112 protein-coding genes and 1 other RNA gene (2 of these 113 cut by a window edge) are annotated in these 113,594 nt (G+C 57.4%); 56 read left to right on the top strand and 57 right to left on the bottom strand.

The annotated features are described in order from the left end of the window. On the bottom strand, positions 1-470 hold the 5' end (the start) of the coding sequence (locus AUC45_RS05500) for an alpha/beta hydrolase (RefSeq protein ID WP_067599548.1). 883 nt of this gene lie to the left of the window's left edge; the window shows 470 of its 1,353 coding nt (coding positions 1-470); it begins with the start codon at positions 468-470; its stop codon lies off the left edge, out of view. 83 nt (positions 471-553) lie between these two features. Between AUC45_RS05500 and AUC45_RS05495 the strand changes: the two genes are divergently transcribed. From AUC45_RS05495 to AUC45_RS05460, 8 genes are read left to right on the top strand one after another with little or no spacing between them, the layout of a single operon-like run. Next, on the top strand, positions 554-1,237 hold the full coding sequence (locus AUC45_RS05495; RefSeq protein WP_067599535.1) for an isochorismatase family protein: 684 nt from the start codon (positions 554-556) through the stop codon (positions 1,235-1,237). Continuing rightward, complete coding sequence (locus tag AUC45_RS05490) at positions 1,237-2,133, top strand: polysaccharide deacetylase family protein (RefSeq protein ID WP_067599533.1); 897 nt, start codon at positions 1,237-1,239, stop codon at positions 2,131-2,133. The genes AUC45_RS05495 and AUC45_RS05490 overlap by 1 nt, the downstream gene beginning before the upstream one ends. After that, positions 2,130-3,056, top strand: coding sequence for a polysaccharide deacetylase family protein (locus tag AUC45_RS05485; RefSeq protein ID WP_067599530.1), 927 nt, complete (start codon positions 2,130-2,132; stop codon positions 3,054-3,056). Before AUC45_RS05490 ends, AUC45_RS05485 begins: the two co-directional genes overlap by 4 nt. After that, positions 3,056-4,474 (top strand): aldehyde dehydrogenase family protein, encoded by a 1,419-nt coding sequence (locus AUC45_RS05480; RefSeq protein WP_082701140.1) that lies wholly within the window; start codon positions 3,056-3,058, stop codon positions 4,472-4,474. Before AUC45_RS05485 ends, AUC45_RS05480 begins: the two co-directional genes overlap by 1 nt. Continuing rightward, a complete protein-coding gene (locus tag AUC45_RS05475) occupies positions 4,471-4,932 on the top strand; it encodes a hypothetical protein (protein ID WP_233998543.1) in 462 nt (153 codons plus the stop codon). The genes AUC45_RS05480 and AUC45_RS05475 overlap by 4 nt, the downstream gene beginning before the upstream one ends. Next, a complete protein-coding gene (locus tag AUC45_RS05470; RefSeq protein ID WP_067599513.1) occupies positions 4,929-5,441 on the top strand; it encodes a DUF1330 domain-containing protein in 513 nt (170 codons plus the stop codon). Before AUC45_RS05475 ends, AUC45_RS05470 begins: the two co-directional genes overlap by 4 nt. Next, positions 5,438-6,625: a class I SAM-dependent methyltransferase gene (locus tag AUC45_RS05465; protein WP_067599511.1), complete on the top strand. Its 1,188-nt coding sequence runs from the start codon at positions 5,438-5,440 to the stop codon at positions 6,623-6,625. Before AUC45_RS05470 ends, AUC45_RS05465 begins: the two co-directional genes overlap by 4 nt. Before the next feature lie 10 nt (positions 6,626-6,635). Further along, the gene (locus AUC45_RS05460) at positions 6,636-6,887 is read left to right on the top strand and encodes a hypothetical protein (RefSeq protein ID WP_156423766.1); all 252 of its coding nucleotides are present in this window, start codon (positions 6,636-6,638) and stop codon (positions 6,885-6,887) included. A 41-nt stretch (positions 6,888-6,928) separates the two neighbouring features. Here the strand turns inward: AUC45_RS05460 and AUC45_RS05455 are convergent, their stop codons facing one another. The 8 genes from AUC45_RS05455 to AUC45_RS05420 form a co-directional block, all read right to left on the bottom strand. Continuing rightward, positions 6,929-8,098, bottom strand: coding sequence for an FAD-dependent monooxygenase (locus tag AUC45_RS05455; RefSeq protein ID WP_067599501.1), 1,170 nt, complete (start codon positions 8,096-8,098; stop codon positions 6,929-6,931). After that, on the bottom strand, positions 8,098-8,820 hold the full coding sequence (locus AUC45_RS05450) for a hypothetical protein (protein ID WP_067599496.1): 723 nt from the start codon (positions 8,818-8,820) through the stop codon (positions 8,098-8,100). The genes AUC45_RS05455 and AUC45_RS05450 overlap by 1 nt, the downstream gene beginning before the upstream one ends. Before the next feature lie 13 nt (positions 8,821-8,833). After that, positions 8,834-9,988 carry a nitrilase-related carbon-nitrogen hydrolase gene (locus tag AUC45_RS05445; RefSeq protein WP_156423765.1) on the bottom strand — a complete coding sequence of 385 codons (1,155 nt, stop codon included), beginning with the start codon at positions 9,986-9,988 and terminating at the stop codon, positions 8,834-8,836. A 14-nt stretch (positions 9,989-10,002) separates the two neighbouring features. Beyond that, positions 10,003-11,559: an FAD-binding oxidoreductase gene (locus tag AUC45_RS05440; RefSeq protein ID WP_067599493.1), complete on the bottom strand. Its 1,557-nt coding sequence runs from the start codon at positions 11,557-11,559 to the stop codon at positions 10,003-10,005. Then, the gene (locus AUC45_RS05435) at positions 11,559-12,743 is read right to left on the bottom strand and encodes an MFS transporter (RefSeq protein WP_233998542.1); all 1,185 of its coding nucleotides are present in this window, start codon (positions 12,741-12,743) and stop codon (positions 11,559-11,561) included. Before AUC45_RS05435 ends, AUC45_RS05440 begins: the two co-directional genes overlap by 1 nt. Before the next feature lie 101 nt (positions 12,744-12,844). Continuing rightward, positions 12,845-13,693: an alpha/beta fold hydrolase gene (locus AUC45_RS05430; RefSeq protein WP_067599489.1), complete on the bottom strand. Its 849-nt coding sequence runs from the start codon at positions 13,691-13,693 to the stop codon at positions 12,845-12,847. A gap of 34 nt (positions 13,694-13,727) precedes the next feature. Beyond that, positions 13,728-14,795 (bottom strand): VOC family protein, encoded by a 1,068-nt coding sequence (locus AUC45_RS05425; RefSeq protein WP_156423764.1) that lies wholly within the window; start codon positions 14,793-14,795, stop codon positions 13,728-13,730. 45 nt (positions 14,796-14,840) lie between these two features. Next, a complete protein-coding gene (locus AUC45_RS05420; protein WP_067599481.1) occupies positions 14,841-17,396 on the bottom strand; it encodes a TonB-dependent receptor in 2,556 nt (851 codons plus the stop codon). Between the two features lie 183 nt (positions 17,397-17,579). On the opposite strand from AUC45_RS05420, the gene AUC45_RS05415 reads away from it, so the two are divergent. Together AUC45_RS05415 and AUC45_RS05410 are read left to right on the top strand one after the other, a co-directional pair. Further along, positions 17,580-18,263, top strand: a complete 684-nt coding sequence (locus tag AUC45_RS05415) for a hypothetical protein (protein WP_067599479.1) — start codon at positions 17,580-17,582, stop codon at positions 18,261-18,263. Between the two features lie 130 nt (positions 18,264-18,393). Continuing rightward, positions 18,394-20,889, top strand: coding sequence for a TonB-dependent receptor (locus tag AUC45_RS05410; RefSeq protein ID WP_067599475.1), 2,496 nt, complete (start codon positions 18,394-18,396; stop codon positions 20,887-20,889). A 58-nt stretch (positions 20,890-20,947) separates the two neighbouring features. Here AUC45_RS05410 and AUC45_RS05405 read toward each other — a convergent pair whose 3' ends face one another. Both AUC45_RS05405 and AUC45_RS05400 read right to left on the bottom strand, forming a co-directional pair. Further along, positions 20,948-22,375 (bottom strand): NAD(P)/FAD-dependent oxidoreductase, encoded by a 1,428-nt coding sequence (locus AUC45_RS05405; RefSeq protein WP_067599472.1) that lies wholly within the window; start codon positions 22,373-22,375, stop codon positions 20,948-20,950. 18 nt (positions 22,376-22,393) lie between these two features. Next, the gene (locus tag AUC45_RS05400) at positions 22,394-23,326 is read right to left on the bottom strand and encodes a DUF1838 family protein (protein ID WP_067599469.1); all 933 of its coding nucleotides are present in this window, start codon (positions 23,324-23,326) and stop codon (positions 22,394-22,396) included. 142 nt (positions 23,327-23,468) lie between these two features. Between AUC45_RS05400 and AUC45_RS05395 the strand changes: the two genes are divergently transcribed. Genes AUC45_RS05395 through AUC45_RS05375 form a run of 5 tightly spaced genes read left to right on the top strand, consistent with a single transcriptional unit; the run spans position 23,469 to position 28,372 of the window. Then, on the top strand, positions 23,469-24,317 hold the full coding sequence (locus tag AUC45_RS05395; RefSeq protein ID WP_233998541.1) for a CoA ester lyase: 849 nt from the start codon (positions 23,469-23,471) through the stop codon (positions 24,315-24,317). Further along, positions 24,310-24,819: a MaoC family dehydratase gene (locus tag AUC45_RS05390; RefSeq protein WP_067599459.1), complete on the top strand. Its 510-nt coding sequence runs from the start codon at positions 24,310-24,312 to the stop codon at positions 24,817-24,819. Before AUC45_RS05395 ends, AUC45_RS05390 begins: the two co-directional genes overlap by 8 nt. A gap of 44 nt (positions 24,820-24,863) precedes the next feature. Then, positions 24,864-26,051: an acyl-CoA dehydrogenase family protein gene (locus tag AUC45_RS05385; protein WP_067599455.1), complete on the top strand. Its 1,188-nt coding sequence runs from the start codon at positions 24,864-24,866 to the stop codon at positions 26,049-26,051. A 29-nt stretch (positions 26,052-26,080) separates the two neighbouring features. Further along, the gene (locus tag AUC45_RS05380) at positions 26,081-27,283 is read left to right on the top strand and encodes a CaiB/BaiF CoA-transferase family protein (RefSeq protein WP_067599452.1); all 1,203 of its coding nucleotides are present in this window, start codon (positions 26,081-26,083) and stop codon (positions 27,281-27,283) included. Between the two features lie 6 nt (positions 27,284-27,289). After that, positions 27,290-28,372 (top strand): CaiB/BaiF CoA-transferase family protein, encoded by a 1,083-nt coding sequence (locus AUC45_RS05375; protein ID WP_067599450.1) that lies wholly within the window; start codon positions 27,290-27,292, stop codon positions 28,370-28,372. 5 nt (positions 28,373-28,377) lie between these two features. Here the strand turns inward: AUC45_RS05375 and AUC45_RS05370 are convergent, their stop codons facing one another. Further along, positions 28,378-29,130, bottom strand: a complete 753-nt coding sequence (locus AUC45_RS05370; RefSeq protein WP_233998540.1) for a GntR family transcriptional regulator — start codon at positions 29,128-29,130, stop codon at positions 28,378-28,380. Positions 29,131-29,171: 41 nt separating this feature from the next. Here AUC45_RS05370 and AUC45_RS05365 point away from each other — a divergent pair, with 41 nt between their 5' ends. From AUC45_RS05365 to AUC45_RS05315, 11 genes are all read left to right on the top strand, one after another. Next, a complete protein-coding gene (locus tag AUC45_RS05365) occupies positions 29,172-30,401 on the top strand; it encodes an MmgE/PrpD family protein (RefSeq protein WP_067599449.1) in 1,230 nt (409 codons plus the stop codon). Continuing rightward, positions 30,398-31,699 (top strand): MmgE/PrpD family protein, encoded by a 1,302-nt coding sequence (locus tag AUC45_RS05360; protein ID WP_067599446.1) that lies wholly within the window; start codon positions 30,398-30,400, stop codon positions 31,697-31,699. Before AUC45_RS05365 ends, AUC45_RS05360 begins: the two co-directional genes overlap by 4 nt. Continuing rightward, positions 31,696-33,063 (top strand): phenylacetate--CoA ligase family protein, encoded by a 1,368-nt coding sequence (locus tag AUC45_RS05355; protein ID WP_067599444.1) that lies wholly within the window; start codon positions 31,696-31,698, stop codon positions 33,061-33,063. The genes AUC45_RS05360 and AUC45_RS05355 overlap by 4 nt, the downstream gene beginning before the upstream one ends. A 9-nt stretch (positions 33,064-33,072) precedes the next feature. Further along, the gene (locus tag AUC45_RS05350) at positions 33,073-34,218 is read left to right on the top strand and encodes an amidase (RefSeq protein ID WP_067599442.1); all 1,146 of its coding nucleotides are present in this window, start codon (positions 33,073-33,075) and stop codon (positions 34,216-34,218) included. A gap of 5 nt (positions 34,219-34,223) precedes the next feature. Continuing rightward, entirely contained in the window at positions 34,224-34,532 is a 309-nt protein-coding gene (locus tag AUC45_RS05345) for an REDY-like protein HapK (RefSeq protein WP_067599440.1), read from the top strand. A gap of 3 nt (positions 34,533-34,535) precedes the next feature. Continuing rightward, positions 34,536-35,348 (top strand): SDR family NAD(P)-dependent oxidoreductase, encoded by an 813-nt coding sequence (locus AUC45_RS05340; RefSeq protein WP_067599437.1) that lies wholly within the window; start codon positions 34,536-34,538, stop codon positions 35,346-35,348. Between the two features lie 148 nt (positions 35,349-35,496). Then, complete coding sequence (locus AUC45_RS05335; RefSeq protein ID WP_067599434.1) at positions 35,497-36,360, top strand: polysaccharide deacetylase family protein; 864 nt, start codon at positions 35,497-35,499, stop codon at positions 36,358-36,360. Beyond that, the gene (locus AUC45_RS05330; RefSeq protein ID WP_067599431.1) at positions 36,357-37,112 is read left to right on the top strand and encodes an enoyl-CoA hydratase/isomerase family protein; all 756 of its coding nucleotides are present in this window, start codon (positions 36,357-36,359) and stop codon (positions 37,110-37,112) included. Before AUC45_RS05335 ends, AUC45_RS05330 begins: the two co-directional genes overlap by 4 nt. An 11-nt stretch (positions 37,113-37,123) precedes the next feature. Then, a complete protein-coding gene (locus AUC45_RS05325; RefSeq protein ID WP_067599428.1) occupies positions 37,124-38,026 on the top strand; it encodes a VOC family protein in 903 nt (300 codons plus the stop codon). Then, positions 38,023-38,787, top strand: a complete 765-nt coding sequence (locus AUC45_RS05320; RefSeq protein ID WP_067599426.1) for a hypothetical protein — start codon at positions 38,023-38,025, stop codon at positions 38,785-38,787. Before AUC45_RS05325 ends, AUC45_RS05320 begins: the two co-directional genes overlap by 4 nt. Continuing rightward, a complete protein-coding gene (locus AUC45_RS05315) occupies positions 38,784-39,089 on the top strand; it encodes a YciI family protein (protein WP_067599424.1) in 306 nt (101 codons plus the stop codon). The genes AUC45_RS05320 and AUC45_RS05315 overlap by 4 nt, the downstream gene beginning before the upstream one ends. Here AUC45_RS05315 and AUC45_RS05310 read toward each other — a convergent pair. The 5 genes from AUC45_RS05310 to AUC45_RS05290 form a co-directional block, all read right to left on the bottom strand. Further along, positions 39,086-39,685 carry a carboxymuconolactone decarboxylase family protein gene (locus tag AUC45_RS05310; RefSeq protein ID WP_067599422.1) on the bottom strand — a complete coding sequence of 200 codons (600 nt, stop codon included), beginning with the start codon at positions 39,683-39,685 and terminating at the stop codon, positions 39,086-39,088. The genes AUC45_RS05315 and AUC45_RS05310 overlap by 4 nt on opposite strands. Beyond that, complete coding sequence (locus tag AUC45_RS05305; RefSeq protein WP_082700981.1) at positions 39,682-40,197, bottom strand: DUF4440 domain-containing protein; 516 nt, start codon at positions 40,195-40,197, stop codon at positions 39,682-39,684. Before AUC45_RS05305 ends, AUC45_RS05310 begins: the two co-directional genes overlap by 4 nt. Continuing rightward, complete coding sequence (locus tag AUC45_RS05300) at positions 40,194-41,171, bottom strand: quinone oxidoreductase (protein ID WP_067599417.1); 978 nt, start codon at positions 41,169-41,171, stop codon at positions 40,194-40,196. The genes AUC45_RS05305 and AUC45_RS05300 overlap by 4 nt, the downstream gene beginning before the upstream one ends. Before the next feature lie 3 nt (positions 41,172-41,174). After that, entirely contained in the window at positions 41,175-41,789 is a 615-nt protein-coding gene (locus tag AUC45_RS05295; RefSeq protein ID WP_067599414.1) for a hypothetical protein, read from the bottom strand. Positions 41,790-41,856: 67 nt separating this feature from the next. Further along, a complete protein-coding gene (locus AUC45_RS05290) occupies positions 41,857-42,330 on the bottom strand; it encodes an Lrp/AsnC family transcriptional regulator (protein ID WP_067599411.1) in 474 nt (157 codons plus the stop codon). A gap of 106 nt (positions 42,331-42,436) precedes the next feature. Here AUC45_RS05290 and AUC45_RS05285 point away from each other — a divergent pair, with 106 nt between their 5' ends. Beyond that, positions 42,437-43,459 (top strand): PLP-dependent cysteine synthase family protein, encoded by a 1,023-nt coding sequence (locus tag AUC45_RS05285; protein ID WP_067599408.1) that lies wholly within the window; start codon positions 42,437-42,439, stop codon positions 43,457-43,459. Here the strand turns inward: AUC45_RS05285 and AUC45_RS05280 are convergent. From AUC45_RS05280 to AUC45_RS05265, 4 genes are all read right to left on the bottom strand, one after another. Then, positions 43,456-44,787 (bottom strand): alkaline phosphatase PhoX, encoded by a 1,332-nt coding sequence (locus tag AUC45_RS05280; protein ID WP_067599405.1) that lies wholly within the window; start codon positions 44,785-44,787, stop codon positions 43,456-43,458. The genes AUC45_RS05285 and AUC45_RS05280 overlap by 4 nt on opposite strands. A gap of 73 nt (positions 44,788-44,860) precedes the next feature. Continuing rightward, entirely contained in the window at positions 44,861-46,147 is a 1,287-nt protein-coding gene (locus AUC45_RS05275; RefSeq protein ID WP_067599402.1) for an ABC transporter permease, read from the bottom strand. After that, entirely contained in the window at positions 46,147-46,893 is a 747-nt protein-coding gene (locus tag AUC45_RS05270) for an ABC transporter ATP-binding protein (protein ID WP_082700980.1), read from the bottom strand. Before AUC45_RS05270 ends, AUC45_RS05275 begins: the two co-directional genes overlap by 1 nt. 2 nt (positions 46,894-46,895) lie before the next feature. Continuing rightward, positions 46,896-48,131, bottom strand: a complete 1,236-nt coding sequence (locus tag AUC45_RS05265) for an efflux RND transporter periplasmic adaptor subunit (RefSeq protein WP_067599399.1) — start codon at positions 48,129-48,131, stop codon at positions 46,896-46,898. Positions 48,132-48,282: 151 nt separating this feature from the next. On the opposite strand from AUC45_RS05265, the gene AUC45_RS05260 reads away from it, so the two are divergent. The 8 genes from AUC45_RS05260 (at position 48,283) to AUC45_RS05225 (ending at position 55,295) form a co-directional block, all read left to right on the top strand. Beyond that, on the top strand, positions 48,283-48,672 hold the full coding sequence (locus AUC45_RS05260; RefSeq protein WP_233998539.1) for a thiol-disulfide oxidoreductase DCC family protein: 390 nt from the start codon (positions 48,283-48,285) through the stop codon (positions 48,670-48,672). A 61-nt stretch (positions 48,673-48,733) separates the two neighbouring features. After that, entirely contained in the window at positions 48,734-49,900 is a 1,167-nt protein-coding gene (locus AUC45_RS05255; protein ID WP_067599396.1) for an alpha-hydroxy-acid oxidizing protein, read from the top strand. A gap of 558 nt (positions 49,901-50,458) precedes the next feature. Further along, positions 50,459-51,541 (top strand): alanine dehydrogenase, encoded by a 1,083-nt coding sequence (gene ald, locus AUC45_RS05250; RefSeq protein WP_067599393.1) that lies wholly within the window; start codon positions 50,459-50,461, stop codon positions 51,539-51,541. 154 nt (positions 51,542-51,695) lie between these two features. Further along, on the top strand, positions 51,696-52,385 hold the full coding sequence (locus AUC45_RS05245; RefSeq protein WP_067603549.1) for an alternative oxidase: 690 nt from the start codon (positions 51,696-51,698) through the stop codon (positions 52,383-52,385). Positions 52,386-52,449: 64 nt separating this feature from the next. Further along, positions 52,450-53,556 (top strand): S-(hydroxymethyl)glutathione dehydrogenase/class III alcohol dehydrogenase, encoded by a 1,107-nt coding sequence (locus tag AUC45_RS05240; protein ID WP_067599390.1) that lies wholly within the window; start codon positions 52,450-52,452, stop codon positions 53,554-53,556. Further along, positions 53,556-53,924 carry a cupin domain-containing protein gene (locus AUC45_RS05235; protein WP_067599388.1) on the top strand — a complete coding sequence of 123 codons (369 nt, stop codon included), beginning with the start codon at positions 53,556-53,558 and terminating at the stop codon, positions 53,922-53,924. Before AUC45_RS05240 ends, AUC45_RS05235 begins: the two co-directional genes overlap by 1 nt. Before the next feature lie 5 nt (positions 53,925-53,929). Then, entirely contained in the window at positions 53,930-54,781 is an 852-nt protein-coding gene (gene fghA, locus AUC45_RS05230; RefSeq protein WP_067599384.1) for an S-formylglutathione hydrolase, read from the top strand. Positions 54,782-54,788: 7 nt separating this feature from the next. Next, complete coding sequence (locus tag AUC45_RS05225; protein ID WP_067599380.1) at positions 54,789-55,295, top strand: prolyl-tRNA synthetase associated domain-containing protein; 507 nt, start codon at positions 54,789-54,791, stop codon at positions 55,293-55,295. On the opposite strand, the gene AUC45_RS05220 is transcribed toward AUC45_RS05225, so the two are convergent. From AUC45_RS05220 to tsaD, 9 genes are all read right to left on the bottom strand, one after another. After that, positions 55,292-56,302, bottom strand: coding sequence for a fumarylacetoacetate hydrolase family protein (locus AUC45_RS05220; protein WP_067599376.1), 1,011 nt, complete (start codon positions 56,300-56,302; stop codon positions 55,292-55,294). The two genes, AUC45_RS05225 and AUC45_RS05220, sit on opposite strands and share 4 nt — an antisense overlap. Before the next feature lie 20 nt (positions 56,303-56,322). Next, entirely contained in the window at positions 56,323-56,955 is a 633-nt protein-coding gene (gene maiA, locus AUC45_RS05215) for a maleylacetoacetate isomerase (protein ID WP_067599372.1), read from the bottom strand. Positions 56,956-57,075: 120 nt separating this feature from the next. Further along, positions 57,076-58,251 carry an acyl-CoA dehydrogenase gene (locus tag AUC45_RS05210; protein ID WP_067603548.1) on the bottom strand — a complete coding sequence of 392 codons (1,176 nt, stop codon included), beginning with the start codon at positions 58,249-58,251 and terminating at the stop codon, positions 57,076-57,078. 159 nt (positions 58,252-58,410) lie between these two features. Next, positions 58,411-58,791: a response regulator gene (locus tag AUC45_RS05205; protein WP_156423763.1), complete on the bottom strand. Its 381-nt coding sequence runs from the start codon at positions 58,789-58,791 to the stop codon at positions 58,411-58,413. Between the two features lie 63 nt (positions 58,792-58,854). Next, on the bottom strand, positions 58,855-59,466 hold the full coding sequence (locus AUC45_RS15695; RefSeq protein ID WP_067599367.1) for a helix-hairpin-helix domain-containing protein: 612 nt from the start codon (positions 59,464-59,466) through the stop codon (positions 58,855-58,857). 173 nt (positions 59,467-59,639) lie between these two features. Then, entirely contained in the window at positions 59,640-61,403 is a 1,764-nt protein-coding gene (locus AUC45_RS05195) for a VWA domain-containing protein (protein WP_233998538.1), read from the bottom strand. 360 nt (positions 61,404-61,763) lie between these two features. Then, on the bottom strand, positions 61,764-63,302 hold the full coding sequence (locus tag AUC45_RS05190) for a lipopolysaccharide biosynthesis protein (protein WP_067599363.1): 1,539 nt from the start codon (positions 63,300-63,302) through the stop codon (positions 61,764-61,766). Further along, complete coding sequence (locus AUC45_RS05185) at positions 63,299-64,279, bottom strand: NAD(P)H-dependent glycerol-3-phosphate dehydrogenase (protein WP_197409583.1); 981 nt, start codon at positions 64,277-64,279, stop codon at positions 63,299-63,301. The genes AUC45_RS05190 and AUC45_RS05185 overlap by 4 nt, the downstream gene beginning before the upstream one ends. An 11-nt stretch (positions 64,280-64,290) precedes the next feature. Next, positions 64,291-65,379 (bottom strand): tRNA (adenosine(37)-N6)-threonylcarbamoyltransferase complex transferase subunit TsaD, encoded by a 1,089-nt coding sequence (gene tsaD, locus AUC45_RS05180; RefSeq protein WP_067603544.1) that lies wholly within the window; start codon positions 65,377-65,379, stop codon positions 64,291-64,293. A 44-nt stretch (positions 65,380-65,423) separates the two neighbouring features. On the opposite strand from tsaD, the gene hemC reads away from it, so the two are divergent. Genes hemC through AUC45_RS05165 form a run of 3 tightly spaced genes read left to right on the top strand, consistent with a single transcriptional unit; the run spans position 65,424 to position 68,052 of the window. Next, positions 65,424-66,377 (top strand): hydroxymethylbilane synthase, encoded by a 954-nt coding sequence (hemC, locus tag AUC45_RS05175; RefSeq protein WP_082701138.1) that lies wholly within the window; start codon positions 65,424-65,426, stop codon positions 66,375-66,377. Between the two features lie 8 nt (positions 66,378-66,385). After that, positions 66,386-67,060, top strand: coding sequence for a uroporphyrinogen-III synthase (locus tag AUC45_RS05170; RefSeq protein ID WP_067599359.1), 675 nt, complete (start codon positions 66,386-66,388; stop codon positions 67,058-67,060). 53 nt (positions 67,061-67,113) lie between these two features. Continuing rightward, the gene (locus AUC45_RS05165; protein WP_067599357.1) at positions 67,114-68,052 is read left to right on the top strand and encodes a hypothetical protein; all 939 of its coding nucleotides are present in this window, start codon (positions 67,114-67,116) and stop codon (positions 68,050-68,052) included. Between the two features lie 2 nt (positions 68,053-68,054). Here the strand turns inward: AUC45_RS05165 and AUC45_RS05160 are convergent, their stop codons facing one another. After that, entirely contained in the window at positions 68,055-69,281 is a 1,227-nt protein-coding gene (locus AUC45_RS05160; RefSeq protein WP_067599354.1) for an FAD-dependent monooxygenase, read from the bottom strand. A 57-nt stretch (positions 69,282-69,338) separates the two neighbouring features. Here AUC45_RS05160 and AUC45_RS05155 point away from each other — a divergent pair, with 57 nt between their 5' ends. Next, the gene (locus AUC45_RS05155) at positions 69,339-71,432 is read left to right on the top strand and encodes a protein-disulfide reductase DsbD (protein WP_067599351.1); all 2,094 of its coding nucleotides are present in this window, start codon (positions 69,339-69,341) and stop codon (positions 71,430-71,432) included. Here AUC45_RS05155 and AUC45_RS05150 read toward each other — a convergent pair. The 3 genes from AUC45_RS05150 to uvrB form a co-directional block, all read right to left on the bottom strand. After that, a complete protein-coding gene (locus tag AUC45_RS05150; RefSeq protein ID WP_156423762.1) occupies positions 71,418-71,939 on the bottom strand; it encodes a hypothetical protein in 522 nt (173 codons plus the stop codon). The two genes, AUC45_RS05155 and AUC45_RS05150, sit on opposite strands and share 15 nt — an antisense overlap. A 77-nt stretch (positions 71,940-72,016) precedes the next feature. Then, positions 72,017-73,534 (bottom strand): S10 family peptidase, encoded by a 1,518-nt coding sequence (locus tag AUC45_RS05145; protein ID WP_067599343.1) that lies wholly within the window; start codon positions 73,532-73,534, stop codon positions 72,017-72,019. Positions 73,535-73,580: 46 nt separating this feature from the next. Beyond that, a complete protein-coding gene (gene uvrB / locus AUC45_RS05140) occupies positions 73,581-75,776 on the bottom strand; it encodes an excinuclease ABC subunit UvrB (RefSeq protein ID WP_067599340.1) in 2,196 nt (731 codons plus the stop codon). A 120-nt stretch (positions 75,777-75,896) separates the two neighbouring features. Here uvrB and AUC45_RS05135 point away from each other — a divergent pair, with 120 nt between their 5' ends. The 6 genes from AUC45_RS05135 (at position 75,897) to AUC45_RS05110 (ending at position 81,477) form a co-directional block, all read left to right on the top strand. Continuing rightward, on the top strand, positions 75,897-76,439 hold the full coding sequence (locus AUC45_RS05135; protein ID WP_067599337.1) for a DUF3617 domain-containing protein: 543 nt from the start codon (positions 75,897-75,899) through the stop codon (positions 76,437-76,439). Between the two features lie 222 nt (positions 76,440-76,661). Beyond that, entirely contained in the window at positions 76,662-78,113 is a 1,452-nt protein-coding gene (locus tag AUC45_RS05130) for a circularly permuted type 2 ATP-grasp protein (protein ID WP_067599334.1), read from the top strand. 34 nt (positions 78,114-78,147) lie between these two features. Further along, on the top strand, positions 78,148-79,092 hold the full coding sequence (locus tag AUC45_RS05125) for an alpha-E domain-containing protein (RefSeq protein ID WP_067599332.1): 945 nt from the start codon (positions 78,148-78,150) through the stop codon (positions 79,090-79,092). A 15-nt stretch (positions 79,093-79,107) separates the two neighbouring features. After that, a complete protein-coding gene (locus AUC45_RS05120; protein ID WP_067599329.1) occupies positions 79,108-79,932 on the top strand; it encodes a transglutaminase family protein in 825 nt (274 codons plus the stop codon). Between the two features lie 14 nt (positions 79,933-79,946). Next, positions 79,947-80,672 (top strand): peptidase, encoded by a 726-nt coding sequence (locus AUC45_RS05115; RefSeq protein ID WP_197409582.1) that lies wholly within the window; start codon positions 79,947-79,949, stop codon positions 80,670-80,672. A gap of 184 nt (positions 80,673-80,856) precedes the next feature. After that, complete coding sequence (locus tag AUC45_RS05110; RefSeq protein WP_067599324.1) at positions 80,857-81,477, top strand: response regulator transcription factor; 621 nt, start codon at positions 80,857-80,859, stop codon at positions 81,475-81,477. A gap of 169 nt (positions 81,478-81,646) precedes the next feature. Here AUC45_RS05110 and AUC45_RS05105 read toward each other — a convergent pair whose 3' ends face one another. From AUC45_RS05105 to typA, 7 genes are all read right to left on the bottom strand, one after another. Continuing rightward, positions 81,647-82,351, bottom strand: a complete 705-nt coding sequence (locus AUC45_RS05105) for an extensin family protein (protein ID WP_067599321.1) — start codon at positions 82,349-82,351, stop codon at positions 81,647-81,649. Positions 82,352-82,416: 65 nt separating this feature from the next. Next, positions 82,417-82,818 (bottom strand): VOC family protein, encoded by a 402-nt coding sequence (locus AUC45_RS05100; protein ID WP_067599318.1) that lies wholly within the window; start codon positions 82,816-82,818, stop codon positions 82,417-82,419. A gap of 59 nt (positions 82,819-82,877) precedes the next feature. After that, the gene (locus AUC45_RS05095) at positions 82,878-83,597 is read right to left on the bottom strand and encodes a cytochrome c biogenesis CcdA family protein (protein WP_067599315.1); all 720 of its coding nucleotides are present in this window, start codon (positions 83,595-83,597) and stop codon (positions 82,878-82,880) included. 23 nt (positions 83,598-83,620) lie between these two features. Continuing rightward, the gene (locus AUC45_RS05090; protein ID WP_067599312.1) at positions 83,621-84,022 is read right to left on the bottom strand and encodes a thioredoxin family protein; all 402 of its coding nucleotides are present in this window, start codon (positions 84,020-84,022) and stop codon (positions 83,621-83,623) included. 376 nt (positions 84,023-84,398) lie between these two features. Next, positions 84,399-86,216: a gamma-glutamyltransferase family protein gene (locus AUC45_RS05085; RefSeq protein ID WP_067599309.1), complete on the bottom strand. Its 1,818-nt coding sequence runs from the start codon at positions 86,214-86,216 to the stop codon at positions 84,399-84,401. A 23-nt stretch (positions 86,217-86,239) separates the two neighbouring features. Next, the gene (putP, locus tag AUC45_RS05080; RefSeq protein ID WP_067599306.1) at positions 86,240-87,718 is read right to left on the bottom strand and encodes a sodium/proline symporter PutP; all 1,479 of its coding nucleotides are present in this window, start codon (positions 87,716-87,718) and stop codon (positions 86,240-86,242) included. 54 nt (positions 87,719-87,772) lie between these two features. Beyond that, positions 87,773-89,605 carry a translational GTPase TypA gene (typA, locus tag AUC45_RS05075; protein ID WP_067599303.1) on the bottom strand — a complete coding sequence of 611 codons (1,833 nt, stop codon included), beginning with the start codon at positions 89,603-89,605 and terminating at the stop codon, positions 87,773-87,775. A gap of 340 nt (positions 89,606-89,945) precedes the next feature. Here typA and AUC45_RS05070 point away from each other — a divergent pair, with 340 nt between their 5' ends. Then, on the top strand, positions 89,946-92,579 hold the full coding sequence (locus AUC45_RS05070; RefSeq protein WP_067599300.1) for a TonB-dependent receptor: 2,634 nt from the start codon (positions 89,946-89,948) through the stop codon (positions 92,577-92,579). Between the two features lie 143 nt (positions 92,580-92,722). Beyond that, positions 92,723-93,202 (top strand): DUF805 domain-containing protein, encoded by a 480-nt coding sequence (locus AUC45_RS05065; RefSeq protein ID WP_067599297.1) that lies wholly within the window; start codon positions 92,723-92,725, stop codon positions 93,200-93,202. 66 nt (positions 93,203-93,268) lie between these two features. Here AUC45_RS05065 and AUC45_RS05060 read toward each other — a convergent pair whose 3' ends face one another. Together AUC45_RS05060 and AUC45_RS05055 are read right to left on the bottom strand one after the other, a co-directional pair. Further along, positions 93,269-95,806, bottom strand: coding sequence for an ABC transporter permease (locus AUC45_RS05060; RefSeq protein WP_067599294.1), 2,538 nt, complete (start codon positions 95,804-95,806; stop codon positions 93,269-93,271). Continuing rightward, positions 95,803-96,555: an ABC transporter ATP-binding protein gene (locus AUC45_RS05055; RefSeq protein WP_082700974.1), complete on the bottom strand. Its 753-nt coding sequence runs from the start codon at positions 96,553-96,555 to the stop codon at positions 95,803-95,805. The genes AUC45_RS05060 and AUC45_RS05055 overlap by 4 nt, the downstream gene beginning before the upstream one ends. Positions 96,556-96,630: 75 nt before the next feature. Here AUC45_RS05055 and AUC45_RS05050 point away from each other — a divergent pair, with 75 nt between their 5' ends. Further along, entirely contained in the window at positions 96,631-97,356 is a 726-nt protein-coding gene (locus AUC45_RS05050) for an arylesterase (protein WP_233998537.1), read from the top strand. Here AUC45_RS05050 and recF read toward each other — a convergent pair. Further along, positions 97,353-98,441: a DNA replication/repair protein RecF gene (gene recF / locus AUC45_RS05045; protein ID WP_067599284.1), complete on the bottom strand. Its 1,089-nt coding sequence runs from the start codon at positions 98,439-98,441 to the stop codon at positions 97,353-97,355. The two genes, AUC45_RS05050 and recF, sit on opposite strands and share 4 nt — an antisense overlap. Before the next feature lie 245 nt (positions 98,442-98,686). Here recF and AUC45_RS15860 point away from each other — a divergent pair, with 245 nt between their 5' ends. The 4 genes from AUC45_RS15860 to AUC45_RS05040 are packed head-to-tail and all read left to right on the top strand — an operon-like array spanning position 98,687 to position 99,328. Next, a complete protein-coding gene (locus AUC45_RS15860; protein ID WP_197409516.1) occupies positions 98,687-98,800 on the top strand; it encodes an enoyl-CoA hydratase in 114 nt (37 codons plus the stop codon). Positions 98,801-98,834: 34 nt separating this feature from the next. Next, positions 98,835-98,948 (top strand): enoyl-CoA hydratase, encoded by a 114-nt coding sequence (locus AUC45_RS15855; RefSeq protein WP_197409515.1) that lies wholly within the window; start codon positions 98,835-98,837, stop codon positions 98,946-98,948. A 36-nt stretch (positions 98,949-98,984) separates the two neighbouring features. After that, positions 98,985-99,131 (top strand): hypothetical protein, encoded by a 147-nt coding sequence (locus AUC45_RS15850; RefSeq protein WP_197409514.1) that lies wholly within the window; start codon positions 98,985-98,987, stop codon positions 99,129-99,131. Next, the gene (locus tag AUC45_RS05040) at positions 99,128-99,328 is read left to right on the top strand and encodes a PspC domain-containing protein (RefSeq protein ID WP_067599281.1); all 201 of its coding nucleotides are present in this window, start codon (positions 99,128-99,130) and stop codon (positions 99,326-99,328) included. The genes AUC45_RS15850 and AUC45_RS05040 overlap by 4 nt, the downstream gene beginning before the upstream one ends. Before the next feature lie 98 nt (positions 99,329-99,426). On the opposite strand, the gene AUC45_RS05035 is transcribed toward AUC45_RS05040, so the two are convergent. Genes AUC45_RS05035 through AUC45_RS05015 form a run of 5 tightly spaced genes read right to left on the bottom strand, consistent with a single transcriptional unit; the run spans position 99,427 to position 102,948 of the window. Continuing rightward, positions 99,427-100,209: an SDR family oxidoreductase gene (locus AUC45_RS05035; protein WP_067599278.1), complete on the bottom strand. Its 783-nt coding sequence runs from the start codon at positions 100,207-100,209 to the stop codon at positions 99,427-99,429. Next, positions 100,206-100,778: an NUDIX hydrolase gene (locus tag AUC45_RS05030; RefSeq protein WP_197409513.1), complete on the bottom strand. Its 573-nt coding sequence runs from the start codon at positions 100,776-100,778 to the stop codon at positions 100,206-100,208. Before AUC45_RS05030 ends, AUC45_RS05035 begins: the two co-directional genes overlap by 4 nt. Before the next feature lie 11 nt (positions 100,779-100,789). Continuing rightward, complete coding sequence (locus tag AUC45_RS05025) at positions 100,790-101,464, bottom strand: TPM domain-containing protein (protein ID WP_067599275.1); 675 nt, start codon at positions 101,462-101,464, stop codon at positions 100,790-100,792. Positions 101,465-101,467: 3 nt separating this feature from the next. Continuing rightward, positions 101,468-102,295, bottom strand: a complete 828-nt coding sequence (locus tag AUC45_RS05020; RefSeq protein ID WP_233998536.1) for a YgcG family protein — start codon at positions 102,293-102,295, stop codon at positions 101,468-101,470. A gap of 50 nt (positions 102,296-102,345) precedes the next feature. After that, positions 102,346-102,948: a LemA family protein gene (locus AUC45_RS05015; protein ID WP_067599269.1), complete on the bottom strand. Its 603-nt coding sequence runs from the start codon at positions 102,946-102,948 to the stop codon at positions 102,346-102,348. Positions 102,949-103,123: 175 nt separating this feature from the next. On the opposite strand from AUC45_RS05015, the gene mscL reads away from it, so the two are divergent. The 3 genes from mscL to AUC45_RS05000 all read left to right on the top strand — a co-directional run bounded on the left by mscL (position 103,124) and on the right by AUC45_RS05000 (position 104,756). Next, positions 103,124-103,552 (top strand): large conductance mechanosensitive channel protein MscL, encoded by a 429-nt coding sequence (gene mscL / locus AUC45_RS05010; protein ID WP_067599266.1) that lies wholly within the window; start codon positions 103,124-103,126, stop codon positions 103,550-103,552. Between the two features lie 33 nt (positions 103,553-103,585). After that, positions 103,586-103,930: a transfer-messenger RNA gene (gene ssrA, locus AUC45_RS05005) on the top strand. Positions 103,931-103,985: 55 nt separating this feature from the next. Beyond that, complete coding sequence (locus AUC45_RS05000; protein ID WP_067599263.1) at positions 103,986-104,756, top strand: hypothetical protein; 771 nt, start codon at positions 103,986-103,988, stop codon at positions 104,754-104,756. Positions 104,757-104,760: 4 nt separating this feature from the next. Here AUC45_RS05000 and AUC45_RS04995 read toward each other — a convergent pair whose 3' ends face one another. The 4 genes from AUC45_RS04995 to AUC45_RS04980 all read right to left on the bottom strand — a co-directional run bounded on the left by AUC45_RS04995 (position 104,761) and on the right by AUC45_RS04980 (position 108,610). After that, positions 104,761-105,015 carry a hypothetical protein gene (locus AUC45_RS04995; protein ID WP_067603538.1) on the bottom strand — a complete coding sequence of 85 codons (255 nt, stop codon included), beginning with the start codon at positions 105,013-105,015 and terminating at the stop codon, positions 104,761-104,763. Positions 105,016-105,141: 126 nt separating this feature from the next. Continuing rightward, positions 105,142-106,392 (bottom strand): N-succinylarginine dihydrolase, encoded by a 1,251-nt coding sequence (locus AUC45_RS04990; RefSeq protein WP_067599259.1) that lies wholly within the window; start codon positions 106,390-106,392, stop codon positions 105,142-105,144. Beyond that, positions 106,389-107,405 carry an arginine N-succinyltransferase gene (locus AUC45_RS04985; protein ID WP_067599255.1) on the bottom strand — a complete coding sequence of 339 codons (1,017 nt, stop codon included), beginning with the start codon at positions 107,403-107,405 and terminating at the stop codon, positions 106,389-106,391. The genes AUC45_RS04990 and AUC45_RS04985 overlap by 4 nt, the downstream gene beginning before the upstream one ends. After that, positions 107,402-108,610 carry a hydrolase gene (locus AUC45_RS04980; protein WP_067599251.1) on the bottom strand — a complete coding sequence of 403 codons (1,209 nt, stop codon included), beginning with the start codon at positions 108,608-108,610 and terminating at the stop codon, positions 107,402-107,404. Before AUC45_RS04980 ends, AUC45_RS04985 begins: the two co-directional genes overlap by 4 nt. Positions 108,611-108,733: 123 nt before the next feature. On the opposite strand from AUC45_RS04980, the gene AUC45_RS04975 reads away from it, so the two are divergent. Next, positions 108,734-110,830 (top strand): malate synthase G, encoded by a 2,097-nt coding sequence (locus AUC45_RS04975; RefSeq protein ID WP_067599248.1) that lies wholly within the window; start codon positions 108,734-108,736, stop codon positions 110,828-110,830. Positions 110,831-110,839: 9 nt separating this feature from the next. Here AUC45_RS04975 and AUC45_RS04970 read toward each other — a convergent pair whose 3' ends face one another. The 4 genes from AUC45_RS04970 to AUC45_RS04955 form a co-directional block, all read right to left on the bottom strand. After that, complete coding sequence (locus tag AUC45_RS04970; RefSeq protein ID WP_067599246.1) at positions 110,840-111,391, bottom strand: hypothetical protein; 552 nt, start codon at positions 111,389-111,391, stop codon at positions 110,840-110,842. Between the two features lie 106 nt (positions 111,392-111,497). Next, positions 111,498-112,319 (bottom strand): 16S rRNA (adenine(1518)-N(6)/adenine(1519)-N(6))-dimethyltransferase RsmA, encoded by an 822-nt coding sequence (gene rsmA / locus AUC45_RS04965; RefSeq protein WP_067599244.1) that lies wholly within the window; start codon positions 112,317-112,319, stop codon positions 111,498-111,500. After that, positions 112,312-113,337 (bottom strand): 4-hydroxythreonine-4-phosphate dehydrogenase PdxA, encoded by a 1,026-nt coding sequence (gene pdxA, locus AUC45_RS04960; protein ID WP_067599243.1) that lies wholly within the window; start codon positions 113,335-113,337, stop codon positions 112,312-112,314. Before pdxA ends, rsmA begins: the two co-directional genes overlap by 8 nt. Before the next feature lie 2 nt (positions 113,338-113,339). Next, positions 113,340-113,594 carry the end of a peptidylprolyl isomerase gene (locus AUC45_RS04955; protein WP_156423760.1) on the bottom strand. The gene runs 1,065 nt beyond the window's last position, so the window shows 255 of its 1,320 coding nt (coding positions 1,066-1,320); its start codon lies beyond the right edge, outside the window; it ends in the stop codon at positions 113,340-113,342.

Genomic DNA, 113,594 nt, shown 5'->3' with positions numbered 1-113,594 from the left:
AGGTGTTCGCCGTAATCGGATGGGCGGAATTCCGGGAGATACTTCTCACCGAAAATTCGCATCTCCTCCTCATTCCAGATCGCATATCCGCCGATGGCGAGGCATTTGAAGCGCTGGGGGTGACGTTTGAGTGCTGTGACAAGGATGATGCCGCCCGAATGGAAGCCATAGGCAGGACATTGATCGACACCCAGCGCATCCAGAAATTCGCACAGCGCATCGGCAAAATCGTTGATGTCGGGGGAGCCGGGAAGCGGGTCGCTTTGTCCGAACCCCGGCGTGTCGGGCGCAATGCATGTGAAATGCGCGCCCCATGCCTGCATCAGTGCTTCATATTCTGCGCTAGAACGCGGGCTCTGGTGCACCATTAGCAGCATCGGCCCTTCACCGCAACGGCGATAATGGACCTTGCGCGGCTCTCGCTCGCCCTGGCCGGGGATTGTCAGAATATGGCGTGTGATACTGGGCACAAATTTGTCCGGACAAATTCTTCTCGACAAGCCTCTACGCGCCTTTATTGTGACTTGTCAAAGTGGAATCGAAGAGGAGTAGCATGGCGGATTTGGTTGGCACGAAAATGGTCGAGGACGGCAAGACTGCGCGCGAATTGTTCGAGGCTGTCATGGCCAATCCGGCACGCAAGAAATTCGGCTTTGGCGAAAAGCTGGCGATTGTAAATGTCGATGTGCAGCAGGCTTACACCCGGACAGATCTGTTCAAGACAGCATATGAAACTGATCCCAAGCAAATCGATTACATCAACCAAATCAGCGCTCTGGCGCGTGCAAAAGGAATGCCGGTTATCTGGAGCCGCGTCGCTTACAAGGCTGATGCCTCCGATGCTGGGGTGTGGGGGACGCGCACCGATACTGAGGACAGCCTCCAGAACATCAAGTACGATAGCGAACGCCACGCCTACGATCCGCGCTGTGAGGTGCACCCAGATGACCTGCAATTCACCAAGCGTATGCCGTCGAGCTTCTTCGAAAGCCCGCTCGCTAGCTATCTGACCTTTCACAAAGTCGATACGGTCGTGGTGACGGGCGGCTCAACCAGCGGTTGTGTGCGTGCAACGGCAGTGGACTCGCTTTCACACGGATATCGCACCATCGTTCCGATTGAGACCTGCGCGGACAAGCACGAAAGCTATCATTTCGCCAATCTCACTGACTTGCAGCTCAAATATGCCGATGTGGAGCCGGTACAGATCGTCATCGATTGGCTGGAGGCCAGTTGATGCAGGAAGGCGCGCCGGACCCCGGCCTCTACGACTACCAAGCGTATCGCGACCGTCCAAAGCTGCAATGGCCTGGCGGTAAAACCTGCGCCGTCTGGGTCGCGCCCAATCTTGAGTATTATGAGATTGATCCGCCTATCGGCCCGCATCGAAAACCGTGGCCCAAAGCGCATCCAGACGTGGTCGGCTATTCCTATCGGGATCATTCCAACCGCGTCAGCCATTGGCGCATGGCTGATGTGATGAGCCGTCATGGCTTTCCGGGTTCGGTCAGCTTGTCAGTGGCGCTGTGCGATCACCACCCCGAAGTTGTAGCCGATGGTGTGGACCGCGGCTGGGAATTCTTTAGCCACGGCATTTACAATACCCGCTATTCCTACGGCATGTCCGAGGAACAGGAGCGAGCGATCATCGAAGATTCGATTGAGACCGTCGAGCGCGCCACTGGTCAACGCATACGCGGCTGGCTCGCCCCCGCTCTAACACACACCCCGCGCACGCTCGATCTGCTGGCGCAGTACGACTTTCATTACACCTGCGATCTTTATCATGATGATCAGGTTCAGGAGGTGAAGGTTGCGCCAAAAACGGGCAACGCGCAATTGGCCTCAATCCCGTACAGCCTCGAAGTGAACGACCACTATGGGTTCAATGTATATGGCATGTCGGGGCGTGAATATGCCGATTGCCTCATCCAGCAATTTGACCGGCTGGCAGAGGAAGGCGAGCGAACGGGTTCGGGCACCGTTATGTGCATTCCCTTGCACGCATACCTGATCGGACAACCTCACCGAATTGGTCCATTCGAAGAAGCCTTGCGCCATATCGCAGCAGACCCACGCTGCTGGAAAGCGCGCGCGGGGGAGATTGTGGATCATTGGAGGGCTGCCCAGTGAGCCTTCCGGAAGATTACACAAGGTACCCGCATCGCCGCGAGGGATATGACCATCAGTTCTACGAATGGTCGAACATGCACGCCCGCGCGCCCGTTAGCTGGCCCGGTCAAAAATCGGTCGCCGTTTGGTTTTGCGTGAGCCTTGAGTGGTTTCCGATTGTGCCTGAAGACAAACTTTTCCGCGCGCCGGGGCATATGGTCACCCCATATCCCGATTATCGCCACTACACGGTGCGTGACTATGGCAATCGAGTGGGCGTGTGGCGGATGCTCGATGCGTTCAAGGCGGCAGGCGTCACAGCAAGCTTTGCGACCAATGCTGCGGTTGCAGAGCGCTATCCGGAACTGGTCGAAGCCGTCCTTGCCGATGGGCACGAGATCATCGCGCATTCTACCGATATGAACGGCACGATCACAAGCGATCTGCCAGAGGACGAAGAGCGTGAACTCATTGCAGACAGCTTATCTCGGATGGAGACGGCAAGCGGTGTCAAACCCCAAGGCTGGCACTCGATTGCCCGTTCGCAAAGTTGGCGCACGGCGGATATTCTTGTCGAACACGGGCTCGTCTACACGTGCGATTGGGTGAATGACGAACTGCCGTATCGCTTCAAAAACGGGCTGATTAACTTGCCGCTCAACACCGAATTATCGGACCGTATGATTGTCGCGACACAGCAGCACTCGGCAGAGGGCTGGGCGCAGATGATGCGCGACAGTTTTAATTGGTTGGCGACAGAAGCCAAGGGCACGAACTACACGCAAGGGGGCGGGCGGATGCTGCCCATTCAGCTGACACCTTACATCATGGGGCTACCCTATCGCATTGGCGCGCTTGAGGAATTGCTGAAAGACTTCGCCAATCGGGAAGAAGCCTGGATCGCGACCGGCGGGCAGATCGTCGCCGAATGGGAGAAACAATAGTGAAGGCCAGGAATCCGCGCACGGGCCAGGAAGACTATGAATTCGCCGCGAGCTCACGCGACGAAATCGCTGCGCAGGCTGCGCGGCTGCGTGATGCACAGCCAGCGTGGGAAGCGCTCGGACCAGACGGACGGGCTACAATCCTGATGCGGTTTGCCGATGCAATGGAGGCTGCCACACAGCAGATCGCCACGACTCTCACAATCGATACGGGCAGGGGTGCGGTATCCTGGATCGAGGTGCAGGGCGCTATTGGCAACATTCGCCGCTGGGCTTCGCGCGGGCCAGATTTGTTCGCATCGCTGGATCGCGGACCGAAAGCGTCCGCAACGCCGGGTGTTGAGATCGTCACAGACTATTCCGCTTTCCCGCTCTTCGGCGCGATTGCGCCTTGGAATTTCCCCGTAATCCTGAGCCACATCGATGCTGTGCCAGCGCTCATGGCGGGCTGTGCCGCACTGGTGAAACCGAGCGAGATCACACCGCGTTTTGTCGAACCCATGCGCGATGTGTTGGCGCAAGTCCCCGAATTGCCGCTCGCCTATGTCATGGGAGGGGCAGATGTGGGCCAAGCGCTGATCGAAGAGGTTGACTATGTGTGCTTCACTGGATCGACCGCCACGGGCCGAAAGGTTGCCGAGGCGGCTGCCCGCAAATTGATCCCCGCCAATCTCGAATTGGGCGGCAAGGATCCCATGATTATCACCGCAAGCGCGGATCCTGAATGGGCGGCAGGCGTCGCGTTGCGAAGCTCGATCGTCGCGACGGGTCAGGCATGCCAATCAATCGAACGCATCTATGTCGATAGCGATATTGCTGAGCCGTTTATCGACGCTCTGGTTGCCGGCGCAGAAAAAGTCGACATCACCCATCCCGATCCGAATGCAGGGCATATCGGCCCGTTCATATTCCCGCCACAGGCCGCAAAGGTGCAAGAGCAGATCGACGATGCCGTAGCCAAGGGCGCCGAGGTTCGATCCGGCGGCACGGTCGAGGACCTTGATGGCGGGCAGTATCTTCGGCCCACCATTCTAACCGGCGTTACCCCCGACATGCTCGTCATGCGGGAGGAAACTTTCGGGCCTGTGCTGCCGGTTACAATCTACGACGAGATCGAGAATGCCATCGCTCAGGCGAATGACACCGAATACGGTCTCTCCGCTGCGATCCTGGCAGGGTCTCTCGAAGAGGCTGCGAGCCTTGCCAGCCGCCTCGATGCAGGGGCAATATCGCTTCAGGATGGCGCGCTTACGAGCATGGTGGGCGATGCTGCCAACCAGTCTCGCGGTACGAGCGGTCTGGGCCCCAGCCGCATGGGAGACACAGGCATGACGCGCTTCTTGCGCGAGCAGGCGCACATCCGCCAAACTGGCCAACCACTGCCGATTGACGCCTATCGCGAAGGGCAGGCTGGATGAGCAATCGCGCAGACCTTCAAGCGGTTATGCCTGCAATGCTGCTTCATGATGGCTGGTGGGATGGCTGGTACCGTGATTTCGATCTGGATGGAAAACTGCTTGATGAACGGCGCGTCAAAACGCACTGCGAATTCCCGGACACAGGCGAATGGCATTATATTCAGCACAATTGGATCAGTTGGGCTGACGGTCGCGAAGCGACGTACGAATTTGGCGGAAGGCTCGATGGGCACCGCCTCATATGGGATACGGATCGCTTTTCCGGATATGGCTGGCAGACCCACGAACACACGATCATGCTTAGATTGGATAGGCTTGATGTTCCCCGGGCATGCTATGTTGAAATGATCGGACTGTTTCCGGGCGCCAATTCGCGCGCACGTACCTGGCAATGGTTCAAGGATGATGAGCCGTGGAAGCGCACGCTTTGCGATGAAAAGAGGATAGACGCACCATGATTGGTTGGAGCCTTTTGCTGGCTTTGCAGGGCGTCGCTGCGGGAGAAGCACCGCCACCCCCGCAATCGACCTGTGACAAGCCCGTCTACATGGTAATTGAGGGCCAAACGCTCGATCGCGCACGCATGGGGCGGTACGCGGCCGCAATTGCTGAAAGCGAAATCTATCAAAAACTTGGCGGGTATTACGTCAACAATCCAAGGCCTTTGGAAGTGTTCGAAGGCGATGTGCCGGCAAACTACGTCAATCTCACCGTTCGGTTTCCCTGTATCGAAAACGCCCGCGCTTTCTGGAACAGCAAGGTCTACCAGGAAACCATCATCGATATCCGCCGCAAACCGACAAGCGCGGGCGATTATACAGTGACGATCTATGCCGAGACGCCCTTGCGCGAAGACCTGACAGGCAAAGTGGGAGATGCTCGCTTTACCCATGATTTTTCAAACCCCAACGTCCCGCAGCTTGAAAATCCTGTGGTTGGACCAGATGCAAAAGGAGACACGCAGTGACCGTCGAACTCCAGCACCCGATGAAACCCGATGCGACGCCAGAAGAGATTGCGCGCGGCAGGTTCACGTCCGGTATTCGAAGCCTGATCCTCAACGATCTCGCCGCCGATATGCGGGCAGCCTATGATCGGCGAGCAGCGCCTGCCTTCAAGAAGGAGCATGACAGGGAGCCGGAAACGAGCCGCGAGGCGCATCAGGCCCTGCGCGGTGATCCGGCTTTCAATATCTATTCCGCCATGCGCGTCCAGGCGCAAAAGATGGTTTGGGCGAGCGTTGCGGACAGTGTTGAGCGCGAAGCTGATCGCCTTTCACACGAGGCAAGAAAAGCGGCAGATGCGCCCGGTTCTTTGACGCTGGAGCCAGGCCTTGATGTTCCGAAGAATGTCCACGCCATCGACGTTCATCTGATGCCGGGCAGCTATACGCGCGGAGCGGATAGTCTTGAAGCAGGTGCGGTCTATGATCGCGGTCTTGCAGTGTTCTCGATGGGCCTGATGGGTGCCAATCTCGATGATATCGGCCTTTCGATGAGCCAATACATCAAGCAGCGATTTCCTGATTTCGCGCCAAGTCGCATTCTCGATACCGGCTGCACGATTGGGCACAATACGCTCCCGTGGAAACAGGCATATCCGGATGCCGAAGTCATCGCGATTGATGCAGCACCGGGCCCGCTCGCCTATGGGTCTGCGCGCGCGAAGATGCAGGGGCAGGAGGTGCATTTCCAGCAGATGTGCGCCGATGATCTTGGCTTTGAAGACGAGAGTTTCGATGTGGTGTGGTCGAGCATGTTTTTGCATGAGCTTTCAAAAAAGCAGCGCGCTAAGGCTTTTGAGGAGGCCTACCGGGTGCTGAAACCCGGCGGTCTCGTCATTCATATGGAGCTGCCACCAAACGAGCAGATGGGCGCTTTCGATGGCTTCTATCTCGATTGGGACAGCTATTATAACAACGAGCCTTATTACAAAGGCTACCGCGATGAAGTCCCCGCCGATCTGTGCAAGAAGGCGGGCTTTGGCGAAGACACCTTCTTCGAATTCGTGGTCCCCTCAATCGGCATTTACGGCGAAGAAGCAGTGGCCGAGGCTGCCAAAGGTGACCGTGCAGAGGGCGTTGGCCAGGAAACCACCGGCCGCCTTGCCGAAGGCGTGATGTGGTACGGCTATGGGGCGTTCAAGAAATGAGGGGCAGGAAATGAGCGGAGAAAAGCTGCGGCCCGAAGACGCGCCTCCCAGCCTCTACGATGATCAGGGCAATGCCCGTTTCTTCGCCGATCCGGCCATGGACCGGTTTGTCGCAGTCGTCATGAATCTTGCACAGGAGGTCTGGGTGCAAGAAGAGCGCCTGCTTGCTTTAGAAGCCGAAAAGACCGGTAAGAGTGCTGATCCAGAGGCAAAGGTCAAAGAATTTATCGACCGCGTCTTTGCTCCGATCCGGGAGGCTTGAGGGTCAGTCCAAAGACCGCCGGGTCTATATGTTAATTGCGGTTACCGTCGCACAAACTCAATCGTCGGATCGAATTCCATCATTTCGCGATTGTTCACCGGCGCGCCTGCAAGCGCGAAGTTGTCAGGATCAATGCTTTGGGTAATTTCGCCCTGAACCTTGGAAGCGTGATGCACTTCAGCGGTGCGAGGGATGCGGTGCTTTTCGTATCCGGCAAGAGCGTCCCCAACATCGTCGCAGCCGACCAGCATTTGTGCGAGGACATAGCCATCCTCAACCGCCATCGCTGCACCCATTCCCAGGAAGGGCAGCATAGCGTGCGCCGCATCGCCAAGGATCGTCACCCGCCCATCTGACCATGTTGCGAGCGGCGCGCGATCATACAGGCCCCACTTGATGATTGATCCCGCCTCATGGATCAGGCCCACGACATCGGGGTGCCAGCCATCAAAGGCTGCTTTCAACTCCTCAAGCGAGGCCGCGGTGGACCAACCCTCGGGCACTTCTTCGCCAGTCTCGACCAGTGCGGCTCCGTTGACGATGCTCCCTTGCGTCATGGTGTAGCGGTTAAATGTTCGCTTGGGGCCGATGAAGATGGCGCTGCGGCCAAGCGCCATGAACGGTGCAGCCTGCTCAATGGGCACGAGAAAGCGATAGGCGACGTGGCCGGTAAAACGCGGCACGTCATCGGGAAGCATTTGTGTGCGTACAGCTGAACGAACGCCGTCTGCGCCGATCAGGACGGGTGCCGAAATGCTCTCACCATTGTCAAAGTGCGCGATGGCTTCGCTGCCGCTCTGCTCATATCGCTTGAGCCTGAAACCAGTGTGAGTGCGACCGCCCATTTGATCGAGCTTTGCCAGCAGGACCTTTTGCAAGTCGGCCCGGTAAATGTGCCGGATTAAGTTAGCCGTGCCATCATCCCCCTTGCCATCGCCCAAATCGAGCGCACCCAGCAGAATGTCACCAGTGCGGTAATGCAGAAACGGCAGATTTCCCGCCGGGCACGCTTCAGCCGCAACGCTGGTTTGAACTCCAAGCGCGCGAAAAACGTGCTGCGCGCCAAGGCCAAGCGTCAGTCCGGCGCCCGTTTCTTCTATCCGATTTGCCGCCTCATAAATGTCGACCTCGATGCCCCGCCGGCGAAGCGCGATGGCGCAGGTGAGTCCGCCGAGACCAGCGCCGACAATTGCGACGCGGTCTATAGTCATCAGCGTTCGAGCTCCACCAGCTCGTACCGGTTCATCATGTACCCATCGATCGAACCGTAGACGAGGACGCTGTCATCATCGGCTGTCACCCACATATCGAAATCAGGATGGCGCGTGCCGCCCATGCCTTCCTCGCTTTCATCAACATAGCGATAATGACGGCATCGGAATGTCCCTGCTTCGACCGTTTTTTCCTCCTCGCCGACATATTCCATCGTCATTTCAAGGTAAGCGATCTGCGGCGGAGTTGCGCCTCGGTGATCGGGTGAGGGGAGGTAGAATTTGAGGCGACGGCGATGCGGGCCTTGGCTCACGTCCATCAGCCGAGTGGTGAAGCCATCGCCCGCAATGGGATGCGTCCCAAAAGCATCAAACTCACCCGCTTCGCGAGTTTCAGAATTGCGACCAATGCTGGGGCCGAAGCTTTCACAAATGATCTGATCGGCCGATTGATCATACCGCATCCAGCCAGAGCCCAGAAATTCATCGCCCAGCGTCAGATGCACCAGCAGATTTTGCGGCTTGCGATCAGGGCCAATATGGCAGGTGATGTTACGCAGGACAGTCGGATCAGGCTCTTCGATTTCGCACTGCGCGGACATGATGACAGAGCCATCGGCATGGTGAGAGAAATTGAACCATTCGCGCCCCCGTTCCTTGCCTTCCATCCCCTCCTTCATGGAGGTGTAGCGGATTTTCCCGCGCACATTTCTATGCTTCATGGGCGCTGCTCCATCAGATCACTCCGGCTTTGCCGAGGCGTTCGATCACATTAGCTTGGCGGCGGCGGAAGTAATCGCGTTCGGGGATGGCGGGCTTGCCATCCTGCACCATGCCTTCTTGCGTAAATGGCTCGGCAGCAGCGGCATAGGCCTCGGCAAACAAAGAGGGTCGCTGCCGCGCGAGATAATTGGTCATCGCCGGTGTGCGGCGGCCTTCGCGCAAGGCACTCAAGTCAATCGCAGCAAACGCTGTGAATGTCTCGCCATCGCCAGACTGCGCGATCACGCGGCCCTTCCAATCGACCACCTGACTGTTCCCCTCAGCGCTCGACAGCGGCATCGCGGTGCCCGAAATCCCCGCAGTGTTGGACGAGACGACATAGGCGAGGTTCTCAAATGCGCGGGCCTGTTTGGCGATATCCTTGTTCGTGGCGATAGGAGATCCGACTTCGCTTGATGAGTGACAGAACACTTCCGCCCCGCGCAAGGCGAGTGCGCGGGCGATTTCGGGATAGAGGATTTCTTCGCTGGCTATCGCGGCAAGATTGCCGATCTCTGTGCGCGCGACCGGGAAAACACCTTCAAGGCCGTACTTGTCGAGATACGCTTCCCACACATCGTGCGGGGAGGGGGCGAACATGGATATCAGCCTGCGATATCGCAGCACCACATCGCCAGACGGTGCGACAATAAAGCAGGTCTGGAAATAGAAATCGGGGAACGCCTCATCGGTCTCGTACGCATTGCCGGCAAGGTGCATGCCCAGTTTTTGGGCAAGGGCGCCCAAAGCCTCGTATTCCGGGCCGTTGGCGGCAAAGCCAACCCTGTCTGCAAAATCCGGGATCGATATGCGCCCAGGGTAAGAAGTGAAAAGATACTCAGGCAGTACGACAAGCTTCACCGGCTTGCCCGAATATTGGGCAACGAAGATGGAACTGGTGCGGATTTGCCCTTCAATCGCGGCAATGTGTTCAAGGATCGCCGCGCGCGCTGCCGCTTTATCAGGCAGCCCTTCGAGCGATCGCGCGGTCAACTGCATCGCCATCGCGGAATATGTTGAGGTGTCGCTCACATTCTCTCCTTTTGCCGAGTGGATCGGCGCGGCTGTCGCCATCGCAGCGCACAGGCCAGAAGCCATGGCTCGTCTGCGATCCAGCTCCGGTGTCATTTACAGCCGCCCACCTAGAGGCCAAGCGAGCCCGGATTCATAAGGTTTTGCGGGTCCAGTTCTGCCTTGGCCGCTTTTAGCAAAGCGTCGGCGCGTGGGTGCAGGCTGTCGCGATATCGATAGGTGCGCCCGATCTGGAAATGCGCCGCATCGTGATTGTAGAAAATGTCAACGATCGCCTTTTTGAGTTTCTGCGTCAGAGCCCAAGCCTCCGCATTGGCTTCGTGTTTGGGAAGCTTTTTGAGATGCCCCGCCTCAATCGTGTCGTTGATCACAGGATTGCTTGCATCGGGCCAATAAAGGCACGGCTCGATCACCATGCCAGCACCGCCGACCGCTGCAATCAACGTTCCGTAGTGAACGCCCAGCCGCTCCATTTCCTCGGCATGATCGGCAAAGAGTTTTTCGAACGCTGCGAAACAGGCGGGCGATTGGCCGTGTGAGACGAGGCCATGAATGGGTGCCCAGCGCTCACCATCAGGGCCGAGGATCGAATTCAACGGACCAAACGGATTGGCGCGGATGATCTTGGGAATGGTGTTTTCAACCTCGCGCCCGCCATAGCGTTTGACGATGTCGCGTGCGATTTCGATGTCGGCATCGGCGGCTGCCTGAATGCGCCCTTCGGCCAGCACATGCATGGAGAAGTTCGCGTCTTTGAGGAAATCGCGACCAGCGGCGACAACCTTCGCGCCTTCCTTCAGAGCTTTCAGAACGCCGCCCTGCTTCTTCATCATGCCGACTAGCTGCTTCGCATCGCTTGTCAGGCTGTCGCGCTTCATGCGGATGGCATTGAGGTAAGGATCAAAGCCAAAGCATTCGGTTGCGATCCCTTGGCGCTCGATGGCGCTGGATGCGGCAAACCAGCTTTTCGCGTCATCGAAGGCGAAGCTGCCATAGGCGTGGCAATCAGCCTCCGGGATCAGTTTGAGTGTCACGGTCGCTTTGATCCCGAGCGCGCCGGTGTCGCCAAGGAACATGCCGGTAAGATCAGGGCCATAGGGCCGCGTGTGCTTCTTGCCTGTATTGATCAAAGTGCCGTCGGCCAGCACCACTTCCAACGCCGTGCAGCTTTGCACCGCGGATCCATAGCGCCCAGTTCCCCAGAAGATACCGTTCTGGCTCATGCCCCCACCAATGCTGGCTTTGAGCCCTGAGAGCGTGCCCCACATCGGGGTGCGCAGGTGATGGTGCGAGAGGCGTTCTTTAAGCGCCGCCCAGGTGCAGCCGGCCTCAACCGTTACAGTCATCGAGACATCATCGACTTCGAGCACGCGGTTCATGCTCGCAAGGTCAAACAGCACCGCACCTGCCTGCTCTTGCGTGTAACCGCCCGTATAGCTCATCCCACCACCGCGCGGCGCGACAGGATGGCCCGCATCGGTCGCGGCTTTCACGGCTGCGGCCAATTGGTGCTTGTCTTTGGGCCGCACGACAGCGGCCAGATCAGCGCCGCGATCATAGATGTCGTGGGCATAGAAGTTGAGGCTCTCTTCATCAGTCAGCACCTCAGCGCCAGTTGCGCGCAGACTATCAGCGAGGATCGAAGGGGAGGTTGCAAGCGTCGCCATCAGGCAGGCTCCATTTCGGGGGTTGGGGGAGATGTTGGTTCGACCGACGGAAAGCTCTCTGGGTAGCGTCCAAGGAAAAGCAGCAGCGCGCCACCAAGAATAAAAAGCGGTGCCGCCACAAACAATATGAGATCATAAGAACCCGTCGCATCTCGAACACCACCATAGATCATCGGCGATGTTGCGGAAAATAGGCCAAATGGAAGGTAGAGCATTCCGTATATCTTGCCGTAATGTCCCATGCCGAAGTATCGTCCCGTAAGATAAGCGATGAGATCACTCTCGGCACCTGCTGCAAAACCGAGCATAAAGCCTGCAATGACAAGAGCAGTAAGCGTGCCGTCCTGCCCGGCTAGCATCACACAGGCGATGGCAGGCAGAGACAAAAGTGGAAAGGCAACATGTCCTGCCCAGAACCGATCGAGCAGCGCGCCTGTAATGATCCGTCCTGCAAAAATGCCAAGCCCAACTGAGCTCATCACAGTTGTGGCGCCATCAATGCCAAAACCATGATCCATTACAATCGGGATCATGTGAATGTGCGCCCCACCATAGGCAGTGGCAATCAACATGATGGAAGCGAATATCAGCCAAAACCGCCGATCTTTAATGGCTGTAGCAAAATCGATCCCTGTTGTGTTCCCACCTTGCTCAGCGACTTCGCGCGGTCGTTCAGCGTCACGAGGCTCACGGAAAAACAACACGGCAAGCGGCAATGAAACCAACAAGGGCAGTCCTGCCATGTAAAGAAACATGTAGCGCCAGCCTTGATCTTGGAGAACAGCGCCCGCGAGCTTTGGCACCACGATTGCCGCAAGTGATGTACCGAGCAACATAATGCCAAGGGCAAGGCCGCGGTTGCGGAAGAACCAGAGGTTAATCGCCCGGCTCCAAGTCACTGGAGTAGATCCGATTCCGACAAGGCCGACCATGAACCACAAGCTGTAATACCCGACTAAAGAACCAGGCATGACGAAGAAGGCCGCAAACGATAAGCCAAAAAGAAAAACGCTGATAAGCGTTACCGGGCGAACGCCAAAACGATCAGAAGCCGCGCCATAGAGTGGTGCGAGCAGCGCTGCGGTTATTCCGAAAACCGTAACACCCGCGCTGACTTGAAGGCGTGTCCATCCAAATTCGCTTTGAAGCGGATCGAAGAGCAAGCCAATGATGTTGAACGGCAAAGGGGAGGCTCCGCAAGCGACCCCAAGAAGACAAGTCAACAGGACTTTCCAGCCCTTGGAAAATTCACCTGCTTGGATTCCTTTTACCCCGGCGCTTGAATTCACTGCGTATCTCCTGTTGATCCCGTGTTTGCGTCTGCCGCCGCGGCCAGCAGTATCTTCGCAACGCCTTCAGGATCAGTCACCATCGCATCATGCCCGGTGGCAAGTAACAGTGTGTTCCACTCAGGATCGCTTTGCAACTCGCCATAGAGCCAAGCGAACTGGGTTTGGGCGAGGGCAGGGCTGTTGCAATGGATATAAGTCCGGGCAAGGCCTTGCGGCCCACGGTTTTGAAGCGCGATCGGATCGAGCCACGTTTTCAGCGGGTGCGGGGTGAGGCGCTCCGCTACCCAATCGTGGAGAGGATGATCCTCGGGAATACCCAGCACGCTGGGCGGGAAAACTGCAATTCCAACTCCGTCAGGTGCCATCGCGCTCATCGCTGCAATCGCACCATCGATAGCCTCCTGCGGGCGTGGCTCGCCATAACTCAGCATGGTCTTTCCATCTTGAGGAAGAGCGGCGTCAAGATAGACGATGTGGCCGATACGTGACTTCATGGCGTCAGCTACACCGGTGATCACCATGCCGCCATACGAGTGTCCGCAAAGCACGATGTCCGTCAGTTCGTTGGCAATGATGGTTTCGATTACATCGTTGATATGCGTATCTAGGCCCACTTGCGGTGTCAGTTCATTCGCCCGATCACCAAGGCCGGTGAGCGTAGGGGTGAAGACGCGGTGCCCCGTTGCCTCCAGCATTGGGCGCACCGGATCCCAGCACCACCCGCCATGCCACGCCCCGTGGACTAGCACGATATCGCGCTTGGACGGGGATTTTGCAGAAAGCGCGCTCGCCGCGCTTCCGCTAAGCGCTGTTGCAGCGATGGTTCCCGCCGTGACCGTCATAAAACTTCGCCTGCTCGGTATGCCAAGTCCGACCTCATTCGGCATCATAGAACTCCGTCAGATTCCCATCAGGATCGCGCACAGCGAACAGATTTGTACGCGCACTTTGGCCAGCCAGAGAGGGGATCACCGCACCTGTTGCCGAACGCTCAATCTCGACACCCTCGCTCTCAATAAATGCGCGATATGTCTCATAGTCTTTGACGGGATAGCGCACAGAAATGATACCGAGATTGGGCGGAGAGGCGAATTCTGAGAAATCGCGGCCGTCAAATCCCTCGAATTGCATCAATTCGATCCTGCCGTCTTCGCCCGGCAGGATTGGCTGGACGACAGCAGCGCGGCGCACCAATTGCGTGGCATAGTTTGCGGGCACCGAGAAATTGTTCACCCGCGCCTCTGGATCGGTGAAGGGCGCGTCGAACAGCACGCCAAGGCCCAGTCTGTCGCGATACCACGTAAGGCTGGCTGGTTGATCATTGACCATCCGCATTGTGTTGAATGCCTGGCTTAGCCTGCCGACGGGAAAGCCTGTAAATTCAGGGCTTTTTCGCTGATACATCGCGTAATTCACGCCGTGCGGCCCCTGGATCACAACATTGACGAGATCGGAACCGCCAAAGCTGAATTCGTAGGGCTGGCTTTCCGCCCACCAACCGCGAGTAATCGCCGCATCAAACATCGCCAGCGCATCATTGGTTCGCAGCATGATGGAATAAATGCCGCCAGTGTCCCATGGACGCGCCGCGAGGCGAATGGGACGCTGATTCTCTGCACCGTCAAAGCGAACGAAACGAATACACCCGGCGTCAGATTGCGGAGCGCAGATTTTGCGGAAAGCCCCGCTCACATCCCTGGGAAGCGACCAATACTCAAGCTCAGCGCGCTCAATGTCGCCGCTTGAGACAACCGACCAACCGCCATCCTCGACAAGCCATGCTGAGCTCGCATCGAGATCGGTAACACTGACGACGACTTCGCTCCATGGCCCGACCCCGAATTCGGCGGCGGCTGGGGCATCAGATTGTGCCGAGGCAGGGCTCGCAAAAAGGCTGGCGGCGGCAGCAACCCATGTCACTGCCGCCGCTCGCATTTGTCGCATCAGGCCTGCTGAGTTGGTCAAAGTGTGCTCGGCCAGGTCCCTTGATCAGAAGTCGAACTTTGCCCGCACGATCCATGTGCGCGGTGGGTTCAGATAGCTGAAGTTGGCAAGCGCGCTTTCAACGGCCTCTTCATCAAAGCAATTGCGGCATTCGGCAGTGACAGAGATACCACCTGTATGAGCCAGCGTGATCCCGCCATTGACGATCCAGCGGGCTTCGCTGAAGGACCCGGAAGCAGGGTCAATCGGATCGCCGAGACCAAGCGTGTTGGCCGGGAAGACCGTGCCTGAGGGACCGGTAACCGGCTGATCGAACAGGGTTAGCTCACTTGTGCCGACCTCGCTATCGCTGCGCCAGTTTGCGTTGGCGAACGGACGGAATGTGAAATCGCCAAGATCAATGTCGTAGCTTCCGCCAAACGCGATGGTGAATTCCGGCGTACGTACTGGCTCTGCGAGTGATCCGTCCGGCGAGACAATGCCAACGCCGCATGCGGCCGCGTTGTCTGGGCCTGATACGTTGGGGATCAGACCTGCTGCAAGCTGGCTAAGGCACGCTGCCTGCTGCGCGGCCACGGATTGCACGCCAAATTCGTCAAGCGCGGGTGCGTTTTGATCGATGTTGTATTCATCATCCTGATAGCCGAGCGAGGCAAACAGATTGAGGCCATCAACAGGCACAGTGGTGAGTTCAACCTCGAGACCACGGTTTTCATAATCGGCAAAGTTACGGGTGAGGAAGGCGAGGCTGCCATCATTGCGGATAAACGCCGATGGCGCCTGCAAATCGCTCACATCAAGCCAGAACGCGGTCACGTTGAGCCGGACGAGATTGCCGAACAGGTCCGATTTGAAACCTGCCTCGTATGACCACGCGGTCTCAGGGCCGAATGGCAGCAGTTCACCCGGCGAAGTGCCGCGAGCATTCCAGCCACCCGATTTGAAACCGCGCGTTGCCGAAGCGAACAGCAAAATGTCGTCGAGTTGGTAGTTGATGGCGAAGCGCGGTGTGAACAGATCAACCGATTGTTCACGCGGGATCACGCGTCCATTGGCGGCGACAAGATTTTCAGAATCGATACAAGTCGACGGTCCAAACTGGTTCGCAGCCTGACACAGCCCGCCGCCCAAGCGTGGGCGGTTGTCTCTGATCTCGAAAGTCTTGGTTTCATCCGTGTAACGAATGCCTGCAGTAACGGTCAGCCTGTCGGTCAGATTGACGTCAGCTTGCGCGTATCCCGCCCAAGCCTCAGCTGTGTTGTCGATCACGCGATCAGCCAGCAAAAGTGGGAAACCATCTGGCGGTGGTCCGCCGGGCCCCAAATTGAGCGAGAAGATATCGCCGAAATCGGTCCGGTTATCCTCGTAGAAATAGAAGACGCCGCCAACGATGTCGATCAGGCCATCGGCGATGCTGCCGGTGAACTTGATCTCTTGCGTGAATTGCGTGTGGCTGCCTTCATTGGCGATGGTGAAGCCGCCAAAGGTAAAGCCCGTCACTGGAGGGATCGGGTTCGAAGCGCTGGGCAGGCCGCGGCCGTCAGCAAAATCGAGCGCAAAATCCTGTTTGATATCAACAAAGCCGGTGATGATGTTGACCGCCCAATCATCGCCAATACCGACTTCAAGGTTTGATGAGACGAAGTCCATGGTGGCTTCGTTGCCGAGGCCGAAATTGGCTTTGTCACCTGTCAGCAGCGGTCCGAAAACCGGGCTGATGAGATTGCTGTCTTCGGTGAAACCGGTGGATACAAAGCGGCCATCACAATTGGTTGGGTCTGTCGGGTCGCAATCAAAGTTCAGGACGTTGGCCGAATCCGCGAACGTGCGGATGTACGAACCTTTCCATGTAACACTGTCAGATAGCTCACCGCGTAGGCCAAGGCGAACACCCCAGCCATCGTTCTCGTTGGTTCTATCGTCAGCAAGGTTGTTGATCGCGTAGCCATCATCATCCTGGAAATACCCAGAAACCTTGATCGAAAAACTGTCCGCCAGCGGAATGTCGATCGAGGCGCGGCCCATGATCTGATCGTAGGAACCATATCCGATCTCGGCAAAGCCAGCGACTTCATCGCCCGGATCGTTCATGTAGACGTTCACCGCGCCGCCCGTTGTGTTGCGGCCAAACAGCGTGCCTTGCGGACCGCGAAGGACTTCAACCCGGTTTACGTCAAACAGCGAGAGGTTGTTGGCGTTCTGACGCGAGAGATAGATGTCATCGACATAAGTGCCGATGGGCGGATCGAAGGTGGCGATACTTTCCGTATTGCCGATACCGCGAAGATAATAGGCATTCGCAGTGCCAAGCCCGGTGTTGTTGAGACCAACAAGGTTTGGAACGAATTGCGCAACTTCGAGCGCGTTGGCGATACCGCGCGCTTCCAACGCTTCCTGATTGAATGCAGAAATCGCAATCGGAACGTCTTGCACATTTTCATCGCGCCGCTGTGCGGTAACGATGATGGTTCCAACTCCGGTGGTTTCTTCTGCTTCGCTATCTCCCGTATCTTGCGCAAGAGCCTGCGATGGCAATGCCGCGATGGCGGCGAGAGAAACGGTGGCGGAGAGGGTGAGCTTCTTGAAGCTTGAAAGGTGCATTTAGGGCGGTCCTTTATGTAACGCGTTGGGCGGTCTTTACCGATCGATCCCACGACCTGCACTACGGATTTGTCCGGACAACCTCTTGTCTGTCAAGCCAAGAAGTGCAATTTGTCCGGACAAATTGAAGGAATCTGTCGCAAATTGCGTGATTCCTGCAACAGTTTTGCGAAAGGGGAACTCGTGTCGTTAGCTGATCTGGCCTACCCAACCTTGGTCTATGCGCACCTATTGCTGTTCGTACTGTGGCTTGGGGCCGATGTGGGTGTGTTCGTTTTGGGGCAGCACTTTCGTCGGCGCGAAGACTACACGCTCGAACAGCGCATCGCGTTGCTGAAGCTGCTGGTCGAAATCGATATGGTCCCGCGCAGCGCCTGGGCGCTGATGGTTCCGCTGTCATTGAGTGTCGTTGATTTGGGCGGCTGGTGGAATGTACCGGCGTGGCTGGTGATTACAGCCTGGGTTGTGGGCTTGTTCTGGCTTGCTCTCGTCTGGGATTCGCACAAGCATGATCAGACCCCCCGCGCGGCGCGCAATCGAAAGATCGAAGGCTGGCTGCGCTGGCTGATCGGAGGCTTCTATCTATGGCTCGGCGGGCAAAGCCTTATTGCGGGCGCCCCGCTAGAGCCAAACTGGCTCGCCTGGAAGGCGCTGATGTTCGGATTGATTTTTGTCTCCGCCATCATGATCGACGTGACATTCAAACCTGTGGGCGCGCAATTGACGGCTGTGTTGGAGCAGGGATCGAGCGATGAGACTGAAATCCCGTTGCGACGCACAATGGACAAGACGCGCCTTTGGGTCTGGGCAGTGTATATTCTGCTCCTGATCACGGCGTTTCTGGGCAATGTGAAACCGTTGCTGTGAAAACGCAGTTTTGGTGTCATTCACAGATTTGACGCAAATTTGTCTGGACAAATTCTGATCAGGAGTCAGAAATAGAGACAGGGACGAATGCGCGCCGTGCGGGATCGCGGCGCACAAATAGGAGGGAACCATGAAGATGCTTTTTCGCGGCGCATTGCTCGCTGCAACGGTGATGACGCCGAGTACGGTGTTTGCGCAGGCGACCGACGCTGACGAAGATGCCGAAGCTCGCACAATCGCAGAAGAAAGCTCTGAGATTATCGTTACGGCACGCCGCCGCGAGGAATCGCTTCAAGAGGTTCCAACCAGCGTCGCTGTTGCGACAGCCGAAACGATTGAGCGCTATAACCTCAACAATCTGACCGACATTGCCCAGATCACGCCGGGCCTTATCTTCGATGATAGTTTTGGCCGTGACGGCAACCGCCCGGTTATTCGTGGTCAGGCTAACATCCTGGGCGATAGCGGCGTCGCGTTCTTCATCGATGGCATCTACTACACGGGCAGCCTCGCCGATTATGACATCGACACGATTGAACGCATCGAAGTCGTCAAAGGCCCGCAAAGCGCTCTTTATGGACGCAACACCTATTCTGGTGCGATCAACATCATCTCCAAACTTCCCGGCGATCAATGGGAAGGTCGCATCACTGCCGACCTTGCTGAAGATGACCGTTACGAAGTGACCGCCGGTATCCGCGGTCCAATCGGCAATGGGTTCTCCGTCGGAGTGAACGGTCGCTATTATGACTTTGGCGGCGAGTTCACGAACCAGTTCGATGGCGAGAAGCTGGGCCAGCAAATGTCATGGTCTACTTCCGGCATCCTTGCTTACGATGATGGCGGGCCATTCCGGGCAACTCTGCGCGGCTATTACAACCGCACCGATGACGGCCAGCCGGCCATCTTCGCGCAAGGGACCGAGCAGAACAACTGCCTGTTCGATAATGGCTCGCTGTATGGCGGGGGAGGGCGCTATTTCTGCGGCGTAATCCAGCCAGGCGAACTCAATACCGATTTCTCTCGGCAATTCTCAGACCCTGAAGACGTCGGGCTCGAAGCGGACACCTACAATGTCTCGTTCCGGATGGAATACGACATCAGCGATGAACTCCAACTCATCTCGCTGACTGGCTACAACAATCGCGAAGAGACATTGCTAACAGATGGCGATTACGGGCCGAACAGCTTCCAGACGGCCGTGTTCGCGCGCTTCCCTGCAGGCGCACCGATTGGATTTGGACCGGCAGGACCAATCTTCCCGTTTGGCTTTGTCGGTACCACGGTCGACTTCAGCTTCGCCAATCGCAACGAAACCGAAGATTGGTCGCAAGAATTGCGCCTGCAGTATGAAAGCGACGCTTTCGATTTCATCCTTGGCGGATACTACTTCGATCAGAGCGATGACAACTTCACCATCCGCGAAGTGCCGGCAGACGCCGCTGCGCGCGCAGGCGCGAGCTTTGGTGCTGCCATCGCGGCTGAGAATGCTCTATGCGCGGCAAACCCAATCTGCGGCAGCGTTGCCCCATTCTTTGGCCCGTCGACACCCAATGACCGTAGTGAGAACCTCTCAACTATTGAGAACATTGCGATCTTCGGTGCGATCAACTGGCATATTACGCCAGACATCAATCTTGGGATCGAAGCGCGTTACGCCGAAGAGACCATCGAACAGACACTGTTCGACTTCGACGAGGGTGACATGCGTCCGCCGGGCGAGGATTTCCGCGCGAAGTTCACCAAATTCTCACCTCGCGTGACCTTTGACTGGAAATTTGCTCCCGACAATCTGCTTTACGCGATCTTCGCCCAGGGCCAAAAGCCAGGTGGTTTCAACGGCGTGAATGCGCGAAACGCTGGTGCGGGCACGTTTCAGGAAGAAGAGAACACCGGCTACGAACTCGGCTTTAAGAACACGTTTGCCGATGGCCGCGTGATCTTCAATATCGCCGGTTTCTATACCGACATCGAAGGTTATCAGCTGACGCAGAACATTTCTGATCCGCCAAACCAAGTGAGCGCTGTGGTGAATGCGGGCGATGCCGAGGTTTTCGGGATCGAAGCTGAGCTCATCGGGGAGCTTTCACCGGGCCTTACGCTGACGGCGAACTATGCGCTTGCCGATACCGAATTCACGAGCGGCTTCGATGAAAACCAAGGCGTGCTGAACGATGTCGCTGATGATGGCTTGGTCAATTGCTCGACTGGGGACCAATTCCCGGACGTTTCAGGTTGCCAGAGTCTCTTCGGCTCTATCGAAGGCAAGGCCATACCGCGTGCGCCCAAGCACCGCATTTTTGCCGACGTCAATTACCGCTCTGCGACAGAGATTGGCGGGGGCACGTGGGATGTCTTCATGGGCGCAAACATCACTTACACATCGTCCAGCTTTGCCCAGGTTCACAATTTGGCAGAGACGGGCTCTGCGACTGAGGTTGATGCAAGGCTCGGCCTTGAGAACGATCGGTTCCGCATCCAGCTATACGTCAACAATCTGTTCGATGAGGATGCCGTGCAGCAGATCATCCGCTATGCTGATGCGGACGTGAATTTCCGCCGCAGCTTCATTGCAGGCCTGCGTCCTGGACGTAGATTTGGCGTGGTGTTGTCGGCTGGGTTCTAACTGGCACTGCAGATTAGGAAACGGAAAGGGCGGGGCGTTTTGGCGCTCCGCCTTTTCTTTAGGCCATTCGCGCAAAGACCTGTTGCGCCGCGCGTTCGCCGCTTTCCAGCGCGCCTTCCATCCCGCTGTTTTCAATCGCGAGATGTTCGCCCGCAAAGTGAAGGCGTGTGCCGCTTTCCTGCGCGGCCTCGGCGAGGCTTTTTGCCATGCCTGTGCCGATATGGTGGTAAATGCCGCGCGCGCCTGTCTCACGCTGCCAGCTGAAGCGGCGGATGGCGGTGATCTTTCCCGATGAGGATGGGCGCGCTTTTGCAAGCCTCTCGATGATTTGTAATCTGGCCTCGGCTTCGCCCAGCCGATCCAGCCAATTGGCGCCCATTCCCGTAGTCCACAGCTTGAGCATGGGAGGACCGTCCCCCGACCCATCCGACAATACGAAGACACGTCCGAGCAGCGGATCGTCAGTCCAAAGCGTGTCGGGGAAAGGATCGGACTGCCAGAAAGGCTCACCCGCAGTGAGATACGCAAAACTTGCATGGGTGTAGGGCAATGCCGCGATCATTTGCGCCATCGCCGGTGAGAGTGGGGCTTCGATCGGAACGGTGCTCAAGGCAGAAAACGGGATCGTGCAAATGACCTGGCGCGCGCCGAGTATTCCTGCTCGACCGCCACCCAGATCGAGCACGACGCCGTCCGCTTCCTCGCGGATTGCACGCACCCTTGTAAAGCGGCGGATATCGCTCGAAAGCGAGGCAGCCATCGCTTCAGGAAGACGCTGCGATCCGCCTTCGATGGTTGATATCGGTCCTGCTCCCGCGCGGTAAATCGCGAAGCTGCGCGCCAAGTGGAGCTGCGACATGCTGGCTAAGGAATTGCCGTTGAAATTCGCCTCAATCAGGCGGAGTTCCTCTCGGCTCGCGCCTGCTTTTCGGAGCGCCATTGCAACCGACACATCCGTCGCGGGATCGGAGTTCAGCCAGTCGGTGACCGGGTCTAATCGCGCGAAAGCGCCCGCATGCTTTCGCAGAAGCGCCGCAGGCTCTGTGCCGATATTTGTGTCATCGAGTGGGTTTGAAGGGCGGGCGCTCCAGTCGCCGGCAACGCTTCGCTCGCCATTCACCCAATACAGATTTCCCGGGGATTGTCTGCGACCAGCGCTTGCTCCTCCATCGCTGGAAAGGCCAACGCCAAGCTCGCTCGCTATTCCATGAAGCCTTTTGTATCCAGCACCCACTTGAATACCGCCTGCCTCGGGCTTTCCCGGCATATCATCGAGCGTATAAAGTCGCCCGCCAATCCGCCCTTCGCCTTCCAAAACGACGACGGACAGACCTGCCGCCTCGCATATCCTCGCCGCTAGGAGACCCGCGAGCCCTGCACCGATTATTGCGACGTCGACTTCAGTTTTGCCCCAAGCCTGACGAGGGGCAGCGCCAGCGATAATCGCTGCTGTGGTGCCCGCAATAAAAGAGCGCCGGGTTGTCATCGCGGCGCTCCCTTCGCCCTATTCGCCTTCAGTGGCCGTTTCGGCTTCGCCTGCCTCGGCTGCGGCCTGATCCTGGAGCAGTTTGAACTTCGTCCAGGTGGTTTCATTGCGGCGTGTATCGTCCTTGGGCGGCGCTTGCTCGTAGATCGGATAATTGGCGCGGATTTCATTCTTGAGCACGTCGGGCAGTTCTTCAAACCCGCCGGGCAATTTGCGGCCCATTGCGTTGAATACCATTTGCCCGGGACGCCCACCCATTTCCATCCACGGGGCCCATGGCGAAATGCGCACCCAGCTGATCATCGGGTAGGCTGTCGGGGTAGAGCTATCAAACAGCTCCTCTTTCAGCGCGGCGAAATCGAAAATCTCCATCGCGTGATACTTGTTGCCGACATAATCCTGATAACCACCCGCAAGCGGATTGGTGTAGAACAGCGGCACTTCAAACGGGATGAAGACGTATGGGCCGGCTTCTTTCATGGTTGAAAGCGTGAACGGCGATCCATCGCTGCCCACCGGGAAATTTGGACGACCGTTCACCGGGTCATTGTGGATTTGCATCACATCGACCGTTTCGCCGGTATAGGGGTTCTCCCATGTGTTGAGGACTTCCCCTGTTGCAGGATCCAGCATTAGCATCACTTCGCGGCTGATCAGGCGCCAGCCTTTGCCGCGCTCTGGATCTTCAACTTCAACGCAGCGCCGGATATTCATTCCTTCGCCTTTGAAGAGCAGCTTGTCGCGCACGCCGGGGCTGCGGCCGTAAATATTGCCCGACCAGTGATAAACCGCAGGCTCATCGGCTGACACACCGCATTGCAGCCGCTTTGAAATCTCGAGAGCGTCTTCGGGTTTCGAGGGATCTAGCGTTTGCGCATGGGCCGGCGCGCCCATCATGAACGAGGCTGCGGCCAATCCTGCTGCGGTGAAAAAAGACGTGAAGCGTTTCATATATGCCCTCCGAACAAAGTCCGGAACAAAAATTTGTCCGGACATTTGAGTAATTCGTCCTTGACTTTATATTTGTCCGGACAAATTGTGAACCCTCTTTCAAAACGCCTGTGGGCGAAATTCGGGTGGACATCGAAGAATCGTGTTTTCAGCAGCCAGTCTCTTGTTTGTGCCGGGATCACGGCCTGATCGCTTTGCGAAAGCCAAGGCGGCTGGCGCTGGTCTGACGGTTATTGATCTTGAGGATGCAGTTGCTGCCGAGGATAAGGTGACCTCTCGCGACGCCGCCTTGGGTGCAGTCGCATCGGTGCCTGATGGGTGGGCGATCCGTATCAATGCAGTGACCACAGCCGCGGGCGTGCGCGATCTTGCAGCGCTGAGTGAATGCGATGCACTGCCCGAAACGCTGCTCGTCCCGATGGTCGAATCGTCTGCTGAACTCTTCGTGGTTGTAGGGGCCTTGGGCGATCAATGCCCTGATCTCATCCCGTTGATCGAAACGCCCAAGGGGCTGCGTTATGCGCTGGAAATCGCGGAGCATGATGCGGTTACTGCAGTTATGTTTGGTGGCGGAGATTTCTCGGGCGAATTGGGCGTGGAACTGGCGTGGGAGCCTCTCTTGGGCGCGCGTCACGCCTTCATTCTCGCCTGTGCGGAAGCGAAGAAGCCCGCCATTGATGTACCCTTTATCGGCCTCGAGGATGAGGCAGGCTTGGCCGAAGAATGCGACCGCGCGCGCTCCCTTGGCTTTGCCGCTAAAGCTGCGATCCACCCCCGGCAATTGAGCGCAATTCACACGGCATTCGCACCCAGCGAGGCTGAAGTGGCCGAAGCGCGCGAAGCTCTATCCGCTTACGAAGAGGGCGGAGGGCGCGCGATCCGTTTCAAAGGGCGGATGCTCGAGGCTCCGTTCATCAAGAAATACCGCGCGGTAATTGCGCGCGCACAAGGCCACGAAAAAGGCCAAAAAGAAGGAACTCTAAATGCGTGATGGTGTGATCGAGGTTTCTCCGGGCCGCTTCCGCGAAGTGCAAGGACGCTACTTCGAGGATTTCGAAGTCGGGCATGTCTATGAACATCGCCCCGGACGCACCATCACCGATGCTGACAATGTGTGGTTCACGCTGCTCACGATGAACACGCATCCCGCGCATTTCGATTATGAGCTGTCGAAGGACACCGAATTTGGCAAGCCGCTCGTCGTGAGCCCGTTCACCATCGCCCTGATGACGGGGATGAGTGTTTCGGACACGAGCGGCAAAGCCATCGCCAATCTCGGTTGGGACGAAGTGCGCATGACGAAGCCGCTGTTTGTAGGCGATACGCTTTATTGTGAAAGCGAAGTGCTCGAAAAACGCGAAAGCAAAAGCCGGCCCGAGCAAGGTATCGTCACTTTTAAGACTATCGCCAAGAACCAGCATGGCGACATTGTGAGCCACTACAAGCGCACCGTTTTGGTGTGGCGTCGCGGGTTTGGAAACCTCGACGAATAGGCTGGCTCGACGAGAAGAGAACTTTAACCAAAGGGACACGCATCATGGCAACCGCCGCAGCAATCGAAGATCAGATCCGCACCATCGATCCGGATGAAGAACGCGCGTTTATGGACGCGATTGACAGGTGGCTGGAACGCGAGGTTATCCCTGTTGTCCAGCATCACGATCACGGCGATATTTGGCCCGAAAAACTGGTCGAGCAGATGGCCGAGATGGGCCTGTTTGGCGCGACTATTGGCCAGGAATATGGCGGATTGGGCCTACCTGCGACGACATATGCAAAGATCGTCATGCGCATTTCATCATATTGGATGGCGATCACGGGAATCTTCAATTCGCACCTGATCATGGCGGCTGCAGTTGAACGCTTCGGCACGCCTGAACAGAAAATGCGTTGGCTGCCCAAATTTGCGACCGGCGAAATTCGCGGCGGTCTTGCTTTGACCGAGCCCAATGCGGGCACGGACTTGCAAGCCATTCGGACCGTTGCAAAGAAGAATGCCGATGGTGATTATGTCATTAACGGGACCAAGACCTGGATTTCAAACGCCCTCAACGGTCAATGCTTTGCCATGCTGGTGAAGACCGATCCTGACGCCAATCCGCGCTACAAAGGCATGAGTCTGTTCATCGCCGACAAGCACGATGGGCTGACGACCGGCAAGAAATTCGACAAACTCGGCTACAAGGCGATCGACAGCGCTGAATTGATCATGGAGGACTATGTTGTCCCGGCGGACCAATTGATCGGCGGTGTTGAAGGGCAGGGCTTTTTCCAGGCAACCGGTGGCCTAGAACTCGGCCGGATCAATGTGGCTGCGCGCGGTGTGGGCCTTGCCGAAGGATCGCTGCGGCTTGCCACCGAATATGCGCAGCAGCGCGAGACCATGGGTAAACCCATCGCGCAGCATCAGGCCATCCAGCTGAAGCTCGGCGAAATGGTGACAAAGGCGCGGGCTGCCCGGCTTCTCACGCTTGACGCATCAGAAGCCTATGACAAAGGCGAGCGCTGCGACAAGGAGGCAGGCATTGCCAAATACTACGCTTCCGAAGCTGCCGTTGAGAACAGCCAGGAAGCGATGCGGATTTATGGCGGCTATTCCTATTCGAAGGAATACGACATTGAACGCTATTACCGCGACAGCATGCTGATGTGCATTGGCGAGGGGACAAATGAAATGCAGCGAATGATCATCGCCAAACAGCACCTTAAAGAAAACCAGATCTGAGCACTGATCGGCCCGGAACCGGTATCGCCATGCATCTCCCCCTGAAGGGCTTTCGCATCATCAGCGCCGAACAATATGGCGCTGGTCCTTATGGCACCATGCACCTGGCGCAGATGGGCGCGGAGGTCATCAAGATAGAGCCGCCGCGCAAGAACGGAAAAGGCGGCGGCGACACGGCGCGCGCGGTGGGTCCGCATTTTTTGAGCGAAGGGGAAAGCCTGTATTTCCAGTCGTTCAATCTCAATAAACGTTCGCTGACACTCGATCTGCGCACGGATGAGGGACAGAAGGTCTTCAAAGAATTGGCGGCCACGTCTCATGCCGTTGCGAACAATATGCGCGGCGATCTGCCAGAGAAATTGGGCCTCACTTACGATGCGCTGAAAGAGATCAACCCGACGATCGTGTGCGCGCATTTGTCTGCGTATGGCCGTGACAATGAACGCTCCAAATGGCCGGGTTACGATTATCTGATGCAGGCTGAGGCGGGCTATTGCTCTGTCACGGGAGAGCCGGGCGGCGAGCCGCAACGCATGGGCCTTTCAATGGTCGACTTCATGACCGGCACGATCTTCACGATCGGGTTGCTGTCCGCGCTGATTGATGCGCAGCGCACCGGCAAGGGGCGCGATGTCGATACCGATCTGTTGTCTGCGGCGATCCATCAGACAAGCTACCCAGCGCTCTGGTATATGAATGAGGGCGATGAAACCGGGCGCACACCGCGCAGCGCTCATCCCACAGCCACGCCTAGCCAGATGTTCAAGGCGGCAGACGGCTGGATGTTCGTGATGTGCCAATTGCCCAAATTCTGGGACATTCTGGTCGACCGGATGGCACGCGATGATTTGCGCGATGATCCGCGTTTTGCAACCAATGCTGACAGGCTTTCCAATCGCGAGGTTTTGACCGAATTGCTGGATGCGGAATTCTCGCAAAAGCCGATGGCGCATTGGCAGGATTTGCTGGCAGGTTATGTGCCCGTTGCGCCAGTCTATGAAATGGGCGCGGCACTCGACAATCCGTGGCTGCGTACCATCGGCATGCGCGATACTGTTGAACACCCGACACGCGGACCGATCGATATTCTGGCAAGCCCCATCAAGCTTGATGGCAAACGGGTGCCCAATCGCATCGCGCCTGAACTCGGCGAGGACAGCGATGCCATTCTTGATGAGTTGGGCTATTCCCCCGAAGACATAACCAAACTGCGCGCAAGCGGGATTATCTAAAGCTCTATGGGCAAGCTGTCAGGCATTACCGTTGTCGATCTGACCCAGTTTCTGCCGGGTCCGATGATGACGGTCATGATGGCTGACCAGGGAGCGCGAGTAATCAAGGTTGAACCCGCCGCCGGCGATCCGGCGCGCGAACAGGCCCCTTTTGAAGCAGGCCATTCGGTGTGGTTTGCCAATCTCAATCGCGGCAAGGAAAGCGTCGTACTCGATTTAAAAAGCGAGGAAGGCAAAGCGGCTTTGGCCGATCTGTGTACCAAGGCAGATGTCTTTGTCGAAGGTTTCCGCCCCGGTGTGATGAAGCGGCTTGGCTTTGATTATGACAGCGTCAAAGCGATAAAGCCCGATATCGTCTATTGCTCAATCTCCGCCTTCGGGCAGGAGGGCGCACTCGCCCATCATCCGGCACATGATATGGCTGTGCAGGCCTTGGCAGGCTTCCTTGCCGTCAATGATGGCCCAGACGGGACCCCGGTCGTTCCCGGTGCGCCGAGCGCTGATCTGGCTGCCGGACTGACAGCTTTGTCTGCAACATTGATGGCACTGATCGGACGCGACCGGACAGGCGAGGGCGCGTATATCGATTGTGCCATGTTCGACAGCCTGATCCCATGGTGCGCGCACACCGCAGGCAGTGCAATTGCAGGAGGACCCAGCCCCGTATCAGCGCGTCAAAGATCGCTGGGCGGGGCTGGCTTCTATCAGGTCTACCAAACGTTAGATGGCAAGCATGTCGCTCTGGGAGGGCGGGAGATCAAGTTCGCGCGCAATCTGCTCACCGCATTAGACCGCGAAGACCTCATTCACCATGCAGAACGCGACGCGGGCGAACAGGGCGAACTTATCGGCTTCCTGCGCGATACCTTCGCCACCCGCTCGCGCGATGAATGGGTGCAATGGTTCGCCGATAAAGATGTCGCCTTTTCGCCTGTTCTCAATTTCCGCGAAGCTTTCGATGAACCGCACATCGCCGAACGCGGGCTGATCGTCGAGAGCGAGGACGGCGCGCATCATATCGCTCCGTCGATCCGTTTTGCGGGTGAGGACTGGACCCCCGGCCCCGTACCGGAGCTGGGCGGGAAATGAGCAGCTCAGCTGTCGAGATCGATATGCATCGCGTAAGCGAAGCGGTCTCCGGGGTGATGGCTGACCGAGATTTCGTAGACTTGCGCCTTGGGATCAAGATAGCAACGTACGATCCGCAAAACCGGATCGCCTTGGTCAATCTCGAGAAAACCCGCGACGCGCGCATCCGCAGTGATCGCCTGAATATCCTGCGTGACCCGGCCAATCGTCACGCCCGCAATGCGCTCAATCTGGCTGAACAGAGTACCCGCAGCGAGATCAAGCTCATCCACCGCATCGCCCAGCCGTTCGTGGAAATAGGCATCGGTGACAGCAATCGGCGCGGTGTCGGGCGATTGCCTGCGAACACCGCGAAATCTTCGCCAGATACCCTTGGTGTCTTCGCCAATTTGTTCGGCGATCACTTCCTGAAGCGGGCCTTTGTCGCGCTCTTCGTAAACAACCTCGCTCGTGCGGGCATATTGCAAAAGCTCGCCAATGTTCGAAAGCGGCTGGTGCAAAGCGCCTCCGCGCGCGGCGGCAGGTTGAACGGTGGTGCCCGATCCGCGCTTTCGCTCGATCAGACCTTCGGTCTGAAGCCGCTTCAACGCCTCGCGAACGGTAAATCGGCTGACATCGTATTCGCGGCACAGCGCCGTCTCGGTCGGAAAGGGCTGCCCATCGGCATAGGTGCCAGCAAGGATCGCTTCGCGCAATTCGCCGGCCACTTGCATGTAGCGGGGCGTTTTCACGTTGGAAGGCGCGGCGGCATTGGCCAAGGTTCTCTCCGATTCCCCGAATGTGGGCAGAGGCTTGGTGTATGAGCGAAGCGCTGATCTCGCAACTCTCGGCTCGCTTGTGTCGACCAATTGGTGAGTCGGCAAAGACGCGCGCGCGGCTGCATCTGCTTGATTGGCTCGCGTGTGTAGCAGGCGCAGGGTCGAGCGATGCGGCAAATGTCGCATCGCAAGTGACCGAGCATGCATGGGAGCGTTCAACCTATCTCGGCAATGTGCTCGAAATGGATGACGTCCATCGCACCGCCTTGTTGCATCCTGGGCCCGTGGTTTGGCCGGTTGCGATGAGCGTTGCTGATGCGACCATGGCGCAGCGGCTGGAGGCTGCGGTGCGAGGATACGAGGCGATGATCGCGGTGGGGGCAGCTTTCGATGCCTATCACTACGCGCACTGGCATCCCAGCGCGACTGCGGGCGCTTTTGGCGCGGCTGCGGCGATGGGATCGCTCCTTGATTTTTCGGCCGATCAATACGTCGATGCATTTGGCAATGCCGGATCGGTCGCGGGCGGGCTGTGGCATATGCGGCATGACAAGGGCGTGCTGACCAAGCAATGGCACATCTATCACGCGGCGCGCACCGGGCGCGAGGCGGCGCTTCATGCGAAGGCTGGGGCAAAGGGACCTGCTGGTATTCTCGAAGGGCCGCAGGGGTTGTTCGCAGCTGCGACGAAGGAGCAGGGCGATCTTGCCGGTGGAGACAAGGGATGGCTAATCGACCAAGTCAGCTTCAAGCCCTTTGCAGCCTGTCGCCACGCACACCCTGCCATTGATGCAGCGATGCAATTGCGCGAGGCGGGCGAGCTTTCCGCGCCATTCAAAGTCGAAACATTTGCCGACGCCTTGACCTTTTGCGACCGTCCCAATCCGACGAGCGAATTGGAAGCAAAATTCTCTCTTCAACACGCTGTTGCGGTGGTGGCGGATGGCCGCGAGGCAAAGCCAGAGGATTTCACCCCCGCTGCCATCGCCCGGCTTGCTGATCTGCGCGCGCAAGTGAGTGTTGCGGAAGACCCCGCGATAACAGCGCGTTACCCCGCACATTTCGGAGCGCGCGTGAACGGGCATGAAATTGTCGACACATTGGGCGATCCCGAAAGGCCCGTAAAAGCAAACCACATTATCGAGAAAATGCGCACTCTTGCGGCGTGGGGCGGGCTTGCTTCGACAGAAGGGCCTGAGGCGATTGATGTCGCGCTCAACTCGCAGGACGCCTCGCGAATTGATGCAATGCTGGCGAGGTGGCTGGGATGACCGCGACTGATGCCATCATAGAATTCGCAAGCGCCGATCATGCTCTGCCTAAACAGGTGCGCGCCGATACGGTTCGCTTGCTGGCCGATACGCTTGCAGGCGGCGCGGCGGGCGCACAATCGGCCGAAGCGCGCAAAGTCAGAGCCGCTATCGGAGCGTTCGGTAGCGATCCTGAGGCGCGCCTCCTTTGCGGCGGCGAGGTTCCGGCTGTGTCCGCAGCTTTCTTCAACGGGTTCGCAATCCACTGCCTTGAATGGGATGCGGTTCATGAAGGGGCGGTGGTGCACGCTCTATCCGTCGTGACCGCAGCCGTCATGGCGCAGTCGGATGACAATGGCGGGATGGACCCCGAATACGTTCTGCGCGCGCTTGCCGTTGGTGTCGATATCGCGAGCGGATTGGGCATTGCCGCAACGGGGCCGATGTCGTTTTTCCGCCCCGCGACCGCCGGGGTCATCGGCGCGGCCTTGGCAGCAGCGCGGCTAACCGACATTCCGCCTGAGAAGTACGCCGATGTGATGGGCCTTGCGTACTCGTCCGCGAGCGGCACCATGCAAGCCCATGTCGAAGCGTCCATCGCGCTGCCTCTGCAAATAGCCAATGCTGCGCGCGCGGCGATCACCGCAGTGCGGCTGGTCGAATGCGGTCTGGATGGCCCGCACGACGCGCTGGAAGGGCCGTTTGGATATGCAAAGCTTTTCGAGCCGCTCGACCTTTCTCGCTACACAAGCGACCTCGGCAAAGTGTGGCGCATATCCGAAGTCGCGATCAAACCGTTCCCATCGGGCAGGGCAAGCCATGGCGCTTTGGGTGAGCTTGAACAGCTCTATCGCGAAGGAGTGCGCCTGCCCGACATCGCAAAGGTAGAATTGTTCGCTCCGCCTTTGATTGAGCGGCTGGTTGGGCGGCCCTACAAGGCGGATATGACAGCCGCCTATGCACGGTTGTGTCTCCCCATTCTCGCGCCATTGATGCTGCGCGACGGGATCATTGATCCGGCCCTGTTCGACAGCGATGCGCTCCATGCGGCGGAATTGGTTGAGCTAACGCCCAATGTCTGTGTCACTCTGGACGGCAATCCCGATGGCAACGCGATGGCTCCGCAACGCCTCGTCCTCACTACCAAGGCAGGCGAAACGATTGAGCGCACCATTTCGGCCAATCTCGGCAGCATTGCCAATCCCATGAGCGCTGAACAATCCGCCGCCAAATATGCCTTATGCCGCAAACTTGCAGGCAGCGAGATTGACCAACGAATTTTCGATGATCCCCTTTCCTATTTTGCGAATTCTCTATGACTTATCCAACCTATTTCGAAGCGCTTGATCACAAGCAGATGCTCGCCGATTATCCGGTCGGGCAGGCGTTTGTGGACCGTTATAAAACCATGAGCCGCGATGAATTGTTCGCGATCCAGGATGCGCAGTTCAAACGCCTGATGGTCAAGGGATGGCAGGTGCCGTTCTACCAGCGGTTATGGGGTGCCAAGGGGATTGAAGCGGGCGATATCAAAGGGCTTGAAGACATCACGAAGCTGCCTGTTTACGACAAGTCGGACCTCATGGCCTCGATTGCCGAACACCCGCCCTATGGCGACTTTCACGGTATGGGGCCTGCCGCGACACGCGATCCGGTGGTCTTCCACACGACATCGGGCACAACGGGAAAACCGCAAGTGCTGATGTTTGGGCCAAAGGGGCGCGAAGTCGGCAATCTCTTGGTCGGTCGCATGTATCGCTGGATGGGGCTTGAAAGCGATGACGTCGTGCACTCCGTCTATGGACACGGCATGATCAATGGCGGGCACTACATCCGCGAGGCGGTGACCAAGTTCACCAATTCAATCTTCCTGTCGGCGGGCACGGGGATTGAGACCCGCAGCGTCAACCAAGTGCAATTGATGGCCGATTTCGGCGTGACAGCGATTGTCGGCTTTGTCGATTACGTCCGCAAACTTGCGGGCACAGCCGAAGAGATGGGCCTGTTCGACAAGATCAACATCCGCATGATTATCGGCCATCTCGGCACAGAGGATCGCGCTTCAACAGAGGCCGCCTGGCATGGCGCAAAGGCCTATGACTGGTACGGCGTCGGCGATACCGGCACAATCGCGGGCGAGGGACCGGAACGCGACGGCATGTATGTCTGGGAAGACGCGCAATATCTTGAATTGCTGGGCGTCGATGACGGCGCGCCAGTTGCGAAAGGTGACACGGGCGACATGGTCGTCACCTGCCTTTACAAGGACGATATCGCCCCCTGCATCCGCTTCAACACGCATGACATCACGCACGAATTGGACGGACGCGGCGAGATCGCATTTAAGCGGATCGCGGGCTTCCGTGGCCGATCAGATAATATGGTGAAGCTGCGCGGGATCAACGTCTTCCCGCACGCAATCGGTGCGATTATCGAAAACCGCGCGGACCTAACCGGTGAGTATGTCTGCCACCTGATGCGCGATGCAGGCGGGCGCGACAGCATGCGCGTCACGCTCGAAAGCAATGGCGGGACTGATGAGGCAGCTCTTGCTGAAACGTTGAAGCAAGGGCTGGGCGTCGAAGTCGAAATCGCACTGTGCGAGGCGGGCGGCACAGCGGCAGTGACCGAGATCGACAAGCGGCAAAAACCCTTGCGCTTGATTGACGAGCGGGGTGTGTAAAACGCTCCTATGCTCGATCCGTACAACGCCTTTCTCTACCGTAACGACGACGCCTCCGGCGGAGAGGGGCCGCTTGCGGGCGTTACTATTGGGATCAAAGCCAATATCGCGGTAAATGGGATGCCCTACCACGCTGGAATTGGCGCATGGGAAGATCGCGTTGCGGATGCAGATGCCGAGGTGGTGACCCGGCTGCGCGAAGCGGGCGCGGCGATAACCGGTATCCTCAACATGGAAGAGGGCGCGCTGGGCGCAAAGACGAATAACCCGCATTTCGGGCCGACGCACAATCCTCACAAACACGGCTACTCACCAGGTGGCTCATCTGGCGGCAGCGGCGCAGCGGTCGCGGCAGGTTTGTGCGATGCGGCGCTGGGCACGGATACGATGGGCTCTGTTCGCATCCCGGCGGCGCATTGCGGTGTCTACGGGTTCAAGCCTGCAACAGGCAAAGTGAGCCAGGACGGACTGATCCCCGCCGACCCAAGCCTCGATGCCATAGGTCCGCTGGCGCGCGATCTCGATATGCTCGAGCGAGTGGGGCGGGTGGTGAGCGATTTTGGAGACACCGACATCGAGGGCGCGGGCGCGGTCCTCATCGATCATGGCGTAGAGGTGCAATTGCCCATCGCCGCAACTTTTGAAACGGTTGTGGCGGCGCTCGATCACGCGCCTGCTAAGGTCTCTCTCCGCCATCCCCAATCGCGCATCCGCTTTGCCGGGTTTATCGGCGTATCGAAGTTCATGGCAGCGGATTTGAGCGGAGTATCCGTATCAGAGAACCTCGCTAAATTGCTGACTTACGGACCAAAACGATCAGAGAAAGATTGGGCGCAAGATCAGGCAATCGTCACGCAGGCGCGCGACGAAGTACGCGACATCGTCTCTCGGCATGGCTTTCTCATTATGCCCACCGTGCCCAACACCGCCTTCCCGCATTTCGAGCCTGAACCAGCCGCTCAGGCCGATTTCACATGCCTCGCCAACATCGCCGGAATGCCTGCGATCAGCCTGCCAATGGGCTTTACCGCTGAAGGTCTGCCGATGGACGTGCAGATCGTTGCAAGCACCGGCGCTGAAGCGGGACTGTTCCGCCTTGCTCGTCAACTTGATGCCAAACTTGGCGCCTATCGCGCGCCCAACAAAGGAGCTTAGAACCCATGCGCATTATCGTACCGTTCAATCTGAAGCCCGGCACGGACGTCGCCGAATATGAGGCATGGGCAAAGGACAAGGATATCCCGACCGCCAGCGCGCTACCGTCGGTCAAAAGCTTCACCGTGCACAAGGCAACCGGCCTGTTTGGCGATCCCGATACGCCGCCGCCCTATGCCTATTTCGAAGTGCTCGACATCACCGATTTGGATGCCTTTGTGGCGGATGTCTCGGACCCAGAATTCCAGGCCAAGGCAGCGCCCTTTCAGGATTATGCCGACGCGCCGCAATTCATCCTTACCGAGGATCTGTGATCCATGAGCCAGGAAGCAGGGAAGTATGCGGGCAAGACGATCGTCGTCACCGGATCGGGGAAGGACAAGGGGCTGGGCCAAGGCATCCTCCAAGCCTTCGCCGATGAGGGCGCGAACTGCGTCGTATCCGATCTGACGATTGATGCCGAAGCGGAGGCCGTTGCAGAGGATCTGCGCGCTCGCGGTGCGAGAGTCGCGACAATTGCCTGCGATGTGTCGAAAGCTGCTGATTGTCAGGCACTTGTCGCAAAGACGCTTGAGCATTTCGGATCGCTCGATGTGTTCGTCAACAATGCCGGAATTGGTTTCAAGATGAAGCCGCTGCTTGAGGTTGATACCGCTGATGAGTGGGACCAGGTGATCGCAGTGAACCTGTCTGGCGCATTCTACGGCACGCAGGCAGCGGCCCGCGCGATGGTCGAAAAAGGTGAAGGCGGCCGCATAATCAACATAGCCAGCCAAGCGGCGAAAACCGGCTTTCCGCATCTTCCCGCTTATGTGAGTTCAAAGCACGGTATGGTGGGCCTCACCCGCGCCTCGGCAGTCGAATTGGGCGCGCATGGAATCACAGTCAACGCGGTGTGCCCCAACCACGTGACGACAGGGCTTGGTGCAAAGCAGAACGAATATTTCTCCAAGCTCCTGGGGTTCGAAACGGTCGAGGATTACCTTGCCAACATGAGCGCGAAAAACCCGATGGGCCGCCCCGGCTTGCCAAGCGATACCGCGGCAGCGTGCCTGTGGCTGGCGAGCGATGAGGCATTCTATGTGACTGGCGAAGCGCTGAATGTGAGCGGTGGTGAGGAAATGCACTGATGTATGGCGCGGATGTATCCTCCCCAGCATGGAGAGGGGGACCGGACGCAGTCTGGTGGAGGGGCACTCTGGGCAGGCGTGGTGATTGCGGGCAGTGCCCCTCCACCATCGTGCCGATGGTCCCCCTCCCCGTGACGGGGAGGAACAAATGATCGAAGAACGGATCTACTTGCCCGGTGGCGCGAAGATGGCTTTGAGCGTTGTTGTCAATGTCGAAGAAGGCAGCGAGATGACGATTGCTCGCGGCGATCGCGGGATGGAGCCGGTCGATGAACTGGGCGTTTTCGTCAAATCGAAAATGCGCAATTATTCGAACGAGTCCAACTATCTCTACGGGATCAAGGCGGGCGCGCCGCGCATCGTCAAATTGCTCAAACGTTACGACATCATGGCAAGCTGGACGGTGGCCGCGATGGCGCTCGAAAACCATCCCGAGATTGCCGAGGCGATTGTCGATCTTGGCCACGAACCGGTCAGCCATGGCTGGCGCTGGGTGCATCAGTTCAAAATGGACGAAGAGGCCGAACGCGACTTCATCCGCAAGGCGACGCAAAGCATCGAAAAAACCTGCGGAGTGCGCCCCTATGGCTGGCTAAGCCGCTACCTGCTCACCGACAACACAAGGCGGCTTTTGCAGGAAGAGGGCTATTCCTATCACATGGATGATTATTCCGGCGATGTGCCCTTCTGGGATCGCGATACGACCGGTACGCCTATGTGCATCATGCCCTATCAACTTGATAACAACGATATGAAGATGTGGACCGACCCTGCGCTCACCCCGCATCAATGGCTCGATTATGCGAAAGCGAATTTCGATCAGGTCTATCGCGAGGGCGAAGAGGGCAATCCAAAGATGATGAGCCTCGGCCTGCACCTCAGGATCATCGGGCGGCCGGGGCGCATTTGGGCGCTCGAAGAATTCTTTCGCCATGTCCGCGCGCATGATGATGTATGGGTAACGACGCGCAAGCAAATTGCGGATCACTTTATGAAGGAGAACCCAGCTTGAGTCTTCGGCTTGAAAAAGAGGGTCCCATCGCGCGTCTGCTGATTGACCGAACCGACAAACGCAACGCGTTCGACATGGCGATGTGGGAGGCTTTCCCTGCGCTTCTGGCCGATGCCGTTGAAGACAAGGCGATCCGTGTTCTTGAACTGCGCTCGGCTAAACCAGGGACCGCGTTTTGCGCTGGCGCGGATATCAAGGAGCTGCTCGCCAACAAGGATGATGCAAGTTGGCGCGCTGCAAATCAGGCCGAGATCAATCGTGTGCAATCCGCATTGACCCGCGCCGATATTCCGACAATCGCCTTTGTCGAAGGGGATTGCGTGGGCGGTGGCTGCGGACTTGCCATGGCCTGCGATATGCGTGTTGCGACGCCGGCTGCGCGCTTTGGGATTACGCCTGCGAAGCTTGGCCTTGTCTATCCGCTGCATGACGTGAAGCTGCTTGTCGATCTGGTTGGGCCGGGACAAGCGAAGCGGATGCTTTACACAGGTGAGTTGCTAGATGCTGAAGAAGCGCAGCGCATTGGCCTCATCGAGTTTATCGCTGACGGGAGCGAATTCCTGATCGGGCAATTGCTCGCCGCCTCCACCTATTCGGCCTATCACACCAAGCATTTCATCCGCCGCGTCCTCGATGGGCAGAGCGAGGATGATCGCGATACGCTCGGCATATTCAGCGCGGCATTCACACGCGAAGACTTTGCAGAAGGCACCGCTGCCTTCGTCGAAAAGCGCAAGCCAAAGTTTCGCTAGGAGCAGCACCGATGACGATACCCCACGGCACCATAATGGGCGGGCTTTCGACGGTGCCCGATCTTGAAAAGGCGCTGAAAGGCTATCGCGATTGTCTGGGCCTGGAACTGATTGAACAAGGCGAATTGCCCGCTGATCTCGCCGAAAGCTGGGGCTGCGATGCCAATGCTGGATTGCCTTACGCCGTGCTGCGGCCACAAAGCGGTGCGCATTGCTGGTTCCGTCTGGTTGAGCAGCCCGACCATCCTGATTTCAAGCCGACGCGTACCTATGGCTGGGCAGCGTTTGAATGCACGGTCGAAGATGTGTGGCACTGGCCAAAGGTCGTCGAAGAAGCCGGTTTCAAAATCGTTGGCCCGCCCAAGAAGCTGGAGAATATCGAGCCTGCCTTCATCCCGATGCAAGTGCTGGGGACGGGACAGGAGATGTTCTATCTCAATCAGGTGTTGGGCGATCTTCCCGACACAGACTTGCCCCGTGCAAACTCCGCGGTAGACAAGATCTTCATCGTCGTTCTCGCCACGCCCAGCCGTGAAGACAGCATCGCCTGGTATGTCGAGAGGCTTGGTCTTGGGCGAGGGTCGGATTACACTTTGCCCTACAGCATGATCAACGATGCGTTCGGCTTGCCGCCTGAGACGCAGACGACCATCACCATGGTCAGCCACAGGAAAATGCCGATTGTCGAGGTGGACGATTATCCCGAGGCGGCGACCGAGCGTGCGCGACATGATGGCATGCTTCCGCCCGGAAATGCGATTGTGAGCCTTGCGGTCGAAGACCTTTCAGAGTGCGACGTCGAATGGATCACTCCTCCTGCTTTGAGGACGGGCGCGCTTTATGAGGGAAGGCGCGCAGGAACCACCATCGGCGCTGGCGGCGAATTGGTTGAATTGATCGAGGTCGGCGGATGATGCGCTGCCTTGCTCCCGCGATATTGCTCGCCCTGTCAGTGCTCACTCCGCTGTCTGCTCAAGAGGAACCCACTGCGCGGGAAGTCGTGGCGCGAGGGCTGGATGCGCATGGGGGCGATGTCTTTCTCGATCCAAAAACCTTGCAGCTCACAGGCACGGCGACCTTCTTCGATCCCGCGACTGGCAGGGCTCGCTCCACAGCGGACGATTACCGTATGTGGCGCGAATTTGACCGTGGGCGCAAAGAGGCGCATGGCGCTGATGGAAAGGTGCGCATCATCGCCAGGCAAGGCGATCAGGTGCTCTTCGAAGTCGGATATGACGGGGCAACCACCTGGACGCAGGACGGCATCATGCCAAAGGAAAAGGCCGATGCGTACTGGGCCAGCAACTTTGGTTTTGGGATAATCCGCTCGGCACTCGATGATGGCTTTACACTAAGCTTTGCGCCAGACCGCAATGTCGGCGGCCACCCGGTCTCGCTCATCCGCATCACTGACCCCGGTGGGCAGGAAACGCTGTTCGGTTTCGACAAGCAAAGCGGTTTCATCCGCTATATGGCGTTTGACAGCTCGCGCGGATTTCATGAGCGGATATATGACGATTTCATGGCTCTGCCCGAAAGCGGATGGGTGCAGGCGCGCTCTGTTACGCTGCTCTACGATGGCATTGTCAGCAACACCGTGACATGGCAGCAGGCGAGAATTGGAGAGGCGATTGATCCCGCCATCTTCACACCGCCACAGGAGGAAGACGAGTGACCTTGTTCGCATTTATCTGCCGGGATGTCGCCAACAGTGCGAGCATTCGTGAGCGATTGATCGCCGATCACCTCGCCCATATCGAAAAGGTGATGGACAAGATTGCAGTAGCAGGCCCGCTAAAACACGGCGAAGAAACCGTCGGTTCGCTGCTCGTTATCAAGGCCGAAAACGAAGCCGAAGCGCGCGAAACTTTTGAGGCCGATCCGTATTTTGCCGCTGGCGTCTGGGATGATGTGAAAGTTGAGCATTTCCTTGGCGTTGCTGGCGACTGGGTCGGCGGCGCGGCCTGGAAACACTAATCGTTTGCGTGTTTTCCCGCATCCCAAGTCGCAGATGGATAGGTCTCGCTGGCAAACGCCATTGGTTTGTCCTCAAGCTCGGTTGCAAGGGTATCATTCCAGCGATTGAGGAAACCAAACAGGCCGATTACTCCCATTATCTCCATGATCTGACGCTGCGAGAAATGCTTCTCAAGCGCGCGGAAATGCTCATCGGTCGCGTCATTGGGCTGTGAGCCTGCCGCTAGCGCCAAATTGAGCGCGGCACGCTCCGCATCGCTGAACAAATCGCTGATATGGAAATCCCAAACAGCGGCGATCTTCTCCTCATCGCCGCCCGCCATTTGCACCGCCCCGTGCGCGGTGTGCGCCTGACAATAGCGGCATCCGGCAGCGCCGCTGGTGACCGTCGCGATCATTCGCTTGAGGACGGGATCAAGCTCGCCGGGTTTGTAGATGACCTGAACCAGTCGCTCCATCGCTTCGAGGAGTTCGGGCCAATGCGCCATCGTCAGCACGTCATTGGGAGCAAAGCCCATAATGCCTTGCGCGTATTCCAAAGCTTCGCGCGTTTTGTTGGGGAGATCCTCAACCCGCATCGGTGCAATGCGGGTCATTCGAAGTCCTCGGCCACGACATCGGGCGCCTGATTGTCCATATCGCGCCACAGCTTCCATTCCCCGTCCTGCCATTTGTAGACGAGGAAGGATCGCCCCGCGACGATGGTCGGATCGCTGCCGGGAAAGGCGATGTCCATTCTGTATTTCGCGGTCACAAAGCCGACATTGTCCGGTCCGTAATTGCCACCCAGCACGACTTCTTCATTGTCGAACTGAAACCCGACACTCGCGCCCGCATTGGGGAGGCGCTGGAGGAAGGTGATGATGTTGTCAGCGCCTTCGATTCTCTCCGTCCCGTGCGTCATCAACACGGCATCATCGGTGTAAAGCGAGCGCAGCGTTTCCCAATCCTGCGCTTCGTATGCGCGCCGCCAACGTTCACCGGCTTCGGCCAATTGCGCCTCGCGAGTTTGCTGCATGGCGCTCCATTCGGCCTTCATGCTCTCCGAGGGCTGGCAGGCGGTGAGTGCAAAAGCGGCAGCAGCGCCAAAGAGTGCAGTGATCCTCATGGCAGCAGCACCGTGGAGCCGGTGGTTTTACCAGCCTGAAGATCGCGGTGCGCGTCGGCTGCATCGGCAAGCGCGTAGGTCTGGCCAATGGTCACATTCAATGCCCCTTTGTCGAACATCTCCCACACCCGCGCTGCGCCCGCAGCGCGTTCTTCGGGCTCTTCGTAATAGTGAAACAGCATGGGGCGCGTGTTGAAGAGCGAACCCTTCATCGCGAGCACGCCCACATCGACCTCGCCCACCGGCGCATCGGCATTGCCGAAATTGATGATGAGGCCCCGTTTGCCCGTCGCATCGAGCGAGGTTTCCCACGTCGATCGGCCAATTCCATCAAAAGTCACGCGAACGCCGTCGCCCCCGGTGATCTCGCGGGTTCGTGCGGCGGTGTCTTCTTCCTTGTAGAAGATAACGTGATGCGCGCCCGCTGCCTTTGCGGCTTCGGCTTTGGCTTCAGTTGAAACCGTGCCGATCACTTCTGCGCCGATGTGATTGAGCCATTGGACCAGCAACAGCCCCGTTGCGCCTGCTGCGGCGTGAACCAGAACTGGCCAGCCTTTCTCAACCTTGCCGCAGCGCTCGACGAGGAATTCCGTCGTGCACCCTTTGAGGATCGCAGCAGCAGCGGTCTTGTCATCGATATTGTCGGGCAGGCGAAACAGATGTTCGGCAGCGATATTGCGATGCGTTGCATAAGCGCCGAGCAATGGCCCAAAGGTTGCAACCCTGTCGCCTTCTGCAAAACCTTCAACGCCATCGCCAATTGCGATGATGCGCCCGGCTGCTTCCAATCCCATTCCGCTTGGCAAAGGGGCAGGATAAATGCCGCGCCGGTGATAGGTGTCGATGTAGTTGAGGCCCACCGCGCCGTGCTCAATCGTGACTTCGCCTGCGGCAGGGGCAGGGTGATCTTCGGTGACCCATTCGATCACTTCAGGGCCGCCGGTTTGCCTGAATATGGCTCGTGTTGATTGCATGATTTAGGTGTCCACTCTGCTGCAGCTGGCCTGAACCCAGCGTAGGTTTACTCCGACAAGGCTCGCATCGGGCGATGCCCATGAATAGCTTTCCGCGCGCACCGGATCGTCTTTATGGACGTAAAGGACAAGCGATGGCTTGTTTCGGCTGCCCGCAGCCCATGTCACATTGCGCACGCGGATCGTGACATCAGGAGCGATGCCTTCCCCCGGAACAGTGACGCGGCCGCCTTGATCGAAAATCTCGAGCTTATTGGCAAAGGTCCAATCCGTGCTGCCATCGGGCTTGCCAGCAAATTTGCGCACCGAAACCCAGCAGGACATTGGGCGCGACAGGCGCAGTTCGCTTTCCCCGATTTGCCATCCGCCACCTTCGCGTGGGGTAAGGCCGGGGATCGCTGCTGATGACCATTCGCCCTGCGCTTCGCCAAAGGCATCAACACCGCGCCACTGGCCCGCATCATTGACTTCAAGAGCAACCCATTCTGCTTTTTCGCGGCCCTCTTCCTCGGCGAAATAGACATCTTCATTGTTGGTCCAGATGCCGGGGGGAAGGGCGCTTTGCGCGGTAACCGGCGCGGCAAAGGCAAATGCGATCAAAGCAATGGGTCTGAGCATAAAGAGAGGCATAAACCGCGATTGCCCGGTTGGGAAGAGTTGTCCGGACAAATTGTGAGGAACTGCATCAAGCGATCGGGACGGCGGTTTCGTACTTGATCCGCTCCATCGCAAAGCTTGCTGAAACATCGGACAGAGCAACCTGCTCAATCAGCCTTTTGTAGACCCGATCATAGTCGGCCACATCGCGAACGAGGATTTTGAGCAGGTAATCGATATCGCCTGCCATCCGGTAGAACTCGACCACTTCGGAGATATCGGCGGCGGCTTCTGAAAATCGTTTGAGCCAGTCGGCGCTGTGATCATCGGTTTTGACTGAGGCAAAAACGGTGACTTTCAATCCCACCGCTTCGGGCGAGACAATTGCAACGCGCTTTTCAATGACGCCGGTCTGTTCAAGCTTCTTGACCCGGCGCCAGCAGGCATTGGTTGAAAGGCTGAGTTTCGATGCCAGCGCTTCGAGCGAAATTGATGCATCGTGCTGAAGCGCTTTTAGAATAGCGCGGTCATTTGCATCAAATAATTCTCTTTCAGTTTTCATAAATCAAAAATTATCACAAATTTGGCTTTCAAGAAAGGATTTTTGGCGATGATTTCCCACGCGCTTTCATGGCATTTCTCGCGTGTACTTAGAGAACGGAGAAACCATGCTCGATCAATTGTCCGCTCGCCCGAAACTGGGTTGGGAATGCCTTGAACAGCTGGTCGGCAACACGCCGCTCGTGCGGCTCGATCTGCGTTTTGAAGGGCGCGACCTGACTGTTTTCGCCAAGGCCGAGATGTACAACTACACCGGCAGCATCAAAGATCGCATGGCGCTGATGATCCTGAAGCGCGCGATTGAAGCGGGCGAGCTGCAGCCCGGCCAGCGCATTGTCGAGGCGACCAGTGGCAGCTCAGGCATTGCGCTTGCCGCGATGGCGCGCGCTCTGGGACATCCGATCACCATTTTCATGCCCGATTGGATGAGCATGGAGCGCCGCGCTCTTCTGAGAAGCCACGGCGCAGACGTGGTGCTTGTGTCGCGCGAGGAAGGCGGTTTTCTCGGTGCCATGGCCAAGGCAAAGGCGATGGGCGAGGAGACAGGCGCATTCCTGCCGCAGCAATTTGCCAACGCGGACAACAGCCTTGCTCATTACGAAGGGACTGCGCCTGAACTGCTGGCACAGGTGCGGGGCGAGGGCGCTGGGCTGGGCGCGTTTGTTGCTGGTGTCGGTACAGGTGGCACAGTTATGGGCGCGGGCCGATACCTGAAAGAGCAAGACCCCACCATCGCCGTTCACCCAATTGAACCGGCGCAATCACCGACGCTCACAAATGGCTATAAATGCGGGTCACACCGTATTCAGGGGCTTTCGGATGAGTTCATCCCAGACCTGCTGAAGCTCGACCAATTGGACCCCATCGTCTCAGTCGATGATGGTGATGCGATCCTGATGGCGCAAAAGCTGTGCCGCGAGCTGGGTCTGGGGATCGGCATATCCTCTGGCGCAAATCTGATCGGCGCGATCCGAGCTGGTGCAAGCCGCGATGATGGGCGCGCGATTGGCACGATCTTTTGCGATGGCTTGATGCGCTATCTCTCAACCGATCTGTGCAAGGACGAATGTGCGAAGCCTGATTGCATCACGCCCCGCGTCGAAATCGTCAGCAGCCGGATTATCCGTTAAGCCGCCCAAGGCCCGGTGATCGCGACCGTGCGCGTCGGGCCATAGGCGTTGACAAAGAACCACTTGCCATCGGGTGAGAAACAGCCGCCGGCAAGTTCGGTCTGCATGTTGAGCCGTGCAAACGGGTAAGGCCGTCCATCAGGCGTGATCCCGCGCACGTGGTTATCGACCACATCGGTGTATGCGTCTTCGCAAACGAGCAGGTGCCCATTGGGCGCAACGCACAGATTGTCGCCATAGTTGAATTGCTTGATGTCTTCGCTTTCGAAGAACAGCTCCACCCGATCAGGCCCGTTGCCGCGACCCGGGACGAAGCGGAAAATCTGGCCGAGTTTCTTCTGCCCGCCGCTGGTAGAGCAGAAATAGAGATCATCCTTGCCCATATGGATGCCCTCGCCGCGCGCAATCAGCGCAGCGCCTTTGGCTGCGGCGCGTTGGCGCAAATCATCCTTGGGCGCTTCGACCTCATCAAGATCGACCCAGCTTACGGCGTAGCTTTGGCGAAGAGGCATTGTCGCCGCATCCCAATTGCGGGTGTCTGGCACGCCCTCGATCACCATCGCCTGAAGCTTGCCGCCATCGGCCAGCTTGCCCGGCGTATTGGGCAGAAAGCGATAGAGCACACCGTCGTCCCGGTCCTCTGTCTGGTAGACATAGCCCGTCACCGGATCGACGCAGGCGGCTTCGTGATTGAAGCGCCCCATGGCGCGCAAAGGCACGGGATCAACAAGGCCGGTCGCATTGCCCGGTATTTCGAAAGTCCAGCCGTGATTGACCGCAAGACCATCGCCATATCGTTGCCCGGGCCCGGTCGGTGCCTCCTCGCATGTAAGCCAGCTGCCCCATGGCGTGACGCCGCCTGAACAATTTCGGATCGTTCCGCCAAGCGTTCTGAACTGCCGTTTTACTTCGAGCGTTTCAGCATCAAGCACGATGTTTGTGGTGCCGCCCGGAACAACGGTGCCATTACGTGTGCCAAAGCCTTTTGCAATTGGACCGCCTGCATCGTCAGAAGGAATAAGTTCATGGTTGCGCACGAGCACAATCTCGCCATTCCCAAGATCCAGACAACCCATGCCATCGGCCTTGTCGGGAACCGTGCCGCCATCGCTCATCGTATCACCAAGGCTTGAAAGCAGACGATAGGAAAACCCCTGCGGCAGATCGAGCATGCCTGCGGGATCACGCACAAGCGGTCCGTACTGCGCGAAATTTGCTGCGCTTGCGCCGGCCGATACGCCTCGCGTCATGCATCCGCTGGCGAGCAAAGCTGCAAAGGCAGAGCCGGTGGCGAGAAATTGGCGGCGGTTGGTGTGTGGATAATGCATTAAAACGATTCCCTGATTTCAATGCTGAAGATAGTGATGATTGGCTACGATCAAAAGACAGACACGGCTTTGTTTATTCCGTCCTGAGCGCTTCGATGGGCGATAATCGCGATGCGCGGATCGCGGGGTAGCCTCCGAAAAGGAGGCCAAGAAATGCGGAGAACGCTATCGCGCCCAGGGCGGTGCCAATCCCGACAGGCACGGGGAATTCGGCAAAGGCCGTGAGCGCCGCGCCCGCGCCCCATGCGAGCACCAAGCCGACAGCGCCGCCCAGCACGCAGAGCACGGCGGCCTCAACGAGAAACTGATTGCGGATATCAGCACGCCGCGCTCCGAGGGCCATGCGAAGGCCGATCTCCCGCGTCCGCTCGGTCACGCTGACGAGCATGATGTTCATAATCCCGATCCCGCCAACCAGCAGCGAGATAGAGGCGATAGAGACGAGCACAGCTTGCAGGATGCCGGTGATGAACTGGCTCTGTTCGACGAACTCTTCGGTGGTGCGAACGGTGAACGGGGTCGGCTCGCCTTCTTCTACACGGTATCGGTCGGACAAAACCGCAATGATATCGTCCTTTCCGCGCGATAGAGACGCACCCTCATTGAATGCGACAAAGGCGACTTGCAGATCATCGGGGCCGGGAAGGGCATCACCGGTAAAGCGTTGGCGCATCGTGGTGATCGGCATGATGAGCGTGTCATCGCTGTCATCACCCAATGTCGATCCCTTTTCTTCGAGCAAGCCAATGACTGAGAAAGGCACGCCATTCACGCGCACGGTCTCGCCGACGGGATCAAAACCGCCAAAAAGGTCTTCGGCAACGGTGCGGCCCATCACGACGACGCGAGCGGCGGAGCGGACATCGCTTTCGGTGATGTAGCGGCCCCGGTCTGCCGGATGGGTAGTCACAAGGCCATAGCCCGGCGTTGTGCCGACTGCGCTGGTCGAAGTGCTGCTGCCGGCCACCACCAGATCGACCGGCTGAAGCAATTGCGGGGCGATCGCGCGGATATTGGAAACCTCATTTTCAATCGCGCGAAGATCGCGCTGGGTCAGCCTTCCGCGCTCTCTTACCCGACGCGGAGGCCCGGATTCCTCGCCATCATCAGGGCGCGGCAGGACGATGGCCATGTTTGATCCGAACCGGTTGATCGCATTCGTGATCGTCTCCTCGGCACCGCTTCCCACGGCAACCGCCAGTGTCACGGCGAACACTCCGATCAGCACGCCGAGCATGGTGAGGACTGAGCGCAAGAGATTGGTGCGAAGCGCGGTAAGCGCGATGGCAATATTGACGCCCCATCCGCTCAAAATGCTGCGTTTGCGTGGAGTGATCGCGGCGGGGGCTTCGCTTGCCATTATGCGTCCACCTCACGCGCAACCACGCGGTTTTCGTTCCTATGATCCTCAATCACTTTGCCATCGCGAAATTCAATCCGGCGCTTGGCATGATCGGCAATTTCACTTTCGTGGGTGACGACGATCAGCGTGATCCCGGCAGCGTTCAATTCCTCGAAAACCTGCATGATGTCTTCGCTGGTTTTGGAATCGAGCGCGCCGGTGGGTTCGTCAGCCAGCAGGATGAGCGGCTCCGTCACCAAAGCCCGCGCAATCGCAACGCGTTGCTGTTGACCGCCGGATAGTTTTGCGGGGGTGTTCAGCAGCCTCTCGCCAAGGCCCATTTCGATCAATTTCTGCGTCGCTCGCTCGCGCCGGGTCTTGGTGTCCAGCCCTGCATAGATCAGCGGCACCGCCACATTGTCGATCGAAGAGGTGCGAGCGAGCAGATTGAACTGCTGAAAGACAAAGCCGATTTTTGCATTGCGCAGATCGGCCAATTCATCGCTCGACATTTCGCGCGTGGGAATGCCGTCGATCAAAACTTCGCCCTGGCTCGGCACATCAAGGCAACCGATCATGTTCATAAAGGTCGATTTGCCAGAGCCCGATGCCCCCATAATCGCGACATATTCGCCGCGCTCGATGGAGAGGCTTACATCGTTGACCGCATGGATCGTCTCGCCGCCGAGGGTATATGATTTGACGAGGCCGCGTGTTTCCACCAGCGGCCCATCATCACCCATCGAGGCTGTACGATCCGTCATGCTCAATCGCCATCATTACTGATTTCGCGCGATCTCACGAGCACATTTTGTCCTTCATCGAGGCCGCTTGTCACTTCTACATAATCTTCCCCGCGAAGGCCGATTGTGAGGGCTTGGCGTTGGGGCTGATAGGGGTCTTCACCCGGCACCCAGACATTGACCTGATTGGACGCGTCTTTCTCTTCTTCGGCTTGCGCCTCGGCATCATCCTCAGGCCGATCCTGCTCTTGTGGCAGGAACCGGGTCGCGGCGACTGGCACACGCAGGACATTATCCTTTTTTCCCGTGATTATATCGACATTCGCCGTCATCCCGGTGAGCAATTTGCCATCGATATTGTCGACATCGAGGATGACGAGATAGCTCACTGCGCTCTGTGCCTGCGTTGCCGATTGCCGGATCTGCTGGACTTTCGCGACGAAGGTTTCATCGGGGTAGCTATCGACCGTAAAGCGGACATCCTGTCCCTCGCGCACCTGGCCAATATCAGCTTCATCGACGGCAGCTTCGACCTGCATCCGGCTGGTATCAGCAGCGATGGTGAAGAGATTGGGCGTCTGGAAACTGGCGGCAACCGTGGTGCCCGGTTCGACCAGTTTATCGATCACCACGCCGCCTGTCGGCGCAATGATGCGGGTTCGAGAGAGGTCGAGCTCGGAAGAGCGCAGGCTCGCAAGGCTCTGCGCAATCTGCGCACGCGCGCTTTGGGCTTGGGCTTGCGCCGTACTGAGCGAGGTGTTGGCAGCAGCGAGAAGGTTCTCCGCCTGATCGCGGCCGGCGCTCGAGACAAAGCCTTTTTCGGCCAATTCCTTGCGGCGATTGAACTCGCGTGTTTGCACGGCGACATCGGTGCGCGCGCGGGCGATAGCGGCCTCTGCTTGCGCAAGGCTTGCACGGGCGAGATCAACCTGCGCGCGGGCCTGTGTCACCGCAGCGCGCGGGCGAGTGGGATCGATCTGCGCGAGCAATTGCCCTTTTTCGACCGGTGAATTGAAATCGACATAGACGGCGGTGATCTGGCCGGACACTTCCGCGCCGACATTGATCGTGTTCAACGCGCGCAAAGTGCCGCTGGCGGACACCACACGGGTAACCTCCCCGCGCGACACGTCGTCTTCGACATATTCGTAATCGCGGCCGCCCGAAAAGATAAAGCTCGCAGCAATCAGCAGCAGCGCAATCACGCCAACGCCGGTGATGATCGGGTGGCGTTTTATCCAGCCAAGAATGCCCCGCATTATATCCCCTTTGTGCCCCGGTCGCGCTCTGCTCGTTGGCCAGCGATCACTAGTTTGCCGCTAACCCATTGATGTTTGGCCCCACGAATGGCCATCGCATGGCCCCTGCGCAAGCCTTGAATTATCGCAAGAGAGGCGCACATCCCTTTTTATGAATGGCCTTTCTGCGAAGAGCGCAAACGAGACGATGAACGATAGCCGGCTGAAAGTCTGGTACGATGGTGCCTGCCCGCTGTGCCAGCGAGAGATCGCCTTGATGCGCAAGCTCGACCGGGACGATGCGATCAACTTCGTCGATGTCTCGGAAAATGGCGATCCCAATTGCCCGATCGATCAGGCCGAACTGCTCGCTCGCTTTCATGCCGAGGAAGATGGAAAAGTACTGAGCGGCGCGGCTGCCTTTGCAGCCATGTGGCGCGCCATTCCATCGATGCGCTTTCTGGGCCAGATCGCGCGCAACAAGACGGTGCTGAGCGTGCTCGAACGGCTCTATATCGTTTTCTTGCGGGTCCGACCGAGCCTTCAAAAGCTCGTCAGCTAAAACCACTTGCCCTCGCGCGCGCCATGCGCTCAATCTCTCGTCCAACAAGGAGAGGGATTTCATGACCTATTTCGGCGCGATGCAGAACGCGATCTACAATGCTGGGCTTAAAGGCATTCTGCCCGATTACCCGGTGGATTTCGCGACACTGGAAAAGCGCGCGCACGAAGCATTGGGCCCGATGATGACGAATTATGTCGCGGGCGGTTGCGGGGATGAACACACGCAGGACACCAATGCATCTGCCTTTCATCATTGGGGCATGATCCCGCGCATGATGGTCGATTGCGCCGAACGGGACCTCTCGATCGAAATTTTCGGAGACACTTTTCACTCCCCGCTCTTCATGGCTCCGATTGGCCTTAACGGGGAGGCATCGCGCGATCGCCACGGAGATATGGCCGCGGCCAAGGCATCGGCGATGACGGGTGTTCCCTTTTGCGCCTCGACGCTTTCCAATGATCCGCTGGAGGATGTGAAGACCGCATGCGGAGACACGCCCGCCTGGTTTCAGCTTTACACTTCGCGCAACAAGGATGTGGCGACCAGCATGATCCAGCGCGCCGAAAAGGCGGGATACAAGGCGCTGGTGGTGACACTCGACACTTGGGTGACGGGATGGCGCCCGCGCGATCTTAATGCGTCAAACTTCCCGCAGCTGCGTGGCAAGGTTTTGCAGAATTACTTCACCGATCCGGAATTCCTGAAACTGCTTCCCAAACCGCCTGAAGAGGATCCGGAAACCGCAATCATGATCTGGGCGGCGACATTCGGCCAGGTTTTGACATGGGAAGATATTGCCTGGTTCAAATCCGTGACCGATCTGCCGATTGTCCTCAAAGGCATTTGCCATCCCGACGATGCAAAGAAGGCCGTCGATCACGGGGCAGACGCGATTTACTGTTCAAACCATGGCGGCAGGCAAGCCAATGGCGGGATCGCGACGATTGATCTTTTGCCAGATGTCGTGGCGGCCGCAGGCGATCTGCCCGTTCTGTTTGACAGCGGCATCCGATCAGGCACCGATGCGATCAAGGCTATTGCTCTTGGAGCGACTGCTGTGGGGGTAGGGCGGCCTTACACTTACGGTCTTGCTCTTGGCGGAGCGGAGGGTGCGGCGTTCGTCCTTAATTCCATTTTGGCAGAGGCAGATTTGCTGATGGCAGTGAATGGCTATCCGACGCTGGCAGATGTGCGGGCGGCAGGCGCGCAGCGAACTGATCGGTAGAGAACGGGGCGAAAATTGCGGCAGCTAACTCGGCAAAACTGCATGCGGCTGGCTTCCAAAATGGGCCCTTGAATCCCGCCTTAATGTCAAGATACGTAATTTTGCGATTTTTGCGAAAAAACCCCGCTCACGCCATAATCTGTCGCGCGGCTTGCACGTTTCGACCGAAACTGGCGTAAATACGTGTGAATTTCCGGCCTCGCGTAAATTCGATGCTAACTTTTCCACAGTTAAGATGATAGTTAACGCTCATAACGATTCGCGAATCGGGGACGCGACAAAATGGAAATACCAACTATTCGGTCTAACCGGCCAGATTGCATGGGCCGCACAACATGCCTCAACGACGAGAACGCACGTCGTGCACGCTATGGGCGAATACGCCCGATGCCAAAGCGCAAAACCTTCATGAATGCTCTCTCGCGTTGGATTTCCCTCTCATAATCGGACGTTAGCCTGTGCTGCGCGCTGAGCGGTGCCGCAGACATGTTTTAACCGATTGTAATTTTCTTACGCCTGCCGTATTTTCGCGCTCCTTGCCATGAGGAGAGGCGAATCATGTTGGTTGGTGTTCCCAAGGAAATCAAAGCGAGTGAATTTCGCGTCGGCCTGACGCCGGAATCGGTGCGTGAATACATCGCAGCTGGGCACTCGGTGATTGTCGAGACCGGGGCAGGGCTGGGCATCAGCAAAACCGATGATGATTACACCTCAATCGGTGCCGAGATTGTCGACACCGCTGCAGAAGTCTTCGCCCGCGCGGATATGATTGTGAAAGTCAAAGAGCCGCAGCCAACCGAATGGGTGCAGCTTCGCGAAGGGCAAATTCTCTTTACCTATCTCCACCTCGCGCCCGATCCCGATCAGGCGCGCGGGCTTATGGAATCGGGCGTTTCGGCCGTTGCCTATGAAACCGTGACCGCGCCCGATGGTTCGCTTCCGCTGCTTGCGCCGATGAGCGAAGTTGCAGGACGCCTCTCGATTGAGGCAAGCGCGCATTCGAGCCACAAGGTCCATGGCGGGCGCGGCATCCTGATGGGCGGTGTCCCCGGAGTGCTTCCTGCCAAGGTTGTCATTATTGGCGGCGGCGTTGTTGGCACACAGGCGGCGCGCATGGCGGTGGGCCTCGGCGCAAATGTCGAAATCCTCGACCGTTCGCTCCCGCGCATCCGCGAACTTGACGATATGTTTCAGGGACGCGCGACGACGCGCTATTCCAATGCGGGCACGATCGAACACGCGATCACCGAAGCAGACGTGGTCATCGGCGCTGTTCTCATCCCCGGTGCCAGCGCGCCGCGGCTTGTCACTCGCGATATGCTCGGCCTGATGAAACATCGCGCGGTTCTGGTCGACGTGGCGATTGATCAAGGCGGCTGCTTTGAAACTTCCAAGCCCACCACGCATAACGATCCGACTTATCTCGTCGACGACATCATCCACTATTGCGTCGCCAATATGCCGGGCGCGGTTCCGCACACGTCTAGCTATGCCTTGAACAATGCGACACTGCCGTTTGGATTGGCTCTTGCGAACAAAGGCATCAAAGCTTGCGAGGATGATCCGCACCTCGCCCCTGGCCTCAATGTGCATCAGGGGAAGATTGTAAATTCTGCAGTCGCGGAGAGCTTGGGCTTCTGATTGTTGCACGAAATCGAACACTATTTGAGTGCAATTCAGCAGTAAATTCGGCGAAAATTGCTATTTAAATGGTGCCGACAGCGATCCAGCCAGGGCGCCCGATAATGGGATTGGGTAGAAGGGGCGGATCACTCGAGAGTACCCCGTGAAACATATCGATACCCGCCCGCTTGTTCGTCAAGTCAACGTAGATGCTGTCATCGACAGCCACCACGCGCCGCAAACGCTCAGCGACAAAATCGCGTTTGCTTTTGTGAAGCTGCTGCGGTTTTTCGCCGATACCTTCTTCGCCAAACGCTATGGCCACCGCGCTGTCGTATTGGAGACTGTCGCGGCTGTTCCCGGCATGGTTGGCGGATTGTGGCAGCACCTTCGCTCGCTGCGCCGCATGCGCGATGATGAGGGTTGGATCCGCACGCTGCTCGATGAAGCCGAGAATGAGCGGATGCACCTGATGACCTTCATCGAGATCGCCCAACCGAACTGGTTTGAGCGCGCTCTGATCGTCGCTGTGCAGCTCGTCTTTTACAACTTCTACTTCTGGCTTTACCTCTTTGCCCCGCGCACGGCGCACCGCGTGGTCGGCTATTTCGAGGAAGAGGCGGTCATCAGCTACACCGCTTACCTCGCCGAAGTGGATGCCGGACGCCATGAGAACGTGCCTGCACCGCAGATCGCGATTGATTATTGGCAACTGCCCTACAATGCGCGGCTGCGCGACGTGATCATCGCCGTGCGCGCCGATGAGGCAGAGCACCGCGACGTCAATCACGGCTTTGTCGATGCGCTCGATGAGCGGCGCGAGGGTTCGCGCGAGAAGAGGCGGAAACTCGGCGAAGCTTGAATGCGGCCTTGCGCCTCCCGGCCCACGCGCATAGCGATGCGCAAAAGACCGGGAGGAGCAGCCGATGAAAACCAGAGCAGCCGTCGCATTCGAAGCCAAAAAACCGCTCGAAATCGTAGAGCTTGATCTGGAAGGTCCCAAAGCGGGCGAGGTGCTGGTCGAAGTGATGGCAACCGGCATTTGCCATACCGATGCATACACTCTCGATGGCTTTGACAGCGAAGGGATTTTCCCGAGCGTTTTGGGCCATGAAGGCGCCGGGATCGTGCGCGAAGTGGGGCCGGGTGTCACTTCGGTTGCTCCCGATGATCACGTCATCCCGCTCTACACCCCCGAATGCCGCCAGTGCAAAATGTGCCTTTCGGGCAAGACCAATCTTTGCAACGCAATCCGGGAGACGCAGGGCAAAGGCCTAATGCCCGATGGCACGTCGCGCATGAGCTATAAGAGCGAGACGATCTATCACTACATGGGCTGTTCGACATTCTCGAACTTTATTGTCCTGCCCGAAATCGCCGTCGCGAAGATCCGCACCGACGCGCCCTTTGAAAGCGCGTGCTATGTCGGTTGCGGGGTTACCACGGGCGTCGGAGCAGTCACCAACACAGCAAAGGTTCAGCCCGGAGACAATGTCGTCGTCTTCGGCCTCGGCGGGATTGGGCTTAACGTCATACAAGGCGCAAAGATGGCCGGGGCAGACCGGATCGTCGGCGTCGATATCAACCCTGCCAAGCGCGAATGGGGCGAGAGATTCGGAATGACCGATTTCGTCAATCCCAAGGAAACATCAGACGTCGTCGCGCATCTCGTTGAATTGCTTGATGGCGGCGCGGATTACTCCTTCGATTGCACCGGCAACACCGACGTGATGCGCGATGCGCTGGAGTGCTGTCACAAGGGTTGGGGCACGTCGATCATCATTGGCGTCGCCGAAGCGGGCAAGGAAATCGCGACCCGCCCATTCCAACTCGTCACAGGCCGCAATTGGCGCGGCACAGCCTTTGGCGGAGCAAAGGGCCGCACCGATGTGCCCAAAATCGTGGACTGGTATATGAACGGCAAGATCGCAATCGACCCGATGATCACGCACCAGTTATCGCTCGAGGAAATCAACAAGGGCTTTGACTTAATGCATGCAGGCGAAAGCATTCGCAGCGTGGTGGTGTACTGATGAGCACGGGCGCCCCATCCAAGGTCAATCTGGCCGATAAGTTTGCTCAGTTCGATGAGCATTGGGCGCCGCGCATTGCCGGACGTTACAACGACAACGAAATCAGGCTTGCGAAAGCTTCGGGCGATTTCCAGTGGCATGCGCACCCCGACAGCGATGAGTTGTTTCTGGTCATCGAAGGCGAGCTACATATGGAGTTTCGTGAAGGCACCGAGGTTCTCGGCCCCGGCGAAATGATCATCGTGCCGCGCGGTGTCGAACACTTCCCGAGAGTGCCAAAAGGCGAGGTCAAGATGATCATCATCGATCCCAAGGACACCGCCAATACCGGGGATCCTGAAACCGCGTTTAATCCAGTGGAGATCTGATCCCCATGGCCTCTAAGACGCTTGAAACGATCAGCGAGCAGCGCAGCCATGGCGGCGTGCAGGGCGTCTATCGCCACGCGTCAAACGCCACCAATTGCGATATGACTTTCGCCGTTTACGTGCCCGACCGTGCACCGGGCGAAAAGCTGCCAGTGCTCACTTATCTATCGGGCCTTACCTGCACCCATGCCAATGTCATGGAAAAGGGCGAATACCGCAAAGCGTGCGCAGAACATGGCATCATTCTGGTGGCGCCGGACACATCGCCCCGCGGCGATGATGTGCCCGATAGCCCGCCGGAAGAGTATGATTTCGGCAAAGGCGCAGGGTTTTATCTCGACGCAACCGAGCAGCCCTGGGCGACGCATTACCAGATGCGCAGCTATATCGAGGATGAGCTGCCCGCGCTCATCGCTGAGCAATTTTCGATAGATACCGATCGCCAATCTCTGTTCGGCCATTCAATGGGCGGGCATGGCGCGTTGACCATTGCCTTGCGCAACCCGGACCGGTTTCGATCCGTAAGCGCGCTCGCACCAATCACCGCGCCCACGCAAGTTGAGCGCCGGCGCGAAGTGTTTGCGCGTTTTCTGGGTGATGATCTGGCCGCAATGCGCGAATACGATGCGGTGGCTCTGATCGAAGACGGCGCGAGGCTGCCTGAATTGCTAGTCGATCAGGGGACGGATGATGAGTTTCTGAGCTGGCTTGGCCCAGAAAAACTGAAAGCCGCGTGTGAGACGGCGGGCATCCCGCTGACCTTGCGGCTGCAAGAGGGGTATGACCACGCATATTTCTTCGTCTCGACATTCATGGCCGATCATATCGCCTGGCATGCCGAGCGGCTGAAGGCCTAGCCTCCAAGTGACCGGTAGCATGTCAGCCGAAGAGCGGCTTTATGCAGATTTGAAGGCGGCTGGCATTGATTATGCCGTGCACGAACATCCCGCCGTCTTCACGGTCGAGGAAAGCCGCACGATCAAGACCGAGATTGATTGCCTGCACACCAAGAACCTTTTCCTGAAGGATGAAGGCGGTGCTTTCTTCCTGCTCACCGTGCCGGCCGAAGCGCGGATTGATCTAAAGCGCGTTCACCCCTTGCTGGGCTGTCGACGCCTGAGTTTTGGCAAGCCTGACGCGATGGAGCGATTGATCGGGGTGACGCCGGGTTCGGTGACCCCGCTTGCCATGATCAATGCCGAGCCGGGAGCGATTATTCTGGTGCTCGATAACGAACTCGCTGTGGATCAACCGGTCGGCGTCCACCCCTTGCGCAACACCGCCACACTTACCCTGGCTGGCAACGATATTCTGGCGATGGCTAAGGGCTGGGGCCACGAGCCGCGCATCGTAGATTTGCCGAATCTCTAAACCGCCACGACCGTCTGTTCGATCGCGCCAAAGATCGAGTGGTTGTCCTTATCGCGCATTTCTACCCGCACGGTGTCGCCTGCTTTCATGAATGGCGTTGAAGCTTCGCCGTTTGCGATCGTTTCGATCATGCGGATTTCCGCGATGCATGAATAGCCGAGGCCGCCTTCGGACACAGGTTTTCCGGGGCCACCATCGGCGCCCTTGTTGGAGACCGTACCTGAGCCCACGATGGTTCCAGCTGAAAGTGGGCGCGTTTTCGCTGCATGCGCGACCAATTGAGCAAGGCTGAAAGTCGCATCAACGCCCGCTTCCGCGCGCCCGAAAGGCTCACCGTTATAATCGACCATCAATGGCAGATGGACGAGGCTGTCTTTCCACGCATCGCCCAGTTCATCGGGTGTGACGGCCACGGGGGAGAAGGCCGAAGGAGGCTTCGACTGGAAAAAGCCAAAGCCCTTGGCAAGCTCTGGCGGGATAAGCCCGCGCAAGGACACGTCGTTCACCAGCATGATAAGCTTAATGTGGCCCGCCGCATCCTCGGCCGACACACCCATCGGCACATCATCGGTGACGACCGCGATCTCGCCTTCCATGTCGCAGCCCCATTTGGGATCGCCCAGCGGGATATCGCCGCGCGGAGGCAGGAATGCGTCCGAGCCGCCCTGATACATCAGCGGGTCGTGGTAAAAGCTTTCCGGCACTTCAGCATCGCGCGCTTTGCGAACCAGTTCGACGTGATTGATATAGGCAGATCCATCAGCCCATTGATAGGCGCGGGGAAGGGGCGAGTGCGCTTCGCGTTCGTGAAAGCGTTCGCACGGCACGGCCTCGTGCTCGACATCGGTGGAGAGCAGTTCAAGCTTGGGCGCGATATGCTCCCAATCATCAAGCGCGGCCTGCAATGTGGGCGCGATGTATCCGGCAGCGCAGCAGCGCGTGAGGTCTTTTGATACGACGACCAGCTTGCCGTCGCGAGTTCCATCATTGAGCGTGGCGAGTTTCATAAATGTCTTTCTGCGTGGAGTTACTTCGCGTCGATCTGCTGATCGGGATGCGCGCGCTGGAATTCAGGCAAGGCAAGGCAAGCAGCCTCAATCCGCGTGATGCGGGGGTGCAGCGTCAAGTCGTAATGGAAGCGGCGCGCATTGTAGATTTGCGGGATCAGCACAGCTTCGAACATGCCCGGCGCATCGAACAGGAAGTTCTGCGTATCGAGTTGCTTTAACCGCTCTTCGACCGGGTCCAAAGTGCGTTTGAGCCAATGGCGATACCAATGATCGATCACGCGCTGCGAATGGCCAAGCGGGTCTTTCAGATATTTGAGCACGGGCAGGTTGAGCGGCGCGTGAAGCTCTGTCGCGATGGCGTAAACAAGCTCGCGCGCGGTGTATCGCTGCTCCATGTCTTCCGGGAGAAGAGGTTTTTCCGGATAGGCTTCGTCCAGCCATTCCAGAAGCGCCATCGATTGCGCGCGGTCGCGGCCCTTGGCCTCGAGCATGGGAACTGAGCCAAACGGATTGCGGCTGGTGTAGTCGGCGCCTTTTTGCTCAGATTCGAGCAAGTTTACCGGCACATTTTCGAATTCCAGTCCCTTCAGTTCCAGCGCGATCCGCAGACGGTAGGAAGTCGAGCTACGATAATAGCCGTATAATTTCATGAGTTGTTGTCTCTTGAGGTTTCCGAGCCACCCGCTCCCTCCGCCCTTCCACCCGGATTTTCACACCGGAGTATGATCCGGGTGGAAGGGCGGAGGGAGCGGGTGGCTTGGCCCATAAGACTAAAACGCGGCGAGGCCAGTGATGCCGCGGCCCAGGATGAGCGCGTGGACATCCGCGGTGCCTTCATAGGTGTTCACCGTTTCCAGATTCACCGCATGACGGATCACCTGGTATTCCTCGCTAATCCCATTGCCGCCGTGCATGTCGCGCGCTTGCCGGGCGATATCGAGCGCCTTGCCGACATTGTTACGCTTAACGATGGAGATCATGTCGGGGCTGAAGCGGCCCTCATCAATCAAACGCCCGACCCGCAGGCTTGCCTGAAGGCCGAGCGCAATATCGCACATCATGTCGGCAAGTTTGCGTTGGTAGAGCTGGGTGCCCGCCAGCGGCCTTCCGAATTGTTCGCGATCAAGGCCATATTGGCGCGCGGCGTGAAGGCAGAATTCGGCCGCTCCCATTGCGCCCCAGCTAATGCCATAACGTGCGCGGTTGAGACAGCCGAAGGGGCCTTTCAAACCCTGCACATGCGGGAGGAGAGCCGAAGCTGGTACACGCACTTCGTCCATCACGATCATGCCGGTGGTCGATGCGCGCAAAGAAATCTTGCCTTTGATCTTGGGTGCGGAAAGACCCTCCATCCCTTTTTCGAGCACAAAGCCGCGAATGCCGCCGCCATGTTCTTCACTCTTCGCCCACACGACGAAAACGTCCGCAAATGGCGAGTTGGAAATCCAGGTCTTGGATCCGGAAATCACATAGTCATCGCCGTCTTTCTTGGCGTATGTTTTCATGCCGGCAGGGTCACTGCCCGCGTCAGGCTCGGTCAAGCCGAAGCAGCCGATCAACTCGCCTGACGCCAATCCGGGAAGGTATTTGCGCCGCTGTTCGTCCGATCCGTAAGCGTAGATCGGGTGCATCACGAGGCTCGATTGAACGCTCGCCATGGAGCGGTATCCGCTATCCACGCGCTCAATCTCGCGCGCGATCAGGCCGTAAGAGACATAGTTCGCACCCGCCCCGCCAAACTCCTCTGGCACGGTCGCGCCGAGCAGCCCGGCCTGTCCCATCAGAGGGAACAGTTCCGGTGCATCGACTTCCTCGCGGAAGGCATCGATCACGCGCGGTTGCAGTTCACTTTGCGCGAATGCATTGGCCGCATCGCGGATCATGCGCTCATCTTCGGTGAGCTGGCTTTCAAGGTCGAAGGGGTCTTCCCAATTGAACGGAACGATGCCTGCGGAGGGATCGCGGTTGGAAGACTCGGGCGAGGGGCCGTGCACTGGTTTCTCCTGAAACTTTTCGAGGAGCGACTCTTGCAGGTGCGGACGAGAGAGGCAAGTGACAAGCGCGCCTCATTTTCGCGCGCTCACCATTCGGATTAAGCTACCGATTTACTCGGCTGGCTCAAGCGCTCCATCAGCCGGTTGCAGCGCGTCGTTCACGGCATCCAACATGGCATTTGGCGGACATGGTTTTGCAAGCGTTGTCGCGTCGGGGAACCGCTCATTTACTTCCTGCTCGATATCACGGCCCGAGTGAAAGATGATTGGCACATTCTCATTGGTGAGCTTTTCAGCAAGGGGAAAGACGACGCCATCATCCAGTTGCACATCGAGGATGGCGAGATCCGGTTTCTCTTTCTGGAAAGCAAGCATCGCGGAAGAAATTCCGGCATGCGGCCCTTCGACTTCGAATCCAGCTTCAGCGACGGTATCGCACAGGTCAAATCCTGTGATGAATTCGTCTTCAGCTACGAGAATGCGTGTGGCCATCATGTCCTCCCTGCTTTTGTTTGTTAACTGTAACACAGGTTGGACAGTTTGGTTCCTTTAGTTTTAAGTGTTCTGGCCGAACTTCGCTGCAAAGCCCGATTTATCGCCTGATGCCAATAACTTAGCTTGCTCTACCCAGTGGTCGCGCGTGATCCGCCCCTGGAAGCGACCTAGCATGGAGTCGACGCGTTCAATGTCCGAATCGGTCCAGGCCGCGATCTGGGCAAAGCTTGTGATGCCCTGATCTTTCAAGATACCAGCGAGTTTTGGGCCAACGCCTTTGATCGTGGTGAGATCATCGGCAGCGCTGTTGGTTGGCGCAGGAGCGGGTGCAGGAGCTGGCTCTGGCTTGGGTTCGGGGGCAGGTGTCGGCGCGGGCGCGGCTGCGACGGGTGCCGGGCCCGCTTCTGCATCAGCGTTTGCCCCTGCTGCAGCGATTGTGTCCGAATTCGCATCTGCGCTGGTCTTGCCGAAATTGTTGGCGACTGCGGGCGGCGCATCGATCAGCGCCTGATTGCGCGATGCAGGCGCTGCGCCCTTATCCAGCACATCGCCTTTGCGCACGGTCCCGTCGCGGACCACGGTGGTCGATTTGCCAAGACCGAGCAGAATGCCAGCAGCAATCAGCAGCAGCACAATGCCAAGGATCAATAGCGCAATGGAAATGGGTGACATGGCCGGAAAAACTCCCCTGAGATTCGTCAAATTTGTGGCGGATGTAGCAGGGCTTGCAAGCCAAACGCTAGTGCCCGGAGAGGGGTAAAACTGTAAAATCATGCATGAAAAAGCCGGTGCGGGGGCAACTTCCCGCACCGGCTTAATCTGACAGGATATTCAAGGAGGCTGGATCAGCCGCCTTTCATACCGCCAGCAAGAGCGTTGAGTTCAAGAAATTCCTGCCGCCAGAAATTGTTCTGGCGTCCGGCAAGAGCGTCCACATCATCGTGGCCGAACCCATTCATCAAATCATCACCGCGCAGGATTTGGCCAAAAGCGGCAACCGATGCAGCGAAGGCAAAATCCCCGCGCGGAGCCTTTGCCGTGGCGAGAGCATCGCTGCGGATGATCGTATCGATGAGGCGCGATGTATCACGGCCGGGCAATTTATAGCGCAGTTTGACATGGGCTGCTTCCGTCATCCGCGAAGTCGCGGCGGTAGCGGGCGTGTCTTCATAGCGGCGCGGAGCAATCCAGCCTTTGACGCCTGCAGGCACAATTTCGTAGATCGCCGTCACCTGATGGCCCGCGCCGATATCGCCAGCATCCACTGCGTCATTGTCAAAATCCTGCTCGCGAAGCGCGCGGTTTTCATAGCCGACAAGACGATACTGACTGATGATTGCGGGATTGAATTCGACCTGGATCTTCACGTCCTTGGCAATCGTAAACAGCGTCGATGACATCTCATCGCCCAGCACCTTTTTCGCTTCGAGAGCGCTGTCGATATAGGCGTAATTGCCGTTACCGTGATTGGCGATCTGCTCCATCATTGCTTCGTTGTAATTACCTGTACCAAAGCCAAGCGTCGTCAGCGTGATGCCGGTGTCGCGCTTCTTCTCGATCAGTTTGACAAGGCTATCGCGATCCGACACGCCGACATTGAAGTCGCCATCGGTGGCGAGGATGACGCGGTTTACGCCGCCCTTGATGAAGTTGTCTTCAGCGATGTTGTAGGCAAGCTGGAGGCCAGCGCCGCCAGCCGTTGATCCGCCAGCTTTAAGGTTGTTGAGCGCGCGGCGAATCTCGCGCGTGTTGTTTGTGGGTTCAAGCACCAGACCTGCCGCGCCTGCATAGACGACAATCGATACACGATCCCTCGGCCCCAATTCGCCTGCAAGGCCCGACAGTGCTGTTTTGACGAGCGGCAGTTTGTCCTGCGAATTCATCGATCCCGATACATCCATCAGGAAGACAAGGTTTGCAGGTGGGCGTTCCTCACGATCAATATCGTATCCGCGAAGGCCGATCCGCATCAGGTAGGTTTTGCTGTTCCACGGCGTCTTAGCGACGTCCGTCGTCACGCTGAAGGGCACATCTCGGCTTGTCGGTTTGTCATAATCGTAGCGGAAGTAATTGATCATTTCCTCGGTCCGCACCGATGCGGATGGCGGCATCATCCCATCTGAAAGAAACCTCCGCGTGTTGGCATAGGCGCCGGTGTCGACATCGACGCTGAACGTGCTGACGGGTTCTGATGCGACGAGTTTGACGGGCGATACTTCCTCGCCGTCATAGCGTTCACGGCCCGGATCGGTTGGGACGACGACGGGCGGCACATAGATGTCAGCTGATGGCGAAACCCGCATTAAGGGAGCCATGTTTTGCGCTTGCTGTCCTCTCGAGCCAGTCACAACAATTTGCTCGCCAGCCTTTGAAACGGGTGGCGGCGGCGGCGCCGGTGGAGGGGGCGGCGCGGCATCGGGAAGATTGACGGTCGCCACTTGCTCTGAGGATTCAGGTGCCTCAACCTTGGCTGATGAACCTACTCCGGTTGTGGTGCTGCACGCGGCGAGCAATCCGGCATGGGCCATGACGACAACCCCCATAAGCGGGAGATTGAACCGCGCCTTTTTCTCGCTTTGATAGTCCGCTTTCTCTTCCAGTTTCGGCATTGCACACTCCTCCTTGTCCGCAAGAGCGCTCAAAGTCCGCATTGCCGATAGCGGGCGATTACAGATGCTAGTCCCTGCAAGTCCTTGGCCCACTTATCTTCCAGACTTCGCTCTTGCGATCGGTCCCCTGTTTCTGCCCGATGCTGAACCTCACACCTCAAAGGTGAACGGTGCATGAGTTGCGATGTGCAACATCTTGTTTGTCAGAGCTTTGGGGGTGATTGAGCGGGGGCAATACTGCTGGAAAACGCGCTGCGGGGTTTGCTGAAGCGCCAATTGTGTCCAATTTTGGGGCACTTTGAGAACGGGCAGGGCGAGCTGTGATGCACTCACTCTTCTTCGAAAGCGCCGGGGGCGAAACTAGGTTTGGGGCGACTCGGTTGGCTTGGAACCGGGGCGGAACAGAACCTTGTCTTCCTCGCCAAATCCGCGTTTCCAGATGACGAAGCAATAGACCGCAAGAATGGCCGGGATGCCGATCGCCAGCTCCACCCATTCGGGCAAAAAGGTGAAGGCATAGCCCACCACTACGGCTGGCGCGGCAGCATAGACAAGCGCCCAACGCCAGTTTGAAACGGGCTCTTTCAAGAGCCTTTTGAGCACCAAAGCTTTAACAAGGCTGGACGTCGCCAACGCGCAGAACAGGGCAGCGGCAGGCATGGCGGCTTCAAACCCGGCATCCACGTTGTAGCTTTTCGCAATGAGAATGAACGTGACGGTGAGCGCCGCCTGAAGCGCGAGAATGCCCACCGAAATCGCGAGATTGCGCTTCCTCGCAATGTAGACCAGCACGCTTTCAGATACGACAGCCATGGATGCTGCAACTTCTGCGGCCAGCAGGAATGCGAGCGCGGCGGTGCCCGCGACATAGGCGGGGCCCCATAGGCCCATCACGCCTTCTCCCGGAATGCCCAATGCTAGCGCAATTCCGAACTGGATTGCGATGATCCAGAAACCTACCTGGCGCACTTGGCTGGCGATGGCGGCCATGTTGCCGGTCTTCAGGTTCTTGGTGATTACAGGCGATAGGATCGGCTCAAAACTGGTCTTGAGTTTTTGCGGCAGGCTCGCGATTTGCTGGGCGACGTAATAGATGCCGACTGCGGCGGGCGGGGCAAACAGGCCCAGGATGAAGATGTCGAGGAGGCGCGTACCGCGCTCAACAGCATCGGCCCCGACAAGCGGAAACGCGCCCGATGATTGCCTCAGCATCGCCTTGCCATTGGGTCGCCAATTCTTGGGCAGCCCGTAAGTGCGCAGAAACGGCCACAGCGCGGTTAGCAATCCAGCAAAAACCGATACGATATAGGCAAGGCCCAGCCCCGCATCGCGCGTCTCGTCGAAATAGAGGAACACGCCCACCGCGATCGAAATCGCCCATGGCTCCACAATCGCGCGCGCGCGCACGGTGGTCGCAATGTCATAGCGATAGGCTTGGGCAGCAAGGACAATCTCGGTGAGAGCGAAAGCGGGAATGGCGGCGACCATCCACATATCGAGAGGCGAGTTCATGCCGTTGGGGAACATGATATCCGGGACCACCAGCAAAATGGCGACCGCAGCCAGCGAATAGAGAAGGCCCAGCAGCAGCCCATCATAAACGAGGTTGGTCTCGGTTTGCGGGTCATCGTGCCCGCCAGTGCGCAGCCGGTGGGCAAGACCGCGTTTTTCGCCCAGCGAACAGACGAGCCCGATAATCTCGATAAGGATAAAGGCGGAGGCAAAGCGGCCCAGCGCATCTTCGCCGTAATAGCGCGCGGCGATGATCAGGAATGGAATTCGCGCAAGCAGGCGAACCACAAAGCCCGCGGTGTTTTGTCGCCCGCCTTTGGCGAGCGTTGCCATATCAGCATCATTCTCTCCCTTGGGGGAGGGTGCTTGCTGTACCTGGTCGGTCATTCGCCGCTTTCGGCTTTCAATGGGCGGGCAAGCAGGCTCGCAACGGCTTTGCGCGGGTCTTCGCCTTCAAGGATTGCGTTGACAGCTGCGACAATCGGCATGGCGATCTCGCGCTTTTCAGCAAGCCCTGCCAGCACAGGAGCTGTGTGCGCGCCTTCGGCAACTGTCGTGCGATCGGCCATCAGATCGGCCGCCAATTGCCCTTCGCCCAGCGCCTTTCCAAGCGAGAAGTTGCGGCTGGAAGTAGAAGAGCAAGTGAGCACCAGATCACCCAGACCGCAAAGTCCGCCAAGCGTTTCTGCCCGCGCGCCCAAAGCGATGCCAAATCGCTCCATTTCAGCATAGCCGCGCGCGATCAGCGCCGCTCTCGCATTCTGTCCAAGGCCAAGCCCATCGACAAGGCCGCATGCAATCGCCAGGACATTTTTCACCGCCCCGCCAATTTCAGCGCCAGTCACGTCATCGGAATAGTATGGTCGAAGGGCTGGGCGCGCGATGGCGGGTTTCAGACGCTCCCACTGCGCTTCACCGCCGCCGCATGCAAGCGTGACAGCAGTGGGCAATCCCTTGGCAACTTCATGCGCGAACGTGGGGCCGGAAAGGACGGCAATGTCGCTCGAAGGACAGGCCGCGCGCGCAACATCGTTCATCAATCGCCCCGTGCCCGCTTCGATCCCCTTGGAGCACAACACGAGATCTTGTGGCGCTTTGTCCATCTTGGAAAGAACCGATCCCATCGCCTGTGCCGGAGTCACCACAAGTACGGTATCAAGCGGGGCGAGGTCAGCTAGATCGTTGGTCGCCTTGATGGTTTCGCTAAGCGGCGCGCCTGCCAGATAGACCGGGTTTTCATGACGGGCATTGATCGCCTCTGCAACTTCGCTTTCATACGCCCAGATGAGCACATCGCGTCCATCGGAGCTGAGCATTTGCGCAAGAGCCGTCCCCCATGCGCCTGCGCCTACAACGCCGATCATATCCCTCTCGCTCACGCTTTCACTCCTGCGCCGCGCACCTTTTCAGCCTCGCTGTCGAGCGGCCATCTCGGACGCGCCTTTATATCGAGTGGGTCGCCTGCAAAACTAGGATCGGCAGCCAAACGCTCGCATCCTGCCCATGCGATCATCGCAGCGTTATCTGTACAAAGGGCCAGCGGAGGAGCGACAAAGCGCATGTCGTTCTTGGCAGCAAGGCTTTCGAGAGCGCTGCGAACCGCGTTATTGGCAGCAACTCCGCCAGCAACGACGAGAGCCGGGAAGGGCGCGGAGTTCGAAAGCGCCAATTCCAGCCGATCCACAAGGCACTCAATCGCCGCCTGCTGAAAGCTGGCAGCTATGTCGGCGGGCTTATGCTCGCCGCTTTCATGCGCGCGCAGAACAGCGCTCTTGAGGCCTGCAAATGAGAAATGCGGCTCTTTCGATCCCTTGAGCGGGCGGGGCAAAGGGACCGCATTTGGATCGCCATCCAACGCCAGCCGCTCAACCGCTGGGCCGCCAGGATAACCGAGGCCGAGGATCTTGGCTGTCTTGTCAAAAGCCTCACCCAAAGCATCATCGATAGTTGTCGCGAGCCTCTGGTATTCGCCGACCCCCTCAACGTTCAGAATCTGGCAGTGTCCGCCCGATACCAGCAGCAGCAGATAGGGAAATTCCAACTCATCATCAGCAAGGCGAGGGGACAGCGCGTGTCCTTCGAGATGGTTGATTGCGAGCAATGGCTTGTCCGCCGCCATCGCAAGCGCCTTTGCGCTCACAAGGCCGACCATCACTCCGCCAATAAGGCCCGGCCCTGCAGTGGCGGCAATTGCATCGACATCACCCAGCGCCATTCCAGCCTCATCCATCACCGCCTCGAGCATTGGCGCCAGCTTCACCGCATGCGCGCGCGCCGCGATTTCGGGCACGACGCCGCCATAGGGCGCATGTTCTTCATCTTGCGAGGCGATACGTTGGGCAAGGATTGTGCGCCCTTCCGTCACCAAAGCGACCGCTGTTTCATCGCAGCTCGTCTCCACCCCCAGCACGATCCGGGGACGTGCAGCAGCATCGCTGGCAGCTTTTGGGGAGGCGGAATTCATAGCGCTTTCAATGGGCATTTGTTGCAGCTATCGCAATGGGCGCAATGAGTATGTCACCCGCTGAAAAATCATCAGATACAGTCCGGCTAAAGCTGGGAACCCGCAATTCTCCGCTTGCCATGGCGCAAGCGATCGAAACACGCGAGCGGCTTTGCAAGGCGCATGGCTGGCATGAGGATGCAGTTGAACTGGTCCCGGTTACGGCTAGCGGTGACAAAGTTCTGGATAGGCCATTGGCAGAGATTGGCGGGAAAGCGCTTTGGACAAAGGAATTGGATCAATGGCTTGCTGAAGGTCGCATTGATGTCTCTGTGCATTCGGCAAAGGATGTCGAGACAGAGCGGCCCGAGATCTTTGCCTTTGCAGCCTGCCTCCCTCGGGCAGATCGGCGCGATAGCCTTGTCGGAGCAAAAAGCATTGCTGCGATCCCTCAAGGCGCAGTAGTGGGGACAAGCGCTCCGCGCCGCGCGGCCCAACTGCTGAACCTGCGCCCTGATTGCAAAGTCGTGACGTTTCGCGGGAATGTCGCAACGCGCCTGGCGAAGCTGGAGGCAGGCGAAGCGGATGTGACGTTTCTTGCGGCTGCTGGGCTTCAAAGGCTCGATCAAAGCGAGGTCGGTTCGCCTTTGGGAGAAAGCGAGTGGATACCCGCTGCTGCTCAGGGCGTGATCGTGCTCGAAGCGCGCGCCAATGATGCTGAAACGCATGGCCTTTTGGCAGCACTCGATGATCCACAGGCTCGCGCCGAATTGGAAGCTGAGCGGGCGCTGCTCGCCAATCTGGGCGGGACATGCCATTCGCCTGTCGCTGTCTTGTGCGAGGGTGACACCTCTGGGCTAACCATGCGCGCGGCGATCTTCAGCCCGGATGGTGCAGAGCGAATTGAGGGAGAAGCAAAGTTTGCTCCCAGCGATCATGCTCCAATCGCTGCGCTTGCCGATGATTTGCTACAGCGCGCGAGCGATGCCGTGACTGAGCATTTTTGCGGCGGCAACTAATCCCTAACATGCCTCCCGTTCTCGCCATCCGACCAGAGCCGGGATTGACGGCGACTTTGGAATTGGGGCGCAGCATGGGCCTCAATATGCATGGTTTTGCGCTGTCGGAAGTTGTGGCTGTCGATTGGGAAATGCCGCCTCTCGAACGTTTTGATGCGCTTTTGTTGGGTAGCGCGAATGCCATTCGCCATAGTGGGGAAAACCTTAACAAGCTGACCCATCTGCCGGTTCATGCGGTTGGACAAGCGACCGCGCGCGAGGCTGAGGAAGCAGGCTTTACTGTTGCCAGAACAGGGAAAGGCGGCCTTCAGACCGTGCTCGATGCTGTGCCGCCACCAGTCCACTATCTGCGGCTCGTCGGAAGCGAATATGTCGAGCTTTCACCGCCAGAAGGCGTCTCTTTTGAGCCTCTTCAGGTCTACGATGTGCAACCGCGTGAGTTTTCGCAAAACGCTGCAAAATGGCTTGCCGAAGAACCGATTGTCCTTCTCCATTCCGGGGCCATGACGCGCCAATTCGCCAAGGAATGCAATCGTTTGGGGGTGGACCGCAGCCGCATCACTCTTGCTGCCATGGGGCCGCGCATTGCCGAGCCGGCGGGCGAGGGCTGGCGCGCTATCCACGTTTCAGATGCGCCAAACGATACGGCATTGTTGGAAATGGTGCGCGCCGTGTGCATATAAGGGAGTGTCTGGCCAGACCAACTGGTCGAATTGGTCGCTGACATCGGGATAGAATGGCTTCAAAATACGGCTCTCGCCGCAAATCGGGATCTAGCAGGGGGACGCTGATTGCGGCTCTTACAGCGTTCGCAATTGGCGGGCTGCTGGTGGGTTATATTGTCTGGTACAATATGGATGGCCCCACGATCGCTCCTGAACAAACCGCCGCGCCGCTTGCAGATGTAAGCGCGGATATAGAAACGCCTACAGCGGTTATTTCTCCAACACCCACGGGCGATCTTGCTGGCGCAATCGAAGCGGACAACGCCGAAGAAGCGGTGCAGGTTGTTACCCGTGTTGCAGAACAACAAGGCGGGCTTGATCAGCGTCTGGCGGCAGCGGAACAGCGCCTTGCAAGGCTTGATCTGCAAGCAGAAGCTGCATCAGGCAATGCCGCGCGCGCTGAGGCTTTGCTGATTGCTTTCGCAACGCGCCGCGTGATCGAGCGCGGGGCCGAGCTTGGCTATCTGGCGGATCAGTTGCGGCTGCGTTTTGGTGATGAGCGGCCCAATGCGGTGGAGCGGATCATCACCTTTGCCCGCAGCGATCCGCCGATCCGTCTTGATAACCTTATCCTGCGCCTCGATGGTCTTGGGCCGCAGCTAACGCAAAGCGATAGCGGTCTGACTTTCGGGACTCTGTCGCGCGAGGTAAGAAACCTGTTCGTGATCCGCCGCGAAAGCACACCTTCTGCGCTGCCCGAAAGGCGCTTGGAACGCGCGCGTTTTGCGATGGAGCAGGGCCGCTATCAGGCGGCAATTGACGAAATCAAGGCGATGCCGGGCGCCGACAAGGCTCAGGCGTGGATCACGGATGCGGAGCGGTTTCGCGACGTGATGATTGCGCTTGAAAACATCGAAACGGCAGCTGTGCTCGATCAACGGGGTCTGCGCGATAGCTCGGGCGAACTTGTCCAACAGCCAAGCCCGGTTGATGCGTCAGCAGATCAATAAAATCAAGCTCTTAGCAGTTCCGGTAAGTCGCCAGAGACGCCGCGGGCTTCGTCCATAAAGAATGTCTTTAACGGATCCATGCGTTGGACACTCGCCATGCCGAATCTGCGCATAGCAGACGCCGTTTTGCCCGGAACGCCAAACAACCGCGTCAGCCCATCAGTTGCCAGCGCAACCATAAAACTGTCGAGCCCGCGCCAGTTCTCATAACGCTTCAAAAGCTGCGCATCCGCGGGATCAAGCCCGATCCGCGCGCCATCGGCAAGGACTTCGACCAAAGCACCGACATCGCGCAGGCCGAGATTAAGGCCTTGTCCCGCAATCGGGTGAATACCGTGCGCGGCATCACCGATCAGTGCGAGACGTTCGCCCGTGATCTTGGCTGTGTGGTGAAAGCCCAATGGCCAGCTGGACCGCGTGCCCACCGTTTTCACTTCGCCCAGAACATCGCCCATCCGCTCCTGGATCTCTGCAAGAAAAGCGCGATCGCCCAGCTTCATGACCGCCTTGCCGTCCGCTTCTGACACAGTCCACACGAGCGATGACCGGTGGGTGCCATCTGCATCGTCATTCAGGGGAAGTAGAGCAAATGGGCCTGCCGGGTAGAATATCTCCCACGCGACATTGTCATGCGGTTTGGAATGGGTGAGGCCTGCAATAATCGCGCGGTGATGATAATCCCACTTCGCAATCGTGATACCAGCGCCATCGCGCGTGGGTGAGCCGCGGCCTTCCGCTGCGATCATCAACCGACCTTTGAGTTTTCGATCGTCGCTAAGCACAGCAGCCACACCGAATTCGCTCCGCTGGCGTTCGACGATCTCGGCTTTGGCGACCCAGTTTATGAGTGGTTCTTTGTCTGCGGCTTCGAATAGAGCAAGGCGCAATCGGCGATTGGGGAACATCCTTCCCAATGTGCCTTCGCCTTCGCCTGGTATGAAATCGAGCCGCCCGGGACGGTTTTGGTCAGTCACCGCAATGCTGGCGATTGGGCAGGCGAACTCTTCGAGCCCATCCGCAATTCCGATATTGGAGAACAAGTGCCAGCTCGCCGTTGAAATGGCAGTGGCGCGATCATCAAAGCCCTCTGCGGTGAGTTCGGCAGGATCAGCGCGGTCGATCACATGGCTCGAGAGGCCTTTTTTCGCAGCGGCAAGAGCAAGCGCCATCCCCACAAGGCCGCCGCCAAGGATCAGCAGGTCACGGGTTTCATTGTCTGCTTTGCTCATATGTCACCTTGTTTGCGGCAATTGCGAATACCAAGTCTCGGCTCTAGAGGTTTGGCTGTGTTCTACGCAAGAAAGTTCCCCGTCTCCGCCCATCACTTCGCTGCATTGTGCTTTGCGCTTCTTGCAATGTTGGCGCTGGCTGCGCCGCTCGAAGCGCAGGATCGACCAACCGAAATCCCGACAGAACCGCGCTACGGTGATGAGAATATCGGGGCGGCTCTATTTGCAGATGGCCTCCCAAAGCCGGGCGAGGAGTGGATGCTGGCTTTGCGGTTCACCCCTTCAGCAGACGAATGGCACGGATATTGGTCCAATCCGGGTGATGCCGGTCTAGGAATGCAAGTGCAACTCGATCTGCCCGAGGGTTGGCAGATGGGCGATGCGCAGTATCCGGTGCCAAAGCGTCTGCTCATCGGCGATCTGATGAACCACATATATGAGGGAAAGTACGCCGTTTTGGTGCCTGTGATGGTACCCGAAGATGCAAATGTCGAAGGCGTTTCCAATGTCACCGGTTTTGCCGAGTATCTCGCCTGCACGGACGAAGTGTGCGTTCCGCAGGATGCTGTCTTGCAATCTAGGCAAGGCGGCGATTTCGCCAAATGGCGCGCGCAGATCGCCCCGCCTTTGAGCGCAGATACACGATTTGAAGTGGGCGGTAAAAACCTGCGCCTCGCCATCCCTCTACCAGCAAGCGTCGAACTATCCGATCCGCATGTATTTATCGCCAACGAACGGTTCGTCGATTACCCGCCTTTCCAGACGTTCCGCCGTTCTGGCGATGTAGTCACGACTACCATACCGCTCGCGCAATACAGTGGAAATGCTCCGAGCGCGGTGACGGGGATTCTTTCGTTTGGAGGCGATGAAGGCGTCGCGTTCGCTGCCATACTTGGCGAGGTGCCTGTTGGCGGTGAAGTTCTCGCCAACATGAATAGTGCAGCAGGTATAACCCCATCACTCTGGTCGCTCATCCTAGGCGCATTGGTGGGCGGGTTGATCCTCAACATCATGCCCTGCGTGTTTCCGATCCTCAGCCTGAAAGCGCTTTCGCTTGCCCGCGCGGGCGGAAGCGAAGCCGAGGCGCGGATTGAGGGCGTGTCTTACACTGCAGGCGTGATCCTCGCCTGTGTGGCTTTAGGCGCGACCATGCTCGCTTTGCGTGCAGCGGGAGAGCAGGTTGGCTGGGCGTTTCAATTACAAGAGCCAGGGGTTGTCGTTTTGCTACTCGTCGTGGCAGCGGCCATTACAGCGAATTTTGCGGGTATCTTTGAGCTGCCATCTTTCGGCTCAAGCTCAACTCCAAAGAAAGGCGCAGTCGGTGCGTTTGCGACTGGCTTGCTTGCAGCTTTCGCCGCAACTCCGTGCACCGGTCCATTCATGGCGGCTGCGATGGGAGCTGCGTTGCTGCTTCCGGTGCCGGAGGCACTGCTTCTGTTCGCACTCTTGGGGCTAGGACTTGCTCTGCCATTCCTTTTGATCGGTTTCATCCCCGCGCTGCGGCGGATGCTGCCCAAACCCGGCGCTTGGATGGTGACATTCCGCCGAGCAATGGCAATTCCGATGGGCCTCACCGCGCTCGCTTTGATCTGGCTCGTGACGCAAATCGGTGGGCGCTGGTTTGCTGCAATCGCTTTGATCCTTGTTTTGGGGGTAGTCGTTGCATTGTGGGTTGTTGGTCAATTGCAGCGGCGGGGCAAGATGGCGTGGCCCGCATTCGGGCTGGTGGCCGCGCCGTTCGTCGTATTCGCACTTATCGCGCTGCCAGCATCTTACGCAGCGCCCGCGCAGCAATTCGCCGAGTCAATCCTTGGACCCGAAACCTTCTCAGACAAAGCCCTGGCCGAGGCGCGCGCGTCTGGTAGTCCTGTGTTCTTGTGGTTCACCGCCGATTGGTGCGTCACCTGCAAAGTGAACGAAAGCGTAGCGATTGAAAGGGAGACGACCAAGAAGGCATTCGAGGATGCGGGCGTCATACCAATGGTCGGCGATTGGACGGTGCGCGATGAGGAGATTACCATGTTCCTGACCGAACAGGGTGCTGCGGGTGTGCCACTTTATATATGGTATGAACCGGGCGAAGATGCGGAACAATTGCCGCAAGTGCTCACCGCCGACACGCTTGTGGATCGTGCTTCAAGAAGCAGGTAGAATCGAGTCCTCTTCCGAGTTCTCTGTTTCGTATAGTTCGATCGTCTCATCGTCAGCCTCAGCCACAAATGGTCTTCCACCTCTGCAGGCCTCAATGAATGTACCGGGGACTGGGCTGGGGTTCATCTCCACCATGCCTGCACCGGGGATAGTCGCGGTGACTTTGCGCGGGCCCAAAAGCGGTTCAATATTGCGGTCCGTCGGAGCAATGGTGCCGCGCCATTCAAAACGCGATCCCACCTCCGTTGCGCTCACTTGAACACGGCCCAGCGCGCCATTGCCAACGAGTGCAAGCAAGGCTTCAGCTCCTTCATCTGCCGGAGCCATTCGGGTGATCTGAAGCTGCGGATCATTCACCGTGTCGAGACACTCAAGCGCTATCAGCGCCGGCTCTTCGGGAATGCCGTAGATGATCCGGCCCTCGCTTTGGCTGGGCACCCAGATCGCGCCTTCGACATCCGGTGAGGGGAGAGGTTCTGACGCGAAAGTTGGTGCTGCCTCAGGCATGTCACGCTCCATTGCGGCATCGCTTGGAGGTGGCTTACAAGCAGAAAGTACGACAGCAATGGTTAGGATGATCGCTCTCATCGGGCGCGAATAAAGGCTCGCAAATCCTCACTCAATTGGCGGCGATCCTCATCGCGAACATACATCATGTGGCCGGCGTCATAATACGCATAAGTCACTCGGTCTTGTGGAATACCCATGCGATTGAGCGAATATTCCGCGCCAAAAAATGGAGTCGCAAAATCGTACCAGCCTTGCGCATTGAATACCCTAAGTCCGCTGTTTTGGCGCATGGCCTTCCCAATAAAGGGAGCGACGTTCAAGTAGGCATTGCGCTGCCAACCAGAACCGCCAAGCGACCAATCCCAATTCGCACCGGGCTCGCTCCCGATCGAATTGTATTCGCGATCCGTCTCGAAACCCAATCCCTCCCGGGCCCATTGATTGACGGCAGCGGTGTACCCCGCATCAATCCCGTAGAAGCTTGGATCGTTGTCATAAAACTCGCCGGCATTGTCGTAATCGCGACCAGTATACCGCGCATCCAAGCGGCCGATCGTAAGCCCCCGATCTCGCAGCAGCTCTTTGTAGAAACGCTGCGAAGTAACCCTAAGGTTTGCGCGCTCAAGATATTCTTCGGAAAGCCCTGTCAGTTCGGCCATCCGCTCGCGTACCATAGCACGCTCGTCATCGGGCAAATCCTGCCCTTTCAAAAGCGCTGTCGCAAACGGTCCGATTGCAAACTGCCGTGCTTCCTCAGCGATTTCCTCGACCGAGTTTGCCTGTGCTTTGCCATGGAAGAAAGCGGCCGCCGCCATATTTGGAAGAGTGACGACATATGCCAACTCGTTGCCCTGCGTCGGCTCGCGTGCGGCGAAATCGAGGATAGTAGAAATGAGGATCAGTCCGTTGAGCCCCACGTCATTGTATGTCGATCCTTCAAGCTCATCGACGACCATTGCGGTGCGGGTTGTGCCGTAGCTCTCGCCGCCCAAATACTTGGGGCTCGACCAGCGGCCATTATCGTTAATCCATCGCCGGATAACTTCAGCAACGGCGCGTGCATCTTGGCGCAGGCCATAGTACTTCTTCTTGTCAGTCCCTTGGGTCAAATAGCTAAAGCCCGTTCCAGGGGGGTCGATAAACACCAGGTCTGCTACATCAAGTAGGCTGTCAGGATTGTTGACCAACGGATAGGGAGGGGCTCCATCGTCGCGAGCATCTGAAGGGATCGCCACGCGCTTTGGTCCAAATGCACCCATTTGAAGCCAGACGGAGCCTGAACCGGGGCCTCCATTGTATATGAAGAAAACGGGGCGGGAGGAATCGCGGGGAGTTTTCACATACGAGGTTGTGACAATGACGGCCTCTTGAGTGCCGTCCTCGCCTTTGAGGATCGTCTCGCCAATTGTGGCGGTGTATGGCACGCGAACCCCGCCGAAAGTGCCTGCGAGATTGCGAGACTTGATCTGCGGTTTGATCGTGGCCGCACTGGTTTTTGCCTCCTCACCCACATGATCGTCAGCAAGCGCCGGGTTGTGCGCGAGGCATAGGATAAGTGGCGCTGAGAGTGCGCTAAGAATGCGTGAAGTCATGGCGCAGCGATAAAGCAGCCGCAGAGGCGTGGATCAAGAGGAGAGACTATGGCTTCCCGCCCATCCGTTTGTATCGCGTTTTGCCGTATCGGGTCTTGCGCGTGCCTGGCCTGCCTTCCGTGCTTTTGCCCTTGATGGGCGCGGCTTTTTGTTCGTCAGGCAGTCCGAGCTCGTCATTTTCCAGGCGACGGATTTCATCGCGCAGGCGGCCAGCTTCTTCAAACTCAAGATTTGCTGCCGCATCGCGCATCCGTTTTTCAAGTTCTTCGATGTAGGCGCGCAGATTGTGACCGACGAGGTTGTTTACCTCTTCATCACCCGTATCGACGGTGACCCCATCCTGCGCGGCTGAGTGTGCGACGATATCGGCAATATCGCGCTTGATAGTCTTGGGCGTTATGCCGTGCTCTTTGTTGAATGCTTTTTGTTTTTCGCGGCGACGATCGGTTTCAGCCATCGCACGTTCCATGCTTCCAGTGATCCGATCAGCATAGAGGATGACTCTGCCATCGACATTTCGCGCGGCACGTCCAATCGTTTGGACGAGGCTTGTTTCAGAGCGCAGAAAGCCCTCTTTGTCCGCGTCCAAAATGCACACGAGGCCGCACTCAGGAATGTCCAACCCCTCACGAAGCAGGTTGATCCCGATCAGTACGTCATAAACGCCAAGCCGTAAGTCGCGAATGAGTTCGATGCGTTCGAGTGTCTCGACGTCTGAGTGCATGTATCGAACCTTCACGCCAGCCTCGTGCATGAATTCGGTCAAGTCTTCAGCCATGCGTTTGGTGAGGGTCGTCACCAAAGTGCGATAGCCTTTCTTGGCGGTCGCGAGGCATTCTTGGATGCAATCTTGTACCTGATCTTCGACCGGCCGTATTTCGACCGGCGGATCGATAAGGCCAGTCGGGCGAATGACCTGTTCAGCAAACACGCCACCCGTCTGCTCCATTTCCCACCCACCGGGGGTCGCCGAAATCGCGAAGGTTTGCGGTCGCATCGCATCCCATTCGTTGAAGCGAAGTGGCCGGTTATCGATGCAAGAAGGCAGACGAAAACCGTACTCTGCTAAAGTGATCTTACGCCGATGGTCCCCGCGCGCCATTGCGCCGATTTGCGGAACCGTCTGGTGGCTTTCATCGACGAATAGCAGTGCATTTTCGGGGAGGTATTCAAAAAGTGTTGGCGGTGGCTCTCCTGGGAGACGGCCTGTCAAAAAGCGAGAATAATTTTCAATACCCGCGCAGCTTCCCGTCGCCTGGATCATCTCAAGGTCAAACTGCGTGCGCTGTTCCAGTCGCTGGTGTTCAAGCAATTTGCCCTCAGCTTCCAATTCCTTGAGCCGTTCGGCAAGCTCGAACTTGATCGCTTCCATCGCCTGTTTCATCGTGGGGCCGGGCGTCACATAGTGCGAGTTGGCATATACGCGCACCTTATCGAGCTTTGCGCCTGTCTTGCCGGTTAGCGGATCAAATTCTGCAATCTCTTCAATTTCATCTCCAAAGAAACTGATGCGCCATGCCATGTCCTCATAGTGTGAGGGAAAGATCTCAAGATTGTCGCCGCGAACCCGGAAGCATCCTCGCGCAAAGGCAGCATCGTTGCGCTTGTATTGGAGCGCGACGAGTTTGCGGATTAGTTCGCGCTGATCAACGCTCTCGTCTTTCTTGATGTCGAAAATCATCGCGGAATAGGTTTCGACCGAGCCGATGCCGTAGAGACACGAAACCGACGCTACGATCACTACATCATCCCGCTCTAGCAAAGCGCGAGTGGCCGAGTGGCGCATTCGGTCGATCGCCTCATTCACGCTCGATTCTTTCTCGATATATGTGTCTGAGCGAGGCACGTAAGCTTCGGGTTGGTAGTAGTCGTAATAGCTAACGAAATACTCGACGGCGTTGTTGGGAAAGAAACTCTTCATCTCTCCGTAAAGCTGCGCGGCGAGGATCTTGTTAGGCGCAAGGATAAGGGCAGGGCGCTGCAGTTCCTCGATCACCTTGGCCATGGTGAATGTCTTACCTGAGCCGGTTACCCCAAGCAGTGTCTGCGTTTTCTCATCGTCTCGCGCACCTGCAACTAATTCCGCAATCGCTGCCGGTTGGTCTCCAGCGGGTTCATAATCCGACACGAGTTCAAACCGTTTGCCCGGCATTGATTTTTCTGGCCGGTCAGGACGGTGCGGGGTGAATTCCTCCCCAGTTTCAGGTTCATCAAGGCCGCGGCGGATTACTAAGTCTGACATGGGCAAAGATATGGTTTGTAACACGCGACTTGTGAAGCACCGCCGCGCGCCCTAGCGTGTGCAAAACGACAAAACGTGACGGGTCTTGGGTTTACTTGCTTCATTTATGGGAGGAATTTGATGAAATACGGTATCTTGGCGGCGACGGCTGGTTTGGCGTTGGTTGCATGCGGAGGCGGAGCGACAGATGCTGACGCGGATGGCGATGGGACGGTCACGAGCGATGAAGCGGCCGCAGCAATGGAGGCAGCGGGCGATGATCTGAAGCCTGAGCCGGGAAAGTACAAAGCGAGCATGACGTTCGTTAAAGCCGAGATCCCTGGCGCACCACCGCAAATGCAGGAAATGCTAGGCTCGGCCATGAGCCAATCGATGGAGTTTTGCCTGACGCCCGAAGAAGCCAATGAAGGCTTCAAAAAGTCGATGACCGAAGGCCAAGACGGCTGCGAGATTCAAAGCTTTAATATCGATGGCAATGATCTTGATATGGCGATGGTCTGTAAGCCTGAAGGCGGCGGGGAAATGAACATGACGATGGTCGGGAATGTCACGCCCACTCGCTCGGAAATGAAAATGACCATGAAAGGCGACATGGAAGGTCTGGGCGAAGCCGAGATTGAGATGGACATGCTTCAAGAGCGTATCGGCGATTGCGACGCTTGATTTCAATGATCGTCGAAGTGGCGGCGAGCGGAACCTTGCCGCCACTTTGCAAAATCATGCATCAGCGAAAGCTGGAAACCTAGCTAGGGCTTTGGCATGTTTCATTGCTGCTTTCTTTTCTGGAACCCTTGCGCACTTGGATGCATTGACTCGGAGTGGTTCCCTTTTTGGCCCAACAGGTTAAACTCCGGTTCCGCACTCGACTAATGCCAGCGGGGGATCATGGCGGGTAAAGGCTCCGAAAGCGCCAGCAACTTTGACGAAATGAAACAGCCGGACGGCGGAGTTCGTCCTGCCTACGCCGATTATTGTGGCTGGCTTGATGAGCAAGATGCCGCGTGGCTCAAGCGCAAGAGCTCTGAAGCTGATGACAGCTTCCGCCGAACCGGGATCACATTCAACGTCTATGGAGAGGATGAGGCCGAAGAGCGGTTGATCCCGTTCGACATGGTGCCGCGCATCATCACCGCTGCTGAGTGGCGCAAGCTGTCGCGCGGGATAGAGCAGCGAGTAAGGGCGCTTAATTCCTTTCTTTATGATCTGTATCACAGGCAGGAAATCATTCGCGCAGGCCGCGTCCCCGAACGTCTGTTTCGCGGCAACGATGCCTGGCTTCAGAATATGGTTGGTTTCACTCCGCCAGGCGGGATCTATACGCATATCGTCGGGATTGATCTGGTTCGCACCGGGCCTGACGAGTTTTTCGTCCTTGAGGACAATGCGCGCACACCTTCGGGTGTCTCGTATATGCTCGAAAACCGCGAAACGATGATGTCCATGTTTCCTGACCTGTTTAGTCAGGTTCCTGTCGAAACGGTTTCGAATTATCCTCGCCGTCTTGCCCGGTCCCTAGCGGCATCGGCGCCGCCTGGCTGCGCACACGGTAAGGGCGGTAAGCCTCGCGTCGCCGTGTTGACACCAGGCATCTACAATTCTGCTTATTTCGAGCATGCGTTTCTTGCCGATCAAATGGGCGCGGAATTGGTCGAAGGCAGCGACCTGAGAGTGATTGATGGGCTAGTGCAGATGCGCACTACTCGCGGATACGCGCCTGTCGACGTGCTGTATCGCCGCGTGGACGATGACTACCTTGATCCGCTGACTTTTGAGCCCGAAAGCGTGCTCGGCGTACCTGGTATCATGGATGTGTATCGCGCGGGCAAAATTACCATTGCGAATGCACCGGGAACGGGCATCTGCGATGATAAAGCGATTTATTCATTCATGCCGGAAATCGTCGAATTCTACACTGGCGAAAAACCTTTGCTGCCCAACGTTCAAACTTGGCGCTGTGCTGATGATGACAGTCTGGCATACGTGCTCGACAACCTTTCAGATCTGGTCGTGAAGGAGGTGCATGGGTCAGGTGGATACGGAATGCTGATCGGGCCCACTGCTTCCAAAAAAGAAATTCGTACCTTCCGCACAAAGCTTGAGGCCAATCCGCAAAACTACATCGCTCAACCGACGCTATCGCTATCCACCTGCCCGATTTACACCAAGAAGGGTTTGAGCCCGCGCCATGTCGATCTGCGTCCTTTCGTGCTTTTCTCTCCCGATGGGATTGAGATTACGCCCGGCGGACTGACGCGGGTAGCGCTCAAGAAAGGTTCGCTCGTAGTCAACTCATCGCAAGGCGGCGGCACCAAAGACACGTGGGTTCTAAAGGACTGATGAGAACAAAAGCTCAGATTCTAGGGAATACCGCATGCTAGGCCGGACTGCGAACGGACTGTTCTGGATGTTCCGCTACCTTGAGCGGGCGGAAAATACGGCGCGGCTGCTTGAGGCGGGTCTGCGTATGGCGCTGACGCGCGACGTCACTACAGCTCAAGAGGAATGGCGATCGGTTATCGCTACACTGGGACTACAGGCGCAATATGAAGCTGCCAATGACGGCTATGATGGAATATCGACCTGGAATTTCATTTTGCGCGACAAGGCCAATCCCGCTAATGTGCGTGCCATGTTCGGTGCCGTTCGCACCAATGCACGGCTAGCGCGGATCGAGATTTCGGGCGATGTTTGGGAAGCCGTCAACGAAAGTTGGATGAAACTCGACAGAATGCTGTCGAGGCCAGTGGGCCAAGGCGCCGTTGGCGAGGTGGTTGCCACTATAAGGCGCGCCGGAATGCGTGTTCACGGGGCACTTGATGGCTCGATGCTTCGCGATGAAGCTTACCATTTTGCTCGCGCGGGGACTTTCGTCGAACGGGGCGAAAGCACGGCCCGAATTCTCGACATGAAGTATTTTCTCTTGCTCCCTTCATTGTCTTATGTCGGTTCAAGCCTTGATACAGGACAATGGGATCAGGTGCTGCGATCGGTAGCAGGTTCGAGAGTTTACAGCTGGCTCAACGCTGGCCAAATCGATGCGCGCGGCATTGTCGAATTTCTCGTGCTCGATGATCGGTTCCCAAGAAGCCTTGCATTTTGTCGGGGGGCGGTCAGCACCAATCTGGCTGCCTTGGCTCGCATGAATGGCGCTGAGGTCAGTTGCCATGAGTTGATGTTGAATGCAGACAACATCATGAAGGACCTGACGGTCGACGATATCTTTGATCGCGGCCTGCACGAATTCCTCGTCGATTTTATGAACCGCAACGCTGCGATTGGCGATGCCATCGCTGAAGATTACCGGTTCTTGGCTTAAACGGGCGAGAGTCAGATGAAATTATCGATCCGCCATTCCACTCACTACACATTCGATCAGCCAGTCGTCCATGCACTGCAAAGACTGCGGCTTACTCCAAAGGAAACGCAGGGACAGAAGATTCTGAATTGGGATATGCAGTACGAAAACGCTGCTGCTGAGCTCGAATATGATGATCAGCATTTCAACACAGTCACTCTAGTTTCAGTGGAAGCAGGCGCGCGAGAAGTGACCGTCACTTGCAGCGGGACAGTTGAGACAGAAGACAATGCAGGCGTCATCGGCCGGCACTCAGGCCATCTGCCCCTATGGACGTTTCTGGGTCACACCAAACTCACAAAGCCTGGCCCAAAACTGCGCGCATTGATCCGCGAAGTGGAGGGCCCTCAAGAAAACGGTAAGCTCGACTATCTCCACGCTCTTTCCGCTCACATCCGCAATAAAGTAGCGTATCAGCCCGGAACGACTGCCGTTACCACCACCGCAGAGGATGCTGCGGACGCAGAAACTGGTGTATGCCAGGATCACACGCATATCTTCCTCAGTGCTGCGCGTGAAGCGGACATTCCGGCGCGGTACGTGAGTGGCTATCTCATGATGAATGATCGTATTGATCAGGATGCGACCCACGCCTGGGCCGAGGCTCACATTGACGGCCTCGGTTGGGTGGGTTTCGACATTTCTAACGGGATAAGTCCCGATAGGCGCTATGTAAGAGTTGCAACCGGTTGCGATTATCGCGATGCAGCGCCGGTGACGGGGATCAGCTTTGGTTCTGTTGAGCAAATGCTCAGCGTGGACGTCAAAGTTGAACAGCAACAGGAACAAGTCGGGCAGTGACATATTGCGTCGGAATGGTGCTTGAAAAAGGCCTCGTTCTCATGAGCGACACGCGAACAAATTCGGGTGTCGATAACATTTCCACGTTTCGCAAAATGTATTCGTGGCAGGTGCCAGGAGAGCGGATTATCTCGGTGATGACCGCCGGTAATCTGGCGACAACGCAGGCTGTTGTGAGCCAGCTTGAAGAACGTACCAAGGCCCCTGATGAGCGAGACAACACGCTGATCAAAGGACCCACCATGTTTAACGTGGCCACCGAAATCGGGCGGCTATTGCGTTCAACTATTGAGGAGAGGCAGCTTTCCAACGGTGATCGCGGCAAAGGGCGCTTTACCGCGTCAATGATTGTGGCTGGCCAGATCAAGGGCATGCAGCCGCGTCTCTTCATGATTTATCCCGAAGGCAATTTTATCGAGGCCAGTTGGGACACGCCTTTTTTCCAGATTGGCGAAACCAAATACGGCCGCCCGATTATCCTGCGAGGATATGATCAGAATATGAGCTTCGAAGATGCCGTGAAGCTGTTGATGGTGTCGTTCGATTCCACTCTCAAAGCAAACCTTTCTGTCGGCCTCCCACTTGATCTCCTCGTCATCGGTAAGGACACCTTTGCGCCAGTCCACGAACATCGAGTGACAGCAGACGACCCATATTTTGATACGATATCCTCGAGCTGGGGCGATGCATTAAGAGCTGCTTTCGATTCGCTTCCGGACTACAAGTTCGAGTCGAGCTAAGGATTTTGGTCTCAGTTGAATTGCTTGGCCGATTTTACTTAGAATTACCTCCAAAATGGATGTCCAATTTACCTTCAAGTTTGGTTCGAATATTTGAACTAGGTGAGATTGGTTAAGGGAACATCGCTCGGTTTTGGCCTAAACCAAGCGTGAGTTGTCGTCGAATGCTCGCCATTCATTTGGCATGTCACGCAAAGCAAACCTCCACTTCATCGACTCCTGCAGCCGCCATCGCGCTGAATTGGCTCGCGTCGGGTTTTCACTTGGCCACCATTCAGAAGTGTATGGCGATCTCTCCGAGTTATCCATTCATCCTCCGCGCGAAGGTATTATCATTGCTCGAGATACGCCGGAAGAAGGCGGCGTAGCGATGAGCCTGGATCGGCTCAGTCGATTGGGCATCTGGCTGCCACTGATCGCGGTCGATACGCAGCCACGGCCGGGGCGAATTGTCGAAGCGATCAAGGCAGGGGCTCTCGACTACCTTTCCTTGCCATTGGATACGGATCGATTTGGACGGTGCCTTGATCGCATTTCGAAAGAGGCTGAGCTTTTCGGTGTCGCTCGCCGCCGCATGATTGAAGCACGTGATCGGATCGCCAGCCTTTCGGGTCGTGAACGCGAAGTGCTTGATTGGCTTGCCGAAGGAAGCAGCAACAAGGTGATTGCGCGACAACTCGATATCAGTCCGCGCACTGTCGAGATTCATCGCGCAAATATGATGAACAAACTGGGCGCGCGTCACGCAGCAGAGGCCGTTCGTCTAAAACTCGAGGCTAAACTGGAGCCTATGGTCAAGGCCTGATTGTAACGCGTGACGGAATCCTTCTGATTTTCAGACCTTCGGTTTGAAAGAAATAACTCCAGCCCCTGAGGTTTCAGGGCGATTTGGCCCCGGCATAACCCCCCTGTGTTGCCGGGGCCCTTTTTTGCCTATTCTCAGCGAGCCCGCACCGAACTGATTGAGCCACTGGCTATCGACAAAACTTGGCGCCGGTCCCTTCGAGGTGGAAGTGATCGGCGTGAGCTGTGTTGTATTCCGGGCCAAGCACGGTGCCGAACCTTTTGCATGCGCTGCGGTGGACGACACGAAGAAATTCGCGTTCCTCTCGCGTGCCCTCGTCCCAATCCTGCAGCAGGGCTATTCGCCGGCCGTCCGCAAGAATGAAGGCGGAAACATCAATTGCCTCGGCACGGGCATGTGCTGATTTGCGGCTCGTGCCCGCCACATTGCGACACGAATAGCTGCCCATCGTTTCGATACGCGCAAGCGGACTTCCCAAGATTTGCCGTGCTGCCCGATCGACGCCAAATCGAGCCCACCCGGAAAATGCTTTTGCCACTTCGCATTTCACTGGGCCGATGTTGGCAACACCGAACTTTGAGACGTCGCCAGCAAGCGCGTACATTTGAACCGTACCGATCTTGTTGCAGCCCGGTGCAGCGTATGTGTCTGGCAAGGTAGAAAACTGTGTGCCGGTCGCGCTTAATTGGGAAACGCATGCTCCCGCACTAGAGGGCGCACCACTCGATGGGCCTGATGCAGAGCCTAGACCCACGTTCTGTTTCCCGCGAGCGCCAGTGTCCGAGCTGCTGCCACTTGGGATAAAGCCGCAGGCTTGAAGCGCCATCGCCGCTGACGTCAAAACCGTAAGTCGAATGATCTTTCCTGATGACATGATCAAGATTTATCGCTTCGGTCTCGTTAACAATTCGCTAACCATGAATGCACACGACTGCCGCCTCAGCTTTCCTCCGGGGGCAGCTCGTCAATCACCTGCTCCCAAAGCTCGATTTTGATGTCATTGGGGTCGAGTATCCAGGCAAACTTCGCGTACCCTTCATCCGCGGTATCGAGAACATCCACGCCTTTGCTTTTCAATTGATCGACAAAGCCATCCAGATCATGGACTCGCAGATTGATCATAAAGCCGCCTTTGCCGGGCTTGATGTATTGGTCATCGGCAAATTGGCTGATCAAAGAATAGGGATTTTTCTTGGGCTCCTCTGACCAGGCGAGTTGTGGGCCATATGGCCCATCAATGCCCAGCATATCGCGATACCATTCGCGTGTCGCCGCAGTGTCCTTTGCAACGTAGAATACGCCGCCAAGGCCAGTGACGCGCGGTTTGTCCTGCTCACTCATTGTCTTTCCTCCCGCCAATGCCCCCGCTTTATGCAGGACCGGGCGAGAGTAGGGAAGGGTCAGAAGCTTGTCGTAAAGCCGATCACGCTTTCAGGCAGGACATCGAGAAGCGCAATTTCGATCGCTTTGTCGAACCCTGAAATCACCATCGCGCCCACCACCAACAGTGTCGTTCCGAACAACGGCTTTCCGTATTTTGCGAGCACTCCCAATGATTTGCGCCGTTCGCCAAGCGCCTTACGCGAACCATAGGCGAAGGCGAGGATCGATGTCGCAACTCCGAGGCCGAAAATCAGGAAGATGATGAAGCTCGATGCGAGGTTTTCGCCCGTGCTTGCAGCTGCAATTGCTACGCCTAACGTAGGACCGACGCATGGAGCCCAGACAATGCCTAACAGCAGGCCAACTGCAAATTGGCCGTGCCAGCCATCGCCGCTGACATTGGCAAGCTGCCGATTGCCGAAATTTGCAATCGGCGCCGCTGCCGCGCTTAAGGCTGCCTGCGCTTGCGGCAACAGTAGAACAATGCCCGCTGCCGCCAACATCGCGCCCGCTAGCAGACGGACGACCTGTTCATTGATTCCCAGCGAATAACCAAAGGCGATCACGGTGAAACCGAACAGCGTAAAGCTTGTCACCAGTCCTCCGGCGAGCGCGAGAGGACCAAATCGGCTCTTTCCCAGCGCTGATGCGACGAGGATCGGCACGAGCGGCAGAACGCAAGGATTAAGGATCGTCACAAGGCCCGCGACGAAGGACAGGGCGTGGCTGGAAAACATTTCGGCCGTTCAGCAGGGGGCGCTTAGATCGCGCCCAGCACCACACTGCGTAATTTGGTGCGATTGGTCTGCGCAATGGAACGGGCTTTTTCGGTCATCCCATCAAAGACAAGCACGGTGGATTGGCGCGGGATGCGGTGTTCGCGCAGAAATGCCTTTTCATCATCGAAATTCACTTTGACGAACAGCACGTCAGAACTCTGCTTTTCTGTGCGAAGTTCTTCGAGGATGGGTGCTTGTGCTCGGCAGGTCGGGCACCAATCGGCGTAGACATCGACAACGATGGTTTTGCCTTTTTTCTGCGCCATCATGAATTCAGCAGCATCGTATTTTTGCCAGCCTTTGGTGCTGGCCTGCGCGGATAATTGCATTGCGCCGACGACCAGCGCAGCGGTTGCAGCGATCAAAGCGAAAAGGCGAAACATACTTAAACTCCAAATACGATTGGCCGACATCAGACCGGCAGTTGCATCTGGAGTTCGTGAGTGGGATTGATCTGGTTACAGGAGCCGAAAACAGTTTTAGGGTGACAAAGGTTACACCCTGTCACCCTGGACCAGAGTGCAATTATCAAACCTTTTCAGAGGGGTAAGCGATTCTTGGAGAGGGTGACGGACAGGTGATAGAGGCTTAAAAAGAGCGCCATGCGGATAAAATCGCGCGTTTGTGCAGACATTCACACGGTGCGATTCGAGCCAGAAAGGCGCGTCGGACGATTGGAAAGAGCCGCGCAATAATTGGCACTCGCTGGCAAAGTAGGAAAGCGCTGCCTCACATCGTGCGCGAAACCCTTCCTCGCAATCAATACCCCTGCGCCTGCCCATCCTTGCGCATTTCTGTTGCGCCTGTCAGCACGCCGGTCTCCGGATCGCGCGCGATCGCCTGATACCCACCGAACATAATGCCGTTAGTGACGAGCCGGACATTGTGGCCCATGGCGGACAGCGCCTCTCGCGTGGCTGCTGGAATGCCCGCTTCGACATTCAAGGTGCCCAGATCATCCTCAATCGGTCCGGAAAGAGCGTCTGTCGGCTGACGCCCACCATCGTGATTGATGCGCGCTGCATCGCCCGCCTCCTGAAGGTTCATCCCATAATCGGCGATGTTGATAAGGACCTGCACATGGCCTTGTGGCTGCATCCCGCCGCCCATCAGGCCGAGTGTCATATAGGGTTGGCCATCCTTTTTGACGAACGCCGGAATGATCGTCTGAAATGGACGCTTGGCTGGCTCGTATGCGTTGGGGTGATCGGGATCGAGGCTGAAGAGTTCGCCGCGATCCTGAAACATGAAGCCCAGCCCATCCGGCACGAGGCCGCCGCCCATGCCGCGATAATTGGACTGGATCAGGCTCACCATCATGCCGTTGCCATCGACCACGGTCAGGTAAGTTGTGTCGCCGGGGCCTTCCAGCTTGGGTTCGGGGAGAGGGTCTCCAGCAGCAAACACCGGGGTCGCCTTAGCAGGATCAATTAGCGCGAAACGCTCTTTGCCATATTCCTCGCTCAGCAATTCCATCGGGAAGTCGGTGAAATCGGGATCGGCATAGAACCGCGCGACGTCGGCATAGGCGAGGCGTTTTGCCTCGGTGATGTAATGAATGACTTCGGGGCTGCCGCGCTCCCATTGGGAGAGATCGACATTCTTCAGGATGCTGACCATTTGCAGCGCGGCGAATCCTTGCCCATTTGGCGGCAATTCGCAAAGTTCAAACCCTTTGCGATACGACGCGCAGGCAACATCGACCCATTCGCTCTTGTGATTGGCGAAGTCTTCCATTTTGAAAGCGCTTCCTTGGCGTTGAAGGTAATCGACCATTGTCCGCGCCAACACGCCTTCATAAAACGCATCGCGCCCTTCATTGGCGATGATTTTCAATGTGTTGGCAAGATCGCGATTGACGAAGATATCGCCCGCTTCAGGTGCGCCATTGGCAAAGTATGTGGTGCGGGCATTCTCGAATTCGAAATCATAGGTTTCGAGACGGCGTTCATAAGCTGCAAGTCCCCGGCCAAAATACATCGCAATGACAGGGGCGAGCGGATGGCCTTCTTCGGCATAGCGAATGGTCGGCGTCAGGATTGTCTCCATCGGCATCGAGCCAAAGCGGCCGTGCATGGTGAACCATGCATCGACAGTGCCCGGAATGGTGACGGGGAGGGGGCCGACTGGCGGCAGACTGTCCGCACCGTTCAGCTTTTCCTTCAATTGATCCAGCGTCTGTCCTGCAGGCGAACGGCCCGAACCGTTAAGTCCGTAAAGCTCGCCAGTGTCGGGATCGTAAACGATCGCAAACAAATCACCGCCAATGCCATTGCCAGTCGGTTCCATCAGCCCAAGCGCTGCATTGGCAGCTATGGCGGCGTCCACCGCATTGCCGCCCGTTTGCAGGATGTTGAGTGCGATTTGCGTGGCAAGCGGGTGTGCAGTTGCAGCCATGCCATTTTTTGCTTTGACCGGGCTGCGAGACCATGGCGCGCCCACGGGCCTGCCGCCTGCGCCGATTTGTTCAGCGATGGGGCGGGCCTCTGGCCCGGTCTCTGCGTGATCATCAGCGAGGGCAGGGGCTGCCACGGCAAGACTTGCGAGTGCGGTGAAGGCTATCTTGATGGGACGCATATCTCTCTCCGGTATTGCTGCTATCAACCCTGCGTCGCAGGCTCGGTTCCAGTGGCTTTGCTGACCACCACGATGGCTATCGAGGCAGCGATAAAGCCCGGGACAATTTCATAAAGCCCCTGACCGCCGATAAAGTCGGAATTGAGCCCCAGCGCAATCCATGCGGCGACCACTGCGGCGCCTGTTACAAGTCCGGCAACCGCGCCCGCTCCTGTCATTTTGTCCCACGTAAGTGAGAGGATAATCAGCGGTCCGAACGCCGCGCCAAACCCGGCCCATGCGTTGGAAACGAGGCCAAGCACTTGACTGTCTGGATCGGCTGCAATCGCAATCGCCGCCAGCGCGACCAAGGCAACGCAGACCCGGCCAACATTGACAGCCTCTTTCTCCCCGCACTCCTTGCGCAGGAACAAGCGATAAAAATCCTCGGTCAAGGAGCTGGACGAGACCAGCAACTGCGAACTGATCGTGCTCATGATTGCGGCCAGCAATGCCGCAAGGAGAAACCCTGTGATGAGGGGATGAAACAGCAATTCAGAAAGGATGATGAAAATCGTTTCAGGATCTTCCACTGGAATCCCATTGCGTTCAGCGTAGGCGCGTCCTGCAATTCCAATCCCGATCGCTCCGATCAAAGCGACACCCATCCAGGTGAGGCCGATATTGCGCGCGGTCTTCACTTGCTCAACGCTGCGGATCGCCATGAAGCGCACAATGATATGCGGCTGTCCGAAATAACCGAGACCCCAAGTCACTGCGCTTACAAAGCCGAGCAATGTCAGCCCTTCAGTCAAGCTTAAAAAGCCAGGTTGCGATGCAGCGACATTGGCTATCGATCCGCCCGCTTCGCCGCCTGTGCCAAACATCACGACAAGCGGCATGAGCACCAGCGCGACTACCATGATGCACCCTTGCACGAAATCGGTAAGGCTGACCGCGAGAAACCCGCCGATCATGGTATAAGCGAGCACAACGCCCGCCGTGATCCAGATGCCGAGCATGTAATCGCTCATGGCAACATTGGGGAGCAGGCCAGCAAAGGCTGTCTCAAACAGCTTGCCTCCACCTACTAGGCCGGCGGCAGTGTAGACGGTTAAGAATGCGACGATCACGATCGCGGATACGACCCGCAAGGCTACTGCTTTATCAGGGAAGCGATTGGCGAGAAACTCTGGGATGGTGAGCGCATTGCCGCGCGCCTCGGTCTGTTCGCGCAGCTGAGGCGCAACGATGATCCAGTTGACTACTGCACCCACGAACAGGCCGATGCCGATCCACGCCTCAACCAGTCCGCTGGCATAGAGCGCGCCGGGAAGACCCAGCAGTAGCCAGCCCGACATGTCCGAAGCGCCAGCGCTCAGCGCTGCCACGGCTGGCGGAAGGTTCCGCCCTGCCAACAGGTAACCTTCGGATGTTGCGGTCGATTGGCGCCGGGCGAATAGCCCGATGCCGATCATGAGAACGAAATAGAGCGCGAGCGTAATCAGTGTTGCAGTTTGCATCGGCGCAGCGCGTAACAGGCGAGAGCCGCTAAAGCCACTCTAGTCCGTTCCCGGTTACGCTTCCTTCTTGCGCTTCGCCTTCTTGCGCTCATGCGGGCAGAGCAGCGCCTTGCGAAGACGGATCGATTGCGGCGTCACTTCGACCATTTCATCATCGTCGATGTAGGCAATCGATTGCTCCAGTGTCATTCGGCGTGGCGGGGTGAGGCGAATAGCGTCATCCTTGCCGGTGGAGCGGACGTTCGACAGTTGCTTTGCCTTCATCGGATTGACTTCGAGATCTTCTGGCTTGGCGTTCTCGCCGATGACCATGCCTTCATAGACCTTCATCTGAGGCTCGATGAAGAGCTCGCCGCGATCCTCAAGCATGTTGAGGGCATAACCGACTGCCTCGCCATCGCCGTTGGAGATCAGGACACCGTTGATGCGGCCTTCAATCGGGCCTTTGTAAGGGCCGTATTTCTCGAACAGGCGGTTCATGATCCCAGTTCCGCGCGTGTCGGAAAGGAATTCTCCGTGATATCCGATCAGCCCGCGCGATGGGGCTGAGAAAGTGATGCGCGTCTTGCCTTGGCCCGAAGGACGCATTTCGGTGAGGTCAGCTTTGCGGCGCTGCATCTTTTCAACGACGGTACCCGAATGCTCATCATCCACATCGATGACTACGGTTTCATAGGGTTCAAGCTTCTCGCCATTCTCTTCGCGCAATAGCACTTTTGGTCGGCTGATGCCGAGCTCAAATCCTTCGCGGCGCATGGTCTCAATAAGAACACCAAGTTGCAATTCACCGCGACCAGCGACTTCAAACGAGTCCTTGTCCGCGCTCTCGGTGATGCGAATGGCGACATTGGTTTCCGCTTCGCGATTAAGGCGGTCACGGATCATACGGCTGGTGACCTTATCACCCTCGCGCCCGGCAAGCGGACTATCATTGACGGCAAAGCGCATCGCGAGCGTTGGTGGGTCGATCGGCTGCGCAGCGATGGGTTCGGTCACGCTGGGATCGCAGATGGTGTTGGCAACGGTCGCCTTTTCAAGCCCTGCCAACGCGATGATATCGCCAGCCTTCGCGCTTTCGACCGGAACACGCTCCAACCCGTCAAAGCTCATGAGCTTGGTCGCACGTCCCGTTTCTACAACATTTCCATCCATATCAATCGCATGGATTGGATCGTTGATGTTGATTGTTCCGGATTGAACGCGGCCTGTGAGTACACGGCCCATGAAATTGTCGCGATCAAGCAGGGTCGCCAGAAAGCTGAACTTGCCGCTCGTATCGAGGCCTGGCGGTGGCACGTGATCGCAGATCAGCTTGAACAGCGGCTCCAGCGTGCCCTCGCGTGCGGTCTCATCATCGCTTGCATAGCCATCACGGCCCGATGCCCAAAGCGAGGGGAAGTCGAGCTGTTCGTCATTAGCATCGAGCGAAGCAAACAGGTCAAACACTTCGTCCAGCACTTCCTGCGGACGGCCATCAGGGCGGTCAATCTTGTTGACGACGACGATCGGTTTCAGACCCAGTGCAAGCGCTTTGCCGGTCACAAACTTTGTCTGCGGCATCGCGCCTTCTGCGCTGTCGACCAGCAGAATCACGCCATCGACCATGCTCAAGATACGTTCGACCTCCGCGCCGAAATCGGCGTGGCCGGGCGTATCGACGATGTTGATCCGCGTCGTCTCGCCTTCATGTTCCCATTCGACGCTGGTGCATTTGGCAAGGATGGTGATGCCGCGCTCTTTTTCGAGATCACCTGAATCCATCGCGCGTTCTTCGACGCGCTGGTTGTCGCGGAACGTGCCCGACTGGCGAAAGAGCTGGTCGACCAGAGTGGTCTTACCGTGGTCAACGTGCGCGATGATCGCGACATTTCGAAGCGAATTGGACATTTTCAAAGGGCTTTCGCAAGAACGGGGGGCGGGCAAGTTATGGTGCACCGCAATATCTGCGGCGCGCCTAGCCTAGCGAGCGCCCCCTCGCAAGCGCTGCGATGAATTGAAGTAGAGCGCGCTCAATACTGTTACTTGCCGTAACGTAAAGTCCACACTTGCGCTTCTTTCCACCTCTAAAGGTGTGATAGACTTGCCACAATCGGCAGCCTCCCCTCGCAGAACTGCCTGTTTCGTCCTTGTTCCGTTAACAACATCCGCCTATTACTTTCGCCAATCGCGCCGGGACTTGCGCATCTGGGGATGCACTTGGCGTAGATTAATGAGGAGAGGATATCCCATGCGTTCTATTTTCACCGGCTCTGCCGGGTCGTACCGCTACGCGCTGCTGACAGGCGCGGCCGCATTTGCTTTTACAGCCCCTAGCGTCGCATTCGCACAAGATGCTGATGACACCGAGCTCGAGGCGCCTGATGCAGACAACCTGATCATCGTCACCGCGTCCAAGCGCGAACAGACGCTTCAGGAAACCCCGATTTCAGTTTCCGTGACCAGCAATGAAACGCTCGAAAACGCGCAAATTCGCGACGTGCTCGATTTGCAAACTGTCACGCCCTCGCTGCGGGTCAGCCAGCTGCAAACATCGTCGGCGTCGACTTTCATCATTCGCGGTTTCGGTAACGGCGATAACAACTTCGGCGTTGAGCCATCTGTAGGCGTGTTCGTTGACGGCGTGTTCCGTTCTCGGTCTGCTGGCGCCCTTTCCGACCTTCCCAATGTTCAGCGTATTGAGGTCCTGAACGGCCCACAATCAACGCTGTTCGGCAAGAACGCTTCTGCTGGCGTTATCTCCGTCGTCACTCGCGAGCCGCAGTTCGAATTCGGCGGCGCGCTTGAGGCAAGCTACGGTAATTTCAACGCTCTGATCCTGCGCGGTGACATTACCGGCCCGATCACCGATAACATCGCATTCTCTCTCGACGGCAGCTACAACCGCCGCGATGGTTTTGCCGATATCGTCAATCTTGATGAAGAGCAGAACGATCGTAATCGCTGGTCTGCTCGCGGCCAATTGCTGATTGAGCCAACCCCTGATCTGCGTATCCGCGCCATCGGCGATTATTCGCGCATCGACGAGGTTTGCTGCCAGGTTGGCACGCTTGTTTCTGGCCCGACCGTTGCCGGTATCCAGGCTGTCGGCGGCCAGATTGGAACGCCAGATACTTTCTTCGATCGCGATGCTTTCCTGAATGTCGTTCCAGTGAACGAAGTCGACAATTACGGTGGTTCTGTTCAGGTCGATTGGGAAACCGGTCCTATCTCGGTCACATCGATTACGTCGTATCGCGAGCTGAAGAACTTCTTCCTTTCAGACATTGATTACACAAGCGCTGATATCGCGACCGAAACGCGCGATCAGGACGTTGAAACCTTCACTCAGGAACTGCGGATTACTTCGGACTTTGATGGTCCGTTCAACTTCCTGCTTGGCGGGTTCTACTTCGATGAATCCATCACGCAGGAAAGCGGCGTTCAAAACGGCACCCAGATCCGCGATTTCTTCGAAATCCTCGCAGGCGGCAACCCGGTCGACGTTTTGAGCGGCGCGCCGAGCGTCTTCAACGGCGTTGAAGCGGGTCTTGGACTTCCGCAGGAGAGCATCTTCCTGACGCCGCTTTTGACCAGCGAAAATTTCGCGATGGACAACACAGCATGGTCAGTCTTCGGTACGTTTGATTTTGAACCCATCGACGGCCTCGTGCTGACCGCTGGCTTCAACTATACCGATGACAGCAAGGACTTCGCTCTAAGCCAAACGAGTTTCGATCCGCTTGCGAATGTCAATCTGGTCGATGCCTTCATCGTTGGCGGTATTGCACAGGCGCTGGCGATTGCTCCGGGTGATGTGACGCCTGCAATCATTGCAGACTTCTCGTCGAACCCTGCAACAGCGCCGATCTTTGCTGGTATCGCTGCTGCAGCTCAGGATCCTGCCCAGAACGCGCTGCTGCCGCTTGCACCGTTCCAGTTCCAGCCGCCGTTCCTGACAATCCCGAACGCGGTGGAGAACGGTGAAACGAATGACGATGAGTTCACCTATCTGCTGCGTGCAGCGTATCAGGTGTCGAATGAGCTCAACATCTACGCGAGCTACGCAACTGGCTTTAAGGCAAGCTCAATCAACCTTTCGCGAGATTCGCGTCCGGCGGCTACTGACTTCGTTCCCGGGCCTGGTCTCTCGACGATCTTGGCACCGCCATCGAACATCCTGAATGCCGGGCTTGCCGTACCCAACCTGCGCTCAGGTACGCGCTTTGCGGGTCCGGAAGAGGCAGAAGTCTACGAAGTGGGTCTGAAAGGCCAGTGGCCGGGCTGGGGCTTCAACCTCGCCGTGTTTGATCAGACGATTGACGGTTTTCAGAGCTTCTTGTTCACCGGTACCGGATTTGAACTGCGCAATGCGGGTCAACAATCGGTCAGAGGATTTGAGCTCGATACAACCGTCAACCCAGCGGATGGTCTCGTGCTGACCTTTGCCCTCACGCACCTTGATCCGCTGTTTGACAGCTTCCCCGACAGTGTCTTGGGTGATCTCAGCGGTGAACGTCCGGGCGGCATCCCGTCATGGGCGATTGCAACGTCGGCGACTTACACGCACGAGTGGGACAGCGGCACCCAACTGGTGACGCGCGTCGATTACAACCACGAAAGCAACACCGAGATCAACAACGGCCTGCCGACTTTCAATGCGGCGCTTGGCAACACGTTGATCTTCCAGCGTGAGGTGAACCTCGTGAACGCGTCGATGACGCTGAAACTCAACAACGGTCTGGAAGTGGGCATCTGGGGGCGTAACCTTACCGATGATGAGCACATCCTGACAGTGTTCGACGGTGTGGCACAATCTGGCACTGTATCGGGTTATCCGAACGCACCGCGCACCTATGGCGGCCTCGTCCGCTTTAAGTTCTAAGCGGTTCCAACCGACTACCATCAAGGCCCCGCGCAGCGATGCGCGGGGCTTTTCATTTGTATATGAGAATAGCTTAATCGCGGCACTTGTATTGTGCGCGGGCTTATGGTGGCTTGGCACCACTCACTTAGGGGGAGATTCTCATGGAATGGATGATTTTGCCATTTCGGCGGTATTTTGATTTTCAGGGTCGATCGCGGCGTAAAGAATTCTGGATGTTCTTTCTGCTCAATATGATCGTTGGTTTGGTTCTTGCCGGGCCTTTCTACTTTTCATTGATGAGCGCGACTTTCGACGCCGCTGCCAGTGGCGCGAGCGATGAAGCTGCTGCGGCAGCAGCGATGAGCGGAATGGGAACGTTCGGAATGATCGGTATCGGGTTGTATGGCCTATATGCACTCGCAGCACTTATACCCAATATTGCAGTAACCGTTCGCCGCTTGCACGATCGTGACATGTCTGGCTGGTGGTATCCCGGGTTGGTCCTAGCGTCGCTAATCCCATTCCTTGGAATTATTGCGAGTATCGGGCTTTTCGTATTGTTGATCTTGCCAGGAACGGACGGACCAAACCGTTTCGGGCCAGACCCCAAAAACCCATACGACGAAAACGTCTTCGCCTGATTGGGTGGAAAATCATTTGGATTAAGCGGGCGGCGGCCATCTGGCCGCCGCCCTTTTTCATGCCTTCTAAAGCTCGCGCAGGGCCTGCGCGGGCTTTGCTCTTAGCAGCGGCAGTGAGCCTCCGATCGCAAAGGCGAGCACCATGGCAAGGCCCAAGCTGAGCACGGCCAGCACTTGGCCCCAATCGGGCAGCCAGTCGAATTCAAACATCTGGGTAATGACAACCCAGCCAAGTGCGGACCCCAATCCCAACGCAACCAGCGCGAGAAGCGCTGCGATCAGGCCATATTCGGCCAATTGCAACGAGAGGATTTGCCGCCTGCTTGCACCCAGGACGCGCAGGACGACCGTGTCGTAGGTGCGTGCAGCGCGCGCTGCAGCAATCGCGCCCATCAGCACGGCAAGTCCAGCGAGCACCGCTACGGATGCTGCGGCCAGGGTTGCTAGGCCCACTTGCTGCAGCAGAGTGCGCGCTTCGATGAGGATATCGCCCACTTCGATCACCGATGTGGACGGAAGAGTGCGTACCAATTCGCGCAGCAATTCGCCTTGAGCGGTCGCATCGGCAGCTTCTGGCAGGTCAATGGTCGCAGAAAGCTTGTGCGGGGCATCTGCAATCGCTCCGCGTGAGAAAACCATGGTGAAGTTAAAGCCCATGCTTTCCCAATCGATCTCGCGTACATTGGCAATGCGCGCCTCTCGTTCGGTACCCAGCAGCCCGATGGTGAGGTAGTCGCCCACCCCAAGATTGGCGGCATCGGCGAGTTGTTTGTCAATGGAAACCAGCGCTTCGTCCGCTTCGCTTTCATCCCACCACTCGCCTTCAACAAGCGAATTGCCGGGTGGCACTTCATCGGCATAGGTCACGCCGCGCTCCCCGCGCAGAGCCCACGCGCCTTCGGGAAGCTCTTCGAGGTCTGCGACGCGGATCATGTTGTCTTCGGGACCGTAAGCGAGCACCGATGCGCGCAAGGTCGGCACGGCGCGAATGGCGGCATCGGGGAATTTGTCCTCGACAATGCTGGTGAAGCGATCTTCCTCTTCAACGGGTACATCGAGCACGAAATAGTCGGGCGCTTCTTGGGGCACGCGGCTTTGAATGTTGCCGTCAATTGCCGTCTGGATTGCAGCCAAAAGGACAAAGGCAGCAAGGCCAAAGCCAAGAGCTGTCACCAGCGACCCTGTCGGCGCACCGGGGCGATAGATATTTGCCAGCGCGCTTCTGAGGATAGGATTGGAAGGGCGGGGGAGGCGCCTGGCGAGGTATTGGATGCCAAAGCCAAGCGCGGCGAGTGCAGCCAATGCACCACCCGCTCCCAAAAGAAAGCTGCCTGAGAGGATCGGCTGCTTGGTTGTCAGCATGGCGAGCGCGCAGATCGCGCCAATGCCAATAATGGTCGCGATCAAGGCGCGCTTGTCTCGCGCTAGAGGCGCCACGCGGGAGCGCATCAATGCCATGGCGGGGAAAGACCGTGCGCGTAGGAGCGGTGCAGCGGCGAACGCGAACGCAACCAGAATACCATACGCACCTGCAAGCAGGAGCGGAGCTGGCTCAATCACGAAACCGCTCTCAACCGGCAACAGCCCATCCAGAGCAGTGCTGAGAAGGGGTGTAACCAGCACGCCGGTCGCAATACCCAGCGCGCTTCCCAGAAGTGCGGCCGCGCCAATCTGAAGCGCATAAATCCGCACAATATCGCGTGAGGATGCGCCGAACACTTTAAGTGTCGCAATGCTTGCACGGCGTTGATCGAGGTACGATGATACACCGCCCGCAATCCCGATGCCGGCAATTACCAGAGCGGCCAAGCCCACCAGCGTGAGAAAATCGCTCATCTGGCGTACAAAGCGGTCCGCCCCGGGAGAAGCGCGGTCGCGGGTGCGGAAATCGAAACCGGAATTGGGGAAAGCATCTTCCAGCGCTTCGCGCGCCTCATCGGGTTCCTGCGAGGAACTGTCGAAAGCGACCCTGTATTTGCTTTCGTAGAGCGAACCTGGAGATAGCAATCCAGCGTCTCCGGGCACGTTGTCAGCAACAATCACGCTAGGGCCAAGCTGGAAACCCTCTGACAAACGATCAGGTTCGTTCTCAATCACGCCGGCGGCAGTCAACGTTGTTGTGCCGACAGTGAATGTGTCGCCGACACGAATATCCAAGCGGTCAAGCGCTCCCCGCGCTACATAGGCATCGGTGCCGGTCGGAGCACCCACTTTGCGCCCATCGGCGAGTGTCAGCGCGCCATAGAGCGGCCAATTGCCATCAACAGCTTTGAGTTCGACTGGCGCGGCGGCATCATCCACGGTTGCCATTGCTTGCAGCCTAGTACCTCCTGAAACGGTGCCGTATTCGGCCAGCGCTTCCTTTTCGGTATCGTCAAGGTCACGCTGCCACACTTCGACTTCGAGATCGCCGCCAAGGATGACCTGGCCCGAGGATGCCAATTCGCGCTCGATTGAAGCGGTCAGCGTGCCAATCGCCGCCAGCGCGCCAGTGCCCAGGAATATGCAGATCACAAGCAGCCGAAGCCCTTTGAACCGGGCGTTTAAATCCCGCTTGGCGATATGCCAGGCTTTTGCCCAGGAGAGGCTTGTCGTTGTGCTCACTCGGCGGCCACAGTCAAATTGGCCCCGGTCCGCTCATCTGAAACGATGATCCCATCGGCCATGGTGAGAACGCGCTCACACTTTTCGGCGAGGCTGCGATCATGCGTGATGATGAGCAATGTTGCGCCCGTTTCCGCGCGGCGGGCAAACAGCAGATCAACGATTTCCTCGCCCGTGCCGACATCAAGATTGCCCGTCGGTTCGTCGGCAAAGATAAGGCTGGGGCGGGGCGCGATCGCTCTGGCGATGGCCACACGCTGTTGTTCGCCGCCCGAAAGCTGAGTTGGGTAGTGCCCGATACGGTGGCCAAGCCCGACCGCCTTCAATTCCGCCTCAGCGCGCTCGGTCGCATCTGCGCTTCCCGCCAGCTCCATCGGTGTGGCGACGTTTTCGGCGGCTGTCATAGTCGGCAGGAGGTGGAAAGCTTGCAGCACAATCCCGATCCGGCCTCGGCGTGCCTGCGCCAAGCCATCTTCATCAAGGTGTGTGAAGTTCGACCCTGCAACCATAAGATCGCCGCTTGTCGCGCGCTCCAACCCGGAGAGAACGGCCATCAGTGAGCTTTTTCCAGAACCCGAAGGGCCAAGAAGAGCAACGACCTCGCCGTGGGCAATCTCCAGATCGATGCCGCGCAGAATGTCCACGGGCGCTGCAGCGCTGCCCAGCGTCAGCGTGAGATTGCGGGCGACGATCGCTTTGAGGTCGGCCGCAGGGTGAGAGGGGCTTGAAGGATTTGTCACATGAGCCAGATGGGTTAGATAAGAGCCTGAAACAAGGCGCGATCAAGAGGTTTACAGATCACCATGGGTATTTGGCAGAAACGCGTGAGCGCTTTGATTTGTTTCCCGGCGCTTTTCGCGCTTGCTGCCTGCGGCGGCGAAACGGCCGAAGCGCCTGCAGAAATCGCTGAGAATTCCGAGAGTGCTGAGCTGCCCGAAATTCCTGTAATGGGGCCTGAACGCACGATACTGGCCTTTGGTGACAGCCTGTTTGCTGGTTATGGTCTGGAGCCTGGACAGAGCTATCCCGCAAAGCTCGAAAACGCATTGCGGCGCCAGGGGATCAATGCGGTGATGGTCAATGCAGGCATTTCGGGCGACACCAGTTCAGCAGGATTGGAGCGGCTCGAATTCACCCTGGACAGTCAGGACACCAAACCTGACCTGTTTATCCTCGAGCTTGGCGGGAATGATCTGCTGCGCGGCATTTCACCCGAAGAAACGCGCGCGAATTTTGATGCGATGCTGACTGAGCTTAATAGCCGCGACATTCCCGTACTTATCATGGGAATGCGGGCGCCCCCCAACTATGGCCCGGAATATCAGGCTGAATTCGATGCGATTTATGCGGAGATGGCCGAAAAGTACGACACTGCAATCATCCCGTTCTGGCTCAATGATATCTACGAGGACACGAACCTCTTTCAGCGCGATCGCATCCATCCCACTGAAGAGGGGATCGAAGCGCTGGTGGCATCGACGCTTGATGAAGTTGCTGCGGCTATTCCTCAGGAGGAAGATCCTCAGGAGGAAGACGCCGAGGCTGGCTAAACCCGCTCAACAGCGCCGCCAGATACACGCCAGATAGCCGCTTCTTCTTTGATTGCGTCAAACGGGGCCATTTCCGTCCCCGTCATCCAGATTTGCGCTTTGCCCTGACGAAGACGCGCAAACAACTCGGTCCGGCGTACTGGATCGAGGTGAGCGGCGACTTCATCGAGCAGCAAGATGCTGGGCCGTCCCGATGACGCCAAGACGCCATGTGCGAGCGTGATCGCGATCAGCATCGCCTTTTGCTCTCCCGTCGAACACGATGCGGCTGGTTGACCCGAAGATGCCATCACCACTTCCAATTCATCGCGGTGCGGCCCCGTGAGCGCGCGTCCCGCAGCACGATCGCGGGGACGCTCACGGGCGAGAGTGGCAAGCAGCTCTGCCGGGTCTAGCGGGCCGCCAGACCGATAAAGAAGTAGAGGCTTGGCAAAAGGTTCGGGCGGGAGCGCAGACAGTTCGTCGCCCAACATCGCGACAAGTCGCGTCCGTGTTCCAGAAACTTGTGATCCGTGCTGCGCAATCTGTGCTTCAATCGCATCGAGCCAGCGCGCATCCTTGCGATCTTCGAGCAGGCGATTGCGTTCTCTAAGCGCGATTTCCAAGGACGAAACGCTTTTCGCATGGCCGGGCTCAATTGCGAGCGCCATCCGATCCATAAATCGCCGCCGCGCGCCTGCGCTATCGGTGAACAGGCCATCCATTGCTGGGGTCAGCCAGGATACTGCGTGCCATTCTGATAAAGCGCTGGCAGTGGCGTCGGCACCGTTGACGCGGACGAGGCGGCGCGTGGGGCGATCTGGCGTTGTGTACGTGCCGATGCGAGCGGAAACTTGCCCTTGCTCCACCAGACTTGCACCAATCGAAAAGTGGCCGGCAGTCTCTTCCTGAAGCTGCCGCCGGGCAAAGTCGCCGATCGAGGCCCTGCGCAATCCGCGCCCCGGACTAAGCAGCGACAATGCTTCCAAGACGTTGGTTTTTCCGGCGCCATTCTCGCCAATCAACAGATTGAAATGCGCTGTGTCATCGAGCGTGGTGCTCGCATGGTTGCGGAAGTTTTCGAGAGTGATTCTCTGCAAAGCCATGGCGCACACCCCGGTTAGCACGCGGCGAGAATTTGGCCAGCGCGACTACGCTGGAAGATAGCGATCCTAACAGATGGGAAAAAACACCAAACCTTGGCATTTATGAACAAATTGTCAGCTTTGTAACACTATGTAAACGGCAGAATTTCGCCGTTTTTCAAGTTTGGCACGGCTCCTGCAGAGTGTTGGGTGTCCCAAGGCAATCGCCCCAAAGACATCGAACAACTCAAGAAGGAGACCACGAAATGTACGCAGCTAAATCTTCCAACCGTTTTGTCACCGCCGCTCTTTCGGTGGTCATCTCAGCGGCTTTCTTCGCTTACGCCATCATCCCCGCAAGCCCGACCCTGATGGTCTGAGGCCAACACAATCAACCCACTTAGGAGACTTACAATGTTCAACACCAACACCGGATTTAACTTCGCTTCAGCCGCAATGGCCGTGATCGTTTCAGCATCTTTCTTTGCTTACGCGATCGTCCCGGCATCGCCTGCGCTGATTGCCTAACTTTCAATTTTCAGCCCATGTAGGAGACCAAAACCCATGTATTCGTTTTTTGATCTGGCCGGCACGACAGGCGCTCGGATCGCCGCTCTTGCCAGTTCGCTCGCACTTTCTGCGGTGCTGATGGCGACTGCCATTGTCCCCGCAAGCCCTTCCAATCCCCTTATCTCAGGAGTTCTCGCATGAGCAATTTGACCCCCCGCAACTCTGGCGGTCTGCATCTTGATCGGCCAAACGGCAAACTGTTCGGTGTTTGCTCAGGCCTTGCCAAATGGTCCGGTACGGATCCGCTGGTCTGGCGTCTCGGATTTGTTGCAGCGACACTGCTTGGATTTGGTCTCGCAATTCCGATCTACATCGTCATGGCTTTCATCGTCGATTAAATCAGCGGCCCCGGTTTGACGGGACGCGAAACACGATCTGATTGAACCGGGAAGGGGCCAAGTACGGCCCCTTTCTTTTTGCTCGCTTCAGCAAGTCATCACATGGCGCTTATACCGCCATCCAATTTGATCTCAGCGCCCGTCATAAAGCGGCTTTCATCGCTGGCGAGGTATACGACTGCATTGGCGATATCATCGGGCTCGCCCACAGATTTAAGCGGGATCTGCCGCGCGAGCTTATCGAGGAGAACGCCCTTCTCGATATTGTGATGCTCCGCCGTGCCATCGAGGATTGGCGTGTCGACAAAGGTCGGATGAACTGAATTGCAGCGAATTTGCATGTTCATCTTCGCACAATGCAGCGCGATGGATTTGGACAGCATCCACACGCTCGCCTTCGACGCATTGTATGCCGGCATCGTATCGCTTGCGATCAGGCCAGCGATTGAGCTGATGTTGATGATCGATCCCGGCGCATGCTCACGCATCAAGGGAAGGGCCTTCTGGCAGCCGTGGAAGATCGAATTCACGTTGATATCAAAACAGCGGCTCCAGTCTTCGAAGGTGCAAGTCTCGATATTGCCTGCAACGCCGATCCCGGCATTGTTGACCAGCACGTTGAGCCCGCCCATCTGCTCGCGCGCCGCATCCACTGCGGCTTCCCATGCGGCTGGATCTGTGACGTCATGCTGAATGCTAAAGGCAGTGCCATCGCCCATTTCAGCGTTGACTATTGCTGCGGTTTCCGCGGCGCCTTCGCCATTGATATCGGTTGCGAGCACACGCGCGCCCTCTTGTGCGAGCCGAATGCAATGTGCGCGGCCAAGCCCTTGAGCGCCGCCCGTTACAAGTGCGAGTTTGCCTTCGCAGCGTTTGGTCATGACTTCGTTTCTCCCAGATAATTCATGAATAATGCGATGCGCACATCGACCCCGTGGCCTGCAGCGCGCCAATCGTCGACGAAGCGCGGCACATCGGCCAGCGGGATGCGGTGCACGGTGATGTTTTCGTCATGCAGTCCGCCGCCTTCGCTCACTTTGGTCAAGTCAGTCGCACGTAAAAGCGTGAAGCATTCGGACACCATGCCTGGAGAGGAGTAAAACTCGCCCAGCACCTGGATTGATCCAGCGCGGTATCCTGTTTCTTCTTCCAACTCGCGCGTTGCAGCCTCAATTGCGGGTTCGCCTTCGCTGCCAGCTTCATCGCCTACCAGGCCTGCTGGTATCTCAAGGCAGAATTGGGATAGTGGCACGCGGTATTGGCTCACCAGAATGGCATGGCGCGTGCCGTCCTCGTCTTCGTCGATTGCGATTACTGCTGCGGCTCTGATACCGCGTGAACGCCCGACATATTCCCAGCGTCCGCGCGTTTTGGCGGTGATGAATTCACCTTCCCAGCGCGTTTCTTCGGGAAGGTCGGCGTCCCGGTCTTTGATGAATTCGTCGTTCATTGGCGAAAGCCCTAGACTTCGATCAGGCGATCGGGAAGCTCGTTTTCGTCCTTGCCGTCACGCGGGAAATGCTCTGAGAGAACAAAGCCCACATCACGCACGCCTACGGCCATTCCTTGCGCCACACGGCCTGCTTTAATCTCGTCGAGCATTTCCGCCATTGCCTCACCCCAAACCTCGGCTGGGACTTTGACCGCGATCGGCTCGTCGGCGATGATTTCCGCACGATGCTCGCTCATCGAAAGGTAGATGAGCACGCCGGTGCGGCCATGCGTGCGCCGTTCCGCGCCAACCTTGAAATGCTTGATCGCCTGTTCGTGGACGCGTGCAGTCTTTGCAGGGCCGGGGATGAGGGCGAATCTGAGCGGCTTCCACAATTGCACAGCCCACGTGAGCGCAAATGTAATGAGCCCCAGAAGGATCGTCATGCTGGCAAGTTCGCCGGTGGTCCACTCGTGTCCCCAGCCACCGAACAGGCCATCATAGAAATCGAGGAAGGGCTGCGGGAACAGCGCAAATACGCTCATCGCGGTAAACGCCAGGGCTGCGGCCCATACGAGCACAACATCAGTGTAGCCGTCGGATCTGTCGGCCAGCACTGTCAGGATTTCGCCTGAGGTCGATTGCTCTGCCTCGCCCACTGCGTCAGAGACGATTTTGTGTTCAGCTTCGTTCAGGTAGCTCATATCTTACCATCCCCCAGAGGCGCCGCCGCCTCCGAATGAGCCGCCGCCGCCAGAAAACCCGCCGCCAAAGCCGCCTCCGCCGCCCCAGCCGCCACCACTGCGCCCGCCGCCCATGGCGCCGCGAGCAATTGCGCTGCCGACTTCCCAAAGAATGATGTCGCGTGCGGTCCGACCCCAGCCGTCATCGTAATCGTCATCATCACGGCGTTTGCCCCAAGGGCCTTTGCGACGCTTCTTGTATTTGCGTCGATGCCGCCCCCCACGAATGATGGGTAGGATGAAGAAAAAGAACATGAAGCCGAGCCAGATGAGAGCGCCGAAGGGAATGCCTCCGGATCGTTCTCGCGATTGCATGGCTTCGCCTGCCTGCTGTGCGACGCGAGCAGCTTCGTCAGGGGGAAGCTGCAATTGGGTGATGATGGCATTGGCGCCCGCTCCGATGCCGCCGGGGTAATCGTCATTGCGGAAGCGGGGGAGAATTTCATTCTGGATGATAATCGATGACAAAGCGTCGGTTAGCGTGCCTTCTAGGCCATAGCCCACTTCGATGCGGACCCTGCGCTCATTTGGAGCGACGAGAAGGATGGCGCCATCATTTCGTTCAGCATCGCCAAGGCCCCATTCGCGGCCCAACTGATATCCGTAATCTGCAATGTCATACCCCTGCAGATCGGGCACTGTTGCAACAACCAATTGGCGCTGGGACTGCGTTTCCAGTGCCTCAAGCTGCGCGGTTAGCTCCGCTTCCAAACTGGCAGGAATGATATCGGCATCGTCGACCACGCGCCCTGTCAGCGGTGGGAAATCCTGCGCGGCAAGCGGTGAGGCCAACAGCGCCCCCGCTGCCGCGAGAAGTATTAGGAAATGGCGGAGCAAGCGGATCAGTCTGACGTAAGATCAAGCTCGGGTGCGACTTCTGCGCCTTCAGTCACCGACGAGTAGGGCACAAGCGGCTCTGCTCCATGAACGATGTTCGCGCCGATCGTATCGGGGAAGGTGCGGATCGTGGTGTTATATTTGCGCACCGATTCATTGTAGTCGCGAATAGCAACCGCAATACGGTTTTCCGTCCCTTCAAGCTGGCTTTGCAGCGCGAGGTAGTTCTGGTTCGAAGTGATCTGCGGATAGGCCTCGAAGCTTGCAAGCAGACGGCCAAGACCCTGGCTCAACTGTCCTTGGGCCGCGGCCAATTCTTCCATTTTCGAAGCATCGCCCAAATCATCGGCAGACACTTGAATGCTGGTGGCCCTGGCGCGTGCTTCGGTCACTTCTGTCAGGATGGCCCGCTCGTTTTCGGCCGCGCCTTGCGCAACTTCGACGAGGTTGGGGATCAAATTCGCGCGCCTTTGAAATTGCGCCTCAACATCGGCCCATTTCGCCTTGGCATCTTCTTCAGCTGCCGGAACCGAGTTGATCCCACAAGCTGCAAGGCTAAGCGAAACGCACGCGAGCACGAAGCCGCGCGTAATGGATTTGAAATTCATACGTGTCCCTCCAACAAGCCGCGTTTGCCAGATGTTAGGCGCGGAAAACCTGTATTGCCGATATAGCACACCGCGTTCCGCTTTCAAGCTGTGTAGACAATTGTAAACGCTCTTGGCAGTCCCCCTCCCGCCTGTAAAAAGGGTAGCAATTACAGGGAAGCGTTAGGGGATCGACATGCTGACGGAATTCAAGGAATTTATTGCCAAGGGCAACGTGATGGAACTCGCCGTTGCGGTCATAATCGCTGGCGCTTTCGCGGTGATCGTCGCCTCGCTCACCGATGACGTGATAATGCCAATTGTCGGCATGATTTTCGGTGATGTGGACTTCTCAAGCCGATACACTGTCCTTTCCGGCGCTGAGCTGGTGGAACCGGGAATGAGCCTTGAAGCAGCGCGTGAGGCGGGTGCCAATGTGCTTGCATGGGGCGCGTTCGTGACCTCGATCATCAACTTCCTGATCCTCGCCTTCATCATCTTCATGCTCGTTCGCTATGCCAACAAAGTGAAAGAACGCTTTGAAAAACCAGCCGAAGAGGAAACACCGGCAGGCCCAACGGAAATCGAGTTGCTGACCGAAATTCGCGACGCTTTGAAAAAGTAACTGGGCGCAAATCGCGCGTTCAAAACCGCAATTTCACTTCACATTAATCGAGCGGGGCCTATATAGAGACCGCTCGTTTTTGCGGGCTATGGCGATAAATTGCAGCGTGCAATAGGCGCAACGGACCCGGGGGCAGTACCCGGCGTCTCCACCACAAATCTCGGGAAACCGGGGCTTTTGACGGGGACGAACTAGGATCGACGTGGGCTGAAAAGCGGTGTTTTTGCCCGGGCTGAGTAACCCGTAAAACTGTTCAAAACTCATAAGTGCAAACGATAACGAAGCACTCGCAATCGCAGCGTAATCTGACGGGCTAACGCCCTGATCTTACAAAGCTAAAGCGCGGTTGGACCCACCGGGCAACAGAAGCGGATTCCGGGGCTCCGAGGGTAGCTAGCAACAGAAACCCTCACTTTTATTTGTGGAGCATCTGATGCGTTTTTCATCGATATCTGCAGCGTTTGCATTGCTAGCTGTATCAAGCGTATCTCCGCTGTCCGCCAGCCAAGCCGAAACTTACGAATCCTATCTCTCTCGACTGAAAGACATTTGCGAAGTTGAATGCCTTCAGCCGCGCGATTTTCAGCGAAAGGCTCGTAAACAAGGTTCGAAGAACAAGGTCGATATGGCGATCATCATGGATGTGGCTTACGTCACCCGTGAGGGACCGATCTATCAGCTCCACAACTTAGATCGTGAGAACTCCTATTTCGATGATCTTCAACTCTTGGGTTCGGCAGGAATAAACACGTCCAGTCGCAATGGGATTGGCGGTTTGCCGCGAGGGCGCTCTAATCCGGTGCATCCTGATCTTATAATTATCGAGATGGACGAAGCGACGGTGCGCGAGTTGCTCGGATTGCAGCCCGTCGCAGGCAGCGAAACCGAGACGGGCAAAGTGAGAATCGGCTCACGAAAAAGCGACGGCATTATTGTCGAAGGTGAGACCACCAAAGATGGCAAGAAGGTCTCGCAGATAGATTTCCGTTCGCTCATGCGCGGTCGGCGCGTCGTAGTGCGTGGTAAGCCTCGGCTCCAAGCCGTATGGCTGGGCGCACGATTGGATCAACGCCGCAAACAGGTGACGCTCGAACTAAGCGATGCCGATGATCTGGTTCTGCTGCCGCGTTACGATGATGATGGGAAGCCGCTCAAAGAAGATTTGGCTTGGCTGGCTTCAAAGGGTGGAGCAAACGGCGAGTAGAGGTTTAGCCGCCGTGATCTGACGCTCCCGCTTTCAGTTCTGCCAATTCCTGCTTAGCCTTTAGCCCGTCCAAGATCGCCGCGCCCCCCAAGAACACCGCGCCGCTCGCGGCCAGAAACAGCAACTGGCCGCCAATTCCTGGGTATTGCGTGAGATAGGCCGCGCCGCGGTTCATAGCGCCCAAAGCCAACGCGAAAATGATCACGAACGCTTCAAAGCGATTCTTGATCACAAACAGCCGTCCGAATTTGCGCAGCATGGTTTCTCCGTTTACTTTTATCGCAGCAAACGCCGTGCCAAGAACGCAAATATGCGAGCCTTGGTGGTTAACGACAACGCAAGTGTAAACGGCAGCGACGCATGGTTGCAATCGCATTAACCCTAATTACGCAAGCTCGTGGATTTCTAGTGCGTCGAGCAGAGAGTTTCGCGCTGACACGACCGAGTTTGCAAGGGTATCAGAGCCGAGATCGGCGGGATCAATCTGCTCTGGCCAAGTCTCGGAAATCACACTCTCAATTCTGTCCGCCTTTGCCTCATCCAGCAAAAAGCGGGGATCGACAGTCGTTGGGTCGCAGGCCACCCGCAGGCGAAGGCAAGCTGGCCCGCCGCCATTGGCCATGGATTGGCGAACATCAACAGGAATGACCTCTCGGATCGGACCATTGGAGGCCATCATCGCCTCGCAATAAGACCACACGCTTTCGCTTTCGCGACATTCTTCCGGCACAATCAAAGCCATGGAGCCATCGGGCATGGTCAGCAATTGCGCGTTGAAGAGGTAAGTGCGGATGGCTTCCTCAAGTGAGACAGAAGCACTTGGGACTTCGACAACCTCGAGAGCGGGGAACACTTCACGGATCGCTTCATAGGCGCCAGCCTGATCCGCAAACGCCTCAGCATGGGTAAACAGCACGCGCTCATTGACGACGCTGACCACATCATTGTGAAACGCGCCCGCTTCAATCGCAGCGGGGTTCTGTTCCACGAAGACGCATTTTGCTGGGTCAAGGCCGTGCTTGCGCGCGACAAGGCGGCTTGCCTGCTCGTGCTGGCGTGCGGGGAATTTGCCACCGGTTTTGCCATAAACGAAAAGCTCGACACCGGCGCTGCCATGTCCCTCACAAAAGCGCCCATGATTGGCCGCGCCTTCATCGCCAAAGGTGGGCGGGACAGGGCCATGGACAACAAAGTGATCAGTGTTGCCAAACGCTATATCGAGCTGGCGCTTGGTGTCGGGCCATTCCTGCGCGCGGTGGAGCATGGCGACGAGATTCGCGGGTGTGAGATGACACTTTCCATCTATAGTGTCCGGAGCAGGCGAAACTGTCGCGGCGTTCGCAGTCCACATGCTTGAGGCTGACCATGGCGCAGCGCGCAAAGCGGGCGCTTCGGTCCCATCAAGGCTCAGCGTGTCTTCGAGCAGGATATTGGGACGGGGCAGCGGAAGCAAAAAACCCTGAACGCCCAAGCGGCTTAGATTGCCTCGCATCTTCGCCGCGCCCTGAAGCGCAGCGGCGCGGGGGTAGGACGGATCGCCTTTATGGCTCGCACTTGCAATATTGCCGAGGCTCAGGCCTGCATAATTGTGGCTGGGCCCAACGATCCCGTCAAAGTTGATTTCCGTGAGGCTCACCGCGCCACACTCCAGACTGTGTCGCCTTCGCTTACATCAAGGATGTCCGCGGCCTGGCTATCAATCGCGATGCTGCCTTCTTCATCAAGCACACGCGCGCCATAACAGGCTCTAAAGTCGGCGAGCCTGCCGGTGGCAAGGATAGCGCGTTCCCCTTCACCCACATTCATTCCCTTCAGCTTTGCCGAACTGCTGTTCTTGACGCTCGTCACGTCATCCGTGCGCGCGATCATGCTGGGACCACCATCGAAAATGTCCACATAACCTTCGTAATTGAAGCCCTCATTTTCGAGCATCCGCATGGCTGCACGGCCCGATAGATGCGGCACTCCAATCACTTTGCGTGCGCTCTCATCCAGCATCGCGACGTAGACCGGGTACTTGGGCATCAGATCGGCAATGAATTGATTGCCGTTGATCGCATTAAAATAATCCGCCTCGTTGAAACTCATCCCGAAAAAGCGCCCGGCGACATTATCCCAAAACGGGGAATCGCCGCGCTCATCGATGATGCCGCGCAGTTCAGCAAGAATGCGGTCCGCGAACCGAGACCGATGCATAGCGATAAAGAGATAGCGGCTGCGGGCTAGTAGCAATCCCAACCCTCCCGCGCGCTCATTAGGGTGAAGGAAGAGTCCTCCCACTTCGCTTGAGGCTTCCAGGTCAGTCACCAGATTGAGCATCTCGGTACGCACAGTCCGATCAAGCTCAGCGCTGTATTGGGTCAGCGTGTTGAGGCGATAGGAATAGAACGGCCATTGCTGACCGACCTTGGTCATCAATTGGCTTGTACCGCGCACCATTCGCGTTTTGGTGTCCTCCAGCACAAGCACGAATTGCTCATCGATCCATTCGTCATCGGTATTGGCGAAAGCCTCTGCTGCACGTTCCAGCTTGCTGCCCAGTGCTTTGCGGTCGGCTGGCAGATTGGTGAAGCCGCCACCGGTGAGCTTCGCCATTTCATAAAGATGTTCCAGATCAGCCAAGCGGGCCGCGCGCAGACGAAAGCTCATATTGGGTCCCCCTCCAGCGCGCCATTGGCGAGCCTTTCGATCACGCGGGCAGACAGCGCCGCCCTTTCAGCTAGGCTGGGCACAATCAGGAATTCATCAGAAGAATGGATCGCGCCACCGCGCACTCCCATTGTATCAACCACCGGCACTCCGCAAGCCGCGATGTTGTTACCATCGCACACGCCGCCTGTGGATTTCCATTTGATGTCCTGACCCAACTCAGCGCCGCATTGCTTGACAAGATCGAAGAGGCGCTGCGCATGGGCATCGACAGGCTTTGGAGGCCGCGTAACGCCCCCATGGCGCGAAATGCTCACTTGATGCTGCGTCTCTATTTCGATGAGTAAATGACTCAAATCGTGATCAAAGGTCTCCATCGCCTCGGTTGACTTGGGGCGGATGTTAAAGCGCAGGATTGCGTGATCGGGCACAACATTGTTGGGGCCGCCCCCTTCCAGTTTTGCCGGATTCACCGTTATGTCGTCACGCTCCATTGCTTTGAGGCGCAAGATCAAATCGGCCGCGGCAACAATCGCATTGCGCCCGTCTTCCGGGTTGCGCCCGGCATGTGCTGACTTGCCTTTCAACGTGATCGAATAATTGCCTGTACCCCCGCGCGCATGGGCGAGTGTGCCATCGGGAAGCGCGGCGGGTTCATAGGTCAGTGCTGCCATCTTTCCGCGCGCCAGTTCGGCAATCAGTGCTGAACTCGCGAGCGACCCGGTTTCCTCATCTGAATTGATCAGAATATCATAGCCAAGCGAAGAGGCAGACTGCGAATTCTCAAACGCCATCAGTGCGTGGAGGATGACCGCAATGCCGCCTTTCATGTCAGCGACACCAGGGCCGTTTAGCGTCTCATCATCAAGCCAAGTTTGTTCCTGAAAGGGGTGCTCTTTTGGGAACACCGTATCCATATGCCCGGTGAGGATAATCCGCCGATTGGCGCGCGGGCGAACCCGCATGACGAAGTGCTTGCCATTGGGTTTTTCAAATTCGCTGCCATCGCTTGCAATTGCGGTGACAATGGCGGGTTCAACCAGTTCAATCTCGCCGGGCAATTGGCTGAAAGCGTCCGCCAAAGCATCGGCCTGACGAGAAAGCCCCTCCAGATGGCCGCTGCCTGTATTGATCGCGCACCATTGCTGCACTTGTTCCAGCATAGTGCGGGCGTCGAAATCCTGCGAAGTCACTGATGAAGTCATCCCTCCCGTCTAGCGGCGGCACAGCTTTCATCCAACCCATTGCATTACAAAGCGCGCTTCGTCATAGGCGCTTGCATCAGTCCTCCTCCCCGGGCACAGCTTTTGGATCCAAAGAGGACTTTTATGACGACGATGATTTCGCGCGCCGGGCTTTCCATTGATGCAAAGCTGGCCGAATTCCTGGATACCCAAGTCTTGGCTCCGCTTGGCCGCGATGCCGATGTCTTCTGGAATGACTTTGCGAAGCTGGTCGCAGACTTCGCGCCTCGCAATCGGGCGCTCCTTCAAAAGCGCGAGGAATTGCAGGCGACCATCGATCAATGGCACGTTGATCGGGCCGGTAAGCCGCATGACGCTGCTGAATACGAAGCTTTCCTGCGCGACATTGGCTACCTCGTGCCAGAGCCGAGTGACTTTCAGATCGGGACACAAAACGTCGATCCAGAAATTGCGACCATGGCCGGGCCTCAGCTTGTGGTGCCCATCCTCAATGCGCGTTTTCTGCTGAATGCCGCCAATGCACGTTGGGGCAGCCTTTATGATGCGTTTTACGGCACAGATGCGCTCGATGCGCCTCCTGCAAAGCCCGGCGGATATGACAAAGCGCGCGGCGACGCGGTCATCGCGCGCGGGCGTCAATTCCTCGATGAAACGCTGCCTCTGGTGGATCAGAGCTGGGTCGATCTCAAGGACGAGAAGGACGGCATACTCCAGGATGAAAGCCAGTGGGTCGGATTCACCGAAAAGGGTCTTCTTTTCAAAAACAATGGCCTGCATATCGAAGTTGTATTTGATCGCGAACATCCGGTGGGCAAGGATGACAAGGCTGGCATTGCCGATATCATGGTCGAAGCTGCTCTGACTACGATCGCCGATTGCGAAGACTCAGTCGCGGCTGTCGATGCAGAAGACAAGCTGGTCGCTTACTCAAATTGGCTCGGCATTATCCGCGGCGATTTGGAGGAAAGCTTTGAAAAGGGCGGGCGCACGATGACCCGCACACTGAATGGCGACAAGAACTACAAGGAAGGTTCGGGCGCTGAGCATACACTGCCGGGCCGCAGCCTGATGTTTGTCCGCAATGTCGGCCATTTGATGACCAACCCTTCGATCATTCTCGATGATGGCTCCGAAATTCCCGAAGGTATTTTAGATGCGGTGTTCACCTCAGCGATCAGCACTCTCGATGTCGAAGGACACGCGAAGTACGGCAATTCGAAAGCGGGCAGCATCTATATCGTGAAGCCCAAGATGCACGGGCCTGAAGAATGCGCCTTCACCAATGATCTTTTCGATGCGGTCGAAGATCTTCTTTGCCTGAAACGCCACACCATCAAGGTCGGCGTGATGGATGAAGAGCGCCGCACTTCGGCCAACCTTGCCGCCTGTATTGAGGCAGTAAAAGACCGGATCGTCTTCATCAACACCGGTTTCCTCGATCGCACGGGCGACGAGATACACACATCGATGCGCGCTGGACCGATGATGCGCAAAGGTGCGATGAAGACCTCTGCCTGGCTCGGTTCCTACGAAGCCCGTAATGTCGCGATAGGCCTTAAACACGGCCTTTCGGGCGTTGCGCAGATCGGGAAAGGCATGTGGGCTGCGCCCGATCTCATGGGCGATATGATGGAACAGAAAATCGGCCATTTGCGCGCCGGGGCTAACACGGCATGGGTGCCATCGCCGACAGCCGCAATACTCCACGCGCTGCATTATCACGCCGAAAACGTGTTCGACATTCAAAAGAACCTACCCGAACCCGCTGGCCTTGATGCGCTTCTTACCATTCCGCTCGCTGAGAATACCAATTGGCCCGAAGATGAGTTGCGTGATGAACTCGACAACAATTGCCAGGGACTGCTCGGCTACGTCGTGCGCTGGGTTGATGCGGGCGTCGGGTGTTCCAAGGTGCCGGACATCAACGATGTCGGCCTGATGGAGGATCGCGCAACACTTCGCATCTCATCACAGCACATCGCCAATTGGCTTCTGCATGGGATCGTGAGCGAAGACCAAGTGATGGATTCGCTCACTCGCATGGCCGCCAAGGTCGATGCCCAAAATGCTGGCGATCCGGATTACATCCCGCTGATCGGGAACGAGGATGGCCCGGCATTCAGCGCGGCCAAAGATCTGATCTTCAAAGGCGTTGAGCAGCCGAGCGGTTACACTGAACCGCTGCTGCACCAGTGGCGCCTGCGCAAGAAGGCGGGCTGATAGCGCGCCTTACTGTTCAGGTTCGATATCGTCCCAGTCAATGTCGAGATCGCCCAGATCGAACTCGATGTCGAAGTCAGCTTCCTGATCTTCGTCGTAGGCGCGGACAGCTTCCACGCCTTCTTCAGCATGAAGTTTCAACTTGGTGAGATCGGCATCGGCAGCCATGCTCATCATCGCGATTTCCTGTGCAATTTCTTCATCGCTCAAGTGATCGGCAAATGTCGCTTTGGTGGTGAGTTTTGCGACGCATCGATCATCCCCAAGCGGGGTAAGCTGGTAATCCTCAACCGCTTCGACGAGATTGCCAACCCGCGGCTCGATCACGACCTTGGCGGAGTGCTGTTTGTCCTTGATGCATTCGAGGACTTGGAAACGAAACGAAAGATCGTCCATTTCTTCGATTGTCAATTCGTAGGTATCGTCTGCGATCCGGTTTACAGAATTACCAAGTGCGACCTGCGAAAAGCCAGGATCGGACACGTCCACAAGCGGGAATACCGCTGAAGCGGGGCGATTGATCTCTACCGAGAATTCGAATTCAATCGGACCATCAATCATTGGATTTTGCTTGTTAAAACCGAACACCGAAACCTCCTGCTCACATCACGGATGAAGGGCTACGGCGGGGGCGTTGATAAGGTATTAATGGGGCAAAGTTATGAGGTCAGGGCAACTGTCTTGCCAATTCGACAAACTCGGCGACGCTGAGGGTTTCCGCACGGCGCGTTTCATCAATGCCGACTTGGCCCAGAGCATCGAGCGCGCCCGGCACACCTTTCAAACTCTGCCGCAGCATTTTGCGGCGTTGGCCGAAAGCGGCTTCGGTCAGGCGTTCTAGCGTTCTGGCTGAGACGCCTTCTGGTGCTGTCGAAGGAGTCACATGAACAATCGCGCTCATGACCTTGGGGGGAGGGGTAAAGGCACTGCGATGGACCTTCATCGCGAGTTTCGCCGCGGCTCTCCATTGGGCCAGCACGGCGAGGCGGCCATAGGCAGGGGTTTCCGGTTTCGCGACTATGCGCTGGGCAACTTCCTGCTGGAACATAAGCGTGAGTGACTGCCATTGCGGCGGCCATGTTTCGCCCGATAGCCACTTCACGAACAAAGCTGTTCCGACATTATAGGGCAGATTGGAGGCGATATGGAAAGGTTCGCCGTGCATAATGTCAGCATGGTCGAGCGCCATTGCATCGCCCTCGATGACCGTGAGTTGGCCGGGAAATGCCTCGCTCAGTTCCGCCAAAGCAGGCAGGCAGCGCGAATCCATTTCGATCGCCGTCACCTCTGCTCCAGCGCGCAGCAATGCTCGCGTCAGACCACCTGGACCAGGGCCGATTTCAAGCACACTCGCGCCCGATAGATCGCCTAGAATGGCCGCGATCCGGTCTAGCAATTGCTCATCAAGAAGGAAATTCTGACCCAGCTTCTTGCTCGCGGAAAGGCCATGACGCTGGATGACTTCGCGAATAGGGGGAAGGTCAGTCACGCGCTTCGTTCGCTGAACGCGTCCTCGCGCAGTCGCCAGCCATTTTGATCGCCGCGATCATGGCGCCCGCGTCAGCTTTGCCCTTGCCCGCAATGTCAAATGCGGTGCCATGGTCGGGCGACGTGCGGATGATGGGCAGACCGAGCGTTACATTAACGCCCTCGTCAAATTCTAGGGCTTTCAGTGGGATCAGCGCCTGATCATGATACATGCAAAGCGCCGCGTCGTAGGTCTCGCGGGCCAGGGGTACGAAAAGCGCATCGCCGGGCACCGGGCCTTTGACATCGAGGCCCTCTGCTTTGAGCGCTTCGATAGCAGGCGTGATAACGCGCGTTTCCTCATCGCCGAACTGGCCGCTTTCGCCCGCATGAGGGTTAAGTCCGGCAATTGCGAGGCGAGGGTGATCAATCCCGAAGTCGCGTCGCAGCCCCGCTGCCACGATGCGAGCTTTGTGTGTGATCATCTCGCTTGAAAGCAGTGCGGGTACTTCGGCGAGCGCGACGTGAACGGTTAGCGGGACTGTGCGAAGTGTTGGCCCGGCAAGCATCATCACCGCATCGCGATAGGGGAGTTGGCAAGCGTCGGCGAGAAATTCGGTTTGTCCCGGGTAGTCAAAGCCAAGTTTCATCAATTTTGACTTGGCAACAGGGGCCGTGACCAATGCCGATGCGAGGCCAGACAGCGCGTATTTCGTGCCCCACTGAAGCGAAGCGAGAGCAAGTTTCGCTCCTGCCGAAACGGGATTTCCCGGAGTGTACGGCGCATCAAGGCCTGCCATAACGGGCAGTCCTGCATGAAACGCCATTGCGGCTTCAGATGGATCGGCAATCGGCACAATCGTGCAATCTGTAGCCAAGTGCCGCGCCGCTTCACCCAGAACTTCAAATCCGCCGACCACAAAAAAGGGGTGGGAAGGCGAACCTTTCTGGGCTCTCAATTTCTGATAGGCATCGAGGATTATCTCAGGGCCAATCCCCGCTGGATCCCCAAGCGAAACAGCCAGCGGGGCATCAGCCATGATCAGTTGTATTCGATATACGCATCATTGCGCAGATCGCGCAGATAACGCTGAGCGCGCTTGTTTATGCGCTCTTCCTCAATCTGGTTCATCACTGTTTGGAAGGTCGGACCGCTGTCATTTTGCGGGTCGTCACGGCCGCACAGCATCAGAACGCGCACGCCTTCTTGAGGACTGCCGAATGCTGGTGTCGTCTGGCCGACCTGTAGGCCCAGGATAATGGCACGCAATTGCTCAGGCAAATTACCCGCTCTGAT

This window comes from Erythrobacter sp. YT30 (genome assembly GCF_001542875.1).
Lineage (GTDB): Bacteria > Pseudomonadota > Alphaproteobacteria > Sphingomonadales > Sphingomonadaceae > Erythrobacter.
The sequence above is the reverse complement of the archived record's forward strand: the minus strand, read 5'-3'. Positions and strand labels throughout refer to the sequence as shown.

Coding starts and splice junctions, on each gene's coding strand:
- AUC45_RS05495 (WP_067599535.1), top strand. CDS start 554: ATGGCGGATTTGGTTGGCACGAAAATGGTCGAGGACGGCAAGACTGCG.
- AUC45_RS05490 (WP_067599533.1), top strand. CDS start 1,237: ATGCAGGAAGGCGCGCCGGACCCCGGCCTCTACGACTACCAAGCGTAT.
- AUC45_RS05475 (WP_233998543.1), top strand. CDS start 4,471: ATGAGCAATCGCGCAGACCTTCAAGCGGTTATGCCTGCAATGCTGCTT.
- AUC45_RS05470 (WP_067599513.1), top strand. CDS start 4,929: ATGATTGGTTGGAGCCTTTTGCTGGCTTTGCAGGGCGTCGCTGCGGGA.
- AUC45_RS05460 (WP_156423766.1), top strand. CDS start 6,636: ATGAGCGGAGAAAAGCTGCGGCCCGAAGACGCGCCTCCCAGCCTCTAC.
- AUC45_RS05455 (WP_067599501.1), bottom strand. CDS start 8,098: ATGACTATAGACCGCGTCGCAATTGTCGGCGCTGGTCTCGGCGGACTC.
- AUC45_RS05450 (WP_067599496.1), bottom strand. CDS start 8,820: ATGAAGCATAGAAATGTGCGCGGGAAAATCCGCTACACCTCCATGAAG.
- AUC45_RS05445 (WP_156423765.1), bottom strand. CDS start 9,988: ATGACACCGGAGCTGGATCGCAGACGAGCCATGGCTTCTGGCCTGTGC.
- AUC45_RS05440 (WP_067599493.1), bottom strand. CDS start 11,559: ATGGCGACGCTTGCAACCTCCCCTTCGATCCTCGCTGATAGTCTGCGC.
- AUC45_RS05430 (WP_067599489.1), bottom strand. CDS start 13,693: ATGACGGTCACGGCGGGAACCATCGCTGCAACAGCGCTTAGCGGAAGC.
- AUC45_RS05425 (WP_156423764.1), bottom strand. CDS start 14,795: ATGCGACAAATGCGAGCGGCGGCAGTGACATGGGTTGCTGCCGCCGCC.
- AUC45_RS05420 (WP_067599481.1), bottom strand. CDS start 17,396: ATGCACCTTTCAAGCTTCAAGAAGCTCACCCTCTCCGCCACCGTTTCT.
- AUC45_RS05410 (WP_067599475.1), top strand. CDS start 18,394: ATGAAGATGCTTTTTCGCGGCGCATTGCTCGCTGCAACGGTGATGACG.
- AUC45_RS05405 (WP_067599472.1), bottom strand. CDS start 22,375: ATGACAACCCGGCGCTCTTTTATTGCGGGCACCACAGCAGCGATTATC.
- AUC45_RS05400 (WP_067599469.1), bottom strand. CDS start 23,326: ATGAAACGCTTCACGTCTTTTTTCACCGCAGCAGGATTGGCCGCAGCC.
- AUC45_RS05390 (WP_067599459.1), top strand. CDS start 24,310: ATGCGTGATGGTGTGATCGAGGTTTCTCCGGGCCGCTTCCGCGAAGTG.
- AUC45_RS05385 (WP_067599455.1), top strand. CDS start 24,864: ATGGCAACCGCCGCAGCAATCGAAGATCAGATCCGCACCATCGATCCG.
- AUC45_RS05380 (WP_067599452.1), top strand. CDS start 26,081: ATGCATCTCCCCCTGAAGGGCTTTCGCATCATCAGCGCCGAACAATAT.
- AUC45_RS05375 (WP_067599450.1), top strand. CDS start 27,290: ATGGGCAAGCTGTCAGGCATTACCGTTGTCGATCTGACCCAGTTTCTG.
- AUC45_RS05365 (WP_067599449.1), top strand. CDS start 29,172: ATGAGCGAAGCGCTGATCTCGCAACTCTCGGCTCGCTTGTGTCGACCA.
- AUC45_RS05360 (WP_067599446.1), top strand. CDS start 30,398: ATGACCGCGACTGATGCCATCATAGAATTCGCAAGCGCCGATCATGCT.
- AUC45_RS05355 (WP_067599444.1), top strand. CDS start 31,696: ATGACTTATCCAACCTATTTCGAAGCGCTTGATCACAAGCAGATGCTC.
- AUC45_RS05350 (WP_067599442.1), top strand. CDS start 33,073: ATGCTCGATCCGTACAACGCCTTTCTCTACCGTAACGACGACGCCTCC.
- AUC45_RS05345 (WP_067599440.1), top strand. CDS start 34,224: ATGCGCATTATCGTACCGTTCAATCTGAAGCCCGGCACGGACGTCGCC.
- AUC45_RS05340 (WP_067599437.1), top strand. CDS start 34,536: ATGAGCCAGGAAGCAGGGAAGTATGCGGGCAAGACGATCGTCGTCACC.
- AUC45_RS05335 (WP_067599434.1), top strand. CDS start 35,497: ATGATCGAAGAACGGATCTACTTGCCCGGTGGCGCGAAGATGGCTTTG.
- AUC45_RS05325 (WP_067599428.1), top strand. CDS start 37,124: ATGACGATACCCCACGGCACCATAATGGGCGGGCTTTCGACGGTGCCC.
- AUC45_RS05320 (WP_067599426.1), top strand. CDS start 38,023: ATGATGCGCTGCCTTGCTCCCGCGATATTGCTCGCCCTGTCAGTGCTC.
- AUC45_RS05310 (WP_067599422.1), bottom strand. CDS start 39,685: ATGACCCGCATTGCACCGATGCGGGTTGAGGATCTCCCCAACAAAACG.
- AUC45_RS05305 (WP_082700981.1), bottom strand. CDS start 40,197: ATGAGGATCACTGCACTCTTTGGCGCTGCTGCCGCTTTTGCACTCACC.
- AUC45_RS05300 (WP_067599417.1), bottom strand. CDS start 41,171: ATGCAATCAACACGAGCCATATTCAGGCAAACCGGCGGCCCTGAAGTG.
- AUC45_RS05295 (WP_067599414.1), bottom strand. CDS start 41,789: ATGCTCAGACCCATTGCTTTGATCGCATTTGCCTTTGCCGCGCCGGTT.
- AUC45_RS05290 (WP_067599411.1), bottom strand. CDS start 42,330: ATGAAAACTGAAAGAGAATTATTTGATGCAAATGACCGCGCTATTCTA.
- AUC45_RS05285 (WP_067599408.1), top strand. CDS start 42,437: ATGCTCGATCAATTGTCCGCTCGCCCGAAACTGGGTTGGGAATGCCTT.
- AUC45_RS05280 (WP_067599405.1), bottom strand. CDS start 44,787: ATGCATTATCCACACACCAACCGCCGCCAATTTCTCGCCACCGGCTCT.
- AUC45_RS05275 (WP_067599402.1), bottom strand. CDS start 46,147: ATGGCAAGCGAAGCCCCCGCCGCGATCACTCCACGCAAACGCAGCATT.
- AUC45_RS05270 (WP_082700980.1), bottom strand. CDS start 46,893: ATGACGGATCGTACAGCCTCGATGGGTGATGATGGGCCGCTGGTGGAA.
- AUC45_RS05265 (WP_067599399.1), bottom strand. CDS start 48,131: ATGCGGGGCATTCTTGGCTGGATAAAACGCCACCCGATCATCACCGGC.
- AUC45_RS05260 (WP_233998539.1), top strand. CDS start 48,283: ATGAATGGCCTTTCTGCGAAGAGCGCAAACGAGACGATGAACGATAGC.
- AUC45_RS05255 (WP_067599396.1), top strand. CDS start 48,734: ATGACCTATTTCGGCGCGATGCAGAACGCGATCTACAATGCTGGGCTT.
- ald (WP_067599393.1), top strand. CDS start 50,459: ATGTTGGTTGGTGTTCCCAAGGAAATCAAAGCGAGTGAATTTCGCGTC.
- AUC45_RS05240 (WP_067599390.1), top strand. CDS start 52,450: ATGAAAACCAGAGCAGCCGTCGCATTCGAAGCCAAAAAACCGCTCGAA.
- AUC45_RS05235 (WP_067599388.1), top strand. CDS start 53,556: ATGAGCACGGGCGCCCCATCCAAGGTCAATCTGGCCGATAAGTTTGCT.
- fghA (WP_067599384.1), top strand. CDS start 53,930: ATGGCCTCTAAGACGCTTGAAACGATCAGCGAGCAGCGCAGCCATGGC.
- AUC45_RS05220 (WP_067599376.1), bottom strand. CDS start 56,302: ATGAAACTCGCCACGCTCAATGATGGAACTCGCGACGGCAAGCTGGTC.
- maiA (WP_067599372.1), bottom strand. CDS start 56,955: ATGAAATTATACGGCTATTATCGTAGCTCGACTTCCTACCGTCTGCGG.
- AUC45_RS05205 (WP_156423763.1), bottom strand. CDS start 58,791: ATGGCCACACGCATTCTCGTAGCTGAAGACGAATTCATCACAGGATTT.
- AUC45_RS15695 (WP_067599367.1), bottom strand. CDS start 59,466: ATGTCACCCATTTCCATTGCGCTATTGATCCTTGGCATTGTGCTGCTG.
- AUC45_RS05195 (WP_233998538.1), bottom strand. CDS start 61,403: ATGCCGAAACTGGAAGAGAAAGCGGACTATCAAAGCGAGAAAAAGGCG.
- AUC45_RS05190 (WP_067599363.1), bottom strand. CDS start 63,302: ATGACCGACCAGGTACAGCAAGCACCCTCCCCCAAGGGAGAGAATGAT.
- AUC45_RS05185 (WP_197409583.1), bottom strand. CDS start 64,279: ATGATCGGCGTTGTAGGCGCAGGCGCATGGGGGACGGCTCTTGCGCAA.
- tsaD (WP_067603544.1), bottom strand. CDS start 65,379: ATGAATTCCGCCTCCCCAAAAGCTGCCAGCGATGCTGCTGCACGTCCC.
- hemC (WP_082701138.1), top strand. CDS start 65,424: ATGAGTATGTCACCCGCTGAAAAATCATCAGATACAGTCCGGCTAAAG.
- AUC45_RS05170 (WP_067599359.1), top strand. CDS start 66,386: ATGCCTCCCGTTCTCGCCATCCGACCAGAGCCGGGATTGACGGCGACT.
- AUC45_RS05165 (WP_067599357.1), top strand. CDS start 67,114: ATGGCTTCAAAATACGGCTCTCGCCGCAAATCGGGATCTAGCAGGGGG.
- AUC45_RS05160 (WP_067599354.1), bottom strand. CDS start 69,281: ATGAGCAAAGCAGACAATGAAACCCGTGACCTGCTGATCCTTGGCGGC.
- AUC45_RS05150 (WP_156423762.1), bottom strand. CDS start 71,939: ATGCCTGAGGCAGCACCAACTTTCGCGTCAGAACCTCTCCCCTCACCG.
- AUC45_RS05145 (WP_067599343.1), bottom strand. CDS start 73,534: ATGACTTCACGCATTCTTAGCGCACTCTCAGCGCCACTTATCCTATGC.
- uvrB (WP_067599340.1), bottom strand. CDS start 75,776: ATGTCAGACTTAGTAATCCGCCGCGGCCTTGATGAACCTGAAACTGGG.
- AUC45_RS05135 (WP_067599337.1), top strand. CDS start 75,897: ATGAAATACGGTATCTTGGCGGCGACGGCTGGTTTGGCGTTGGTTGCA.
- AUC45_RS05130 (WP_067599334.1), top strand. CDS start 76,662: ATGGCGGGTAAAGGCTCCGAAAGCGCCAGCAACTTTGACGAAATGAAA.
- AUC45_RS05125 (WP_067599332.1), top strand. CDS start 78,148: ATGCTAGGCCGGACTGCGAACGGACTGTTCTGGATGTTCCGCTACCTT.
- AUC45_RS05120 (WP_067599329.1), top strand. CDS start 79,108: ATGAAATTATCGATCCGCCATTCCACTCACTACACATTCGATCAGCCA.
- AUC45_RS05115 (WP_197409582.1), top strand. CDS start 79,947: ATGGTGCTTGAAAAAGGCCTCGTTCTCATGAGCGACACGCGAACAAAT.
- AUC45_RS05110 (WP_067599324.1), top strand. CDS start 80,857: ATGTCACGCAAAGCAAACCTCCACTTCATCGACTCCTGCAGCCGCCAT.
- AUC45_RS05105 (WP_067599321.1), bottom strand. CDS start 82,351: ATGTCATCAGGAAAGATCATTCGACTTACGGTTTTGACGTCAGCGGCG.
- AUC45_RS05100 (WP_067599318.1), bottom strand. CDS start 82,818: ATGAGTGAGCAGGACAAACCGCGCGTCACTGGCCTTGGCGGCGTATTC.
- AUC45_RS05095 (WP_067599315.1), bottom strand. CDS start 83,597: ATGTTTTCCAGCCACGCCCTGTCCTTCGTCGCGGGCCTTGTGACGATC.
- AUC45_RS05090 (WP_067599312.1), bottom strand. CDS start 84,022: ATGTTTCGCCTTTTCGCTTTGATCGCTGCAACCGCTGCGCTGGTCGTC.
- AUC45_RS05085 (WP_067599309.1), bottom strand. CDS start 86,216: ATGCGTCCCATCAAGATAGCCTTCACCGCACTCGCAAGTCTTGCCGTG.
- putP (WP_067599306.1), bottom strand. CDS start 87,718: ATGCAAACTGCAACACTGATTACGCTCGCGCTCTATTTCGTTCTCATG.
- typA (WP_067599303.1), bottom strand. CDS start 89,605: ATGTCCAATTCGCTTCGAAATGTCGCGATCATCGCGCACGTTGACCAC.
- AUC45_RS05070 (WP_067599300.1), top strand. CDS start 89,946: ATGCGTTCTATTTTCACCGGCTCTGCCGGGTCGTACCGCTACGCGCTG.
- AUC45_RS05065 (WP_067599297.1), top strand. CDS start 92,723: ATGGAATGGATGATTTTGCCATTTCGGCGGTATTTTGATTTTCAGGGT.
- recF (WP_067599284.1), bottom strand. CDS start 98,441: ATGGCTTTGCAGAGAATCACTCTCGAAAACTTCCGCAACCATGCGAGC.
- AUC45_RS15860 (WP_197409516.1), top strand. CDS start 98,687: ATGTACGCAGCTAAATCTTCCAACCGTTTTGTCACCGCCGCTCTTTCG.
- AUC45_RS15855 (WP_197409515.1), top strand. CDS start 98,835: ATGTTCAACACCAACACCGGATTTAACTTCGCTTCAGCCGCAATGGCC.
- AUC45_RS15850 (WP_197409514.1), top strand. CDS start 98,985: ATGTATTCGTTTTTTGATCTGGCCGGCACGACAGGCGCTCGGATCGCC.
- AUC45_RS05040 (WP_067599281.1), top strand. CDS start 99,128: ATGAGCAATTTGACCCCCCGCAACTCTGGCGGTCTGCATCTTGATCGG.
- AUC45_RS05035 (WP_067599278.1), bottom strand. CDS start 100,209: ATGACCAAACGCTGCGAAGGCAAACTCGCACTTGTAACGGGCGGCGCT.
- AUC45_RS05030 (WP_197409513.1), bottom strand. CDS start 100,778: ATGAACGACGAATTCATCAAAGACCGGGACGCCGACCTTCCCGAAGAA.
- AUC45_RS05025 (WP_067599275.1), bottom strand. CDS start 101,464: ATGAGCTACCTGAACGAAGCTGAACACAAAATCGTCTCTGACGCAGTG.
- AUC45_RS05015 (WP_067599269.1), bottom strand. CDS start 102,948: ATGAATTTCAAATCCATTACGCGCGGCTTCGTGCTCGCGTGCGTTTCG.
- mscL (WP_067599266.1), top strand. CDS start 103,124: ATGCTGACGGAATTCAAGGAATTTATTGCCAAGGGCAACGTGATGGAA.
- AUC45_RS05000 (WP_067599263.1), top strand. CDS start 103,986: ATGCGTTTTTCATCGATATCTGCAGCGTTTGCATTGCTAGCTGTATCA.
- AUC45_RS04995 (WP_067603538.1), bottom strand. CDS start 105,015: ATGCTGCGCAAATTCGGACGGCTGTTTGTGATCAAGAATCGCTTTGAA.
- AUC45_RS04985 (WP_067599255.1), bottom strand. CDS start 107,405: ATGAGCTTTCGTCTGCGCGCGGCCCGCTTGGCTGATCTGGAACATCTT.
- AUC45_RS04980 (WP_067599251.1), bottom strand. CDS start 108,610: ATGACTTCATCAGTGACTTCGCAGGATTTCGACGCCCGCACTATGCTG.
- AUC45_RS04975 (WP_067599248.1), top strand. CDS start 108,734: ATGACGACGATGATTTCGCGCGCCGGGCTTTCCATTGATGCAAAGCTG.
- AUC45_RS04970 (WP_067599246.1), bottom strand. CDS start 111,391: ATGATTGATGGTCCGATTGAATTCGAATTCTCGGTAGAGATCAATCGC.
- pdxA (WP_067599243.1), bottom strand. CDS start 113,337: ATGGCTGATGCCCCGCTGGCTGTTTCGCTTGGGGATCCAGCGGGGATT.